A 115,343-nucleotide genomic window follows, 5' to 3' on the forward strand; every position below is an offset into this window, starting at 1 on the left:
AACCCGAGCATATACAGAGCCATAAATAAACAGTTCTCAGAAAAGCCGTGGTCGCGAACCTTCTGAGAACTGTATATTTACATAACTAATACTTAATCAATTACTTACAAAAAAGCTGCGATCCCGCTCACTTTTCCTGCGAAGCTTTTAGGTGTAGTGTTGAAGCATATTTTCCGGTTAAGAATACACTTTCACTTCCGGAATGGGCACCACAAACTGTCCGCCCCACTCCCGAATGTCGCTCATCTGCTCCATGATTTCTTCACGCAGGTTCCAAGGCAGAATCAGCACATAATCGGGCCGGGTCTGACGGATGCGGTCGGGGTGGCACACTGGAATGCGCGTACCCGGCAGAAAATTCCCCTGCTTGTGGGGGCTCAAGTCGACCGTGTATTCCAAAAAGTCGGTGCGAATGCCACAGTAGTTGAGCAATGTGTTGCCTTTGCCGGGCGCGCCATAGCCTACTACCGTTTTGCCGGCCCGTTTCACTTTGATAAGGAATTCAAGCAGCTTGAGTTTGGTTTCTTTTGCTTTCTCCTCGAAATCAGTGTAATACGACAAGTCCGTTATTCCAACTTCCAGTTCGTGCTGGCGCAAAGCCTCTACTCGCTTCGTTACAGGATGAGTTTCGTCGGCCGTGTGGCGAGCAAAAATACGCAGCGAACCGCCGTGCGTCGAGAGTTCTTCTACGTCGAAGAGCGTGAGGCCGTGGTGGGCAAAAATGCGCTCGACGGTGTAAAAAGACAGGTACGAGAAATGTTCGTGATAAATCGTATCGAACTGGTTGCCTTCCATCAACCGCAGCAAGTGCGGAAACTCCATTGTGATCACTCCCGTGGGCTTAATCAGGGCTTGCATGCCTGCCACGAAGTCGTTGATGTCGGGGACGTGCGCCAGCACGTTGTTGCCAAGCAATAGGTCGGCTTGGCCCGTGGTAGCCGCGATGTGGCGGGCAGTTTCGAGGCCGAAAAAGCGGACCAATGTGTTGATTCCCTTGGCGCGGGCGTATTCGGCCACGTTGGAAGCAGGTTCAACGCCCAACACCGGAATTCCCTTTTCTACAAAGTATTGCAGCAGGTAGCCGTCGTTGCTGGCCACCTCTACCACCAGGCTTTTCGGATTCAGCTCGAAGCGCTCCGCAGCCATATCAGTGTATTTCTTTGCATGACGCAACCACGAAGCCGAATACGACGAGAAATATGCGTAATCGTTGAACACTTCGGCCGGGCTCACAAACTCATCGAGCTGCACCAAGAAGCAGTTGCGGCAAACACGGGCATGCAACGGGTAAAACGACTCGGCCCGGTTGAACTCATGCGGACGTACGTGGTCTTGGCACAAAGGCGAAGTCCCTAGGTTTACGAGCGTTACATCGAGGGGAGAGCCGCAGAAACGGCACGGGCTTGCAGGCGGTTCTACCGGATCGCTGCTAGCTGCGAGGGGAGCTGAGAATATATTCAAACTCGACTGAGGAAAGAGTGATTCTTTTGCAAGAACAGGAGGAGCAGAAGCGAGTTGATCCATGTCAGTAAGATAGAAAAAGATGCGTTATAGCTTGGTTGCTGGGTCAAAGGTCAAATGCTCAATGTCGACGGCAGCCTCTGCGCCCGAGCCGAAGTAAGCGGCTTGTTCACGCCGCAGACGGTCGATAAGCCTACCTTCCGGCAAAATGACATCGTCGTAAGTAAGCGCTTGGTCCTTGGCCACATCGTGGCGCAGTACGCATCCTTCAGCCACCCCCAAGGGTAATAAATTTTCTTGATGAGCAATATCAGCGTTTTCTGCCAGACCATAGGTATGGTAGTGCCCAATTCCATCGAGCACTTGGCCTGCACGGAGCTGAACTTTAGCAGCCGTGATAACCTCCACAGTAGCAGCACCTTGCGGAGCCAATGCTGCATCCTGAAAAAGCACCGCCCGCGCAACCGTAGTTGGCGTTTCGAAGTGGCAAAGGTGATACGGCGTATAGAAGCAATATAGTGGGCCCGTGCCCAGCTTGTACAAATTTAGGTAGTGCTGCTGCACCGGATCGTCGATGGTGCCCAGCACGAATACTCCCGGCCCAGGCTCAGCTCCTACTACATAATCAACGATCCCAGGACCGCCGTCAAGCAGCAATTCCTGCGGATACCAGTTAGCAGCTTGCGTGATGGGCGTGCGCGGTTCCACGGTAGGTCCGAGCATGCCGCGGCGAGCTACGCGCATGCCTAAAGCATTGGCAATTACAGCTTGCTCGAAGCTGATTTTGCTGCCATCGGCAAAGCTGGTCACCATGCTGGGGTTCTGCCCCCACTGGCGGGCAAAGCCCTCCTGCGTGGTCGGGTTGCGATACGGATCGTGCAGGCCTTTGATATTACCACACAGTACCGGCTTGATACCCAGCCCTTTCACAAAACGTACCAGATTGAGCGTTACACCCGGTTGGTCGCCATCGGCGACGGTATAGATTACCCCGGCGCGGTCGGCATATACTTTCAAGATAGGGCCAACGGTGCCGTCGAGCTCCGCATTGAGCAGAATAATGTGCTTACGGTGCTGAATAGCTTCGAGCACCACTTGCGCCCCGTGCTCTACAGCGCCGGTTACCTCGATGATGGCATCGATGCCGGCGGCGCGGCTCAGCAGCAAAGCGTCGTCGGTGATGGCACACTGTCCACGTTCAATGCATTCTTCGAGCTGCGCTACGGTGCTTACTTCCTGCAAATCGGCTACGCCGGCTTCCGCGTAGACCTGTCGGGCTTTATCAACGGTGCGGTTGGCGATGGCAACCAGTTCCATCCCCTGCACATAGCAGCAGATCTGGCGGGCCACACCACGCGCCATAAATCCGGCGCCCACCATGGCCACCCGGATAGGTTTGCCGGTCCGCTGGCGCTCGGCAAGCGCTTTATCTATAATAAGCATCTGAAGCGACTAAAAAAGTAGGATTAAATTCTGCGTTCGGCATCTGAGCAAACAACTAATTCATTGATAATCAATCGTTTACTAATTGATCGAATTAATTTTTAATTGAATCTGGTATGAGCAACGTGAAGTTCGGATGATTTTGATCTTTCTCCGAAATGATCTCTGGCTGAATTGGCCAGTTAATGCCAATGGCCGGATCATTCCAGCGGATGCCCCGCTCAGCACCGGGCGCGTATTTGGCCGATACCTGGTAGGTTACGTCGGTGTTGGGTGCCAACGTAATAAACCCGTGCGCAAACCGACCGGGCACAAACAGCATCCGGAAGCTATCGGCTGTGAGCTCCACGCCTATCCATTTTCCGTAAGTCGGCGACTCCTCACGCAGGTCGACTATCACATCGTAGATGGCACCGCGGGTGCACCGGATAAGCTTGGTTTCCTCGTGGGGCGGCAACTGGTAGTGCATGCCCCGCAACGTTCCCTGCCGGGGGTTAGACGAAACATTCGCCTGCAAAGGCGGCATTAGAATGCCGTGTGCAGCAAATTCATCTTCGCACCACGACCGGGCGAAAAAGCCGCGGTCGTCGGACATGCGTTCTAAGTCAATGATAAAGGCACCGGGCAGCTCGGTTTCGGTAAATATCATAACGGGGGCAATAAACGGGGTAAAGAACGCGAAATCTTGAAGTACAAATATTAGGCCACGGAGGCAGCAGGAGTTTCCAGCACGGCTTCGGACTGCAACTTAGCGGTGGCGCCCGATGTGGCATTCCATTCTAAGTCTTCGTTGAGCTGGTCGCTGTCGCGCAGGGCCGTGAGCACGCGCAGGCGCATCAACTGGGAGCTGCGGAAGCTGGCGTCGCGGAAGCCCATGTCGAGCAAGCCATCGCGTAGTTCCGTGATGGTGTCGGCGAGCGTACGCTGGGGCTGGTGGTTAGGTGCGAGCTGGCGGAACAAGCTGAAATCTACGCGGTAGGAGCGTTTGTCGGGCGGTGCAGCGGCGTTCAGACTCACGCGCGTGCCCGGAATGGCAGCGGCAACTGCTTCGGCAAGCTCTTTTACTTGGTAGTTCCACTGATCAGAACCGGCATTGACGGCCAAGAAGTTGCCGCCGTTGCTGGCTTCCCGCCCAATTGCCCACTCGATAGCGCGGGCCATGTCTTGCACGTGAATCAGCGGACGCCACGGCGTACCATCGCTGAGAATGTTGATTTCACCACCTGCTACGGCACCGGCTACGAAGTCATTGACTACCAGGTCTAGCCGTACGCGGTCGCTCCAGCCACAAGCCGTTGCGAAACGCAGGCAAGTCACGGTGAAGGTATCGTCGGCGAGAGGCGCGAGGTCTTTTTCGCTTGCTACTTTGGAGCGCGCATAAGCCGTGAGCGGGTTCAGATCCGACGTTTCGGTTTTGGCACCTTCGCCACCAGCGCCGTACATGCTGCAGCTGCTGGCAAAAACAAAGGCTCCTACGCCGGCCTCTTTGGCACGGCGCGCCAGCCCGATGCCGGCCTGATGATTGATTTCCAACGTTACGTCCTCATAGGTCTGGCCCATGGGGTCGTTGGAAATGGCAGCCAAATGCACAATAGCGTCTACGCCTTGCAGCAACTCGGTGGGCAGGTGGCGCACGTCACCAAATACCTGACGGTCGAGGCGCGACTCGGGCAAACGCGTTACGCCGGTCAGGCAATGAGCAAAATAGCCCATGTCGTAGCCGATAAGCTCAGCCTGAGGAAATTGCTGACGCAGGTGGCGTACCACGCCCGGCCCCACGTAGCCCATATTGCCAGTAATAAGGATGCGGTTGATGTTTTTCATATATACAAGAAGCAGAAACCAGTTAGCAAATGCGCGCAACACATCTACGCATCTTCTTGATAACCAAATAGTTATATTTTAGTTATCAAGAAAGCAATTAGCATGAAATAGTATTTAGTTAAGAACAGTGGGGGAAGCTACGCGCTCGCTGGCTGGGGCAGCAACGGGCGTGGCTAGGATTTCGGCCATGACCGGGTCGGAGGAGGCAGTAGCGGGTTTGTCACTCCATACCTTCCACTTCGCCTTACCGGCATGCCACATTTCTTCGAGCATGTTTTTATCGCGGAGCGTGTCCATGGGCTGCCAGAAACCCGTGTGGCGATAAGCGCCGAGTAAGCCATTGGAGGCCAAATGCTCTAGCGGTGCTTTTTCCCAAATGGTGTCATCGCCTTCCAAGTAATCAAATACACCGGGCTCTAGCACGAAGAAACCGCCGTTGATCCAAGGCGTTTCGCCGCCTTCGGGCTTTTCGGTGAAGCTGCCTACTTTGTCGGAGCCCTCGCCGAGGTTGAACACCCCAAAGCGACCGGGCTGCCGCACTGCCGTGAGCGTAGCCATTACGCCCTGTTCGCGGTGGTGCTTTACGGCCGCCGTGATGTCGATATCACCCACGCCGTCGCCGTAGGTCATGCAGAAGGTGCTGTCGCCTACGTATTCGCGGACGCGGCGCAAGCGGCCACCGGTCATCGTTTCCTGACCGGTGTCCACCAACGTTACAGTCCAGGGTTCGGCATTATTGCGGTGAATCTGCATTTCGTTGCGGTCCATCCGGAAGGTAACATCGGAGTTGTGCAGGAAATAATCGGCGAAATATTGCTTGATCAGGTAGCCCTTGTAGCCGCAGCACACCACAAAATCAGTGATGCCGTGGTGCGCATAAATTTTCATAATGTGCCACAGGATCGGCTTGCCCCCGATTTCGATCATCGGTTTGGGCCGAACGCCACTTTCCTCGCTAATGCGGGTGCCATAACCGCCGGCCAGAATTACTGCTTTCATAAAATGCAATGAGAAGGTATAAGGGGGTGAGAGAAGAGAAGCTTAACAAAGGCATAATCCACGCAAATCAGCCTTGGATGGATGGATATAAGTTTGTTGAAAGATAAATATTATTATAATAATGTCAATATAAAATAGTAACAATTTTTTCAAAAGGTCAATTCTTAACGTAGTTTATGCACTTATTCTTGGATAACTCAGCAACTTCCAACATTAAAGCACAATTAAAAATTGTACTGTATAGCACTGACCCTGAATATGTTCCAAGGTTGTCGCAGCAAGTTCTGGTCTTTGTTATATTAAGCACCGGCCGAGTATGAAATTTTTTAGCCCATTGCGGGCTTCGGCGGCTTATACGTGACTCCGGCTAAACGGATACACGGCGACCTTTGCCCATGTTGGCAAGGGTGTGGCGAGTCATCAGATAAACAAAATGCGAATTGGTCACTAGGTAGCGCTTCCACAACCGGCGCGGCTCCAGCCACAGCCGATAGGCCCACTCCAACCACAGGCGGCGGGCCCACTGCGGCAGACGCTGCTCCAAGCCCGCATACACCGGAAATGCCTGCCCTACACCCAACATACAAGCCCGAATACGTCCTTGGTGGGCAGCCATCCAGCGCTCCTGACGCGGGCAGCCCAACGCCACAAATACCAGATCAGGGTCGGCGGCATTAATGGCGGCCACTTCGGCGGCGTCCTCTTCAGGCGTGAGCGGCCGGAAAGGCGGCGAGTGAATGCCGGCAATGCGCAACGCGGGCAGCTCGCGCTTGGCACGGGCTACCATAGCATCCAAAATGGTTTGGGTAGTGCCGTAGAAATAAACCGATTGGCCGCGCTTGGCCGCTTCCTCGAGCAGAGCTGGCAGCAGATCCATACCGGCTACACGCTCCTGCTTAGTATCGTTGAACCAACCGACCGCGGCCGCCACCGGGCTGCCGTCGGGCGAAACGATGGCCGCGTTGTCTAGCACTTGACGAAATTCAGGGTCGCGCTGGGCTTCTACCAGCATGTGTACGTTGGCAAAGCAAACGTAGGCGGAGGACCGGGCAGCGCCCAAGCGAAGAATGGTATCAACAAACTCCGAAGACTTACCCGTCGATATCGATAAGTCCAGAACGGGGTACTTAGCTAGCATTGCAACAAATAATAATTAAAAATCCCGAAAAAAAGCCAGCACCTTATATAGTTATAAAGTGCTGGCCATCAGATACTTACAAAGCAATGAAAGCTAATAAGTACGTGTTTCTATCAAGATTTTTACTGGTTTTAGTAGGCGTTCTTTTCGCCGCGCACCATGTTCCATACGGTTTTGCCGATGATTTTCAGGTCGAGGCCGAAAGACCAATTCTCTACGTATTTCAGATCGTATTCGATGCGCTTTTCCATAGAACCTTCTGCGCGGGTTTCGCCGCGGTAGCCGTTTACCTGAGCATAGCCCGTGATGCCGGGGGTTACGGCGTGGCGCATTTGGTACGTGCGAATGTGCTTGGAATATTCTTCCAACTGCGACACCATGTTAGGACGAGGCCCTACAACCGACATATGGCCGAGCATCACGTTGAAGAACTGAGGCAGTTCGTCGAGGTTGTATTTGCGCAAGTACTGCCCTACTCGAGTCACGCGTGGGTCCGATTTGGTAGCCTGCAACTCCGTTTGGCCGTGGTCGGAACGCATGGTGCGCAGCTTGTAGCACGGAAACAGCTGGTTGCGTTTGCCGGGACGCATCTGCTTGAAGAACACCGGACCGGGTGAGTCGAGCTTAATCAAAAGCGCCAGCAAAGGCATCACAAATGGGAAGATGCCAAAGATCACCACCGACGAGAAAGCAATATCAAACAACCGCTTCAGCATCTGGTTGGCCCGAATACCCAGCGGCTCGTGCCGGATAGTCAGGATAGGCATGTGGTCATAGAAATACACATTCACGTCTTTGCGCACAGTACCGCGGAAGTCGGGTACAATCCGGAAAGACAAGAAGTGATCGTCGGCAAACGAAGACAGCTCATCGATGAGATGACGCTGATCAAGGGGCAGCGCAAAGTAAATTTCGTCGATTTGAGCGCGGAGGCAGTAGTTTTTTAGCTCAGCCAAATTGCCACGCACCAAGTTGCGCAAGCCCGCTGGAGGGTTGTCGTCGGTGAAGAAGCCGTGGAATTGGTTTCCTACGGGGTCGTGCGAGGCCAAGAAGCGGTACAGCTCCTGCGCGCTGTTGCCGGCGCCCACAATCACGAAGCGGCTGTTTGGGCGCGCAATGTGCTGATGGTAAGCCCGATAGCAGAACGTCATCAGGAAACGACCAGTCACGACCAGCGTCAACGAGAGGCTGTATACCAAGAAGATGTAGCGGGAAGGTATCCAGTACATTTCCAGCACCAACACGCAGGCCAGCACGCAGCAGGCATGCAGCAAGAAGGTGCGCATCAGGTACAGCAGCTTCTCCGGATACGTAATGAGCCGGTCGACGCGGTAGATGTTGGCAAATTGCCCCGACAACAGCCACCACAACAGCGTGAAAATGGCAAAGAAGAAGGGGTAATAACCAGTAAAGTGCCAGTTACCTTGCACGATAAACCCAGATAGTCGGAATGCTCCAAAAATCAGGGCGCCATCAACAATGGGCAGGACGAAGCGCGATGCATCATTGTAATGTCTGTAGCGTTCCATAAACGGTGGTAGAATAAGCGTCAGACGATCAGATCAGTTGTTTGGGGAATGAGCCTATAACGTAGATCACTCCATAAAGGTCATCATTTTTTATAGTTTAAACAATAATTTATATAACATTTTTTAACGTCAGGTAAAATACAACTTCAAAATATACCTTGATTAGCCTGATAATCTGCCATTTGCACCGTGTGCAATCGTTTTAGTAGCTTCTGAATTTTAGCCTAGTGAAGATGGTAAAATCCTAAGCTTAAGCTGGACCATTCCTAGTAAAACACCAAAATTTGTTGCGCCGATAAGACGATCAGGAGATGAGAAGCGTCTTTGTGCCCACCAGTAACAAGAGCACAAGCTCATAGTGTGTTCTAACCATCCGATCAGGACGTCGCTACGATGATCGAGATCCATACCGCAGCCCTATCCTACTCTGACGCGACCGAACAATCCGGCAGAAGACATTACGAAAAATTTCGTAGGAAACGACACGATTACGAATCCCTTCGTATATCTTGCTTTACGAAACAATTCGTATTTATTTATCTTCTGTCGCATTATGCCACCGATTTCCTGCAACCCTTCCAAAAAAGCGCAGTCATTCCACTAGATAAGAGTATTTCATGCCTGCTTAGTCACTGATCTTCCGCCATAAACTCGCCTCATCGCATGAAAGCACATGGGCACACACGAGGTTACGTGAGGCAGAAACAAGGGCGGGCGGAGCGCTCTTCTGGACCACGCACGGTTGGGAAGGCCACGCGGCTTGGCCTCCCTCCTTCCATACAGGAAGCCTGCCTCAGCGCAGATCTCCAGCCGAAACTTTCCTTCTCCTACCTATCTGCTATCCCTTGTGACTTTTTCGGATGAACTATCAGGCAATTATCGTGGACGACGAGCAGCTTACTCACCAAGCCATCCACCGCTCGCTGAACCAACTACCTGCTACACAACTACTTGAGAGCCCCTCTGATGGTGCCGAAGCGGCCCTTCATATTCTGCGGCACCGGCCGGAGATTGTATTTCTGAGCATTCAGCTGCCGCGCCTCGATGGCTTTAGCGTGCTGAAGGAAGTGTGGCTGCACTACCAGCCGTGTTTGGTATTTCTTACTGTCCCCGACTCCTACGTGCAGCAGCACTTAGAAACCAGCGGTGCAAACCATCTTGTTAAACCCTTTACCACCATGCAGTTACAACAAGCTATTGGCCGGGTAAAAACCGATTTGGCCCAGCAAAACCACCGGGAAGTAGATCAACTTTTACACAACCTGCTGAGCGAAGGCCAGCCCAGCCGGGCCTATATAAAGCGCCTGCTGGTGAAAGACCAGCGGAAGATGTTCTTCATCAAAGTCGACGACATTCTCTACTTCGATGCTGATGGCAACTACATCACGCTGCATACGGCCAAGCGTAACTACACTATATATGAGAGCCTGACGCAGCTGGAGCAACGCCTCGACCCGGCCGATTTTACGCGCATCAACCGCTCCTACATCGTCAACCTCAACTACATTGAGGAGCTCGAATCCTACTTCAACGGCGAATACCTCGTGCGCCTGGTCGGCGGCCATTGCCTCAAATGGACGCGCTTCTACCGCGACAACGTGAAAGCCTTTCTTTCTAAAGACACCTGAATCAGGTAGTTGTCTGCCGTAAACGCTTTTATTTATCTGAATATTCAAACACTAAAGTATTCGGCTCGTACGTTGACATCAGCAAAACGTCGCTTTAAAAAAGAGTACGAGCACTTCACATAATCTATAAGTACGTGTAGCAGGCAACTGCTTCATCTTTGTGTCAGGTTCGTGTCCCGCATGTAGCAATAGGTAAATCAGGAAAAGGCAGCTTGTGATGATGTTTGTCTTTTTAGAGAGGGTCATGAACAGATGCAGAAAAGCGCGCCCGGTAAGTGCGAGGGGCTGCAACCCCGCGGTAATCTTGAAATCTGGTGAGTGAGTTTCAAGATTTGACCAACAGGATGACGAATCCTGTTTGTTGCTTGACCAGGCGCGCTTTTCACTTTCTTCGCTAAAAGAGATTCTTTTTGATCAGCATAATCATTTGACTATCAATATATTTCAAAACAAGAGCCCGGCCGTGAAAACGGCCGGGCTCTTGTTTTGAAAGGCTGTAAGCGTTTAATAGCCAGGGTTTTGCTGCAAATTCGGGTTGTTCTGCAAGTCTACTTGCGGAATGGGCAGCACGAGCTTGTTGTCACCATAAGGCACCGCCGGGGCCGTGCCGCGGGCAGGTACACCTTGGCGCGTACGCAGCAAGTCGTAATAGCGATGGCCTTCGAAAGCCAGCTCCAAGCGCCGCTCCAGCAAGATGCTGTTGATCAAGGCATTGGCAGTAGCAAAGCTACCTACCGTATACGAAGGTGTGCCGGCGCCTTTCGAGCGATCGCGCACTTGGTTGAGCAGCGTCACGGCTTCCTGCGTAACGCCAGTGATGCGGGCCAGCGCTTCGGCGCGGGTGAGCAACACCTCCGGGTAGCGCACAATCGGCACCCAATCCCCGATGCTGGCAAATTTGGCGGTGTACGGAATGCCGCCCGACAGCGTCACCAGTTCGGTGCGGCGCTTGTCGTTGGCAGGGAACAGCGTGGTGGGGATGGCAACGTAAGGCCCAATGGTGATATCGCCGCGGCCGGTAGGGCCATAGTGCTGACCTATCGCATTGTTGGTGTTGGGGTTATCGCTGATGTTGTTAGCCACTGAGAAGATGGACTCCGCTGTATTATAAGGTGGCGCAAATGTCGTGGCTGGGTCGGCATTCAAATGATACAAGCCCGAAGTGATGACAGCATTGGCGGCGGTAGCGGCGCTGGCATAGTCTCCTTTATATAGGTATACCCGCGAGAGCAGGGCCTGCGCTGCGCCTTTGGTAGCCCGAGCAATGTTTGAGTAGTCGGGGTCGTCGTAGTCGGTGGGCAGCTTGGCGGCCGCATCCGTCAAGTCGGCAATGACTTGGGTGTACACGTCGCGCACCGACGCGCGCGGCAGCTGCTGAGCCGCATCGTAGGCCGAAGCCGCGTCGGGGGCAGTCAGCTGAATGGGCACGCCGGGGTGCGAGGCGTCGGCGGTGAAATTGTAAGGCTGCGCGTACAGATTCACCAAAGTAAACAGGGTCAGCGCCCGGATGAACTTGGCTTCACCCACGTATTGGGCTGCCAGCGCAGCCGTTACCTTGCTGGCATTTGGCTCGAAGTTTTGGAGGAAAAAGTTGGCGCCATAAATCGTACGGTAGCCGCCCGTCCAGCCATTAGTCGTCTGAATATCATTGGCTTGTGGCGAGAACGTAGCGATAGTGTTGAAGTACGGCGACGGATCGGTGTCATCGGAGCGTACGTCGCTGTAAATCAAGGCCCGGCCGCCCAGAAACTCGGGGTTTTGCAGCGCATCGTACATCCCGATGGCCGCTTTATCGATGCGCTCGGGCGTAGAGAAGGCCTCTTCGGGAGTCAGGCTTGACGGGGGGTCCTGATCGAGAACCTCGCAGCTGGGGGCCGTAGCCATCAACAGGGCCGCTACGGCCGCTTTCCAAAACAAGTGCTTTTTCGTATTCATAGGGAAAGGAGTACCATTAGAGGCTTAAGTTCAGACCAACGGTGTAGCTGCGCGGCTGCGGCACGGCGCGGTTGTCGACGCCAAACGCGATGTTGCTATTGTCGCGGTTGGAGTTGACTTCGGGGTCGGTGCCTTTGTAACCCGTTATCACAAAGGCGTTTTGCACCAGTCCGTACACACGCACGTTGCTCAGTTTGAAGCGCTGAAGCACGCCCTTAGGCAGGTTATAGCCCAGGCTGATTTGCCGCATGCGCAGGAAGTCGCCCTTTTCAAGCCAACGCGTCGAGGCTTGCGTCGAAACGTTGTCTTGGAGCACCGGCTTGGGCACGTTGGTTTGGTCGCCGGGCTTCTGCCAGCGGTCGAGCATTTCGGTGATGTTGTTGTTGTAGTAGTTGGTCAGCAGCCCGGCGCGCGTGGCATCGTAGAGCAGGTTGCCGCCGCTGTACTGCAAAAACACTCCTAACTCTAACCCCTTGTAAGAGAAGGTGTTATCAAAACCACCAAACCACGTTGGGTAGCCACTCTTTTCGGAATATTTGAAATCGCTGGTGCTGATGGGCGTAGTCGGTTCGCCGGTAGCCGTTAGCCAGATCCGCTGCACCGCATCATACTGCTTGATGTTGCCGTTGGCATCGCGGAATTGGGCGTTGCCGTTGTCGGGGTTTACGCCCGCCCACTCCGGCAGGAAGTACACGCCCAAACGCCGCCCGACGCTGGCCCGCTGGTTCTGAAATACGACGTCGTTGGGGTTAGCCGATTGGCCTTCGGGCACCGGCAAGTTGGTAGCCAACGACGTGATGCGGTTCTTGACGCCCGTAAAATTCAGCGCCGTAGTCCACCGGAAGCCATCGCTGGTCTGTAAGTTGGTAGTGTTTATGGTGGCCTCGAAGCCGCGGTTATACATCGAACCAATGTTCTTGGTAACCACGGTGCGCACGTAGTCAATCGGGTTTGGGATGCCTGTAGTGCGCAGCGCCGGCGCGTCCAGAATGAGATCGCTGATGTCATTATCGAAGTAGTCCAGCGTCATACCGATGCGGTCGGTCAGCAGCGAAATATCTGCGCCGATGTCGAGCTTCTTCGACTTTTCCCACGCCAGGTCGGGGTTACCTACTTGCGTGATATTCAGACCGTTGATATCGGCATATTGCCCCGCCCCGATTTGCGTACGGGCCGCATAGGCTGCAATACCCGCCGAGTTACCGACTACCCCGTAGCTGGCCCGCAGCTTCAGGTCATTGACGAACGTGAGGCCTTTCATAAACTCCTCCTCCGTCAGGCGCCACCCAACGGAGCCGCCGGGGAAATAGCCGCGGCGGTTGTTGGTACCAAACCGCGAGTCGGCATCGGCGCGGAAGCTTACCGAAGCATAGTAGCGGTTGCCAAACGAGTAGTTGGCGCGCGCCAAGTACGACTCAAAGCCCCGCGAGAAGCGCGACCCGTCGGCCTGCAACGCCTCGGTCGAGAGGCCCGACAGGATTTCTTTGAACTTTGGATCGGCAAAGTTGGCGGCGTAGGTACTGATCTGCGTTTGCGTTTCTACCTGATATTCCACGCCGGCCGTGAGGTCGATGTTGTGGTTTTCGGCGAACGTATGGGTGTAGTTGGCGAAGTTGGCCCAGTTCCAGAGGTTCTGACGCAAGTCGTTTACTTGTACCAAACCGTCGCCCAGAATGCGGCCTAGGCCCGACAAGCGCGGATCACTGTACTGATCCTCAAAGTTTTGCAAATAATCCGCTCCGAAGCGGCTCGTCAACTTCAGCCCCTTCAACGGCTCTACGGTTACGTAGCCATTGGCCAGCAAGCGCTGCGAGGTGTTGTCGTTGCGCTGGTAGGCAAGCACGGCGCTGGGGTGGTTAACGGCGTTGAGGCGATAGGTGCGGTAGAACGGGTAGTTGGTTGTGCCAATGGTGAACACATCGCCGCCCAGGTTGCCGAACGAATCGAGGAAATAGTTGCCGCTGGCATCGCGCACCGGAAAAATCGGGGCGGCATTATACCCCGATACCGTAGCGCCGGCCAGGTAGTTGTCGGTGAGCACGCCGTTGTTGAGGGTTTTGGCGTAGCTCGAACTGATGCCGGCTTTCAACCACTTGGTCGGTTGCAAATCGAGGTTTAGGCGTACCGAACCACGGCGCAGGCGGTTGGCTACCAGCACGCCTTTTTGGTCGGTCCAGTCGCCGGAGCCGTAGTAGCTGGCTTTATCGGAGCCGCCCGAAATGGCAACCTGGTAGTTCTGCGAAAAGCCGCGGCGGAAAATTTCCTTGAGCCAGTCGGTGCGGTCGGGCTTGCCATCACCGTTAAAATCGGTGTCGCGGGCGATGACCGAAGTAGGCGTACCGGCGCCAAAACGGTTGAATGCTTTCTCGTTCTGGATGGTAATAAACTGGTCGCCGTTGAGCAGCTTTGGCTTTCTAACTACTTCATTCACACCTATATACGAGTTCACCGAAACATGATTCTGGCCGGCTTTACCACGCTTGGTAGTGATGATGACTACGCCGTTGGCGGCGCGCGAGCCGTAAATAGCCGCCGCCGAAGCGTCCTTCAGCACGTCCACCGACTCGATGTCGTTGGGGTTGATGTCGGCCAGGGTGTTGTAGCGCGTGCCGTTACCGGTGTTAAACTGGTTGGCGTTGCTGATCTGGTTGGTGGGCACGCCGTCGATCACGATCAGCGGCTGCGAGCTGTTGCTGATGGAGTTGGCCCCGCGAATGCGAATGGCTACGCCGTCGGCCAGCGCGCCGCCGGGGTTAGTGATCTGCACGCCCGCGGCCCGACCGGTCAGGGCCTGATCGAAGCTCTGGACGGGCTGGTTGAGCAGCTTTTCCTCCGAGATCTTCGCCGTGGAGCCCGTGATATCTTTCACATCCTGCGAGCCGCCGTAGCCTGTCACCACTACTTCTTGCAGTTGTTTGGTGTCTGGCGCCATCGCCAGGTTTATCTGGTTATCGGTACCGATGACGCGGTCGACGTTAACATAGCCAATAGAGCTAAACGTGAGGGTGCCGCCGCTGCTGGGCACGCTCAGGGTGTAGGTACCATCGGCGTTGGTCGAGACACCGTTGGAAGTACCTTGTAATAAGATCGTTACACCGGGCAGCCCTTCTCCCGTTTGCCGATCCGTTACCCGCCCCGAGATGGTTCGACTTTGGGCAACAGCTCCATGTAAGAAGCTGACCATGAGCAGGATGCTCATAAGTAGGATTTTTTTCATGTAGCAATGGAATGGGTGAAAAATCAGGACCTATTCCGCCAACCTATCGGAAGAATAGTTTGGCCAAGGAGCAGATAACCCATCTCCTTCCCCCACCCTATTATGCAGAGCGAGTTAGTAGTTATTTAACATGCACTTTTTGCCTTATGAGTGCATAGCTAGTCCGAAAGCGGGTTTTTGGGTGCGTAGCCCCTACTGTTGAGGTGTAGCTGACGCTGCTCTTCCACCCCGGTTTTGCACCTAATGTATTTCGCCTGTTGCCGGGGGCAAACGAAGTGGTCGAAACTCACTTTAACGGCGCACCATCGTCTGAGCGCGAAAAGAAACAGGTCAAACCAGAATTCCTTCACTCTGCACAATATCCGTTGAAGGAGGCCGCCAAAGGCAGTTTTTATGCAGTCGAATTTGGTTCGCACGTCCGGCTACCGAGGCCGCGACCCGCTCCAGATAGAGACTCTAAACTCCCTTCCGATGTATACTGGTTCGCGTTTATTCCTGCCAAAAAAAGCCAAGTCCGAGCAACAAGCTTCTCTACATTTCGTCAGCTCCAAACCGACTTCTCCCTACTCTGTAAGCAGGAAACGGCTTTTATATAAATCCTTATTAATCAAGCTATTACTACTAATGGCTGCTTACTGCTTGTGCTTGCAGGCCAGCGCCCAGATTCCGGCGTTTCACTTCAAGAAAGCGGGAGTGCAGACGGCCTCTATTCCGTATGCTGCCCAGAATGACCTGATTATAGTATCAACCAAGCTCAACGGCAAAGGCCCTTTCAATTTCATCCTGGATACGGGCACGGCTACTTCCATCATCACAGATGCCGGCCTGCGCGATTTGGTGGGCATCTCTACGAATCACCAATACGCGGTGGCTGGCGTCGGTACCAAAGCTCCCGTCACGGCTCTGCGCACAAACCCCGTGCACGTAGAAATACGCGGTGTAGAGGCTCCTTCGCTGGTGTTCATCATCCTTGCCGAAAACACGCTGGACTTGGGCGGCAGCCTGGGGATACCCATTCATGGTGTAATGGGGTACGACTTTTTCAGCAGCTTTGTGGTCGCCGTAGAGCCCATTCCGGGCCGGCTTGTCCTCACTGATCCAGCGGCTTACCAAGGTCCCGAAGGCAAAAAATGGTCGAGCCTGCCCCTAGAACTGGAGGACGAAAAACCTTATATCAGTGCCAAAATTGCGGTTACGAGCCTGCTGGAGCAACCCGTACGGCTCATGGTGGACACAGGGGCGGGCCACGCTCTGTCGTTGGAAGCCAATGCCGGCTCGTCGTCGATTATGCTGCCGGCTCAGCGGCTGCGCACCGATCTGGGCCGCGGATTCGGCGGACTCATTACCGGCCATGTGGGCCGCGTCAATACCATCTCGCTAGGCGAATACCGGGTGTCGTCGTTGCTGGCTTCCTTCCCCGACTCCAGCAACCTGCGTCAGCGCATCAACATCGCCCGCGACGGCAACGTGGGTTTCGACCTGTTGCGCCGCTTCGACCCGGTAATTGACTATCCGCACAACCGCCTCTACTTGAGGCCCAACCGCTTGCAACGCGCCCCTTTCGAATACGATATGGCCGGGCTCAAGCTGATGGCCGCCGGCCCGCAGTATCGGCAGTACATCATCTCCCACATCGACCCCAATTCGGCGGCGGCCCAGGCGGGATTGCATCCCGAAGACGAAATCGTGTCGATCAACGTGTTGCCGGCCAGCGATTATACCCTCTCTCAACTAAGCCATCTGTTCCATTCGCAGAATGGTCGCACTATACCGGTGGTAGTACGGCGGCCCGACGGCATCTTATTTAGCACGATGCTACAGCTAAAACGCCAGATTTAACATCAATTTTCTTCGCATCTTTTTTCAATCTTACCTCGTATATAAGTATATACAAATCAAAGAGTTATAAAACAATTAAATAAATAACTGTTCAGCAGGAATAGGTCTAACCGCCAACAGAAGGACAAAAAGAAGTAACGCATTAGGAAAAAACAGATTTTATTATGTTTTTCAACGCTTCCGTTATATTTCTCCTCCCACCCAACGCCTAAGACCTAATGACCGACCTCCTTCCTTCGCTGCCAATACTACTATTGGCTTTCACCGGGCTCATTTTTATCCTTAGCCCCGAAAGACGCGAAACCCATGAGCTGCTCAGCCCAACGGAGCAGGAAAAAGAAGAATAGGACCAGCTTCTCTTTTACAGATTCACTTTCAAGCCCTGACCAAAAAGTCAGGGCTTTTCTTATGTGCATGTAGCCAATGTGATGCCCAGCGCCATCTTAGTAAAATCCTGTTTATCAGCTAGATACTTAGCTCGTCAGTAATTCAGGCAGGCTGAGCGAGGGCCGGCCGGTGCGGCTGTGGTTTAAAATTGTAGCACCAATACCCAACCCAACGGCCCAGCTTGCGTATCGGTCAACCTTGCTTACTCCTTTGCTATGGCCAAACGCCTTCTATACGAAACTGACTCCATTAGCATTTACTACGACTACGCCGAAGAGTGGCTGCACGTTGACTGGCACGGCCCCCAAGACTACGATTCGGTTACGACGGGCGCCATGCAGATGCTGCAGTGCCTGAAAGACGAGCAGTGTACTAAAGTATTGAATGACAACACGTTGGTAACCACCATGTGGTCGGATGCCTCGGTGTGGGGCGGCGAAGTGTGGCTCCCGCTGATGGCCGAAGCCGGCTGCCAATACTTTGCGTGGGTGTACTCGCCCAACATCTACAGCCGCCTTTCCACGGACTTGACCTTGCAGCACAGCAACGCGGGCGTAATCGTGCTGACCTTCGACGACATTGCCACCGCCGGCTCTTGGCTACGGCTGATGTAGCGGTACCCAACTTTTATTATCCCGACGCCGGTTTACAACCGGTATAATCCCCGGCAACATCGGTAGCTTTGCTCCGCGTAACTGTTTCGCGTTGGGTATTGTGGATTTGCTGCGCCTTTTAGATTCTTCTGCTACTATGGCTTCCTCTGTTTCTCCGGTCAATTATCAGTCGCTGTTTCGGTCTTTGCCCGACAATTATTTGCTACTGCTGCCCGACGGCACCATTGCCGACAACTCCGACAACCATGTAAAGGTGTCGCTGAAGAGCCGGGCAGAAGTGGTGGGCAAACCTTTCTTTGAGGCTTTCCCAGCGGCCGATCAGAATGAATATCAGGTAATTGCCAATTCGCACGAGCACGTGCGGCAGCATCTGGAGCCGCACACCATGCCCCTAATTCGCTACGACCTCGAGCGGCCCGCCGCGCTGGGAGGCGGCTTTGAGGAGCGCTATTGGCAAGCCACGCACTACCCGCTGCTCGACGAGCAGGGCCAGCTGCAATACATTCTGCAACGCACCCAAGACGTAACCGAGCAGCACCAAGCCGCGCTACGCGCCGAAGCCGTCGCGCTCGAACTCGAAGAAGCCCGCAACCGCTCGCAGTTTATCCTAGAGTCGTTGCCCATTATGGTCTGGACGACGTTGCCCGACGGCCGCGCCGATTACAGCAATCCCCGCTACCTACAGTTTACGGGGCTGACCCCGGAGGCCATGAACGATTGGGGCTGGACCGACAACCTGCACCCCGACGACCGCGAGCGCGTGTTGCAATCCTGGCAGCAGGCCGTCCGCTCCGGCAGCGAATACCAGATTGAGTACCGCCTGCGCCGCGCCGATGGGCAGTACCGCTGGCTATTGGTACGGGGGGTGCCACGCTTCAACGAAAATGGGCAAACTACCATGTGGGTCGGCTGCAGCGTCGATATTCATGATCAGAAGACGTTGGTGCAGGAGCTTTTGCAGGCCAACGAACAACAAGCCGCCCTCTCCGACCAGTCGTACCAAGCGTATCAACTGGTTGAAAGCCAGAACGAAACGTTCCAGACGCTGCTCACGCAGGCGCCGGCGCTCATCACCATTTTGCGGGGCAAAGAGCACGTGTTTGACTTTGTCAATCCGATGTATCAGGCGCTGTTTCCCGACCGCCAACTCCTAAACCGCTCGGTAGCGGAGGCCATTCCGGAAGCCGCTGAGCAAGGTTTCAGCGCCCTGCTCGACCAGGTATATCAGACTGGCGAAACCTTCTTTGGCAAGGAGATCCTGCTGAAGGTGCAGCGCCCGAACACCAACGAAACCGACGATATCTATCTGGATTTCACCTACCAAGCTTTCAAGGAAGGCGGCCAGATTGTGGGCGTGTTTGTGTTTGCTTTCGACGTTACGGAAGTAGTAACGGCGCGCAAAAAGCTGGAAAACTTCCACGAGGGCCTCAACGATGCTTCTTAGGGCCATGGGTACGATCATGAAAGCCGTCCAAGCCCGCTTGTTATGGACATAACCAGCCTGGATTTTCAGCAGGCCAACATCAAGCAGGTGCTCTTCAAATCGCGTCTGCGCTCGGTGCTCTACGGCGTGCGCGAGGCGGACGCAGCGTTGTTTTCAATGCAGGAAAATCCGCTCGGCCAGTGGCTATACTCAGTGGTGAAGCCTAAGTACAGTTCTTACCCCGAAGTGCGGGAGATTGAGCGCGCCATGCAGCAGATGATGGACGCGGGCCGCGACTTGGTGACGCAGTACCAGCGCGGCCGCATCGAAGAAGCCCGCGCCGGCATGGATCGGGTGGATACCTACGCCAACCAGATTACGACTCTGTTGCAGCGGCTGGAGAAAAACATCCGCACGAACACAACTGTCTAGACGCTTAGGCTCCTTACCCAGCGCCGAAAGCGTAACTATCACTCAATCTGATAGTTGTGTGTCTAAATATTCCATTACATTCTATCTTTCGCCACGACTAAGTGGCACCGCGCGATGCGGCGCATTTGCCGCATGCACCTTCTTCGCGGCGGTTGGGAATACTTGAAAAAGGCCGTCAACGTTTCTGTTGCAACTTTTGCTTCGGAAGCGGCGCGCGCAAATAGTGTAGAAACTAGTTGTATTCGCTTGTACATTGCCGGTATATTCTTTCAAAAAACCAACCCAAATGCCTACCCTTTTCAAGTTGAAGTTTGCCGCGCTTGCGTTGTCGGCTCCCTTGGCCTTGTCCAGTGCTTGCCAAAGCAACACTTCCAAAACGGAAACCAGCACCACGACTACGGCCGAAGCACCCAAAGCCGACTCGGCTGCCAGCGCCGCGCCGAAACCCATTTCTAAACCGCTGATCAGCACCATCTACACCGCCGACCCCTCGGCTCACGTGTTCAACGGCAAGATCTACATCTATCCATCGCACGACATTGAGGCGGGTATTCCGGAGAACGACAACGGCGACCACTTTGCCATGCGGGACTACCACATCCTGTCCATGGACAGCATCGGCGGCAAAGTAACCGATCACGGTGTAGCCCTAGATATCAAGGACATACCATGGGCGGGGCGTCAGCTGTGGGCACCCGATGTAGCCTTCAAAAACGGCACGTACTACCTGTACTTCCCGGTGAAAGACAAGCAGGATGTGTTTCGCATTGGCGTAGCCACCAGCACTTCCCCCACGGGCCCGTTCAAGGCGCAGCCTAAACCCATCGAGGGCAGCTTCAGCATCGACCCAGCCGTGTTCACCGATACCGATGGCAACTCCTATATGTATTTTGGCGGCATTTGGGGCGGCCAATTGCAGCGCTGGGCCACTGGCAAATACGAGGCAAATGGCTCCAAAACTGACTCCGGCAAAAACAACGAACCAGCCCTGAGCGCCAAAGTCGTGCGCCTGAGCAAAGACATGCTGCACTTCGCCGAGCCCGTGAAAGACGTGAAAATCGTGGACGAGAACGGCAAGCCCCTGCTGACCGGCGACCACGACCGCCGCTTCTTCGAAGGATCTTGGATGCACAAGTACAACGGCAAGTACTACTTCTCCTACTCTACCGGCGACACCCACTTCCTGGCTTACGCCGTGGGCGATTCGCCGTACGGGCCGTTTACCTACAAAGGCGTAATTATGAACCCCGTACAAGGCTGGACGACGCACCACTCCATTGTCGAAATCAAGGGCAAGTGGTACATCTTCTACCACGACACCGAACTATCGGGCAAGACGTGGCTGCGCAACGTGAAGGTCACCGAGTTGAAGCGCAAGCCCGACGGCACCATCGAAACCATCGACGCCTACGTCAAGCAATAGATTTTTGGCCCTGCCTGCTTATCGTTAAAGTATCGCCCGTTGCAATCCTGCACGGGCGATCTGCTTACAGGGCATTCTATAACGCATTAATTATCAATTGATTACATAAGTAATCTAAGCCATTTTCCCACTCTCTAACCCACGCCGAGAGATGAAGAAACTACTAGCTGTTTTGCTGCTGGCGACTGTCACCGGAATGATCGCCCGCAATCCGGGCCACCCGCCTACCTCGGCCAAGGCTACGCACACGGCCCCCGAGCAATTTCCTTTTCAAAATCCGGATTCACCAATAGATCAACGAGTTGATGATTTGGTCAGCCGGCTAACGCTGGAGGAGAAAGTGTCGCAGATGCTGAACAATGCGCCGGCCGTCGACCGCTTGGGCATTCCGGCCTACAACTGGTGGAACGAGGCGCTGCACGGCGTGGCCCGCACCAGCATGAAGGCCACGGTATTTCCACAAGCCATCGGCATGGCCGCTACGTTTGACAAGGACGCCATGCTGAAGATGGCGACTATCACGTCCGATGAAGCCCGCGCCATTCACCAAGAATACGTGCGGCGCGGCGAACGCGGTATCTACCAAGGCCTTACGTTCTGGACGCCCAACATCAACATCTTCCGCGACCCGCGCTGGGGCCGCGGCCAGGAAACCTACGGCGAGGACCCGTACCTGACGGGACAGTTGGGCTCGGCGCTGGTAAAAGGTTTTCAAGGCGATGACCCGAAGTACCTCAAGATCACGGCTTGCGCCAAACACTTTGCCGTGCACAGCGGCCCTGAGCAGCTACGCCACGTCTTCGACGCCAAAATCAGCGATTATGACCTCTGGGACACCTATTTACCAGCTTTTCGTGACCTAATCGTGGATGCGAAAGTGGCCGGTGTGATGTGCGCTTACAACGCCTACGCGGGCCAGCCATGCTGCGGCAGCGACAAGCTGATGACAGATATTCTGTACAAGAAATGGAAGTACCACGGCTACGTCACCTCCGACTGCGATGGCATCAACGACTTCTGGCAGAACCACAAAACTGACCCCGACGCGGCCACTGCCGCGGCCAACGCCGTGCTGCACGGCACTGACATCGAGTGTGCTACGGGTAAGTTATTCACCTACAACTCGTTGGTAGACGCCGTGAAGAAAGGCCTGATTACCGAGCAGCAGCTGAATGTTTCGGTGAAGCGGCTCTTCAAAATCCGGTTTCAGCTGGGCATGTTTGATCCGGTGGAGCGCGTAAATTACGCCCGAATTCCGCTCAGTGTAGTGGAAAGCAAGCCCCACCAGGCCCACGCACTCCGCATGGCGCATGAGGCCATTGTGCTGCTGAAGAACGACCAGAATACGTTGCCCCTGCGCAAAACCATCAAGAAAATTGCGGTGTTAGGCCCCAATGCCGATAACGAATCGGTGCAACTGGGCAACTACAACGGCTTCCCAACCGACATCGTGACGCCGCTGGAAGGCATCAAGGCCAAAGTAGGCCCTGGCGTGGAAGTGACTTACATACAAGGAGTTGACTACACCAGCGACATCGTCTACGAACCGTTCGATATCAACAAAAATCTGTCGTATAACGGCCAGAAAGGCCTCCAAGCTGAGTATTTCAAGGGCACGAACTTGGAAGGCCAACCCATGCACACGCGCATGGAAGCGGGGTTGGACCGGTACCTAGCCAACGTGAAGATGGAAATTGCGCCCGGCTTGCTGTCTGAAAATGTGTCGGCGCGCTATACCACTACTTTCACGCCCGATAAATCGGAGGAAATTGCCTTCGAGGTTACCGGCGACGACGGCTATCGCTTGTTCATCAACGGCGAGAAACGCATCGACAACTGGGACAGCAAAGGCGTATCGACCAACCGCTACACCACCAAAGTGGAGGCCGGCAAGAAATACGAATTGAAGCTAGAGTACTTCCAAAACGTAAGCCGCAGCATTCTAAAACTTGCTGGCACCCATGTAGTTCCGGTGAATAACAAAGATATTTTGGCCAAGGTGAAAGATGCCGATGCCATCGTGTTTGTGGGAGGCATTTCGCCGAAGCTGGAGGGCGAAGAGATGAAGGTGAAGGTCGAAGGCTTCAGTGGCGGCGACCGCACGAGCATTGCCCTACCCAAGGTGCAGACGGAGTTGATGAAGGTACTGCACTCAACCGGCAAACCCGTGGTATTTGCCATGATGACGGGCAGCGCCATCGCTGTGCCGTGGGAAGCCACTAACCTACCGGCCATTGTCAATATTTGGTACGATGGCCAAGCAGCCGGCACAGCTCTGGCCGACGTGCTTTTTGGCGACTACAACCCCGCCGGCCGGTTGCCGGTGACATTTTATAAATCGGAATCGCAGCTGCCCGCCTTCGACAACTACAGCATGGAAGGCCGGACGTACCGCTACTTCAAAGACACGCCGCTGTATCCGTTTGGGCATGGACTGAGCTATACCACGTTCAAATACAGCAACTTAAAAATCCCCAAGAGCGCCGTAACCGGCAAGCCCATTTCGGTGAGCGTGGAGGTGCAGAACACCGGCAAGCGCGACGGCGAGGAAGTGGTACAACTCTACGTGAAGCATCCCGACGCCAAAGGGCGCGTTGCGATTCATGCCCTGGAGGGTTTCCAACGCATTCCACTGAAAGCAGGCGAGAGAAAGACCGTGCAGTTTTCGCTTTCGCCGCGCCAACTCTCGCTACTCGATGCTCAGGCGCAACGCCTTGAAGTGCCTGGCCGGGTACAGATTTTTGCCGGAGGCGGCCAGCCGCTAGGCAAAGCTGTAGCGGAGGGCCGGGTTGTGAAAGCAGACGTTGCCCTGACCGGCAGCAGTTTTGTAGTGGATAAAAACTGAGTGCCTACTCATTTACCGTTTTGGAGTTAAGAAAAAGCCCGCCCAACTTAGTTGGGTGGGCTTTTTCTTAACTGTTTGTTATTCAAACACTTACTAGGTAAGCGCTTCGGCCATTGTCCGCATCTGAATCTCGATGATGCGAGAATTAGCCGATTGGGTGCAGGCTAGCAATACGGCACCGGCTACGTCTTCGGGCTCCAGCATGCCCGATTGGGCTACGCTCTCTTCTGTACGTCCGCGGCCAAGCGCAAACTCAGTTTTGACGCCGCCGGGGCAGATCGCACCGACCTTAATGCCATGCGGACGCAACTCTTTGTCAAGGGCTTGCGCAAAACCTACTTGGGCAAACTTGGTGGCGCAATACACGGCTTCGCCGGCAAACCCATACACCCCAGCCATCGACGACAACATCAGAATGGTGCCGGAGCCCTGGGCAATCATGGTAGGCACGGCGTGACGCGTAAACAGAAACGTGGAACGCACGTTGGTATCCATCATTTCGTCGTACTCCTCGGCGCTCGTATCGACAAGGTTCTTATAATTACCTAAACCGGTGTTGTTGATGAGAATATCGATGCGGCCGGCCGCGTCGAGGGCCTTTTGCACGGTTTGGCGCGCCGTTTCTTCGTCGCGGGCATCGCCGGTAACGAGTTCTACTTGGCTGCCGGAGCCGCGAAGCTCTTCGGCCAACGCTTCCAGCCGCTCCTGCCGCCGGGCCGTCAGTACCAGATGTGCGCCTTCGGCCGCCAAGGCCCGCGCGCAAGCCTCCCCGATGCCCGCGCTAGCGCCGGTGATGATCGCCACTTTTCCACTTAGTTTGCCTGCCATAATGAGTTGGTTGTGAAGTAGTAGGTAAGTAAACGACTATACTACGTGCGCTTTCACACAACAGACCACCCAATAAGCGAACGCGTTTTTTCAGAAGGCAATTCAAGCTTGTTGCGGGCAGAAGCAATCTTCACGTTCCAGGGCATGCAACTAGCCTACCCTATTCCAACGCCCCCTTGCATAACTTGTTTATAGTGAACCTTTTACCTCGAATGTAAAACTGGCGCTTCCGGCCAGCCCATTTGCAGCAAGTCCCTGAATTACAACCTGATACCTGCCAGGCTGATCGGAGGTATAAAACGACAATGTTTGGTTTCCGCTGCCCGCGGACACCACCTCTGGATTCCAGTAGAGCAATTGCCTGAAATCGGGCCGGCGGCTCTGTTTTTCTTGCTGCGTTTCGTAGCGCGGCGCGTAAAATTCGCGCTGCAGCTGCAAGCCTTCGTATTCCTGCACCAAGGCGCGTGGGTCGAGTTGGAAGCCGTCCAGATCTCCTTTGTATGTGCTGTAGCTCACCAACCCATTATATACCAGCGGCCCGTGAAAGTAACGGCTGGTTACTACATCCAACCGCTGGATTTTCAGCGGGTCCATGGCCATGATTTTGTTGATGTTGAAGACCGGAACTCCATCCAGCAGCACCATTGGGTTGTCGTAAAACACGGTGCGGTTAGGATCGTCGTGCACCATAAAATGGAAGCCATCCTTCCGAATCCGCACCTGCACACCGGGCACGTATTCGCGCATTACCTCTTCCAGCACCTTAAAGCGGGTGTAGTCGTCGAGTTTATACGTTTCGCTGGGCTTGCCATAAAAGGGCACGCTGTCCAGCGCCGGCACTCTGTATAACGTGCTGTATTTCTTGTAATAAGCGTTTTGGACCTGAGCCGCTAGATGCCGCTGCGTAATATCCGTTCTGAAACGCTCCGAAAGCCGGTACTGCGCTGGGATGGGACTGGCATATTTGGCGGAAAAAGGACTAAATAACTCGAAATGATACGTGCTGTCGCGCTGCGTATCAGTCTGAACCACAAGCTCTTGTGAGCCATAAAAATCCTTCAGCTCAAACTGAATCTGCCCATTGCTTTTGCTCTTAGAATTATACAGCCGAATGTAGCGGCCCGGCGCCGTCAGATACGTAGTAATGTCGAGCGCCGCAGCACCTGTAGCGCTGTGCGTCACGCGCCCCCGCACAAAATGGCCGTTTAGCTCCGGTGGATTTTCAAACGGCACCGCTTGATTGGTCAAAACGTCCTCCCATCTAAACCGGCTCCATCCGTGCGTAAGCATCAGGTTATCAAGCGCCTCATCTGCCTCTGTGCCGGTACTCGTCAAATAATAGTCCGGGCTTTCGATGGCGCCTTTCAGGTCTGAAGTCAGCCATAAGTAGCTGTTGATGTTGGGGTAAGTTGCAGTAGCCAAAGAATCCAGGCGATAAACGGCCAGCGACATATTAGCCGGCACGCCCTGCATCGTCAAATTGGTAGTAGCAAGCTGCAAACTGACTTTGTCGCGCGGCGCATATTGTGGTTTGTCAGTCTGCGCCGTAATGAGCAAGCGTTGCGCAGGCCTTTTGAAATACAAACGCTCACACAATGGCTTTTTCTGCGCGTTGAAAAGCGTAAAATGAGAAATTCCTTCCGGCAGCTCTTTTTTATTAAGTAGATAAGAACCGCTATTGTTCATTAATCTGACATTGGCACTTACGGCTACTTTCGAACCTACGTGCCCCAGTAAAAAAACTTCCTCCGCACTCGATATTCCTTTTGCCTGAACTGATATTTTAAGCTGCTCCGAATTTATTTCTTCCAAGCGCATTACACAGCCTTCTTTGTAAGCCGCTGGCAGCTTGCGCGTAAGCACTTGCTTATTCGCGATTTTAATGACAGCGGTATACCCCGCGTTAGCACCGCTCGGAGTAAAAGCAAACCGGCCTAGACCAAATTTCAAAGACTTAAATTGAGCGACTTTTTTGCCTTGTTGATCCAATACGAAACCTTCTGCATCGACTCCTTTTCCGAATCTATCAACAATTTTAAAAGCTATCTGGCTGGTAATATCTTCTACCAAATTACCGCCTTCCGGAAAAAACTGCGCATCATGAGCCACTGAATCAACACCTGATTTCAAGCCCGCATTCCCTTGAGTATTTATAATGGTAATAGTGCTTTGATAATAAAACTCAGGGCTAAAATTTTTCATCCAATTCGTGTAGGCTCGCACCGTATAATTGCCGGACACCAACGAAATCGGCAGCTGAAATGAACCCTGGCCTGTGGCATTTCGAAGTGTAATTTTGCCTTGCAGCACCGCATGCTTGTCATTATCAAGCACTTCCACATAAGCTATCTTACTCATAGGCAAAGGCTTATGCGATACACCATCAGTAGCGTATACTTTAAACCACGCGATATCACCAACCACGTAATAGGTACGGTCGAGGTGTAAAAACAGCTTTTCTTGCACCACGCGCCGGTTGTAGCGCGCAAACTGCTGATTAATATTTTTTACAGAATCAGTTTGCCCAAAAGCACTAACAAATGAAAACGATCCACATAAGAAAAAAATGATTACTTTAAAAAACCAAGTCGTCTTTTTGTGGCTAGGCATCGTTTTATACTTACAGATCATAGAACTTAACTAAGTGCATTACCGCCAGAAATCAGGTTTTACGTTTGTACCCCGACGCCGGCAATCAACGCAATCGGTTGATGCGCCTGTATAACCAATTATTTGCCCCATCATATTCGATATCGGATATACAGGCAAGTAGTTGGGAGTATTAAAATAGTTTTTGACTTCCGAAACCTTAATCGTATCGAGTGGCAAGCAAGACTCATACCCGGTACTCATTCTCCAAGTTTTGGGCAGCTCACTATTTTCAATAAAAATACGCTTCTCAGATACAGAATAAGCGCCTACAAACCCAATTACTGGTTCGGCCGAATTACCTAGATTATGAACATTGCCCGTTAATTGCGAAGGCAAAGGGTCGAAGATCGTGCCGATACTTTCGGTATTTTTTTTCAGGTTTTCCCAGTATTTGTATTCTTCCTGCGTCTGAGCATATTGCCGCACCAGAATACTATACTTGTAGCGCAACTTTACCGAAGTAGGCGACAACGAAGTCAGCGGATAATCAGCTACGACGTCCTGATTAAGACGGGTGGTATTCCCCAACTGAATCAGCGTCGATTTTTCGGTTACCCAGCAGTGGTATATGTCTTCATTCCGCTCCACAATCTGCCCGTTGTCATATTTATAAGAGCTATTGTATGCGGAAGTGTACTGCCATGTTTCCTCATAATTCCAGCGGTAGTAATGCGTCTGATCGTTCGCATCATGTGAATTAACAAAGATTCGTACGCCGGTGGCGTCGGCTTTCCAGGCTACGTTGTCGATCGCCGGGGTTGTCCTGACGGCCACATAATCAGACGCATATACTTTGCTGTCCTTGGTTTTTAGATATAGCCGGCATCGTTTACTTGCGCTAATCATCAGATTACCAGATGAATAATTCCCGGGCACAACTTCAACGAGTGCATACCGTGCACCAGCTTCTTCTTCAATAAAAACCGAAGCACCCGACTCGGACGGCGGATTATTATCCTGTGCGAGGTTCTGGGTGCGTGATAATTTGATGGTACTGACGCCAGTGCTGTTAATAAAGCCGCTTACCACCAAAAGGCTCTCCGGCGCGCCTTTTACATCCGGCTCAAAAGGGTCGATGCAGCTGCTTATGGGAACCAACACGCACCAGAATAGCACTAGCCGTAAAAAAGAATATTGTCGGTTCATCTAGAATTTGAAATTATACGTGATTGTTGGGATAGGCTGACCAAAAATCGATAATTGATACCCTCTTATTTTGCCTTGTTCTGATTTAAAATAAATCGAATACGGATTTTTGCGGCCTGTAATATTATAAATAGCCAGCGTCCAGGAGCTGTGGGCGAGTTTTTTTACTTTATGATTGCCTTCGATGTTCATGGCAAAATCGGCGCGGTAGTAATCGGGTACGCGGTACGCGTTGCGCTCCGAATAATATACGCGGATGGAGTTGCCATCATAATACTTGGCCAACGGCAGCGTTATGGGACGGCCGGTATTGTAAGTAAAGTTGAGCGAAGTGCTAAAACGGCGGCTAAAGCGATAATTACCGATTAGAGTGAAATCGTGAGGCTTATCGAAATTACTGGGGTAATATTTGCCGCCATTTATCATATCGCTGGTGATGGCGTTATTTACCCGCACCAATGAGCGAGAGTAGGTATAGCTCATCCAGCCGTTAATTTTGCCGGTTAGCTTTTTCACCATTACTTCCACGCCATATGCTTTGCCTTCGGCGTTAATTACATCCGTTTCAATGTGGTGATTCAAAATTAGTGTGGCGCCGCTTTTATAATCCACAAAGTCGTGCATGAGTTTATAATACGTTTCGACGGACGTTTCAATGGTATTGTCATTGAAATTGCGGTAATAGCCCAACGCGTATTGGTCGCCAACTTGCGGCCGGATATTCGAGTCCGATAATTTCCAAATATCCGTCGGCGACATCGAGGCCGTATTCGAGAGCATGTGGATGTACTGCCGGGTGCGGTTATAACTGCCCTTGACCGACGAATTTTCGGAGAGCGTGTACCTTACAGACAAGCGGTATTCGGGGCCGTGGTAGGTAGCGATCACGCCACCTGCTTTGTAAGAAACCGTATCAATAATGGTGCTTTCCGACCTAGATTCGTTGGGCAGATAGCGGTATATATTTCTGGGCCCCAAGGCATTATACAGCGAGTAACGGAGGCCAAGCGAAACCGACAGCCGCGGCGTCAGTGTAATCAGATCGGAGGCGTAGAGGGCACTTTCCAGCGCCCGTTCCTGCGGCAACACATCCGTGGTAATCAGCGATTGGCGACCCAGTGGTCGCAGGCTGCCGGGCTGAATTGTATACAGAATCGAGCTGGCGCCAAAATCAATGGTGTGCTTGGCGTTGTGGAAATAACTAAAATCAGCCTGAACGTTTGCCTGATTTATTCGGTAGGCTAATCTCGATGCATTCACTGCATTTCCTATGCTGGTAATGTCGTAGGCGTAATGGCTGAAAGCACTCGTTAAAACACCGTAAATCCGGTTGTTAAAAATGTGTTTCCACTTCAGACTAGCACTCTGATTTACGTAGTTATAAGTAGTATCGGCAGCCAATTTAAATTTATCGCTGCTCATATAGCCGGTGGCGTACACCGTATTCTTACTGTCAAATTCGTGGCTAATGTGCGCGTTCAGATCGTAAAAAGATGCTGAGCTATTTTTAAAGCTTTTGTTGGGTACTTGGTGTAAAAGCCAATCAGAGTAGCTGCTGCGTCCGCTGATGATAAAAGAGCTTTTGTCCTTCACGATCGGGCCTTCTAGTGTCAAGCGGCTGGTTAGCAAGCCGATACCACCCGAGCCGGCAAACGTTTTCTTGTTGCCGTCGCGCGTGGCAATGTCCAGCACCGACGACAAACGCCCCCCGTAGCGCGCCGGAATAGCACTTTTGTACAGCTCGACGGTTTTGAGGATGTCGGGGTTGAAGGCCGAGAAAAAGCCGAACAAGTGCGAGGGGTTGTAGACGGTCGCGTCGTTGAACAGGATCAGGTTTTGGTCCGTGCCCCCGCCGCGCACGTTCATCCCGGTACTGCCCTCGCCTACCGACTTGACGCCGGGCAGCGTGAGCACCACGCGCAAGATGTCCGTTTCGCCGAAGGCGGTGGGCACCTGCTTCATGGTTTTGATGTCGAGCCGCTCCAGGCCCATTTGCAGGCCGGCCACGTTTTTGTCCTTCTCGGCCTCAATCACCACTTCCTTCAGCGGCGTAATGTCCTCTTCCACTTCTATTTCTAATTGGCCATCGTTGTGCAGCACCAGTTGGCGCCGGGTATTTTTGATACCAATTCCCCTGATTTTCAGCTCGTGCCGGCCCACGGGCAACGTCAGCGAGTAGTACCCAAACTGATCGGTAGCTACCCCAATGGCCGGTGATTCGATAAATACAGAAGCGCCGATCACCGGCTCGCCCGATTTCGACTCCCGAATGTGGCCGGCAAGCGTTGCTTTGCCTTTGGTATTGTCGGGACGCCCGGCCCCTATTTCATACAGCTTCAGCTCGGCGGCGCTAGCTGTATGCGACCGACGAGGCGCATCGGAAGCACCCGAAATTACCGCTGATTGGCCAACTGCGCCAGAGCCAGCTACTTGCGGCTTAAAAAAGTCGTCGGGAAGATTGGGCTGAATGGCTTTTCCCGATGTGATAAAAACGCGATACGCGGCATCGATCGAAAAGTGCAGATCCGTTTTGGCCAGTACCAGCGGCAACACAGCATCCAAGGGCTTTCCCTCAACCTGCAACGTCACCAACAGGCTATCTACTGCCGCCGGCTCGTAGTAAAAGTGGTAACTGGTTTTTGACTCGACCTCTTTGACAAACTGTTCGAAGCTCAGATTTTTAAAATCGCCGCTAACATTCTCATTATTAAATATTTGTGCATAGCTCGCTCTGCTTGCGCACAGGAGACAAATAGTTAAAAAAACGCGATAAAAATAGGTCATACAGTGTAAGCTATCCTCTTGGTTGCATATACCTAATTTGCTCAGTTTTGCGATGGCGAGGACTGCGGTAGGGTAGAATAATAACGCACCAGTTTTACGATAGAGGCTTCCCTTCTATTTTTAGTAAATTTTAATTTTTGGGAACGCACATATTTGCGTAGATCACCTTTTTTATCAGGAAATAATTTCACAACTGTATATTTCTTACCAACCTGATAATAGGCTTTATTTTTCTCAATAAAGAATTTATCAATCTCGTTGAATCTACCTTCTAACCCGGTTGGCGTAGCGCGCTCTTGCAAATCTTTTGCTCTTTTGGCTAATACTTTTACTTGAGAAGCAAACAACAAATCGTAAAACCCGGTACGAATAGGAGATGCTATTAAGCTATCGCTTACCAAACGCACAAACGTGTGCCCATGCAAAACAAAATATTTGACCTTCTCATTAACCAACTTCATTTTCAGGGGACTAGCCGGGTGCTTAATCACCAATTCATCAACGTAAATATCGTAAAGCAACGGCACGTTTCGAAAATAAAAACCGTCGTAATAAATACCTCCAGCAGCTTCTAGGTTCGACTCAAAAAACTGATCACCTTGGATATAAGGCTTATCGTAATTCACATATTCGGTCCCGTTGTACAGATGAGAATGGTTTTCAACCGCATCTGTATATTGCTGATAAACCATATCTTCCGAAGCATTTACCGCAACAGAGTCAGCAGATGCAATTTGGCCGAAAGCACTATAGTTACTTACTAAACTTATAAACCAAAGACAGCAAAAAACTATTTTACTACGGTCAAAAAAAAATGTCAAATCTATATTCCGCGGCAACGGGTTGTAATCATTCTTATTCATCTCTCTGAATACCCGTTTATAGTATTTTATAATTCTAAGCACCAATCTTAATTGGCACTTGGCGTAGATACAGATCTCTAGCCGTAGGCTGATAAATATAGGAACTATTGCAGCAATAGCGTTCTTTAGTTGCATCTGGCTTTTGCTTGCCAACATCGTTTCGGTTCTGGCTATTTTCTGGCGCCTCCATTACCGAGTTATCCATTTAGCACTTGGCCAGGAGAACCCCAACAAAAAAGCCCAGCCGCACAAAGTACGACTGGGCTTTTGTAAGCTAAGGAGCTTGTAATAGGCTCGCTTATTTGGTTGGGTTAGCTTTAACCTTCGACTTTCTCTTTTTGTCTTTGGCTTTCACATCTGACGCTTTGGTTGTCGTGCCCTGCGATACGCCCGTGCCCGACTGCGTTTCTACGGTAGTGCCTGTAGAAGTGGTAGTTGCAGGCTCCGTGGTGGTCGTTGTCGTGTTTGTGGTGCCAGTCTGAGCGGGTTGCGTCTGTATGGTTGTGCTCTGAGCTGGCTGCGTTGTGGTCTGCTGGGTAGTGGTGGTCGTGGTCTGAGCATGAGCAGCAGACATTCCAGCAACGAACAGTGCGGCGAAGGCGAGTAAGTTTTTCATAAGTCTCTTTTTAAAGGCAAAAGGTGAATGAAAACTGGACATTTACGATCCAGAATTAGCCTTTAACGGGAGATGTTTTCAAATGTTGTATTCGGGCGGCCACTTAGCCTAGCGAAACAGCCGTCTGGCCCAGTGTGCCCACCAGCGCTTTATTTCGGTTCGCCGAACTTGAGCCAGCTTATCAGCGCACCGGGTTGCTCTATATAAAGCTGTAGCGTGTGCGTACCAGCGGGCAGTGCAGCGGTTGTCATGGGCAAGGTCTGCCATGTGGCGGCCCCCGTTGGCGCTACGACGAGCGTGCCCACAACCTGTTGGTTTAGCTTGAGCAATAGCTTAGCGGGGGCAGCAGTCGCATTGGCTACTCGCACCTGCACTTTGTAGGCACCAGGCTTGCTGATGCTGACCGTGTAGTGCAGCCACTCACCGGCTTCAGTGTGGCCGACGGCATAGCTGTTGGAGCCAGTATCTGTAACCTTTTGAATATCAACCCCATCATTCCGATAGCCTCCGCCCTCATTCCAGGGCGTATGCTTGGTAAAATCGACGCGCCCGGCGTAAGTATCCGAGTAGGCCACGCCGTTGCGGCCTAAGTCATAATCGACCGCTTGGATCGTTCCGGGCAGCGTTATCTTCTTAAAAGCCAAGCTTTTACTACCGGGCTGAAGCAGCGCGGCCACTACATCTTTGTTTTGAGAGCACTCGCGAAAACGACTGTTGCGCAGCAGCGCGGCGCGTCCTTCGGGCGTGAGGATGCTGCCGTACTCTTTCACCGATAGCAGGCTAGTGGCGCCTTCTACGCGCTTGAGCGTCCAGTGGCACCATCCAATATTCTGGTTATTAAGCTCTTGCACGGCCGTAGCAAACCAGTCGTTGGAGTTTTCGCCTGTTTCGCCCACCCATACCGGCACTTTGTGCTGATCGCGAAACGCGACGAGGTTGTGAATCAGGTTGATCTGATTGGGGTTGGGATCGCTTGCTTGCGGATCGTTGGTACACCAGTACCGATGCGCGTTGTAGACGAGGTTGCGGGTGCTCTTGCTCTTGAGGCGGTCGGGAGTGAGGTTGGTGTATTCGTTGCCGTAGCCGTTGCCCTCCAGCAGGATCAGGTGCTGATCATTCTGGCTGCGCACCGCGTCGATGAGGCGACTATACAGGGCATTCAATTCGGCATTGTCAGTGGATAAACCATTGGCAGCATTGACGTTATGCGGCTCGTTGATAAGGTCGTACATGGCTACGCGCGGGTCGTTTTTGTAGCGGGCCGCGAGTTGTTGCCAGAGGCGTACGGTCATGTCTTGGTAGAGGTGACGGCCCTTGGCATCGGTGCGCTTCCACAAATCCAGCGACTTGAAGTTGTCGTTGATGTTGCGGTCGGTGCCCTGGCCGCCCGGCGCGGCATGCAAATCCAGAATGACGTAGAGCTTATTGGCCGCACACCACTTCAGCACGTCATCGATCAGCTTCACGCCGTCGAGCTTATCGGGCTGGACAAACAGCTGATTGGCGTCGTACCACTTGCTTAAGGCCGCCACGTAGGCATCGGTATTGCCCGAAGTGAGGGCTTTGGTGCGGGCCTGCCGCTGCTCACGCGTCAGAAACAGATCGTAGTGAAAAGGCAGCCGCACGCAGTTAAACCCTTGATTGGCAATAAAATCGATATCCTCTTTGGTAACAAACCCAGCGCGGTACTGCTGGTAAAACTCTTCCATAGCCGCGTCCGGCATGGAGCGCAACAGGCCCTGCTTGATGCGCCATTGGCAGTTCAACGAATCGGTTTTGAGGATGTAGCTTTCCTGCAACAACCAACCGCCCACATTGAGGCCGCGCAACACAACCGGCTGGTTTTTGGCATCCACAATCGCGGGGCCGTCGGCGTGTAGCATGGGCAGCGACTGGGCTCGCACGCCGTGCGTTACCAGCGCCACCAGCCCAATACTCAGTAACAGAATAGGGTGGCGAATGTACTTGCGAATCAAAAAGTGAAGTGACGTGCGGGCAGAAACCGCAATCGTTTTCCTTTGCATTGGGAAGCAGTGGGCCATAGAACTTGCTTAACGGAGATGGTGAAGTACTTTGCGTACGCCAAACCGCCCAGCACAGCTGGCAGCGCGGCGATGGCTCGAAAAATACTAGCTTTTCGGTTTCGGGCCTCCTCCGCAACTTTGCACCCGCTGCACAACTCGTTTTTGCCAGCAAAAGCCCAAACTTGCTTACATAAGCAATTGATTATAAATTATTTATAAAAACAATTTTTCAGCTTCTTTCCTCCTGCATGCGTAAAAATTTTATTGCTCTGATTGTGCTCTCGGCTTTAGGTTTGCACAGCGTTTCGGCTCAAAAAGCCAATCCAACGGCCGGAAATGCCAAAACCTATTCGGCAGTTGGCAAGAAAGCGCGCGTTTTCACCACCGCCGAGAATACCAACTACCGCTTGGCTGCCACCGACGAGCTGTCTTTTCAGGCCGCTGGGCAACCGCTTGAAACCCAGGTCTGTGTGTTCGTGGATCCGACGCATACGTTCCAGACGATGCTCGGAATCGGCGGGGCGCTCACCGATGCGTCAGCCGAAACCTTTGCTAAGCTACCCAAACCCCAGCAGCAGGAATTGCTGAAAGCTTATTACAGCCCCACCGACGGCATTGGCTACACGCTGGCCCGGACCAGCATTCACAGCAGCGACTTTTCGAGCGGCAGCTACACCTATGTCGCTGATAATGACAAGGCTCTGAAGACCTTCAGCGTCAAGCACGATCAGCAATATCGCATTCCGTTTATCAAGCAGGCCATTCAGGCGGCCGGCGGCAAGCTGACGATGTTTGTCAGTCCGTGGAGCCCGCCAGCCTGGATGAAGGACAACCACGACCTGTTGCAGGGCGGTAAGCTGCTGCCCGAGTTTCGCCAGAGCTGGGCCGATTACTACGTCAAGTTTATCAAGACGTATGAGCAGCTGGGCATCCCCATCTGGGGCCTGTCGGTACAAAACGAGCCCATGGCCAAGCAAAAGTGGGAATCCTGCATCTTCACGGCCGAAGACGAGCGCGACTTCATCAAGGAATATTTGGGGCCGACACTGCAAAAAGGCGGTTTGGGCGACAAAAAGCTCATTGCCTGGGATCACAACCGCGACCTGATTTTTCAGCGAGCCAGCACCATCCTCGACGATCCGCAGGCGGCGAAGTACGTGTGGGGCATCGGTTACCACTGGTACGAAACCTGGACCGGCAGCGGCATGCAGTTTGAAAACCTGAAGCGCGTGGCCGAAACCTATCCCTCTAAAAATCTGATCTTTACCGAAGGCTGCGTGGAAAAATTTGATTTTGCGCAGGTAAACGAATGGCGGCTGGGCGAGCGCTACGGAATGTCGATGATCGGGGATTTCAACGCCGGCACCGTCGGCTGGACTGATTGGAACGTGCTGCTCGACGAAACCGGCGGCCCCAACCACGTGGGTAACTTCTGCTTTGCACCCATCATTGCCGATACCCGAAGCGGTAAGTTACTGTATACCAATGCGTACTATTACATCGGACACTTCTCGAAGTTTATCCGGCCAGGTGCGCAGCGCATCAGCAGCAGCTCGAACCGCGACATGCTTCAGACGACTGCGTTCCGCAACCCCGATGGCAAAGTGGCCGTGGTGGTAATGAACAGTAGCACCAACAAACAGCCCTTCCAACTCTGGATCAAAGGCCAGGGCGCAAGTGCGGTCAGCCTCCCCCACTCCATCATGACGCTGGTGGTGAATTAACATCTCGCCACAACATCTTGTAGATCAAGACATTACTTCATAAACCAGAAAAGCCCGTTTCTTACCTTAACAGAGGAAAGAAACGGGCTTTTCTGGTTTATAACGACCGGCTAAGACAAAGGCTCAGGGGCAGGCGAGCTAGCAGGCCGTGAGCGATCTTGTGGTAGCGGAACAAACTCGGCGTTGTCGGTGGGCGGCAGCGCGATGCGGCCGGCTTGCCAATCGGCTTTGGCCTGCTCGATGCGGTCGCGGCGTGAGGAAACGAAATTCCACCAGATAAACCGTTCGCCCAGCGGCTCACCTCCCAACAGCATCAGGGTGCTGGCTTCGCGGGCCACTATAACTGGGTCGATGCCGGGCTTGAATACCAATAATTGACCGGCGCTGTACGTTTGGCCGCTCACTTCTACGCTGCCCCTGGCTATGTAAGCACCTCGTTCGCGGTGCCCCTGCGGCAAACCAAATCGAGCGCCCGGCTGCAACACTACGTGCAGATAGAACAGCGGAGAATGCGTCTTTACGCCGTTTTTCAACCCAAAAGCATCTCCGGCTATGAGCCTCATCCACACGCCGTTATCAGTAAAGATGGGTAGCTCGTGGGGTTGATAATTCGTGAAGGCCGGGACGCTTTCCTCGTCGGATTCGGGTAGTGCCACCCACGTCTGGATCATTTCCAGCGCCCCGCCGGCCAAGGCCGTGGGGTCTTCGAAGCGTTCGGAGTGGGCAATGCCGCTGCCGGCTGTCATCCAGTTTACCTCACCGGGCCGGATTATTTGCTCCACGCCCAGACTGTCGCGGTGGGTCACCTGCCCGCCAAACAAGTAGCTGACCGTAGAGAGCCCGATATGCGGGTGCGGCAGTACATCGAGCGTCGGCAACTGTTCGGGTGGCAGATTCACCGGCCCCGCGTGATCCATGAAAATAAACGGCCCCAGCATGCGCCGCAGCCGAAAAGGCAAAATCCGCCGCACGCCGAAACCGGGGCTCAGCGACGCTGGGCGCGCATCAATAACTAAATCTAGCATATAACAGCTCCTTGTGTTTTCCCTAGCTATAGCGAAAACATTGTCCTACTTCATCAAAAGTACCCGAACGCGAGGCTGAAATTTCTTTTCCAACAAGTAAGCAAGCGTAAGACACACGCCGAGATACAGCATTGCTCTTGTAATAAACGTATATGGCGAGCCCGAAAAGAAAGGAATTTGACTAAAGCCGTACAGCAAAGGAAAGTGAATTATATATAGGCCATACGAAATAGTACCGGTACGAGAGAGCAAATAAATTATGGGACGAGCAAGTGAGTTAAGCCTTTTGGCCAGCAAATAAATCACGAGAGCCGCCACATAAAAAACTGTCGGCAGTACCCACTCGTTCACGTCGTAGGCTCCCCATTGTGTATAAAGATAGCGGAACGTATACAGCGGAGACAGCAATAAAAAAGCAATTATCAGCCGGCGCAGCCAAAACTTCTTTCCGGAGAAAATAAGCAGCATCCCAATACAGAACGGTAAATAGGCTAGATCAACAACAGGAATAATTTTTTCAGGCCACGTCACACTATCTGGAAAGGTCAGGCTAAACCCTAATTTGGTGACTAATACTCGACATACCGTATCCAGCAAATTGAACCTTTGTACCGCGAGCAGCAGTAGCAACATGCTCAGCATCAGTGCGTACGGCACCTTCTTAACCTGCTGCTTTACATATCGAGCTAGGGCGACACCGCTTAGCCAAAAAGCAAAGCCCACGGAATAAGAAGATAGCAGCGGCGGTAAGTGTAATGTCGAATAAAACCGGACTGTTGCAATGCCTACTACCAGAGCTCCTAAACCCATTAGCAGCGGGCTCAATCTGAAGTAAGAGAGCGGAATAAAGAGCAGATAAAAGAGCACTTCATAGTGTAACGACCAGACCGGGTTGTTCTCTTCAATGAGTGGAGAAAATAGTATTTGTGTAAGCGTAAAGTGATTTGTAATGGTAGAGAAAGAATAGTGGTGTACAGCCACCAACAGAGTCAGCAACATACTCAAGGCATAGATGGGGTAAATGCGGACAAGCCTCTTTTTTAGATATTCTGGAATTGAAGCGCTCGTCAGAGCCACTTGTTTGGTCGATAATTCGATTACATAACCAGACAGAAGAAAGAATACCAATACCGCTTGATGCCCTGGTGGCAAATAGGCCCAAATACCAGAAGGTTGGAAAGCAGGATCAAGTAAATTTTTGTGTAGAATAACGTGAAACCAGACTACGATAACAGCAGCAAAGCCACGCAGAGCTTCTAAGTTATAATCAACCTTCTTTATGGTAATCTCCTGCGACTTAACAATTACACTCATTCTGCATTCTTTGCTGTAAACAAAGCAGCAAAGTAAACACGTAGCCGAGGAAACTTAATTTAAAATTATCAAGAAAGCCTATTGTTCATAACTAACCCGGTTAGGGTGCTATTGGAGCTTGCAGCGAACAGCACAGCATCAGCCATCGTCCGAACATTGTTGAATCAAAACGCTACGGTCTGATTCTTATGACGGTCCGAGTGCCCCGGACTACATTTTGTCGTTCTGTTGGCGTAGGCGCTGGCAAAGTACTCGCATGATGTTGCGCACAACTTCAGCGCACTCCTCCATCACATCATAAAAGTCTTCCTGATCGATCCGAAACGCCACTACTGGCCCTAGTGCCACGGCAGAGGCCGAGCGGGCCTGGGCGTCGAGCAAGGCCAACTCACCAAAGAAATCGCCCTTTCGGAAGGTCGTCAGCTGGCGCTTGCCGTCGAAAATACCTACTTCGCCATCGCCCACAATGAACAAGGTAGTGCCGATGGCACCTTTGGCAAATATTTCCTGGCCGGGTTGAAAAGCAACTTCCTTCATGATCGGCATGATGGTGGCGAGCACGTTTTCAGAGGTTTCGGCAAAAAGCGGCGTGCCTTTCAGCATCCGGATGCGCTCCTGGGCCGAGTAAGAGGGGCCATTAGCTTGGTTGCTCATAAGCATCTGATTAACACATGGATATACCGAAACCAGATGATCGAAGGCGGCGGGGCGCTGCATGGGCAACTGCCGCAAGACAGCGCAGGCACTTTCCTGAATCAGCAGATTCGGACTTTGCAGAAGCGGGTACAGGTATTCGACGGTATTGGGCTGCGCATGCCACTGCCGCAGGGCCACGCTGATCGTCCACGACGAAAACCCCGCCGCCCCGCGGCGAACGATGGTCGTGTGGATGGGCTCCGATGAAAGCGACGGCCCCAGAATGCCCTCCAAAAGCTGCACTTTGTGACTGAGCCGGCCCACGTCGAGGAGCGCCTGCAAGCCTTGGTAAAGCGGCCTAGGAATCAGATTGTCCAGTATTTCTAGGGCGGTGAGCTGTCGTTCGCCGGTTGAGTGTTCTACGCCGCGGCGGGCTTCCACAATGTATTGACGCTCATACATTTGCAAAAGCAGCCCAAAAAGGCGCCGCCGACAGCCGCGCAACTCGAAGTGCAGGGCGCTCCGAAGCTCGGCGTTGGCGGCCACCATGCCGTGCAGCAAATGCTTGGCCATGCGCAGCTCTTTCTCCACAAGCCGCTGAAAGACAGGGGAATCGTCGTGGGAGGAGGGAAAATGCGCTAGGGCCATCAAAGCGGCAGCGCGGCCGTGTAGGTTGGCGCCCTGCACGACATCCACCAACACCTGCCGGGCCGCTGGCGTAGTCGGGCTGGCACAAACCTGCGCCAGCCGCCGCGAACATTGCTCGTCGGTTTCCTGCAGAAGCGCCTCTTTCAGCAGCGGCAGGGCAGCATCGCCAAGCCGCACCAAGCATTCGGCAGCGGGCTTGCGTACCTTTTTGTCGCTTACCAGTGCGATTAGCTGCGCAATTAACGTCGGGGTAGGCGTTTCGGCCACGGCGTGCACTGCTGCCTGCACCAAGGTTGGGTCCGGACTATGCAGGCTGGTAGTGACGAGCGCGAGCTGCTGCTCCGGGATCAGAAACCGAATCAGCGCCAGCGCCAGTAGCTGGGTGTCGGGGTCGGTCGAAGCAAGGAGCGCTTCCAGGCTGGTTTGTGCCAATGCATCGGCAGGTTGGTCTTCCAGCCGACCGATAAGGGCGCCCTTGCGCACAACCAGATCCGGATGCTGCAACAGATCATCGGCCTGTGGATGCCGTCCCACCAGCCGGCTGGCCATTTCTCGCAGCACAGGGTTGGGATCGTCGAGGGCGAGTCGGCGCAGCAGCGTGGGGTCGGCGTGGTGACCTACCAGCCGCAGAACCCGGTTTCGCACCCGGCTGTCGGCGTGGTTGAGCAGGTTTTCGGCGTGTTCGGCAAGTGCCCCAGAACCAGCCCGTTGCAAATGTTCGATGGCATCGAGCGCTTCTTCGTCGGGGTGTTGCCCCGGTTCGTCGGTTTCCGTAGCCGACGGAGCGTTTTCCAAAAAGCGTAAACCCAACGCGCCCTTCAGCCCTTCCAGATAATTCCGGTAGGCATGTTTCACCAAATACAGTGCCCCGAGCAGCAGCAGCGCCATCCAGACGAGCGGCACCCACTGGCTCAGCGCAGGCATCTGGCGCAGGCCAAATAATAGTAACCCACTCAATCCCAGCCCTAAAGGCTCATAAAACCCTTTGATCAGGGTATGGCTTTCCACGCGCTCGCGGGGTTTCAGGGGCTGATATAAGGTCTGAAAAATGGGTTCGAATAAGGCGCGGCGCAGGCTTTCCAGCACCAGATAAAAGCCACAAAAAAAGAGCATTCTGGCAGCAAACCCCGCGCGCAGGGCCGTCAGCGCGCCTGCCAGCAGCACGCCCGCCAGCCCGGCGAGGGGCAGCCCGGCCAGCGCCCCGCGCACGCCCAGCCGGTCGAGGCCGTAGCGCGTCAGCACCACCTTGCCCACCAGTGCCAGCAGGTAGGTCAGGGCCAGCACCCCGCCCATTGTTTCCACTATACTCGGTTGGAGCGGCAGCCGGTTGTAGACGCTCATGAACAAGAAATACTCCACGCATACTGTCACAGCGGCCAGCGCCGCCAAGCTGAAGCCCATGGCCCGAATCAGCTGGTTACGGCCAAAACCGTGCTGTAGGAGTGATTTCGGCAACGGTCGGCCGGTATACGACGACTTTATCCGCGCGGCCGATTGCGCTTGCAGCGTGAGCTGCTGCATGCGCCAGGCGCCCAAAAAGGCGCCGAAAGCCGCCAGCAGCAACGCCGACAACCCAAGATAGCGGTGCAGCAGCACTAGCAGTAGCGCACCCAGTCCTTTGCCCACGATGTCGCCGGAACTGATCACATTAAAAAGCCGCCGCCCCTGCCGCGCATTGAAGGAAGCTGAAGCTATCCCCCAAATTTGCAGATTGACAAGCAAATACGCCACGCGGTAACCCGCCATAATGGCCACCGCCGCGCCTACCGAAGGGGCATACCACCACAGCAGCCCAAGCCCCAACACGAGTACAATAGCCCCCAGCAGCGCCCGCCCGGCCAGCTTTTTCAGTAGCAGCTGCTCTTCGAAGTAGGCATACACTCTGCCGACTACCAGCACCGCCAGTGCCCCAGCGCAGTAGCCCAAGGGCAGGTTGCGCATAGGCTGATCGTGCAACAGCACTACGTTGGCGGCCACAAACGCCAGAACGGTGCCCAGCCCAAGCAAAAAATTGTGCGCAAAAAACAACCAGACCGTCTTCGCCTCGCGGGGCCGTATTCCCAGAAAACGGTTCAACTTTTCCATTGAAATCCTTCTGCTTAAAAAGCCCCCGAACCAAGCCCCGACAGCCCAAAACAAGGGGCGGTCAGTGCAAGGCTCGCTTCTTGACCAACCCGCCTTTCGTATCGCTGATGCTTTGCATGACGATGAAGGCGTGCGGGTCTATTTTGCGTATTTCGTCGGTGAGCGTAATTACCTCTAAGCGAGTGATAACCGTAAAAATTGCTTCCACTTTCAGGTGTTGGTGGCCGTGAACGCCAAACCCTTGGGTGCACTCGTACACGGTAGCTCCACGGCGCAGCTTGTCGGTGATCATTTGCCGGATTTCGGTGCTGTGGAAGGAAATGACGGTCACCCCGGTGTATTCCTCAATGCCCACCAAAATAAAGTCCACGGTCTTGGCCGCCGACAAATACGCCAGGATGGAATACAGCGCCGTTTCGATGGACAGCAGCCACGCCGCCACGCCGAATATTATAATATTGATAATCAACACGATATCCCCGATCGACATGGGCAGCTTCCGGCTCAGGTAGAGCGCCAGAATTTCGGTCCCGTCGAGCACGCCGCCCCCGCGCATGGCCAGTCCTACGCCGGCTCCCAAGAAGAAGCCACCAAACACGGCAATCAGCAGTTTGTCGTGCGTGAGCGGCGGAAAGGAAACGATCAGCACCGCGCCAGACAAGGCCAGAATCGTCACCAGCGTCTTGAGCGCGAATTTCCTGCCGAGGTGATAGTAGCCCAGGATGATAAACGGGATATTGATCAGAATAATCAGCAGCGAAAGCGATACACCTGTTAATTGGTTGATTAACAAGGATATACCCGTAACACCCCCGTCAATGAAATGACTAGGAAGCAAAAAGCCTTTTAGGCCTAGTGCAGCCGAAAACACGCCGGCCACCAGCAGCACGCCATGCAGCAAAGCCTGCCGCACCCAGCGCTGCGACAGGTGATAAAACAAATTGTACCCGGTGGCCGGAGGAGGCGCGCCGATAGGCGTGGCAAGCACCTGCCGGGCGAAATTCCTGGTACGGAAGCGCGGAGGAATAAGGCGTTCGAGCAACATCGCAACCAGGGAAAGCCAGGTCTGTGTCTCCTACCGATAATATCCCGACCAGCCGGCAACGAGCCGCTGGCCTAACCAAAAGAAAGTCAGCCACTTGCACACTATTCGCGCTGACGCCGGAGCCCCGAAGCGGTGAGCGGCCCTTCTCTGCGGGCAGTGATACGCACACGCTTATCCAACCTGCCGGGCTGTTGCCGGAGTGCGCTCAAAGGGCAAGAAACAGTCGCGAAGCGATTGGCCTTGCCTAGCGCACCGACGGTACAGCGGCAGTTATCAAATATAAAATTAATTTAATTAAATAGTCAAATAATGCTGCCTTACGCAAATACACTCTGCGGCTTGACCGGCAGCGAAATGACAAATTCGGTGTACTCGCCTTCCTTGCTTTCGACCGTGAGGGTGCCGCCGTGGCCTTTGGTGATGATGTCGTAGCTGAGCGAGAGGCCCAGCCCGGTGCCTTCGCCTGTGGGTTTGGTCGTAAAAAAGGGCTGAAAAATCTTGGCTTTGGCCTCTTCCGAAATTCCGAGTCCATTGTCGCGCACGCTGATGCGCACGGCATGCGTTGTGCGCTGGGTGTGCACGGTCACTTCGGGGTGAAAAGTATCACCTGCCCGCTGGCGCTTTTCGCCTACGGCGTAGAAGGCATTAGTTAAGATATTGAGCAGCACACTGTTGACATCCTGCGGCACGACGGGCACGGGCAGCACGTGTGGATCGAGCTCGGTGGTGAGGGCGGCCGTGAAGTCGGGGTGCTTGGCGCGCCAGCTGTGGTAAGCCAAGCGAAGGCTCTCTTCGCAGAGGGCGTTGAGGTTGGTTGGCTGCCGCTGCCCGCTACCGCCGCGCGAGTGCTCGAGCATGCGCTTGACGATGCCATCGGCGCGGTGGCCGTGCTGGTGAATCTTGGCTTGGTTCTGCACCAGTTCCTGCAACAGCAGCTGAATGGTCTGCCGGCGTTCCGGCGTCAGGGGCTCTTGGGCGAGCTCTTCTTCCAGCTCGGCCACGAGTTCCACACTCAGGTCGGCGAAGTTGGTGACAAAGTTCAAGGGGTTTTGCATCTCGTGGGCCACGCCGGCGGTTAGTTCCCCCAACGAGGCCATTTTTTCGCGCTGCACGAGTTGGGTTTGCGTGGTTTTGAGATCCTCCAGCGTGCGGTCAAGCGCGATGCTATGAGCTTCGATCTGCTGATTTTTCTCGTTGAGGTGGCGGTTGGTACGCTGCTTGAGGAAGATATTGCGGGCCAGCAACGCCGCCAGCGCCACCACCCCGCCCAGCCCGCCGAGCAGGGCGTTGCGTTTCTGCCGCTCCAGCTGACGAGCTTGGGTGAGCATAGTGATTTGGGCCTGCTTTTTTTCCAGCTCGTAGTTGTGGCGCAGGGCACTGGTTTGGCGTTGTATTTCCTCTCCCGAGAGCGAATCGTTGTACGCCAGATGCATCGTGCGATGGCGGTAAGCTTGGGCGAAGTTGCCTTGCTGTGCATACACCTGCGCCAGAATGTCGCTCGCGTCGCGCGCGTTCTCGACGCTACGCGTCCGCAGGCTGACTTTCAATCCATCTTGTGCCAGCGCAAGTGTACTATCCAATTCTTGCGCGTGTAAGTATATGCGCGCAAGGGTAAGCTCGACGGAAGGCAGGTTAAAGTCGTCGTGGGTGGCTTTTACCATTCGTCGCGCTCGCAACCCGTGGGCCAGGGCTGCGGCGTAGTTGCCCTGCAGCCGGTACACTTCTGCTAGGTTGGTTTCATCGGCCGCTTCTCCCACCTTATCCCCAAGCTGCTGGCTTAGCTTCAGGGCGCGCTGATGATAATGCAAGGCCTGCGGCCATTTTCTCAGCTTCTGAAATGATTCTCCCAGTCCATTGAGGGCCTGCAGTACCAGCTGTTTATCCCCTAGCTGCTGGCCGCTTTTCAGCACGGATTGCAGGATCGGAATCGCCTCTTCGTAGTTCTCCATTTTGACGTAGGCATCGCCCATGGAGACGTGCAGGTAGGCTTGGGTCTGCTGGTCCCCGACCTGTTCCGCCAAGGGCAGCCCTTTCAACGCAAAATCCACGGCCGGCTTTAGGTTGCCCGCCACCATATCGATCAAGCTCAGTTGCAGCCATGCTTTGGCTTGCCCCTGCTTATTGGACAAGCGTTCGAACAAGCGCAGAGCATGCCGGGCGTACCGCCGCGCCTCTTCGTATTTGGTTTGCCGGCGGTGCAGGGCGCTTAGCTCTAATAATGCCTGCGCTTCGCCCACACGGTCGGAAAGTTGCCGGGCCAACTCAAGCGCCTCGTTGCTCAGCTGCAAGGCCTGCGGAACATCGGCAATCTTCACCTGCCGGACTAACATCAGCAGCCTCCGCACACGGGTAGTGTCGGGTAGAGGCTGCTGGCGCAACAGCCTGCGCAGACTGTCGGACGCTGGCGTTTGGCTTAACGCGGGCAAAGCGGAAAAGACCAAACTCAGGAACAGCAGAATTACGGACGGCTTCATGCTGGCGGGTACTAAGAGGGCGCCAACAATCAAAGCTGTTGAGGCAAGCCCAGTTAAGTCATAATCAACTGCATATCAATTACTTATTATCAGCACCACAACAACCAGTGTGCTCAATAAGTCTTTGACTGCGCAAACGGTGGATTATGAATAACGCCTAATGTTTCTGACTGGCTGAAGTCTTTCGGGTTTTTGAATAGGTATACAATTCCTACCGTAACTGTCCTCGATTCGCCAGTAGCTATATTAAATTCCTTCGCTTGGACATATGCCTTTAGCTCTAGGTGACCTGAAGACGTTAGGTCTGCAACGAACTTCTTGACTTTGTCGGCACTCGCAACACTTATTACTGGGTCCGTACTATCTTTAAAAAGAGGCTCTTGGCCTTCAGCCACCTTTACGAGGTGCAATCCCGAATCGTCGGTGCCCCAAATGGCATCCGTGGCGTCCTCAAGACTACTTCCTTGCGGAAGAAGCGTAGGCGGTGTTCCCAAACTAGCTGTAAAAGCAGTTACTACTGCTACCCATTCCTTAGCAGGAACTTGTCTTGTTTCGAGCGTACTTAGATCTGCCATGATGAAAGAGATATAGTAACAGATGAATAGAATGCGTCAATATAACCGATTATAAGGCATACAATAAATAATATGAATATATAATTACATCATAGTAAAAGCTACAGTAATACCAACTTGAAGCAAAGCGTCATGTTCACGGCAGGGTGATGGTTGCATTGGTGCCTTTCCTCAAAAACCAGGATTGTGAATGACGCTCATTTCCGGTTGATCCGCGTCCGAATCCAAGGCGCGGCTCGTGGAGGTGGCACCTGCTCTGATGGCGTTCAGTCCGCCAATCGGCAGGACGATGGGGTTGTCCGATGAATCGGAAGCGGGCGCATTAGCTGGCAGGTGCACATATATATTATCCGTATCGCTGACTACCCAGCCTTTGGAGTGCGAGGGGAAGGTGCGCTGTTCGGCCGGCATTGGCTGGCGGTCGGTTTTCAGCAGGTGCAGCTCATATTCGGGCAGTGTGAACACGGCCTCCGACGGCTCAGTAAAGCGCGGCTGCTTGGCCAGTGTCCGGGTGTAATAGTCGATGACGGGCTGCCAGCTATCAGCCGGAACGTCAATCTCAACAATGTGCGCAGAAGCTTCCATATGCAAGTAGGTTTAATGTGAAGAAAAAACGCGCGGACTAAAGCAATGAAGATAGCGAATAATTATAAGTAAATACTTGATTATTAACATACAAGCCTAATTAAGTACGCCTTGCAATCTCGTTTCACAGCGCGTCGGTTTCGGAAGCGGCGCAAAAGCCGAAGCACAACCAAGCAATAGTACCAATGCATTGATTATCAATCATATACTTTATCAACCAATGGCGTAGCGGAGTGGCTTTCCGGCTCATTGGGCAGGAGGATGGCGAACTCGGTGTACTCTCCCTCACGGCTCTCGACGGTGATAGTGCCGCCGTGGCCTTTGGTGATGATGTCGTAGCTGAGCGACAGGCCCAGCCCGGTACCTTCGCCCGTGGGTTTGGTCGTAAAAAAGGGCTGAAAGATCTTGGCCCGCACGGCCTCCGGAATGCCCAGCCCGTTGTCACGGACTACAATTTCCACCTGCTTGCTTTGTCGACGGGTGCATATTTTCACCTCGGGCTGATACCCTTGCGGGTGCCGACGGCTTTTTTCGCTCACGGCATAAAACGCGTTGGTCAGCAGGTTGAGCAGCACCCGGCCTAGGTCCTGAGGCACGACGGTAACGAGGCCCAGCGCAGGATCGAGATCGGGCACGCAGGCGGCATGAAAACCCTTGTCTTTGGCCCGACGACCCTCGTAAGCCAGGCGCAAGCATTCCTCGGCCAGCGTATTGAGGTCAGTAGGCTCGCGCACGCCCGAACTGGCCCGCGAATGCCCCAGCATGCCCTTCACGATGCTGGCTGCGCGGTGGCCGTGGTGCTTGATTTTCTGCAGGGTCTGGCTGAGGTCATCGGCAGCCGATAGCGCCTCTTCCTTGCGGTCGGCCACAACATCGGCTTTCAGGTCGTCGAGCATTTCGCGGCTTACTTCGGCGAAGTTGGTGACGAAATTGAGCGGATTCTGGATTTCGTGGGCAATACCGGCTGCCAACTCGCCCAACGACGCCATTTTCGCGCTTTGGATCAACTGGGTTTGCATCGTCGTCACCTCGGCCAAGGCTTTGCTGAGGTCGTCGCGCTGTTTGGTCAGGGTTTTCTTTTGCTGATTGACGCGTCGGTTGAGGGTTTGCAAATGCCGGTTGGTGCGCTGCTTGCGCCGGACGGTAAGCCACAGCCCCAGCGCCAGCAGCAACAGCACGCCCAAGCCGCTGAGTAGCGCATACAACCGGACGCGCCGCCGAAACCGCTCGCCTTCGGCCTCTACTTTCAGGCGTTGCTGTTGCTCGGCAATGCTCACGGCAGTAAGCTCGCGCATCCGGCGCGGACTGTAGAGGCTGTCCTTGGCGGTTTGCATCAGCTGTACATAGGCCAAGGTGCTGTCGGCCTTCCCGCTCGCCTCAAATACCTGGGCCAGCAAGGTGCTGGCGCCCAATACTTCCACCATCCAGGATTTGGCGCGCCCGATGGCCAGCGTTTGGTGGGCGTAATAGCGGCAGGAGTCGAGCTGGTGGCGTTTCCAGAACAGTTCGGCTAGTGCGTTGTACGTTCGGCACGTTGCCCGCAGGTTATTGTCGGGCAAGGCCGCGGCCACGCTGCGCCGGTAGTAACGTAACGCCAAATCATCGCGGTTGGCGCGGGCATAAATCAGCCCCAGCCCGCGCAGTACCAAGGGCAAGGGGTTGCCGGAACTGGTCTGGGCAAGCCCCGCATGGCCCCTGATCAGCTGCAAGGCTTTCTGCTCGAAATACCGCGCCGAATCAAGCTGGTTGCGCATGGTGTACGAGGCGCCGATGTTGTGCAAGAGCACACCTTTTTCAGCAATCAACAATTGTGTATCCTGTTCATTAACAGATACTTGAGCATCATATAGCTTTTTTGCCCTGTGGAAGTAGCGAAGCGCCTGCATGTAGTCAGTGGAGTTGGAATACGACAAACCGATCAGGAGCAGTGTCCGGGCTTCGCCCAATCGGTCGTGGCTGTTCTGGTTGAGCTGCAAGGCCCTAAGCTCCGTTCGGAGGCCCAGCGGCAGGTTGCCTTTTTCAGCAAGCACGTAACCGATGCGGGCCAAGCAGCGGCCCTGCCCTTTAGGGTACTTTATTCGGCGGGCCAAGCGCAGCCCGCGCTGGGCATACCACAGGGCTGAGTCGGGCAGGGAATATCGGAACGTGGTGCTGATATCGGCCAGCAACAATACCCGGCTGGTATCGGCCGGCGCTTGTCGCAGGGCGCGCTGCAAGGTAGCCGTATAGGGGCTCTGCGCCTGTGCAGGCACTGAGGTGCCTATAGCCAGCAGCCCGACCCACGCCCAGCACGCTGCCCAGCGACGGCTGGGCACACGGTACCAAGCGGCGACCGGGGCCGAATATGCCAAAAGCGAGCAAAGCACGAAGCGTTTCATGCGGCGAGCGGCAGAATAATCAAGATACTGATTATCAGCCATTCTCCACAGCAGAAAGAGTTTTTCTACCAAACAGCCCTTACGGATTAGCGGCAGCGCGTTCGGCCGCTCGCTGGCTGGGGATTTGACCAACGAAGGCCCCAACTGCCAAGCCTAGCTCCGCATTTAAGAGCGAATTTCCTCTATACACAAGTATTTGATAATCAAATACTTGTGTATACTAATCTATTTTACTACCTGCCAGTCGGCCACTTGGCGGTACGACCCCAAGCGTTTGATGTCGGCCTGGAAGGTGGTGAGCTTGCGTGCCACGGCCGCATCCTCGACGTGGGCCTTGCCCGTGGGCTGGCCGCTCCAGCCGATTTGCCACAAAAATTCGTGGGATACTTCATCGCCTTCAAACTCGTTTTCCCGCTCCAGCAAATGCAGATCCGTAATCTGGCCTACGCGCGTGGAGCCTTTGTCGACGGCCGGGAAATACTCTTCGCGCATGAACGTCACGAACGCTTCGAGGTCCTGATTTTTGGGCAGCTTTATGTGATAAATGATCATGGTATGGCTGTTTTGCTGGAGAAAATTTCTCGCTTGTCGCGCCCGCACCTTGCTTAGTTTCCAAGTTGCTCCAGCTTCGTATCGGCAAACGTGGGCGGCATCAGCAGCTCGCCTTCTTCAAAATAGATTTGCCTGCCAACCTTAAAGCCCAGCTTTGCCGTTTGATTACCGGGCATTTGCACCAAGGAAGCCACTTGCTGCGCTTCCTTCAGGCGGTCGCCGGCTTGGTTGGCTTTACCCGGAATCGTGATTTCCAGGCCCTTGCGCAACTGCGCATCGGTGAGGCCGTGCCCATCGAGCCTGACCGATAACACGTGGTCGAAATCGGGCGGCTTGCTGATGTAGTGGGCCACAAAAGCTTCTTGCGTACTGCCAAACAGCAGGTATTTCATCTCCGCCAACTTGCTGGCCTGTGGATCGAATTTTCGGAAGTGCACAACGCGCTTGACCTTAACCTGCACGTCGTCCAGGCCCGAAATCACCTTGCCGCCGCGCTCTAGGTGGCCCCGAAAAACGCGGGCTTGAAAATCCGAAAGAAGCGGACTGCCAGCGCCCGCCGGAGCCAACCGCGACAGGACAAATTCGGCCGGATTGAGCGTATAGATCCGAACGTTCGCGTTCCGAAGCCGGTCGTTGCGATACAGTTTCTGCAAGTCCTGCCCGCCCTTTTGGAAAGCAACTTCCAGAATAACCTGATACCGATGCGGCGAGGTATACTCGGTGCGGCTGGCCGCGATGCTATCGAACATCGGCAGGTGCGACACATAGGTAGCCTGCTCCCCAAACACCAGCATGTTGTGCGTGTTCGGTGCATCCTCGGCCAGCGGGCGGGCAGCAGCTTTTGCCAGCCCGCCAGGACCCGTTACCGCCAGGGTCGCCGTTAGGGCACAGACGTATTCAAGAAACGATCGGCGGTCTATCCCACGTAAATCATTCATAATCTTGAAGTTATGTAATTATATCGTGTGTAGCCACCGCGTCACGGAGCCGGCAGCCCGGTTGGCCACCACGGCGCCTCGCACGGAGTATGGTGGCGGCCCGGAAGCCCGCAGCGCTTTCCGCACCGACTTGATGCGCAGCCCGTTGGGCGGGCTCTTGGGGGAATAGCCGTTGATGCGGAAAAAGCAGAAGATGCGATGATCGTTCTTGGGGTCGCCGCCGATGCGCGCTACGTGCACTTCGCCGTCGGTGGCGGTGATATTGAATTTCAGGGCAATTTCCTGCTGCGCTTCGTTCGGATCGTAGATGTAGAGCGTCACATCCTGCCCGCTTTTTTCGTAGGCGTACGCCAGTACTTGGTGGTTGGTGCCGATGTCGAGGTTGTCCGTTTGAATCAGCCCGACCGGCGACAGGCGGCCCGCGTCGATATCAGCCTGAATTTCGGGAAACGCCTCGCGATACGTCACCCAGGAGCGGCCTCGGGTAAAGCCGGCGGTCTGGATTACGCCTTCGTCACCGTTGGGGTAATGAGGCGACGAGTAGCCCAGAAACCGATGCCCTTGCCCCCCGACGTCGAAGCTGTCCCAGAGGCGGTCGCGGATGTAGCCAAACAGTGCATCGTCGCGCAACACGGGACTGCTGGTGCTTTCAGGCGGAAATAAATGCTGCGCGTAATAATCCATGACGGTGTATACCATGCCGCCGCACAGCCCGGCGTCGGCGTGCGTGATGGGCACAAAGTTCTCGTCGATGACCCTGTCAATCCCCAGCTCGCCCAAGGGGCCGGGCAGCGAGTCAAACAGCGCGTTCCAGAGAAATCCGAGCGAGATTACGGGCAGGCCGCTATCCCATTTGTTTTTGAAGGCAAAGCCGCGCCCCCGCGCGTGAAAATTGGGCACGCTGCGCCGGGCCGTGCGGCGCAGCCGGATGTCGAGCTCTGCTTCGTGCCCTTGCCCGCCGGAGTGCGTGACCTCCCAATTGGCCGGTGCCCAGACGTGAAACGTGTTGCCAAACTGCGATTCGATCAGCGGGCTGTCCCAGTGAATGTACAGTTCGCCACCATCCGGAGCCTCGATCTGATACCGCACGCGGCCTTCCGTGCCGGTAACGGCTTGGTCGATGGGCACAATGTTACCTTCGCCCTGAAACCCCTTGCGCTCACCGGGCCCAATCGTGGGCGGCGGATTCCAGTCGGGGGTAAAATCGCCATGCACAATCTCTTCGTCGCTGAACGTCAGGGCGGCGTCCGTTTCGTTGCTGACGAATATCTTCATTCTGATACGGCTCATGGTCTTCGCATAAATACCTTATTGCAAGGCAATTAGTATAGGAATCAGGCCTTGTCCTTCCCGAAGCGGGCGCAGGGCTTTGCCGATCACGGCGCCAAAGGCTTTGCCCGGCTCGGCGGCTTTCATGGCGTGGCCGGGCAAGTCAGAAGTGGTCAGCAAATCGCCGACTTCAATGGCCGCCTCACGCGCATCGACCTTGCAGTAAACCTTGCCCAGCAACGCAATCGGTTGGCGTTGCGGGCTATGCTGCGGCTGCCGGTCTAGCACCAAACCCGGCTTGAAAGCACCTGCCCCCGAGACCACCCCAGCTACGCGCTTGTCGTAGGGCTTATGGCTTTGGTAGAGGGCGCCTTCGTCGCCCAAAACCATCACGGTGCCCGGTTCAGCGGCCTCAGCAAGGTCAAAATCTTCGGCGCAGTCGGCGTTGGACATGGTAATGTCGCCGGTTACTTCCACGTTGCCCTCAAAAAAGCCTGCCAGCCGGCCGCCTTTCCCGTATACGCCGACCCCGCTTTTACTACTGCCCAGCACACCGATTCCGGCGCCGTCTGTTTGGCCCCATACCCCGTTGCCGGTGGTGCTGATGCCCACGACGCCCTCTGCTTTGGTTGCCCAGCCCTCCACGCCGCGCCCTTCAACGGAGCTGCCACGGATTCCGGCTGAAGTGCGGCTGGCGGCCCGTAAGCCGTAATCGGTGTCGCTGATTGCTACCACGCCCCGGCCGCTCACCGATTCGCCCAGCACGCCAAACGACGAAGTACTTTTGCCGTGTACGCCGTTGCCGCTTTTGCTGGTGCCCAGCACGCCGTCGCCTTTTCCGTCCGTTTGACCCCAGATACCATTGCCCTCGGTGCTGATCCCGACCACGCCTTCTGCTTTGGTGGCCCAGCCTTCTATGCCACGTCCCTCGACGGAACTGCTTCGAATGCCGGCCGAAGTACGACTGGCGGCCCGCAAACCATAATCGGTATCGCTAAGGGCCACCACCCCGCGACTGCTGGTTGACTCGCCCAGCACGCCAAACGAGGTGGCGCTTTTTCCGTGCACACCATTGCCGGCGTTGCTGACGCCCGCAACGCCGTCTCCGCCCACACTCCCATTTTCGCCGCGCACGCCCGCTATTGCAGGATCTACGGAATCGCCGTTCAAGTTTGCCATTTCTAAATTGTTGCTAAAAGTTTCCGATGCTTCCCCTTCCCAACACCACGCGCGTCAGCGCCCTAGTAATTGTTATAAGAATTTACGATTAAATACAAGACCTAACAAGTAACTGAGCAATAATTCAGTTAGTAATACCTTGAATATCAAAAAGATACAACGAACTACTGCGAGAGCTGGGGGTAAATTGCTTGCAAAGCCTGCCGAAGCGAACGTTTATCGTCACTGAACTCCCCAAAACCCCAAAAGGCGGCGCGGCTAAATAGCCACACCGCCTTTTCAAAGCTGAATCAGGAATACTGACAGCGAACTACTTAACGCTGCGCATGCACCAGCGGCAAGCCCAGCCGCTGCACAGTCTGCTGCTCAAAGTCAAATTCAATCAGCACGGCGGGCTCCTCGCCTACTACCCAGCCGTCGTGACCGGGCTCAATGGCCACGACCTGCGGCGCCACGAATTCTTCGCCGTCGCCGTTGGCGTACTGAATATGCAGTTGCCCATGCGCCAAAAACCCGACGTGTGCATGCATACAAAGCTCAGTACCAATGATATCCTTCAGATCGCGGGACCAGCGAAAACCCGGCGGATAAATTACCCGCTTGACGCGCGCGTCGCCGGTGCGCACCACTTCTACCTGTACGCCCCCTACCTCACGGCGCTCGGCCCCCGGAATGGGCGCCATCAGTGAATCCGTAGTACCCATAATGCTGTGCTAATAGTGAGCGCTGAGCGCCTGAAAAGGAAGTGAAAGCCTGCTGCTGGGTATTAAAGTAATAAAATTTAGAATTTTTTCCACTAAAGCCCGGCGATTCATTGCGCTTCCTTTCAAGCAGTTAGTCATGTAAAGCCGCCCGGTCGGCTATTTGCCGCTTTTTACTTGCTGAATGGCCTGCACGATGGCCTGTGAAAAAATGGGCGCCACCACCCGCTGTCCGGCGTCGTTGAGGTGCACCCGATCGTGGTAATAAGCCGTATTTTGTTCGTCACCGGCTCGCCCAACGCGCTGATCTGCAGCGACATCTGCCAGCCCATGAAAGGCCGTACTGCCCTGCGCCTGCAGGTTGCGCAGATAAGCATTGGTCGCCTGACGGTCGGTTTCCTGATTGGCCGGCGTATCTTCCTCCGAGCGGGGCAGCAGCGTTCCCACCACAATTTTCCACTTGGGGTGCACAGCCAGCGCCTGCCGGCACACTTGCAGCAGCGCATCCTCAGCTTGCGCCGCTTTGGCCCCGTAATAGATGTGGTTGGTCCCTTCCCAGAGCACGAGCACGTTTACGTCTTTGCTGTCGTCGTAGGCGGCGTTGATGCGCTCCATTTTATCCAAAATCTGCTGTGTGGTTTGGTTGGCAACGGCCACGTTCTGCAGATCGCCGCTGCCAAGCCCGGCGGTTTGGGCTTGGGCCCGCACGTCAGTCATGATCTTTTCATCCATGATAAAACCCAGGTAACCAGATAGTAAACTATTGCCTGCCAGAGTCACTTTGTAGGTGAGGGGCTGAACCGGGGCAGGTTCCTTGGAGGTGCATCCCATCAGCCAGATGGGGAACACAAATAATAGGCAGCGAACGATGAATTTGAGGAGCATATGTAGGTGGTAAAGAGAGGAGAAGCAGAACGGAGGGGATTACGCAATAGTCCGCCCCGAAGATGCAAAGGACGTAAAACGGTTGGCAGAGGCAGAAAAGTATATCATGTAATGCTTTGACTATCAACTACTTAACTAGATACAGGCATTTTAACTATGCCTAGCTAATGTAACTATAAGAATAGTAATCTTAGCATTGAAAGCAAGGTGTAGGCTCAGAAATTCGAGGTAGGAGTTGTACAAAATCAGTAGCTGGCTATGATACTTCCTACTCTACACGGTGTCGCCGGACTGGGTTTTAGCCGACACTGGTGCCGTTGAATAGGGCTGCAACCAGCGCCGAACTATTCAAACTGTTAGGGAGGAAAATAAATATACCTAAAGCAATATTTATTTGAATAATATCCTCTTAATTAGATGTAACGCTTTGATTACCAAGAAGTTTTTACGGTAAATCCAATTTTCTAAATCTACTTCTAATCTCACTACTATGCCCCACAAACACCTCCTTGTTTCCGCTTTTTTGCTGCTTACGCTGCTAGTTACCAGCTGTCAGAACGACGATTTGGGAAGCCTGTTTCCCAACCAGAAAACCATTATCACCGATGACCTAACCCTTCCTATTGGCCTGAGCGTAGATGGCAAAGGCCGGATTTGGGTCAGCGAAACAGGCACCGGTAACAACGATGCGCAGATTTCGGTAGTCACCCAGGATGGGCAAGTGTATCCGGCCTTTACCGGCTTCGCTTCCGCAGTATCGCAGGGCGGCGAGCTGGGCGGCATTGGGCACGTGCTGTACAAAGACGGCATTCTGTATATTCTGGAGGGTGGCACGGGCAAGCTGTATCGCGCCGACGTCTCCGCCTACAAACCCGGCGACCCGACCCGCTCCGCCCAGAGTTTGGCGTCGGAGGACATCGGGACGTTTGTACGGTCGCAAAACCTTTCTACCCCCATCGATTCGGATATCTACGACCTGACCTTCGGCCCCGATGGCGATCTGTACATTGCTGACGCTGGTGCCAACGCCATCATCAGGCGTAAGAAGGATACGGGCGCACTCAGCGTATTTGCCAAGATTCCGAATATCAATCCGCAGGTGCAATCCGTACCGACGGGTATCGTATTCGACGGCAACCGGTTCTTGGTCAGCACCTTGACTGGGTTCCCGTTCAGTACGGGCGCGGCCAAAATCGTGCAGGTGACGCTGAACGGCACCGTTTCGGACTACCGCACGGGCTTTACCATGCTCACCAACTTGGCCTTAACCACGAAGAATATTCCCGTTGTAACCGAGTACGCGCAGTTTTCGCTGACCCCTCCCGCCGTAGGCTTTGTGCCTAAGAGCGGCCGTGTGGCTACAGAAACGGGTACAACCCTGCGCGGAAGCCTCGAGCAACCTACTGATATAGAACGCGTTGGTGAGCACACCTACTACGTGCTCGGTCACGGCGACGGCACCATTCAACGCCTGACTTACTAAGCCTCAAAAGGGCGCTTTTACGCATAACTTCTTGGTAAAACAGTACGCAAAGACCTCCACGTCAGTGCGAACTGATCACACAGCCTTCTTTGGCAGATACCTGAATCAGGCGCTGCCGAAGAGGGCTGTGTTATTTGATGCGTGTTATATAATGATGCGTGTTATATAATATAGAATAGGAATAATGGTGCTGGCTAGCACGCGGGCGCTACATTTATTAAAGCTTTACGCAAGCTTTAGCAAACGATTCCGGCGGTTGTGCTAACTTACCCGCCGTCCTTGGGCATTGAGCCAACTGACAGATTGTCAATGCCCCACGGATTCTCCAAAACGTTACGTTCCCGTTGCCCCGCGGACTTGCCGGCTTTTGTGCCCGCACTACGCACGCTTGCCCCTACCCCAATGAACCTCGGCTAGTCGAATTATTTGCTCCGGCATGGTTCGGCCCATTTTAACTGTAAAAACGGTGCGCAGCAGACGAAAAATTGCTCTGGTAATGTTGGTTGTGCTGTGGGCTGCCTGCTCGCAGGCGTTCTCCCAAGCCACAGTGGTGCAATACCTCTCCGGCACCGACAAAGACCATACCGTACAGTGGGATTTTTATTGCACTACGGGCAGCAAAAGCGGCAAATGGGACAAGATTGCGGTGCCCTCTAACTGGGAGTTGCAGGGCTTTGGCACCTACAATTACTACCGTGACGACGTTAACCCCGACGAGCAGGGCCTGTACAAGCACGCATTTCAGGTGCCGGCGGGCAAAAACAAGCGCGTATTTATCGTGTTTGAGGCCTCCATGACCGACACCGAGGTGAAGGTAAACGGGCAGTTAGCCGGGCCGGTGCACCAAGGCGGCTTCTACCGCTTTAAGTATGAGATTACCAGCCTGTTGAAACCCGCTGGCACCGACAACCTGCTGGAAGTGAAGGTCAGCAAGCGCTCCGCCAACGCCTCCATCAACCAAGCCGAGCGCAAGGCCGATTTTTGGCAATTCGGCGGAATTTTTCGGCCGGTATACCTGGAGATCGTCCCCGCTACATACATCGACCGCGTTGCGCTGAATGCACAAGCCGATGGGTCGTTGAGCGTGGACGTGTATGCAGTAAACGCTGCTAATCAGACGCTTAAGGCGGAAGTACAGGAGCTTTCAGGCAAGCGGGTTGGGTCGGGATTTTCCGCGAAGACCAGCAGCGGCCAGGAGAAAACCACGCTGCGTCAGCAGTTTAAAGGCATCAAGCCTTGGAACCCAGAGGCGCCAAAGCTTTACAACCTCATCGTTTCGCTTGCTGACGCCAAAGGCGCAGTGCATCGGATTAAGCAACGATTTGGGTTCCGCACCATGGAGCTCCGGCCGCAGGATGGGCTGTACGTCAACGGGCAGAAAATCTACTTCAAAGGCGTGTGCCGGCACAGCGAATGGCCCGAATCGGGGCGTACGCTTAGCAAGCAGCTCAGTCTGCTCGACGTGGGCCTAATGAAGGAAATGAACATGAACGCCGTGCGCATGTCGCATTACCCACCCGATCAGCATTTTCTGGACGTGTGCGATTCGTTGGGGCTTTTTGTGCTGGATGAGCTCACCGGCTGGCAGGCCAAATACGATACTTTGGTGGGGCGCAAGCTGGTGAAGGAACTGGTTGTGCGCGACGTCAACCACCCTTCTATTGTGCTCTGGGACAACGGCAACGAGGGCGGCTTCAACTTTGGTCTCGACGCCGATTATGCCCTCTACGACCCGCAAAAACGCCCGGTGATTCACCCCTGGGAGCGCTTCAACGGCACCGATACCAAGCACTACCCCGACTACAACTACGTGCAGAACTCCGTGCTCTACGGCAAGGAAATCTTCTTCCCAACGGAGTTTATGCACGGCCTTTTCGACGGCGGGCACGGCGCGGGACTCGAAGATTTCTGGAACCTGATGCGCCGCCATCCTTACTTTGGCGGGGGCTTTTTGTGGGCCCTCCACGACGAAGCCGTAGTCCGCACCGACCAGAACGGCAAGTTGGATGCCGCCGGTGACCAAGCCCCCGATGGCATCCTAGGGCCCCACCGCGAAAAAGAAGCCAGCTTCTTCACCATCAAAGAGTTGTGGTCGCCAGTCGTGATCGACAAGAAGTTTCTCGCGCCCGGCTTCGACGGACGGCTGGAGGTAGAAAACCGTTACTTGTACACCGACCTGAACCAATGCTCGTTTGCGTGGCGGCTCGTGTCGTTCCCGGCGCCCAATAGTACGACCACTGCGCCCAAGAATAACGCGACCGGCACCGCGCAGCCACCGGCGTTGGCACCGGGCACGAAAGGGACACTGGCGCTCAAGCTTCCCTCCAACTGGCACCAAAGCGACGCCCTCTACCTGACCGCATACGGCCCCGACAAGCGCGAGCTTTTCACTTGGACGATGCCGATTAGATATCCACAAGATATTGATAAGCAGTTTGTTGCTAAATCAGCAGCACCGGCCATCGAAGCAACGGAGCAAGTGGTCAGCTTGCTGGTGAAAGCCGACGGCGTGAGTTATTATTTTGACAAAAGCACCGGGTACCTGCAAAAGGTGGTCAATGCGAAAGGCGAAATCTCGTTGTCGGGCGGGCCTGTACAGGCCGGTGTACACCACTCGCTCCAGAAGTTTCGACACTACGCGGCCGGCGACAGCCACGTCGTGGAAGCCGATTACGGCGGGCCTTCGGAGTTTCACGTGAAGTGGCTGTTTGCGGCTGGCAAGCCGGCCAAGCTCGAATACCAGTATTCGCAGAAGGGCGACGCCGATTTTATGGGCATCACGTTTAATTATCCCGAGGAAAAAATCACGGGCATGAAATGGCTGGGGCGTGGGCCGTATCGGGTGTGGAAAAACCGCCTGAAGGGCCAGCAGTTTGGCGTTTGGCACAAAGACTACAACAACTCCATCACGGGCGAAACCTGGCAGTATCCGGAGTTTAAGGGCTATCACGCCGACCTGTATTGGGTGGTCGTGGAGAACAAAGAATCGCCGTTTACCGTCTACTCCGACGACCAATCTATCTTTCTGCAAATGCTCAAACCGGCCCGGCCGGCCGGGGCCCGCACCGACAACACGGTTCCCGCTTTCCCCGACGGTAACCTCGGATTTCTGACAGCCATTGCGCCCATCGGCACCAAATTTCAGGCAGCGGCCCTGATGGGACCGCAAAGTCAGAAAAACTTCATGCTCAACTACACGCCTATCAAGGGCAGCCTGTGGTTTGACTTTCGCTAAGACCTTTCTACTTTCTCATTTCTCAGACGTCACCAAAACCACCAAACTAACTACCTCTCTATGAAGCTTTTGCACATACAGCGAGTTACTCTCTGCTTGATTTTTTTGTGGCTGGCCAGCACTTTGCAAGGGTTCGGCGCAGCCCCGAAACGCGATTTCTACCAACTCAAGATTTACCACTTACAGAACAAAGACCAGGAAGCCCGCCTCGACAAATACCTGCACCAGGCGTATTTGCCGGCGCTGCACCGGGCTGGAATTGCCAAGGTCGGGGTGTTCAAGCCCATCGCTGCAACCGATGCCGCAGCGCCTGTCCCAACAGAGCAACTTATTTTCGTGTTTGTTCCGTTTAGCTCGGGAGAACAATTTCTGAAGCTGGATTCGGACTTGGAGAAGGACAAGCAATACCAAACCAGCGCCCAAGATTACCTCAACGCGCCCTTCGACAACCCCGTGTACAGCCGCATCGAAACCGTGCTGATGAATGCCTTTACGGGCATGCCAAACTTCCACCTGCCGGCTCTGAAATCGGGACCTAATGAGCGCGTATACGAGCTGCGCAGCTACGAAGGCGCCACCGAAAAGCTGCACCTCAACAAAGTAGCGCAGTTCAACAACGCCGAAATCAATATTTTTAAGCGCCTGAATTTCAACACTGTATTCTGTGGGCAGGTAGTGGCAGGCAGCAAAATGCCGAACCTGATGTACCTCTCCACCTTCGAAAACACGGCAGACCAAGAGGCGCACTGGAAAGCATTCGGCGCCGACCCAGAGTGGGTAAAGCTCAAGGCCATGCCTGAGTACGCTAATAACATGCTGCGCATGGACAAGTACATGCTACACCCCGCTTCGTACTCTGATATATAACATATTGACAATCAATCACTTACAAAAAATCCCGTTGACTGCCTTTTTGGCGAAGTCAACGGGATTTTTTGCGATTTCATAACCTGTTATGTGAAGCTATACTCAGGGTGCCACTTCTCGATGGTGTGGTTGTAAATGGCTTGGTTGGCCATGTGCACCGTGCAAGCCGTGCGCGCCCCCGTAAGCACGTTCGAATCGGGCATCTTTTTCTCGCGTACGGCCCGGTAAAAGTCGTTCAGGGCATACCACGAGCCATCTTTCAACGGCTCGGAACCGGTGGTGATGGCAAGGCCACCCTCCTTGTTCCACGTAATTTTGGTGGCGCCGGTTACGCCGTCCACGGTGCCGTACTGCTTCAAAGTTTCCTTTTCGGGGTAGTATACACCCTCGTCAACGAGCAGCGAAATCGTGCCTTTCGTGCCTTTGAGCTTAAATAAATAGCCATCGCGGGCATTGCCGCACGTCGCCCCGAAGTTGCCAACCATGCCTTCTTGGGCGTAGCGCACCATCACCTGCACGTTGTCGTAGGTTTCGCGACCGTCTTTGTAGTAGTCGATGCCACCGGTGCCAAATACTTCGTCGGCGTGCGTTTCGAAAGCCCAGTTGATAAAATCCATCTGGTGCGAGAGCAGCTCCGCCGCCAATCCACCCGAATATTCGCGGTACATGCGCCAGTTGATTTTGCGTTCCAGCCCCGGCTCGGGCACGGGCCGGCGCCAGCTGCCGTTGCGGTCCCAGCGGCAATCAATCTGGGTTACCTTGCCCAAATAGCCCTGCTTGATCATCTCCTTCACCCGGTAATACAGCGGCGAGTAGCGGTACTGGTGCCCCACCTGCAACGTTTGGTTGGGCCGTGCCTGCGCCAGTTGCACCAGTTCCAAGGCCTGCGGAATATCGAAGGTCATGGTCTTTTCGAGGTACACCTGCTTGCCAGCTTGCAGCGCCGCTTTGGCAATGGGAAAGTGCATGTTGAGCGGCACGGCAATAATTACGGCTTCCACCGCCTTCGAATCCAGCAGGGCGTGGTAATCGGCGTAGGTTTTGGCTTTGTTGGCCGAGCCGATTTTCTGGGCGTCGCGCAGGCGAAACGGCAGATCGTCGCAGAGGGCCACGACTTCAAACTTGTCAGGCAGTTCCTGCAACACTTTCAGCAAGCCCGTGCCGCGGTCGCCGCACCCGATGACGGCAATTTTGATTTTGCCGGTGGCAGCCGGCGCCGCAAATGCGTCCATCAACCCACCGTTCAACAGCAGGCCGCCGGTCAGCATGCCTGTTTTTTTGAGAAAATCTCGTCTTGGAAAGTCCGTCATCAGTGAAAAATTAACCTTTGAAATCCCTGCGTGGTTGTGTCGGCAATGGCGCCGTTGGGGCGCTGGTAAATTACATACGCCTGAAGATCGGGGTGCCGACGCAGAAATGCGAGCGCTTTGGTCAGTCCCATGCCCATCAGGGCGTTGTCGTATGCATCAGCGGTAAAGGCATCGGGTGCCACTACCGTTATGCTAATCATCTCATTATTAAACGGATACCCGGTTTTCGGGTCCATCAGATGCGCGCTTTTTGTGGCGCCCCACTGCTTAAATTTGCGATAATTACCGGAAGTAGTAATGCCCCCAGCATTCACCTGAATAACTTGTTGCATATCAGCTGGGTGCAAATCACTGCTATCGGGCCGCTCAATCCCGATCCGCATCGGCTCGCCGCTGGGCCATTTGCGGCCTCGCACCCGAATTTCGCCGCCCAGCTCTACTAAGTAGTTGCGAATGCGCTTGCTCTCGAGTAGCATGGCCAGCACATCGACGGTGTAACCTTGGGCAATGCCGTTGAGGTCGATGCGCACGCCGGGCCGGTCTTTCACCAGCGAATCACCCCGCAGATGAAGTTTGTCGGACCCGACCTGCGGCAGTATCGCCTGAATGGCGGCCGGCGTAGGCGGCGCGGCAATATGTTCCGTCCCAAAACCCCAGGCCCGCACCAAAGGTTCGACGGTGGCATCGAAGAGGCCGTCTGTATCTTGGTACACCTGCAAAGCTTTGCGAACGACGGTGCGCAGATGCCGATCGGCGACAACGCCCCGCCGCGATTGGTTGAACTGGTTGATCAACGAGCCCGGCTTGTAGAGCGACAGCGAAGCATCAATTTCAGCTAGTTGCCGCGTTACGTCGTCGGTAGTTACCAGACTGTCAGTTGCATAGTAAGTAATGGCATACGTGGTTCCCTGGGCATACCCGTTGAGGTGGAAAGCCCGCAACGGAGCCGGAGCTGCCGGAAGCAGCCAAAGCATCGTTGCTAAAAGGAAGCCTAAAATCATGCAGCTACTAACTATATAGAGTGGGACAACGCCGGCGGTGATTGCCAAAGGCGCCGGAAAGGATTGCGGAAGGTGCAAAAAAGGAAGTTCGGCTGCTTATAAACAAGCTGCATCCTGTACTTACAGGCCCCAGCTTTGCCAAAGGTAGTACTTGTGGGCACGTTGCCCCATGCAAAATGCTGCCGCAGAGCGCTTTGTTCCCGACGCTGCGCGGCCGTCAAGCGGTTCGCCCATGAGAGTACAGGAAGGCAGAGCTGTTTTTTATGACGAATATCAGTTGCGGTTGGACCCTAACCATACAGCAAAGCCTGACATTCCCTGTTTTTCCAGATTATAGCCAGTTTTTATGCTGACAGGCAAGCGCAGGATGAAAACGGCTTAATTCGTTATCTTTCAACTAGATGCCTTCGTAGCGCAAAAGTTCCGACAACGTTTGCGGAAATAAAAATCCTGATTCGCCTCCCATTCACGCTCATTCCTTATAGATTACCCTAAAGTTTGCATAGCTAGCAGTAAATCAGGGATTTAAGATTGGCCTGTCTTTTTTCGAAAAAGTACAGCGCATGAACACCGCAATAGCTTCTTCACATCTTCCTTCACCTAACCAACTCCCATCACATGACTGCACTGTACTCACGACACTTTAGGGTGCCCCTTCTTACGTTGCTGCTGCTGATCTGCGCCTCCTTGGGGGCCTGGGCGCAGCAAGCCGGAACTGACATCAGCGGCCGGGTTGTAGACGAGAAAGGCAGCGGACTGCCCGGCGTCACGATTCAGGTGAAAGGTACCACCACCGGCACCAGCACCGATGGCGACGGCAAATTCTCGCTGAAAGTGCCTGCGGGCTCCAATACGCTGGTAATTTCTTCGGTGGGCTTGGTGGCCCAGACCGTCAACATTGACGGACGCAAGCAGCTCAACGTCACACTGAAAGAGGATGTGCACGCGCTGGCCGATGTAGTGGTAGTAGGCTATGGTACGCAAAAGAAAAGCCAGACTACCGGCGCCATTTCTTCGGTTTCGTCCAAGGAAATCGCTGAATTGCCGGTAACCAATGCCCGCCAGGCCTTGCAGGGCCGGGCAGCCGGTGTCGACGTCATTCAGTCGGGCAGTGAGCCCGGCGGTGGCGTTACGGTGCGCATCCGGGGGCGTCGCTCCATTAACGCTTCTAATGACCCGCTGTATGTCGTTGACGGCATTCCGGTAGCGGGTGGCATCGATGATATTAACCCACAAGACATTGCTTCTCTGGAAGTTCTGAAAGACGCCTCGGCTACCGGTATTTACGGTTCGCGCGGTGCCAACGGCGTGGTGCTGGTAACTACCAAGCGCGGCAAAGCGGGCAAAACAGTGGTGAGCTACGATGGATACGGCGGCTTTTCCAACCCGCTGGGTAAGGTAGACGTCATGACCGGGCAGCAATTTGCCGACTACAAGCGCGAAGCTTACCGTACGGCGGGCATCTACGATGACAAAGACCCGGTTGCCTCCGACAAGAAAACCTTCACGGCCATCGAGCTGGACGGCATTGCCTCGGGCCGCAGCACCGACTACCAGTCCTTATTACTACGCACGGGCTCCATCCAGAGCCATCAGGTTGGCGTACAGGGCGGTAGCGAAAAGACTCAGTTCTCGGTTTCGGGCAACTACTTCCAGGAAAAAGGCATCCTGAAAACGACGGATTTCACCCGCTATACCTTCCGCGTCAACCTCGATCACCAGATCAACGACCGCATCCGGATTGGTACGTCTACGTTCGGGGTATACAGCGTTAACAACGGTTCCGATAGCCCCATCAACAACCCTTCGTTCGACGGCTTCCCGAACCCCAACTACGTAGCACGCGGCTTCCACCCGTTTGCCGGCGCTCTGTCGGAAAACCCGCTGGGTAAGCCTTATGACGACAACGGCACGCTGATCTTCCTGCCGACTCCCGACGGCCTGCGCTCCAACCCTGCTGCTGAAGTAGTGCCAGGCGCCAACGTCGCCCAAACCAAAACCGTCCGCATCTTCAACAGTGTGTACGGCGAGTGGAAAATTGCAGATGGCCTGAAATACCGCGTCAATTTCGGCCCTGACTTCACCAACCAGCGCTTTGGGCGCTTTACGGGCACCTTCACCAACGCCCGCCGCTTAGGCGCGCCTACGGCCCGCACCGAGTACGGCCAGCGCTTCAACTACACGGTGGAGAACATCCTGACCTATAACAAAACCTTCAATTCGGTACACAACCTGAACCTGACGGCTCTGCACTCAATTCAGCGCGACAACTACGAAACCGGCTTTATCGACGTAAACGCCGTGTCGGCCGAATCGCAGATGTTTTATAACCTGGGCCAGGCAGGCTCTTTCAACGCCCCCGGCACCGACCTGCAAACCTGGACGCTGCAATCGTTCATGGGTCGCGTCAACTACGACTTCAAGGAGAAATACCTGATAACGCTGACCGGCCGCTACGACGGATCTTCCCGTTTCGGCTCGAACAACAAATACGGTTTCTTCCCTTCCATGGCCTTGGGCTGGAATGTAGGCGACGAAGAGTTCTTCAAAGGCCTTTCGTGGCTTGACCAGTTGAAGCTTCGGGGCAGCTACGGCTCGATTGGTAACACCGGTATTTCGCCTTACCAGACCCAAAGCTTGCTGGCTCGCACGAGCTACGCTTTCGGCACGTCGCCGGCCTATGGCTACCGCGTGGGTACGTTGGGCAACAACGACCTGAAGTGGGAAACGACCAGCACCGCCAACGTCGGGGCCGACTTTAGCCTGTGGAAAGGCCGGGTATACGGCTCGATCGAAGCCTACCAAGCTGATACACGTAACTTGTTGCTTTACAATCAGTTACCTATCTCCAATGGTTTTGACCGGGTACTGCAAAACGTAGGCCACACCCGCAACCGGGGCGTAGAAGTAACCCTGACGACCGTAAACGTGAACACCCCCAGCGGCTTCAAGTGGTCGACGGACCTCCAGTTTACCCGCAACCGCGAGGCCATTGTCGAGCTATTCAATGGCAAAAGCGATGACGTTGGTAACCAACGCTTTATCGGACAGCCATTGCAAGTGTACTACGATTATCAGAAGATCGGCATCTGGCAGCTAGGCGAGGAAACGCAAGCCGCTGCCTTCGGCCAGAAAGTTGGCCAGATCAAGATCAAAGACCAGAACGGCGACGGCAAAATCGACGCTGTTAATGACCGCATCATCTTGGGCTCCACGATACCGAAATGGGCCGGCGGCATCACCAACCGCTTCGCTTACAAGGGATTCGACCTGTCATTCTTCGTGTATGCCCGCGTAGGCAACATGATCCGCAGCGACTTCCACCTCGGCACCAACCAGCTGGCCGGCCGCTACAACAACCTGGACATCAACTACTGGACGCCAACCAACCCGACCAACGACTTCCCCCGGCCCAACAAGGACCAAGAGTTCCCGGTCTACAATTCGACGTTGCAATACTTCGATGGCACCTTCGTGAAGGTGCGTAACATCAACTTCGGCTACAATTTCTCGCCGGGTTTCATAGAGAGCCTCAAAATCACGGGGTTGCGGGTATACGCCAGCATTCAGCAGCCGTTCATCTTCGCCCAATACCGCTCGAAGTACAAAGGCATCGACCCCGAAACGTCGGATGTCGTGAATGCCAACCAGATTCCTTCGGTGCGGCAGATTACGTTTGGCGTGAACGCGAAATTTTAAGGCCCGCCCCTAGCATTTTCAAATCATCGAGACATGAAGACCTTGAAATACAGCACTTCACTTTTGGCGGCAGCCCTGCTGTTGCTGACCACCCCTTCCTGCAAAGACCTACTAAAGGAAACCGTGGTTTCGCAGGTGGGAGCTGATTACCTCACCACGGCCGCGGGCTTCGAAGCCGGCGTGAAAGCCGTGTACTCCTCGCTGCGCGACTTTTACGGCCGCGAAAACGGCATGGACGTAACTGTCTTTGGCACTGATACTTATACGTTTGGTTCCGACGGCACCTACAAGTATATGAATCAGTACACGACCCAGTTGGATAGCCGTACGCAGCCCATCATCGATATCTGGAACGCCTTCTACATTGGCATTAACACGGCCAACGCCGTTATTGACCAAGCCCCGAACGTGACGGGCCTCGACGAGGCCACCAAGAAGCGCCGGATAGCCGAAGTCAAGTTTCTGCGGGCGCACCACTATTTCGTGCTGGTGCAGCAGTATGGCGCAGTTCCACTGGTGCTGTCTCAGAGCACCACGGCCAACAAAGTGGCTACCCGTACGCCTGTGAAAGAGGTTTACGCAGCTATCGTACAGGATCTGGAGTCGGCCTTGCCCGATTTGACGGCCACCACCCCTGATTATGGTCGCGTAACCAAAGGCGCCTGCGAGCACCTGCTGGCGCGGGTGTACCTCACCAAAGCCACCTCAGAAGCTGCCGCCGCCGATGACTACGCCAAAGCGGCTACTTATTCCCAGAACGTTATCAAGAACTACACCTACAAGCTGCTGCCCGATTTTGCCAGCGTGTTTCAGCAAGGTGCCGGCGAGATCAACGACGAGGTCATTTTTGCTACCCAATACACTTCTGACCCTACCACCAACGGCGTCGGCAACGAGACCCACCTGTACTTTGTGATGGAGTACGACGCGCAAGCGGGCATGAAGCGCAGCATCGATTTGGGGCGCCCCTTCCGCCGGTTCCGGCCTACGGAGTATTTGCTGAATACGGTGTACGCCGACCGCGTCAACGATTCGCGCTATGCCAAGAGCTTCCGGACGGTATATTATTCCAACAACCCCGGCACGTTCACGAACCTGTTCGATACGTCGAAATCGTCGATCACCGTGAAGGCTGGCGACACCGCCATCTACCTGCCCGGCGTGGAATGGACGCTGGCGCAACGGGCCAAAAAGCCCTATCAAGTATTGGTACCGAGCTTGTACCGGCCCAACCTGTTCCCGACGCTGACCAAGTTTCTGGACCCTATTCGCCCCGACTTGCAGTATCAGCCCGGCAGCCGCGATTTCTTGATGTTCCGCTTGGCCGAAACGTATCTTATTGCTGCTGAAGCACTTGTAAAACAAGGCAAAGTAACCGAAGCGCTGCCGTTCATCAACACGCTGCGGCGGCGGGCGGCGTTTCCCGGCAAAGAAGCTGCTATGCAAATCACAGCAAGCCAGCTCACTATGGATTTCATCATGGAAGAGCGTGAGCGCGAGCTGCAAGGCGAAATGTTCCGCTGGTTCGACCTGAAGCGTTGGGGCAAACTGATTGAGCGCGTCAAGCTTTACAACCCAGATGCGGCCCCCAACATCAAAGCGGGCAAACACGAAGTGCGGCCTATTCCGCAGGACCAAATCGACCGGACGGCTGGCGGCGTTGCCTCCTTCCCCCAAAATCCGGGATACTAAACCGTTGGTTTCGTAGCTGTTGAAATGAACAAACTGTAAACCTTTATCAATCAACACATTGGCAAAATTCAGATCATTGGCTGCCTACGTTGCGGTGGCATCGCTGGCTTTCGTACAGCCTCACCAGAGTCTGGCAAAAGCTGCCGACGCGTGGCAGAACCTCTTCGACGGCAAAACCCTGAACGGGTGGAAACGCCTGGGCGGCACAGCCGATTACAAAGTTGAAAATGGCGTGATTGTCGGCACGACGGTCATGAATTCGGGCAACAGCTTCCTGACGACCGAGAAGGAATACGGCGACTTTCAACTGGAAATCGACATTATGCTGGAAAGCCCCGTGAGCAACACGGGCGTACAGACGCGCAGCCACTTCAACACGCCCGGTCACGAAGGCAAAGTCTACGGTCGGCAGATCGAGATTGACCCTTCGGAGCGGGCCTGGTCGGGCGGCGTCTACGATGAGGCGCGCCGCCAGTGGCTCTACCCGCTGGACCTCAACCCGAAGGCCAAAACCCTCTACAAGCAGGGCCAATACAACCACCTGAAAATTGAGTGCATCGGCAACGAGACCAAAACCTGGCTCAACGGCCAGCCCGTCGCCTATGTCGTCGATCCGGTGGACCCGAAAGGGTTTATTGGCTTGCAGGTGCACGCCATCAACACGAAGGAGCAGGAAGGCAAGAAGATCTACTTCAAGAACATCAAGATCAAAACCACGGACCTGAAGCCGAGCCCGTTTCCGGCGGATATCTATGTGGTGAACTTCGTGCCCAACTACCTCACGCCCTACGAAAAAGAACACGGCTGGAAGCTGCTGTTTGATGGCAAAACCTCGGCAGGCTGGCGCAGTGCGAAGGCTACCACCTTCCCGGCCCAGGGCTGGCAAACTACCGACGGCACGATGACCGTGCTTTCGTCGGAAGGCAAGGAAGCGGCCAACGGCGGCGACATCGTGACCAAAGACGAGTTTGGGTCGTTCGACCTGTCGTTTGAGTTCAAGCTGACGCCCGGTGCCAACAGCGGTGTGAAATACTTCGTGACGCTGGCCGAAAAGTCGGAGGGCTCTTCCATCGGCCCTGAATATCAGGTACTTGACGACGATCGCCACCCCGACGCTAAGCTCGGCCGCGACGGCAACCGTACGCTGGCTTCGTTATACGACTTAATCAAGGCCGACAAAAATCCGCGCTTCATCCATCCCATCGGTGAGTGGAACGTGGGCCGCATCGTGTCTTACCCCGACAAGCGCGTGGAGCATTACCTGAACGGCGCGAAAGTGCTGGAATATACGCGCGGCTCCAAGGAGTTCCGCGACCTCGTGGCGCAGAGCAAGCACCACATCTGGCCGAACTTCGGGGAAGCGCCCAAAGGGCACATCCTGCTACAGGATCACGGCAACCAAGTGTCGTTCCGCAGCATCAAAATCAAAGAGCTTAAATAACTAGTCCTACCCTTTCCTTAATTCCTTTCCCATGTCAAACGAATCTAACGAATCCAACGCCCGCCGGCACTTTATCAAGCAGGCGGCCCTCGCTAGCGCCGGCGTCATGTTTTCGCAGGTAGCGTGGTCGGCCAGCAGCTATAAAAGAATCATCGGGGCCAACGACCGCGTGCGCGTCGGCGTAGTTGGTTTTTCCGATCGCCACAAAGGCTCGCACATGCCCTGTTTCATGGAGCATTATAAAGAGCTGAATTTCGACGTGGTCGGCGTTTCCGACATCTGGAACAAGCGCCGCGAAGAAGGCGCCGCCGCCTGGAAAGCCAAAATGGGCCACGACGTAGCGGCCTACCGCAACAACGAGGAGATGTACGACAAGAAGGCGGTGGATGCCGTGTTTGTCAGCACCGCCGACTTCCAGCACGCCCGCCACGCCATCGAGGCCGTAAAAGCCGGCTGCGATGTGTACTGCGAAAAGCCCTTCGCCGAAACGATGGAGGACAACCGCGCTGCCCTGAAAGCCATCAAAGCTTCCAAGCAAATCGTGCAGATCGGCTCGCAGCGCCGCAGCGGATCCAACTACCACGCGGCCGAAGCCTTCATCAAGTCGGGCAAGTTCGGGCCCATCACGATGGTGGAACTGACCTGGAACGTCAACCAGCCCGGCCGGTGGCGTCGCCCCGACTTGGTGCCGCTGCTGAAAGAGTCGGACACTGACTGGAAGCGGTACTTGATGAACCGGCCCATGGAAGCCTTCGATGCACGTAAATATCTAGAGTTCAGGTTGTTCTGGCCTTATTCTTCGGGCCTGCCCGGCCAGTGGATGAGCCACCAGATTGATACCGTGCACTGGTTCAGCGGCTTGCAGCACCCCCGCAGCGTGGTAGCCAACGGCGGCATTTACGCCTGGAAAGACGGCCGCCGCAACTGGGATACCATCACAGCGGTATTCGATTACGGCCCTGCCAACGATCCTACCAACGGCTTCCAAGTAACCTTCGGCTCGCGGATGCACAACGGCGACGAGCACCCCGCCGAGATTTACTACTCTAACGGCGGCGAGCTGAACCTGAACACCAACATGGTTTCGCCTAAAGGTGGCCTGACCGAGAAAATGGCGGCTCAGATGAAGATGAAGCCCAACCTGCTGCCCGAAACCAGCCTGTCGGCAGCGGAGCCGGTGATCGCGTCAGCCAACACGGGCGGCGACAAGCTGACTTCCAACCACGTCCGCAACTGGATGGAGTGCGTGCGCAGCCGCAAGACGCCCAATGCGCCCGTAGAAGCTGGCTACAGCCATTCCATTGCCACCATCATGACCAACGCGGCCGTGCACTCGGGCCAGAAAGCCACTTTCGACGAGAAAACCCAGGAAGTAATGGTGGGCGGCAAGCCTTTCCTTGCCTAAGCCGTTAAATCAAGAAACGATGCTAAAATTCGCGATACCCTGTGGGGGTGCCTTGCTGCTGACGCTGGCGAGCCTTACGAACGCCAGCGCCCAGAAAACGGAGGCCGTTCGGGTTACAAAGGACGCCAAGGCCAAGAAGATTGACGTGTTTGTGGGCAATAAACTGTTTACCAGCTTCTTGTATCCCGATACACTGGAAAAGCCGGTGCTGTACCCACTGCGGGCCGCCAACAACACGGTGGTCACGCGCGGCTTTCCGCTCAACCCCAAGCCCGGCGACCCCACCGATCACCCGCACCACATTGGGCTGTGGTTTAACTTCGAGAATGTCAATGGGTTAGACTTCTGGAACAACTCCTACGCCATTCCGAAAGAGAAGAAAGGCTCGTACGGCTGGATCAAAACCGACAAGATCATCAGCACGACCAGCGGCCCGACCGGCACGCTGGCTTACCACGCCAACTGGACCAACCAGAAGAACGAGGTTTTGCTGGAAGAAACTACCCGGTTTGAGTTTAGCGGTACCGACCGCGAGCGCACCATCGACCGCGTGACGACCCTAAAAGCCAACACGGAAGTGAAGTTCACCGACGCCAAAGACGGCCTGTTGGGCCTGCGCGTCGCCCACGAGCTGCAAATGCCGTCGGACAAGGACGAGAAGTTCACCGACAGCAAAGGCATCGTGACGGTAGTGAAGGCGGGCACCGACAAGACGCCCAATGGCAACTACGTCACCAGCGCCGGCAAACGGGGCAATGACGCCTGGAGCACGCGCGGCGCGTGGTGCAAGCTCTACGGCAAAATGGGCCAGGATTCGGTAACGATTGCTATTCTCGACCACCCGAAGAACCCAAACTACCCGACCTTCTGGCACGCCCGCGGCTACGGTTTGTTTGCGGCTAACCCCTTGGGCGAGAAGATCTTCACCAACAACGCGAGTGAGAAAAACCTCACGCTCAAGAAGGGTGAATCGGTTACGTTCCGCTACCGCGTGCTCATCGACGAAGGTGGCAAAACGCTGACGACGAAGCAGCTCAACGATGCTGCCGCCGACTTCGCCAAAAAAAGCGTCGCCTCCAAATAACGGACGCGCGAGCTACCCTGAAACAGCAGGACCAACGGCCGTGAAAGCAGCTGTTAGTCCTGCTGTTTTCTTTGGAAATAGCTATTTCACAAACGTTTAATAATCAATCACTTACATAATGAAACAACTTTTCGTTTTGCTCCTGTTGTGCAGTTTTTTCCGAGTGCAGCCAGCGCATAGCCAGGCGAAAGCCAGCTCCACTCCTACTTTCAACCACGCGGCTGTGTGCGTGAAGGACTTGAAAAAGAGCGTTGCCTTCTACCACAACGTGATGTACTTGGAGGAGATTGCCAATCCCTTCAACGACGGCATCCATGCTTGGCTCAAGATTGGGCCGAACCTGCAACTGCATGTGATTCAGCGCGATTGCGCGCCCATCACCAACAAGAACATCCATTTGTGCTTCGCCGTGGCGTCGCTCAGCGATTTTATCGGCCACCTGGAAAAGACAAACGTGGCGTACACCAACCTGAAAGGCGAAGGCAAAGAGCCCACGCTGCGCGCCGACGGGGTAAAGCAAATCTACTTACAAGACCCCGACGGGTACTGGATCGAAGTTAACGACGCGAAGTAAAACCCTGATTTCAAGCAATCTACAAGTCACAACACAGGGTGTAGAGACGCGACACCTCGCGTCTCTACACCCCGGATATCGATTGAAAAGCCGCGCTTACGTGGTTTTGTGGTAGTTAAGAATGGCCCAGGTGTTCAGCACGACCGCAAAAATCACTTCGTAGCCCAGTTGGCGTGAAACGTCGGCCAGCCCGCTGCCTTTCAGCACAATCATGCGCACCACTTCAATAAAGTGCGTTACGGGCGAGCAATACGCAATGTAGCGCGCCCACGGCGGCATGCTGTCGAGGGACGTGAACAGCCCACTCATCAGGATAAAAATCATGATGAAGAAGAACGCCACGAACATGGCCTGAAGTTGCGTTTCGCTGTAGGTCGAGATCAGCAGGCCAAACCCCAGCAGCGCCACCAGATACACGCCCGCAAACAGGTAAAGCGTGGGCAGGCTCCCGACCGGAATGATGCCGTAGAGCACGCGAGCGATGATGAGCCCGATGGTGAAGACGATCATGCCCAGAATCCAGAACGGGATCATCTTGCCCAGAATGAATTGCCATTTTTGGATGGGCGACACGTTGATCTGCTCGATGGTGCCGATTTCCTTTTCGCGCACAATGTTCAGGGCCGTGAGAAAGCCGCCCACCATTGTGAGCAGCAGCACCAAAATGGCCGGCACCATGAAGAATCGGTATTCGCCCAGCGGGTTGTACCAGTTGGAAGAAGCGATGTCGATGGTGGCAGCCGACGGCGGGCTTTGCCATTCGAGGCGTATGCCCTGGTTGAAATCGGCGATGATGCGCGTGAGATAGGCACCGCCCAGGCTGGCACGCGTGCCGTTGATGGCGTCCACGGCCAGCGAAAGCTGCTGCGAGCCTTCGCGCACCAAGTTGCGCTCGAAGCCATTGGGGATTTCCAGCACAAGGTCGGCCTTATTGTCTTCAACCAGCCGCAGCCCCTGCCTAAACGAAGGCGCGTAGGCCGCAAGCCGGAAATAGCCCGACGAGCCGACTTTGGCAATCAGGCGGCGCGAATAGCTGCTGTGGTCGTTGTCGACGACGGCCAGGTTGATGTTCTTGACGTCGTAGTTGGCTGCTAAAGGCATGATTATCAGCTGGATCGAGGGCATGATGAAAATCATGGCCAGGATGCTCTTGTCGCGGAAAATCTGCCGGAATTCCTTGCGCAGCAGGAAAAACAAGGTTCTCATGTCAGCCGGATTTTGAAGTTGCGCAAGCTGATGCCCAGCAGCACCACCGCCATAAGCCCCAGAATAAGCGTTTCCTTCCAGACGGCCTCAAACCCTAAGCCCTTGAGCATGATGGCCTTAACCACGAGGTAGTACCAGTGCGAAGGAACGATATTGGGCACGAGCCGCAACGGACCAGGCAGGTTTTCGAGCGGAAACATGAAGCCCGTAAACAGCAGCGTGGGCAGCATCATGCCCATCATGGAGGCCAGCATGGCTACTTGCTGCGAAGCCGTAACGTTGGAAATCAGCAGGCCCAGCGATAAACAGCTGATAATGAAAACGGTACTGACCACGTATAACAGTACCACGCTGCCCTGAATGGCAACGTTCAGCACGAATACCGACAACAGCAGAATCAGGGTGAAGTCGAGCAGCGACAGCACCAGATACGGCACCGCCTTGGCAATGAGCACCAGCAGCGGCCTAAACGGCGACACCAACAGGATTTCCATGGTGCCCAGCTCCTTTTCGCGCACAATGGCTACGGAAGTAAGGGTGGTGCAAACGATCATCAAAACCAGCGCCAGCACCCCCGGAATGAAATTCAGAGAGCCATTCATGTCGGGGTTGTAGAGCATGCGGGTTTCGGGCACTATTTGATAGGGCAAAGCGCCGGCCGCTTGGTTTAGCTCCTGCTGGTAGTCGCCCACAATGGCTGTGAGGTAGTTGGTAATGGTAGTGGCCGCGTTTGGGTCCGAAGCGTCGGCGATGATTTGCAGCTGCCCGCGGCCTGTATGCAGCAAGTCGCGGTTGAAGTTGGTCGGGATGACCAGCGCCGCCTTGATGGTGTTGCGGCGAAAGGCCGTTTCCATCTCCGAGTAGCTCAGCAGCGAACGTTGCAGGCGAAAGCGCGTGCTGGCCTGCAACCGACTGATAATCTGCTGCGAAGCGTTGTCCTTAGCAAAATCTACTACGGCCAGGTTAACGTCCTTGACCTCACTGCTCAGGGCAAAGCCAAAGAGCAGAATCTGCGCCGTGGGCAGGCCAAACAGGATGAGCAAGGTGCGCCGGTCGCGGAAGACGTGGTAAAATTCCTTGCGAATAAAGACGAGTAGCTGTTTCATGAGGAAATCAGAATCTTATCCAAGACGACACAACATAACGTGTTGATTATCAATATTTTATTGTTGCATAGTTTCAATCTTACCCTTACCACTTCACGGCTGTCATCCAGAGCGCAGCGAAGGATCTCTCCCGCAGTAGTAATCCATATAGCATGGCAACGAAGCAGTAGAGATCCTTCGCTGCGCTCTGGATGACGTTTTATTAAATAATACATTCTATAATATAATTACTTCACTATAAACTACTTACAGCCTTACTCGCCGCGCTTGGCACCACGGGCCAACTGATAAAACACGTCGTCCATCGAATCGGTGTGGTGAGCGCGCTTTAGGTTAGCCGGCGAATCCAGGGCTTCTACCCGGCCGTCGACCATGATGGAAATGCGGTTGCAGTACTCGGCTTCGTCCATGTAGTGCGTGGTCACGAAATTGGTGATGCCCCGGTCGGAAGCCGCATAAATCAGATCCCAGAACTGGCGCCGCGTCACCGGATCGACGCCCCCCGTAGGCTCATCCAGAAACACGATTTTTGGTTCGTGAATGATGGCGACCGAAAAGGCCAGCTTTTGCTTCCACCCCAGCGGCAGACTGCCCACCAGCTTTTTAGCCTCGCTTTGCAGACCCAACGTGGTGACCAGCTCGTCGCTTTTGGCTTTGAGCTGCTGGTTGGTAAGGCCATAAATTCCGCCGAAAAACTCGATATTTTCCAGCGTGGTCAAGTTTTCATAAAGCGAAAACTTCTGGCTCATGTAGCCGATGTTCCGCTTGATCTGCTCTTGCTGCCGGTACACGTCGAACCCCGCCACGGTCGCTTGGCCCGAAGTCGGGTATGATAGGCCGCAGAGCATGCGCATGGCCGTGGTTTTGCCCGCACCATTAGCGCCCAAAAACCCAAAAATCTCGCCCTGCGCCACGTCAAACGTGATCCGGTCAACGGCCCGAAAGTCGCCGAATTGCTTTGTCAGCTCGTGGCAGACAATGGCTTTAGCGGACGACGGTTCCATGAGCCTGGCTGGGTTGCGCGCTGGTCATCAGGTCGATGAAGCAGTCTTCGATGGTGGGCGAAATGGCTTTAACCTCAAGGCCAGTGTGGCCTTTCTCCGTCAGATAACGCCGAAGCGCGGCCTCGTTTTCCGGCAGGTTTTGTTGGAACGTGACGTGCACGTACTCGCCAAAAGCGTAACTGCCGTATACGAATTGACAAGCACGTAAATCATTGAGCAACTGATGGATAGCATCGGATTTTACCGCGTACAGCTTACGGGGATAAGCTGTGATGACGTTCGAGGGCGTGTCGATGGATAAAATCTTACCGCCCTGTATTAGCGCGATGCGCTCGCAGAGAGTGGCTTCGTCCATGTAAGGCGTCGACACCAAAATGGTGATTCCCTGCTGCTTAAGCCGCTTGAGCATGGCCCAGAATTCCTTCCGCGACACTACATCTACGCCCGTGGTGGGCTCGTCGAGAAAAAGCACCGTGGGCTTATGAATCAGGGCGCAACACAGGGCCAGCTTCTGCTTCATGCCGCCCGAAAGCTTGCCCGCGCGCCGCGTTTTGAAAGGCTCGATTTGTTCGTAGATGTCCTTGATTAAAGCATAGTTTGCCGCAACGGTTGTTTCGAAAAGCGCGGCAAAGAAGTTCAGGTTTTCCTCCACCGTAAGATCCTGATACAGTGAGAATTTGCCGGGCATGTAGCCCACGCTGCTCCGGATGGCACGGTAGCCCTGCTGCACATCGTGGCCGTCCACGGTGGCCCGGCCCGAATCGGCCAGCAGCAGCGTAGTGAGGATGCGGAATATGCTGGTTTTGCCGGCCCCATCCGGGCCAATCAGCCCAAATAACTCACCCGGCTCTACCGAAAACGACACATCATCTACGGCCAGCACGGTTCCCTTATCGTAGGTTTTGGTGATGTGTTCCAGCGTTACAGCGCCCATACTACAACTATTTACTAATGAGACACTTGTGGATTCAGTAATACTTCACCGTACATCCCGATTTTGAGGTAGCCGTCGTTCTTGACCCGCACATTCAGGGCGTACACGAGGTTGGCGCGTTCGTCTTTGGTCTGAATAGTCTTGGGCGTAAACTCCGACTTGCTCGAAATCCAGGAAATGGTCCCGGGATAGATTTTGAAGGCCTTTTCGCCGTTATCAATGCGCACCGTAACCCGCTGGCCCAGCTGCACTTGCGGCAGTTGCGTCCCGGTGATGTAGGCGTGCAGCGAGAGCGTATCGGTGTTGGCAATGCGGTACAACGGCTTGCCCATCGTGGCCACCTCGCCGGCAAAGACATATTTGGTGAGCACCGTACCGGTTATCGGATTGACGATCTGGCCTTTGCGAATCTGTTCTTCAAACTGGGCTGCCGTTTTGCCGAGGGCAGCCCGGTTGCTGAGCACGGCCCGGTTTTGAGTGGCGGTGTTGCTCTCCGCCACCCTGATCTGCTGGCGCGTGACGGCCAGTTGGGCCTGCATCTGCGTGATTTGAGCATTAAGGTCGTCGAGCTGTTTTTGGGTGGCCGCGTCGGCGGCAATCAGGTTTTGGGTGCGGGTTCGTTCGCGCTGAAGTTGCTGAAGCTGAGCTTCCTGCACCACCAGTTGGCGGCGCGTGAGAGCAACTTGCGGGGCGGCACTGCTGGTTTGCTGGCGCAGCGCATCCATCGAAGCCTGGGCCTGCTCCCGCTGAAGCCGGGCCGTGGTCACGTCGATCTGGCCTACCGTTGTGCCGGCTTTGAGTACGTCGCCTTCTTGAAGGTTGAAGGACAAAATCTGGCCGTTTTGCTGGGCTGACACGATGACTTCATCCGCCTCGAAATTGCCGGATGCGTCGAAATCAGGGCCTTTTTTCTGGCAGGAAGCCAGGGCAACACAGGCAGCAGCCACGGTTAGGGTTGACAGAAATTTCATGACAAAAGCGTGCTGATTAGTTGCCGGAAGTGGTCTGGTAGCTGTATTGGGCCTGCAACAACTGAATCTGGTGCAGCACGAGTGCCTGCCGCGCCGCGCTCTCGGCGTTTACCTGCACAATGTATTCGTGGCTGGTGATGACGCCGTTTTGCAGCTGGGCGTTGGCCGAATTTTTCACCGAAGTACGAAGCGCCACAATCTGCTCGTCCTGAGCTAGTTGCTCTTGGTATTTCTGCACGTCGGCCTGCTGCCGGGTGAGTGTGAGGTGGGTATTGAAGAGGAAGGTTTCGCGCTGCACGTCCACGTTTTGCCTGCTCAGGTTCAGCAATTGCACGTCGTTGCGGTGCGTGGTGTAGAGGCTGCTCAGGTTCCAGCTCAGGCGCAGGCCACCGATCCAGAAAAAGCCGAAGTCGTTGCTGATGATGTTGAAGGTTGGCCGCCCGTAGTTTTCCTGAAAAAAGGCGCTAAACCGCGGCCGTAACGCCGCCCGCAATTGGGTTTCCTGCGCGTCGAAAGCGCGTTTTTGCGCCTCATACAGCCCCAGTTCCGGGCGGTTGATCTGGGGAGTAAGCCCCACGGGCTGAGGCTTTTCCAACTGCACTTGCTCATCGAGTGGCTCGTTGATGAGCAGCCCGAGCATGGTGGCGTAGGCACGGCGGGTAGCGCGTAGCTCAGTCACGGTTTGGTCTACTCCTACCAGCTCGGCCTTTAGCTCGTTGAGGCTGCTGCGAAAGGCCACGCCGTTGGTCAGTTGCGCCTGCGTTTTGTCGACGCCGCTTTGGATGTCGGTGCGGCGCAGCGCGACTTGTTTGAGTTGCTCATCCAGCAGCAGCAGCCCAAAAAACACCTGGTTCACGCGATCGCGAAGCGTGTAAAGGTTCACTTCCAGGTTCTGATTCTGCACGTCGGCGTCGGCCTGACGAATCTGCTGAGCGGCCCGAATGGCTCCGCCGTCGTACACCACCTGCTCGATTTGCCCGGTAATCCGATATTGATCCTTACTGATTTTGGGCAACGCATCGCTCAGCGGCGAGCCCACCGGAAAGCGCCCCGCGAAGTCTACCGTCTGGCTTTGGTAAGTGGCTTGCCCACTTACACTTACCTGAGGCAAATAGCCTTTGGCAGCGTTTGCCACGGAATACTCGCGAGTCTTCTGAATAAGCTCCCGCTGCCGGATCAGCGGATAATTCTGCTGGGCCCGCGCCTGGCAGTCGGCCAACGTCAGAGGCGGCGAAGGGGTTTGTGCCCAGCTACTTCCAGCCAGCGCCAGCCAGCCGAGCAGCGCAACTACCTTTTTCATAGAGCAGGCAACGGTTGAAATTCTATTTTAAAAACTTGTTTAAGAGCCGTCCAAAAAAACTAACTACTCTTCAGCATTGCGTCGAACCATTGCGGCAGCAAGTGCTTGCGTTCCTGCATCATAGCGGCAAACATGGCGTCGTTTTGCTCGCCCACAATTTGAAGCATGGGGCGCGCGATAAACGGAAACACGGCCATTCCGAGCAGGCTGATGATGAGCTGAAAGGGGTTGGTGTGGCTGTGGTTGTCGCCCAACGTTTCCCGTAGCTGTTCAGCAAACCGCGATTGCATCACTACTTTTTTAGCGCCTAGCGTACCGACCAGCTTTTCCGGATTGGTGCGTAACTCACTGAATATGAAGAGTGGTAGCTCGGGCTGGGCCAGTAGCAAATCGACGTAGAAGGCAGCGATGCGCTCAACTTTTTCCCGCAGCGACGTGGCTTCGTCGAGCATAATTTGCCGCAGCTCGCCGGCAAACTGCTGCACTTTTTCCAGCATCACTAGGTCAAAAAGCTTTTCCTTGCTGCGGAAGTAATAGTTGAGCAAGGCAATGTTGATCCCGGCCTCCTCAGCGATGTCGCGCACGCGGGTGGCGGCGTAGCCTTTTTGCATAAACACCTTGCGCGCCGCCTCTTTGATGCGCTCTTCGGTGCTGGTATCGAGGGCAGCTTCGGCAACTTTTTTCATAAAGTCAGAGAGGAGTTTGCAAGACAGAATAAAGATACATGGGCGCGAGCCTTCATGGCTAATACTTTAACTGTTTATTTTAAACATCTGTTTAAAATATTTTTACAAATCCGATAATCACTTATTCATCAAATGATTATAGTTGAACAGCATTGCTTCAACTTCCCATTAACAGCTGGACACAAATCCAAAGTGGCTGGGTAAAGGTGTTAGCGAACCCGATGCCCCCTCTAACCCGCGCATCTACATCCTGTTTCAAACCGAAACGGTTTACGGAGCTCAACGGCCATCCGTGTGGGTAGCGACTTTCCGCTACGACACATTCTGCAAGGCCGTATCCTTTTTGGCCTTAATTTATAAATACCACATAATCAATTGTTTACGAAACATCGTTTTTTAGATCTTCCACAGTCGTTAGGTATTTCTAATCCAACCCTTTGCTGGCAGCACTTACTTAGCCGACAACCGTACATGAACTAGCTGAGCCTGAGCAAGTAGCGGCGCTGGTCGTGTGCGTACCTGCTTTGTAATTCCCATTTTACATATGCCTGCCATGAACATCACGCCGCTTCCCTATGCTGCCCTGGCGCCCGACCAAATCGGGATTCGCCCGCCCGACGGCCGCCTGCCTGCCGACATCCGCATCGGCACCGTTGCGCTGCAAATAGCGGATCTGGCGCGCTCCCTGGCTTTTTACGAAGATGTATTGGGCTTTCAGGTGCTGCGTCGGAGCGAGGGAACGCCGGCCGCGGGAGCCGTGGCTGAGCTGGGGGCGGCCGGCAGTGAGCAGGCGCTGCTGGTTTTGCACGAGCAACTAGGCGTGCGGCCGGTGCCGCGGCGGGGCCTGCTGGGCCTGTATCATTTTGCTATTCTGCTGCCCTCCCGCGCCGACTTAGGCCGCTTTCTTCGGCACGTCCACGTGCTGGGGGTACGCATAGGCTCCTCAGATCATCTTTACAGCGAAGCCACCTATCTAACTGACCCTGATGGCATTACGGTGGAAGTATACCGCGACCGTCCGCGCAGCGAGTGGCAGGTAAGTGAGCAGGGCGAAATCCAATCGGCGCTCGATCCCTTGGACTTACCCGCTGTGCTACAGGCGGCCGGCGACACCCGCTGGCAGGGCCTGCCGGCGGGCACTACCATCGGCCACATGCATTTTTACACCGGCAGCCTTGCGCAGGCCGCCGCCTTTTACCACGCTGCCCTAGGGCTGGACAAGGTGACGTGGAGCTTGCCCGGCGCCTTGTTTGTGTCGGCTGGGGGCTATCATCACCATGTGGGCCTAAACGTGTGGGCAGCAGGTTCGCCGGCAGCTACCGCGCAGGATGCCCGCCTGCTTTCCTGGGAGCTGTGGCTGCCCGACGCCGCCAGTCGGGATGCCGCGGCGGCCCGTCTGCAGCAGGCTGGCTTTCCCACGGAACCGGCGCCAGAAGGCATAGCCGCCACCGATCCGTGGGGCAATCGGCTTCTGCTGCGCACCGATGGTGAGAGGGCTCGTCATTAACTAGTTTTTGCTTCATTGTATTCACAAAATACTCACTATGAATTATTTATAAAAGAACATGCATTCTTGAGTAAATAAGAGGAAGTTGATTTCTGACCACCCGCTTCTGAAGCCGCGGCCTTTTGCCCTACCTTGAAGCACAACATTGCCGCCTCAACTCGCAGGGCGCCTAGCCAGAATATCCAAGATGGAAATCGGAATAGACAGTTTCGCCGCGGCACCGCCCGACACCGGCGTTGCCCTTAGCGGCGCGCAGGCCATGGAGCAGCTCCTGGCCCGTATTGAGCGGGCCGACCAAGTCGGGCTCGATGTATTTGGTATTGGCGAGCACCACCGCCCCGAATACCTTGATTCGGCTCCGACCGTCATTCTGGCCGCCGCGGCGGCCCGCACCAAGCGCATTCGGCTCACCAGCGCGGTTACGGTGCTCAGCGCCGCCGATCCGGTGCGGGTATTTCAGCAGTTTGCCACCCTAGACCTCATTTCCCAGGGCCGCGCCGAAATGGTGGTGGGCCGGGCTTCGTCGGTGGAAGCTTTTCCGCTTTTCGGGCTTGACATGGCTGATTACGACGCGCTCTTTGCCGAAAAGCTGGAGCTGCTGCTGACCATTCGCGCCAATGAGCACGTGCACTGGCAGGGCAAGTTCCGGCCCGCCCTGACCGGCCAAGGCATCTATCCTCGCCCGGTGCAGCAACCCTTGCCCATCTGGATTGGGGTGGGCGGCACGCCCCAGTCGTTTGTGCGAGCCGGGGCGCTGGGCTTGCCTCTGATGGTGGCGGTGATAGGCGGCGAAACCCACCGCTTCCGGCCCCTGGTGGATCTGTACCGCGAAGCCGGCCGCCGGGCGGGCTTTGCACCCGAGCAGCTGCCGGTGGGTTTGCACTCGCTCGGCTACGTGGCCGAAACGTCGGAGCAAGCCCGCACCGAGTTTTTCCCAGGGTATGCCCGCACCTTTTCGGCCCGAGCCCGAGAGCGGGGCGGGTTGCCAGTGACGCGGGCGCAGTTTGACGCGCAAGCCGGACCAACGGGCGCGCTGTTGGTCGGCAGCCCTGAGGAAGTGGCCGCCAAAATCCAACGCCACAGTGAGGCACTGGGCGGCATTGCCCGCGTCACCTTTCAACAGGACGTAGCAGCGCTGCCTCACGAGCAGGTACTGCGCTCCATCGAACTGATCGGCACGCGCGTTGCGCCCTTGCTGCGATAAACTCTAAGTAAATCGAACGCAAAACATCTTTTCATAATTAATTTATTATCAAGCAATTATGAAAAGACCTGGATCAACCATTCACACTATTGTAAGCCTACCTTATTCTGATTCGGTAGCTTGCAACAGTTCTACATTGCCGCGCAGATCCATCAGGAAGCACTGTACTTGCAGTACGTAACCGCTGGTCTGGCTCCAGTCCCGGATTTTGGCGGCCAACTGCTGAGCGTATTGGTTGTGCAGGCAGCGCTCGTTGTCGTGGTGCTGGTGGGAATCGTCGAAAGTGCCCTCGTCGCCCAGAAACACTTGGTAGGCCCCACAGTTGCGGTGTTCCAGAATGTATACGTCGCGCACGCCGTGGAGCTGGCAAGCCACGGCGAGGTGCTCGAAAAAAGCCGTGTTCCAGTGTTCATTCATGGCCGAGCCCAGTGCCGCGCCGGCCAAAATAAACTGATCGTAGCGGTTGGTAAGGTTGTCGTGTTCCATGAAGCGCACGATGTCGTCGAGCAGGCGCAAATCCATGCAGCTCAGGAGCAGGACGTTGCCGCGGGCGGCCGGGTATTCGGGGTAATTTTGGCGCATAGCACTTGCAAAAAAAGCACAAATTCGTCTACGGCGGGTGCATATGCCCCGGCCGAAGCTCAGCGGAATAAATATTGAGCGGCTTGCTTACCTTTCGTGAGTCACCACATCGCTTTCGGCTTTGCGCGTTCACTTAGGTCTTCTTATGAAATCTCTCATTGCTTCAGGCCGGAAATTCGCTATCCTGAAGCCGTGTATCTATTTGATTATCTTATGGATAGCTGGTAGCTGCACCACGTCACCGACGCCGCGCACCTACCGCATTGGCTTTTCGCAGTGCACCAACGGCGACGCCTGGCGGCAGGCCATGCTGGCGGGCATGAAAAAGGAGCTGAGCTTTTATCCGCAGGTCAGCTTTCGGATGAAAGACGCCCACGACAACAGCAAGCTCCAGCAGCAGCACATCCGCGAGTTTCTGCACGAAGGCATTGATTTACTGATTGTTTCGGCCAACGAAGCCGAGCCCATCACGCCCATCGTGGAAGAAGTGTTCAACCGGGGCATCCCGGTCGTGATTCTCGACCGCCGAACTACTTCCAAGCTCTACACAGCGTACGTGGGCGGCAACAATCTGGAAGTGGGCCACACGGCCGGCAGCTACGCCAGCAGCCTGTTGCGCCAACACGGCAACGTGCTGGAAGTGCTGGGCGCGGCGGGTGCCTCGCCGGCCGTCGATCGGCACAAGGGGTTTGTGCAGGGCATTGCCGGTTATCCCGGCGTCCGGCTCACAGCGCAGGTGCAGGGCGACTGGAAGCGTCCCTCGGTGATGCGGGCGCTGCCGGCCGTGCTGCGGGCCCACCCCGAAGTAGACCTGATTTTTGCCCACAACGACCGCATGGCGCTGGGCGCTTACCAGGTGTGCAAACAGCTGGGATTGGATCGCCGCATTCGGGTGATCGGCGTCGATGGCTTGGCCGGGCCGCAGGGCGGCATCCAGTTTGTGCAGGATAAAATATTGACTGCCACGCTATTGTACCCGCCGGGAGGTGAAGAGGCGATTCGCACGGCCATGCGGATTCTGCGCAAGCAGCCGTTCGAGAAAGAGAACATTCTCAGCACGATGGTCATCGACTCGACCAACGTGCTGACCATGAAGCTGCAGACCGAAAAGCTGGCCAGTCAGCAGCAGGACATTCAGCGGCAGCAACAACTGCTGCGGGCGCAATTGGCCACGTACACCAGCCAGCAAACGATTTTGTACGTGCTGGCCGCTGCGTTGCTGGGCGCGATGGTGCTGGGCGTGATTGTGTGGCGGGCATTTGGCGTAAACCGCCGCATCACACGCCAGCTGGAGGGACAGAACCAAGAGATTCTTTCGCAACGCAATCAGATTCAGGCCTTTGCCGAACGGGCCCGCGTCGAAACCGAAGCCAAGCTGCGCTTCTTCACCAACTTCTCGCACGAGTTGCGCACGCCGCTCACCCTCATTATGGGGCCGGTGGAAGAATTGCTCACCAACGGCGCCGACCTCACCGCCGGGCAGCGCCACGATCTGTCGCTGGTGCGCCGCAACACGCAGCGCCTGTTGCAGCTGGTCAATCAGCTGATGGATTTCCGCAAGATTGACGTGGGCAAAATGCCTGTGCGCGCTACCGAGGGCAACCTAGTGGCGTTTGTGCGCGAGATCATGGACGTGTTTGAGAAGCCGGCCCGGCAGCGCGGCATCAGCCTGCGGTTTCTGCCCGCCGAGCCCAGCATCCGGCTGTGGTTTGACGTCAATATTCTGGACAAGGTGTTGTTCAACCTGTTGTCTAATGCCTTGAAATTCACGCCGGAACGCGGGCAAATAACGGTCAGCATTCAGCTGGTGCCGGCCGAGCGCAGCGTGCGCATCAGCGTGGAAGACACCGGCTGCGGCATCAGCGAGCAGGATCGCGCCCACATCTTCGAGTGGTTTTACCAGGGCAACCAGGACGTAGCAAAGGGCTCCGGCATGGGGCTGGCGTTGGCCATGGGCTTGATGAAGCTGCACCTAGGCACTTTGGATTTTGCCAGCGAACCAGGGCGAGGCAGCACGTTCACCGTGACGCTGCCCTTGGAGTTGCCTGCTGCGCTGCGCAGCACAGCTACTTCGCTGCCGTCTCCGGCGTTCATGCTGACGGAGGAAATCGCACCGGCCCAGATACCGGACGACGCGCCTGCGGTGGTGAGCACCGGCAAGGACAGCGAAGCCCTAGTGCTGGTAATTGAGGATAACGAGGAAGTAAACGCCTTTCTGGCTCAGAAACTCCGCGCGCATTTTCAGGTCAAGACGGCTACCGACGGCGCCGAGGGTCTGCGAATGGCAGCCGAAACCATCCCGGATTTGATCGTGTGCGACGTGATGCTGCCCGGCCTCAGCGGCTTGGAAGTCGTGGCGCAGCTCAAAGGCGACTGGCGCACCTCGCACATTCCGGTGGTGCTGCTCACGGCCCGCAACGCTGCCGAGCAGCAGGTGGAAGGCGTGCAGGCCGGCGCCGATCTTTACCTGACTAAGCCTTTCAACCCAACGTTTCTGTTGGAAAATCTGCGGACGCTGCTCAGCAACCGCGAGCGCCAACGCGAGCATTTCCGGCGCGCGATTTCCGTGGACACGGCCACCGTCGCACCGCAGCGCGTGGACCAGAAATTCCTGGCCGACCTCACCGCGATTGTCGAGGCGAACCTATCCAACTCCGAGCTGAGCGTCGAGGATGTGGCGCGCAGCCTCGGCATTTCGCGGGTGCAGCTCTACCGCAAAGTGAAGGCCGTGCTGGGCACCGGCGTTACCGATTTTATCCAAGGCATCCGCCTGACCAAAGCCCGCCAGCAACTCCTCGATACCGAGCTGGCCATTGCCGAAGTTGCCTACCGGCTGGGCTTTTCTTCGCCCTCTTATTTCTCGGCCAGCTTCAAGGCCAAGTACCACATCTCGCCTTCCGAGTTCCGGGCCCTGCACACGACGCCGAGCGTGTGAATCAATTTCTAAAGTGAGGTATCATTTGTAATAGCCGCACTAGCACGGCTTTGCTGCGTTTGTATATAACTGCTTGATTGTCAAGTGATTATATAAAAGTGTAAGTCTGTACGAATTGTTATAGCATTTGGGATAATCGAGCTAGCCCCCCGCCCCTCTTTCAGCCGACATTTGAGTCATGAATCTGCGGGGCTTCTCCTTTCCAGCGCTGACATCTGCTTCTCGTGCCGCATTGCTGCGCTGACACCGGAAACGTTTCCGAGTGCCCGTCTGCGGCCTGAGGTCAGCCCAAATACTGGCTCCGGTGGCTCCGCCCGATTCGCTTTCGGCTCCTATTCTTCCAACTTCTTTTCCTACATCCCCATGCGAAAAAGTGTACTCTTGGCGCGCCGACTACTGTTGCCGACGCTGCTGGCCACCGTACCAATGGTAGCGGGTGCGCGGCCTACTCCCGAGGCTGAAACTGCTGTTACGGGACCTCATGTTGCAAACGATTTCTGGGCTCCTATTCAGGTAACCGGCCAGGTCAACGACGAGAAGGGCGAAGGCATGCCCGGCGTGACGGTGGTGGTAAAAGGCACGACCAACGGGGCCTCCACCGACGGCACCGGCAAGTTTGTGCTGACCATGGACGAAAACGCCACGCTGGTGGTCTCGTCGGTGGGCTACCTGACACAGGAAGTGGCCGTGGCCGGCCGCACCAGCCTGACGATTGCGCTGGCCCCCGACCGCAAAGCCCTCGAAGAAGTAGTCGTGACCGGCTACCAAACCCAGCGCAAAGCCGACCTGACCGGGGCCGTGGCCGTGGTCAAGACCGAGGAAATCCGCGACATGGCTTCTAACGACGTCACGCGCAACCTGCAAGGCCGGGTACCGGGCGTCAACATCACCACCGACGGCGGGCCGGGCAGCGCGGCCACGGTGCGCATCCGCGGCATCGGTACGCTGGGCAACAACGACCCGCTGTATGTCATCGACGGCATCCCGACGAAGGAAGGCATCAACCAGATCAACCAGAACGACATCGAGTCGATTCAGGTACTGAAAGATGCTTCGGCGGCCAGTATTTACGGCTCGCGAGCCGGCAACGGCGTCATCATCATCACGACCAAGAAGGCCAAGAAAGGCGCCACGCGCGTCGACTTTTCGACCTTTTTCAGCGTGCAACAGCCGGGTCCGCACATCAAGATGCTCAACACCCAGGACTACGGCCGGGTGTACGGGCAGGCAGCCATCAACGACGGCAAAGTGCCCAGCCTGCCTTACTACAACTTCCAGACGCACCTCGACGCCAGCGGCAAGCCGGTGCTGGACGGCGTAACCATTCCGGAGTTTATCGATGCCGACAAAACCATGCGGGCCGCCAACACCGACTGGTTTAAGGAAACCCAGCAAAACGCTCTGATTCAGTCGTATAACCTGAACGTGAGCAGCGGCGGCGAGCGCGGCGGCGCCCTTTTTTCGCTGAACTACTACGACAACACCGGCACGCTGAAATACACGGGCTTCAACCGCTACACGGCGCGCCTCAACTCCGATTATAACTTCCTGAACGGCAAGCTGAAGATCGGGGAAAACCTGACCCTCGTGAAGTCGCAGCAGGCACAATTCGACCTGAACCTGGTGCGCGACCGCACCACGCAGCTGCCGTCCATTGTGCCCGTGCACACCATTGATGGCGTGGGCTGGGGCGGCCCGGTTGCCGGCATGAGCGACCGCGACAACCCCTTGCGCCTGCTGAAAGACAACAAGCAAAACCGCTCGAACACGGGCCGGGCATTCGGCAACCTGTTTGCCGACGCCGAAATCCTGAAGGGCCTGCACCTGCGCACCAGCTTCGGCATCGACTACAGCCTGTACAAGTTCCGCCAGATCTACAAAACCTATAAGGCGGGCTATCTGTCGGAGGCCAATAACCGGGTAACCGACAACGAGCGCTTCTACGGTAACTGGGTGTGGCAGAACACGTTGAACTACGACATGACGCTGGCCGGTAAGCACCAGCTAGGCTTTGTGGTCGGCACGGAGCGCATCAGCTACTACGACGAGAGCACCTACGCCTCGCGCACCAACTTTGCCAGCGAAGACCCCAGCTACACCTACCTCGACGCGGGCTCGGCCAACAAAGACAATGGTGGCTCGGGCACGGCGTACCGCTTGGCCTCGTACTTCGGCAAGTTCAACTACGCCTTCGCCGACAAGTACTTAGCTTCGGTAACGGTGCGCCGTGACGGCTCCTCGCGCTTTGGCGAAGACAAGCGGTTTGGCGTATTTCCGGCCGTGTCGGCGGGCTGGCGCCTGAGCGAAGAGAACTTCCTGAAAGACAACGCCGCGTTCCTTTCCGACTTGAAGCTGCGCGCCGGCTGGGGCCAGACCGGCAACCAGGACATTGCCAACTTCGCTTCGCGCGGCCTTTATCAAGCCTTGCTGGGCACCCTGGATCCTAACTTCGATTACGACCACGGCACGGCCTACGACATCTACGGCAACGATACCAACCTGCCCTCGGGCTATCGTCGCGTGCAGCGCGCCAACCCCGGCCTGAAGTGGGAAACCACCACGCAAACCAACTACGGCATCGACTTCGGCTTCCTCAACAACAAGGTGAGCGGTTCGGTCGATTACTTCATCAAGAACAGCAAGGACATCTTGGTAAACCTGCCTTACCTGGCTGTAGTGGGCGAAGGCGGCGATAAGTTTGTAAACGGGGCTTCGATTCAGAACAAAGGCTGGGAATTTCTGCTCGGCTACCAGAACAAGCTCGCTAACAGCCTGACTTACAACATTACCGGCAACCTCTCGACCTACCGCAACAAGCTCACCTTCCTGCCCGCCGAAGTAATCAACGCCTACGGCGGCAACGGCCAGGACGTAACGCGCCTGGGCCACTCCATCAATGCGGTGTATGGCTACGTGGCGGACGGCTTGTATCAGAATGCGTCTGAAGTAAGTTCTGGTCCTACGCAAGTAGGGGCCGCGCCCGGCCGCATCCGTTACAAAGACCTGAACGGCGACGGCAAAGTCGACAACTTCGACCAGACCTGGATCACGGAAGGCGTGCCGGACTTCAACTACGGCCTCAACCTGGGCGTGGGCTACAAGGGCTTCGACGTACAGGCGTTCTTCCAGGGTGTGCAGGGCATCTATGCCTACAACAACGCCAAATTCCGGACGGATTTCTCGTCCATCGCTTCTGGCGAAAACTGGGGCCAGCGCCTGCTGGGTGCCTGGACGCCAACCAATACCGGCTCGACCATTCCGGCGGCTACCCTGATCAACAACAACAACGAAGCGCGCGCTTCGACCTACTTCATCGAGAACGCTTCCTACCTGAAGCTTCGCAACCTCCAGGTGGGGTATTCGCTGCCAGAAGGTGTGGTGGGCAAGCTCCATTTGCAAGGAGTGCGCGTGTACGTGCAGAGCCAGAACCTGTTCACGATCAAGAGCAAGAACTACACCGGCCCCGACCCGGAAGTAACCAATTACCAGTACCCGATTCCGCGCGTTTTCACGACCGGCCTCAACGTTTCCTTCTAGCCACTCGCCAACGCTCCATCTTATGAAAAACCTGAAAACCAGCGTGTTGGCTCTTTCGCTGCTCACGCTTTCCTTCGGCTGCTCCGATAACAAATTCCTCAACGTACAGCCCACCGGCGCCCTCAGCGACGACCAGCTGAATACGCCCGCCAACATCGAGAAGCAGGTCATTGCGGCGTACTCGCAGCTCGGCAACGACGTGTACCGCGCGCCCTACACCTCTATGTGGCCCTACGGCAACGTCCGCGGCGGCGATGCTTACAAGGGCGGCAACGGCACGGCCGACGTTGACGCGTTTCACTTCTACGAAACCTTCTCCTTCAACCGCGTCGACATTGGCAACACCGACGAGCTGTGGTTTTTGCTTTACATCGGCGTGTCGCGCACCAACGATGCCCTGCGCCGCCTCAATGCCGTGGACATGCCCAACAAGGCCGTTCGCCAAGGCGAGATGCGCTTTCTGCGCGGGCACTTCTACTTTTTGCTGAAAGAGCTGTTTGGCCGGGTCCCCTACATCGACGAAACCATCCCGACGGAGCAGTACCCAGAAGTATCGAACGTGGCTCTGACCAACGATCAGCTTTGGGCCAAAATCGCCGATGACTTCCGCTTTGCCGTGGCTAACCTGCCGGAAACTCAGCCCGAAATCGGGCGGGCCAACAAGTCGGCGGCGCAGGCTTACCTAGCCAAAACCCTTCTGTATCAGGCGTATGTACAAAGCGACAACCACGCCGTTACGTCCATCGACCAGACCAAACTGCAGGAAGTGCTGTCGCTGACCAACCAGGTAATTGCGACCGGCAAGTACTCGCTGAATCCCGATTATGCCACCAACTTCCTCACGGCCGGCGACAACAGCCCGGAGTCAGTGTTTGCCATCCAGTTTTCGCGCAACGACGGCACGCCCAAAGGCCGCACCGACCGCGGCAACTGCCTGAACTACCCCATGAACCCTGATTACGGCTGCTGCGGCTTCCACCAGCCCAGTCAGAACCTGGTCAACGCCTTCAAAACCGACGCCCAAGGACTGCCACTGTTCACAACGTTCAACAATGCCGACCTAAAGCAACCGTCTGACTTTCAGACCAATACCGTTGACCCGCGCATCGACCATACGGTAGGCATTCCGACGCACCCGTACAAGTATGATCCTGCGTTGGTGTTCGACGACAACTCTTGGCTGCGCGACAAGAATACCTACGGCGTGTTCATGTCGATGAAGGAAAACGTGCTGCCCTCCGACCCCAGCTTCCAGAAAACGCCGCCGTTTATGAGTTCGTCGAAAAACTGGACCATCATCCGCTTCGCCGACGTGCTGTTGTGGAAAGCGGAAGCCCTCATCGAGCTAAACCGCGCCACCGAGGCCTTGCCCATCATCAACCAGATCCGGCAGCGCGCCCAAAACAGCACGGCTCGTTTGAAAACCAGCAGCGGCCAGCCCATTTCCAACTACAAAATCGGCCTGTACAGCGCCGGACAGTGGAACCAGCAGTATGCCCGCGAGGCCCTGCGCTTCGAGCGGCGCCTGGAGTTTGCCCTGGAAGGCTACCGCTTCTTTGACCTTGTGCGCTGGGGCATCGCCGGCGACTACCTGAACGCGTATTTCGAGAAGGAAAAGGTAAAGCGCCTGCACCTGAAAGACGCCCACTTCACAATCGGCCGCGACGAATACCTCCCCATTCCGCTGAACCAGATCAATTTCAGCAAAGGCTTATACAAGCAGAATCCCGGCTGGTAACGATCTCGTACTGAATAAATTACCTAGCTTCCTTTTCTTCTCGAAATCGGAGCTAGGTAATGCGGTTCCGGCTCCGGAGAGCAGTCCAAAAACGCGGGCCTCATTCCTACTTTCTTATTCTGATGAAAAATCGCAACGTCTTTTTCTGGTCTATCGTCGTCGCGCTGGGCGGCTTCCTGTTCGGGTTCGACACGGCCGTGATTTCCGGTGCCGAAAAGGCCATTCAGCAGGTGTGGCACCTCAACGCGTTTGAGCACGGCTTCACCATCGCCATCGCCCTGATCGGCACGGTGTTCGGCGCCATTTTCGGCGGCATTCCTTCCGACAAGCTCGGCCGCCGCAAGACGCTGATCTGGATTGCCGTGCTCTACTTTGTGTCGGCGCTGGGCGCGGCGCTCACCCCGCTGTGGGTGCCGTTCATGATGTTCCGTTTTCTGGGCGGGCTGGGCGTAGGGGCGTCATCGGTGACGGCACCGCTCTACATCTCCGAGATTTCGCCGCCCAAATCGCGCGGACGGATGGTGGCCTTGTTTCAGTTTAACATCGTGTTCGGCATCCTGACCGCTTACCTCTCCAACTACCTGCTGGCCGGCATCGGCGACCAAGATTGGCGCTGGATGTTGGGCATTCAGGCGGTGCCGGCTACTGCGTTTCTGCTGTTGCTGTTCCGCGTGCCCGAAAGCCCGCGCTGGCTGCTGGGGCAAGGGCGCGTCGAGGAAGGCCGCCAAGTCCTGCGCCTGATCGACCCCGAAACCGCCGAGCAAGACGTAACCTCCATCCTGACGACCAACGCCGCCGACGAATCCCTGAGCGTTTCGCTGTTTGCGCGAGCCTACCGCGAGCCGGTGATGCTGGCGATGCTGTTTGCTTTTTTCAACCAAGTATCGGGCATCAACGCCATCATCTACTACGCCCCGCGCATCTTCGAAATGACGGGGTTGGGCAAAGGCTCGGCGCTGTTGTCGTCGGCGGGCATTGGGTTGGTAAACTTCGCGTTTACACTGCTGGCCATGAATTTCATCGATCGCTTTGGGCGCCGCAAGCTCATGCTCATCGGCTCGGTGGGCCTGATCGTGACGCTGGGTTTGGTGGCGCGCGCCTTCTACACCGAGCAGTTTGGCGGCGTGCTGGTGCCGGTGCTGCTGTTTGTGTACATCGCTTTTTTCGCTTTTTCGCAGGGCGCAGTTATCTGGGTGTTCATCTCCGAGATTTTTCCGAACACCGTGCGGGCCAAAGGCCAGGCGCTGGGCAGCTCGACGCACTGGGTGATGGCGGCGCTCATCGCCTTCACATTCCCGTATTTTGCTGAGCACCTGGGCGGTGGGCATACGTTCGCGTTTTTCTGCGGCATGATGGTGTTGCAACTGCTGTTTGTGTGGCGCTTCATGCCCGAAACCAAAGGCACCAGCCTGGAGCAACTCGAAAAGACTTTGGTGATACACTAAAAATCAACCAGAACGTCATGCTTCGGCTGCGCTCGGCATGACGTTCTTTTAAGCCTTATATCCGATGCCTAACAACACTATTGTCTGTTTCGGTGAAACGCTCTGGGACGTGCTACCCTCGGGCAAGCAGCCGGGTGGAGCGCCCTTCAACGTGGCCGTGCACCTGCACCAGCTCGGCCAGCCGGTGGAGCTCATCAGCCGCGTCGGCGACGACGATTTGGGCACCGAGCTACTTGCTTTTCTGGAAGAGCGCGGCGTATCGACCACCTACGTGCAGCGCGGCCACACTCACCTGACCGGCGTGGTGAAGGCCAACGTGGGCGACCGTAACGAAGTGGTTTACAAGATTGTGCAGCCCGTTGCCTGGGACTACATTCAGTACGAAGACCGCCTGCGCGACTTGGTTGCCGACGCCGACATGTTTGTGTTCGGCAGCCTAGCGGCCCGCACACCGGCCACCCGCGAAACCCTGTACCGGCTGCTGCAAAATGCCCGTTTCAAGGTGTTCGACGTGAACATGCGCCCGCCCCACTACACCCGCGAAGTGGTGAGCTACCTGCTGGAACACGCCGATCTGGTGAAGATGAACCACCACGAACTGGCCGAGATTATGGGCTGGTTTGGCAAAGACGCCGACGAAGAAACGGCCCTGGCGTGGCTGGCCGAGCGCTTCGGGCTGCAAGGCGTGTGCGTGACCAAAGGCGCCGACGGCGCCATTATGTGGAAGGGCGGCAAGCTCTACCGCAGCGAAGGCATCTCGGTGCAAGTGCAGGACACCATCGGCAGTGGCGATGCTTTTCTGGCCGCCCTGCTCACCTGCTGGCAAGCCGGCAAAGACCCAGAAGAATGTCTGCGCCGCGCTTGTGCAACTGGCTCATTAGTAGCTACTTATCAAGGAGCCACTCCTTTAATTACTGAAAGCCAAATTGCCGAATTCATGGCAGCTCATACTGTATAGCTCCTTATCTCTCCCGCTACAAATTCCTTTCCATATGAAAAAAGCGCTTCTCCTGGCCCTGCCCTTTCTCGGCCTGGCTCGGCTGGGTACTGCCCAAACTACGCCCGCAACCACACCTGCTCCTACTCCGCAATACCGGCCGGCTTATCATTTTAGCCCCGCTGCGCACTGGATGAACGACCCCAACGGCATGGTGTATTACCAAGGCACCTACCACCTGTTTTTCCAATATTACCCCGAAGCCATGGTGTGGGGCCCGATGCATTGGGGCCACGCCACCAGCCCCGATATGGTAACCTGGAAAGAGCAGCCTATTGCGCTTTACCCTGATAGTCTGGGCTATATCTTCTCCGGCAGCGCCGTGGTCGATGCCAACAACACCTCGGGCTTCGGCAAAAACGGGCAAGTGCCGCTGGTGGCCATTTTTACCCACCACAACCCCAAGGAGGAGAAAAAAGGCACTAACAAGCACCAAAACCAGAGCCTGGCTTACAGCCTTGATGCCGGCAAAACCTGGACGAAGTACGACAAGAATCCCGTATTGAAAAACCCTGGTATTCAGGACTTTCGCGACCCCAAAGTAATATGGTACGAGGCGGGCAAAAAGTGGGTGATGACGCTGGCCACCAAAGACCGCATCACGTTCTACTCGTCGCCTAACCTGAAGGACTGGAGCAAGGAAAGCGAATTCGGGCAAAAACTCGGTGCCCACGGCGGCGTCTGGGAATGCCCGGACCTGTTCCCGCTGACGCTGAACGGCAAAACTCATTGGGTGCTGATTGTGAACCTGAACCCCGGCGGCCCCAACGGCGGCTCCGGCACGCAGTATTTTGTGGGCAACTTCGATGGCAAAACCTTCACGCCTGCCTCAACCGACACGAAATGGGCCGATTACGGCCCCGACGACTACGCCGGCGTGACGTGGTCGAACACCGGCAACCGCCGTCTTTTCCTGGGCTGGATGAGCAACTGGGAATACGCCAACCAAGTGCCCACCTCGCCTTGGCGCAACGCCACCACGGCCCCGCGTGAGTTGGCGCTGCAACAGGTAGGCTCGCAGATGTACTTGACCTCGCAGCCGGTGAAAGAACTGGCCAAAATCGCCCAGCCGGGCACCACACTCAAGAACATTACGGTGCCGAAGCAGTACGACCTCTCGGCCAAAGTCAAAAACGCGGGCGACAAGTTTCAGCTCAAGCTCAGCGCGGCCCAACTGGCAACGTATTCGCTGGTGCTTTCCAACAGCAAGGGCGAAGAGTTGGTAATCGGCTACGACAAAAAAGCCAATCAGTACTACATCGACCGCACCAAGGCGGGTCAATCGGGTTTCAGCAGCAAGTTTGCCGGACGGCACACGGCCCCGCGGCTGGCTACCACGCCTCAAACAAACCTAACGCTGCTTTTCGACGCCAGCTCAGTAGAGCTTTTCGCCGATCAGGGCCTGACGGTTATGAGCGAGCTTTTCTTTCCCACGCAAATACTTGATAAAATGACACTTAGGTCAGAAGGTAATTTTGCCGTGCGCGAGCTAAGTTACGCTAACCTGGCCGCCGAGGTGAAGTAGCGCGGAAAACAACTAGCGCCGTTTCCAAGTCTGGAGATGGAGTGTAGAGACTCGAAGTGTTGCGTTTCTACACCGCGAAGACCGCTCCTTGCGCTTTCTGCCCAACGCCACTTGGTACCTGATGATGCATTCTCAGGTAGCGAGTGGCGTTGGGCTTTTGTTGTGGCTACCATAGGCAAAGCCTTGTCGTGCAACCCGGCAATGGGTTGTATGTACAGAAAAATCCGCCTGAGGCTAGCCGGTCGTTGCGCAGGCGCGTATAACTTCCCTCAATCCTATTTTTGCCTATGGCCGAAGCTGCCACGCCCCTCGAAGAGGATCTGTCGTTTGTACCTGAGTACGACCTGCAACTGTACATTGCCGGCTCGTCGCCGACATCTATGCGGGCCCTCGACAACCTTCGGGCTATTTGTGCGCAGTATTTGTCGGGCCGCCACCAGCTGGCCGTCGTGGACCTGCATCAGCACCCCGAACGCGCCAGCGAGGACGAAGTTCTTGGCGTGCCGATGCTGCTCAAGAAACGCCCCGGCCTGGTCCGTCGGCTGGTCGGTGACCTCTCCAACCGCGATCGCGTGCTCAAAGCCTTGGGCTTGCTGTAAAGCTGGCCAAACCGCCGGAGCAGGGATTTCGCTACGCTAGAAATTGGGATTGTGGATCACGCCCACCGTCGTGTCGAATTCCACGGCCTGCCCACTCGGGATGACGTGGTGCAGGTAGATGCCCCGCACTTTCACTGTTCGCAACTTGCCTTGGCTATTGGTATACTGAAAATCCCGCTTCAGCTCATGGCCGTTGTCGTGGGGCGTTTTCAGCAGGTTTTTTAGGTACTTCTTGAAATTGGTGTCGTCTTGGGTTGAGAAGCGGATGAAAAATTCCGGTTGCCCATCCGGCACCCCTGGCCCATCCTGCACAAAAGCCACTTGGGCGTTGTGCCAGCGGGCGGTGGTAGCTTTTTCGAGCGTCGAGCCGGCCGGTTCATAGGTCGGGGTTTCGCCCGTTGCCGACGAATAAAGTGTCACCATGTCCTCCCAGTTCTTCTTGGGAATGAGCACTATCGTATCCGCCGCCGCCGCGCTGAGGGTGGCTTGCGCCGGGGGCGTCTGGGCCTGAATCGAATTGCTGGCCGTCAGCAGGCCCAACCCAATAACGTACAGCAGGGCGCCACCTGCTGTAAGCACGCCAAGCGTTTTTGTCATTTTCATAGAAGCAGGAAGGGCTGCGCAAGACATGAGTGCACCTCGATATGATAAATGTAACAAAAAATATAATTTTAAAAAGCAGGGCTTGAATTTACTGCCGAGTTGCTTTTCAACAACCCATGGTCAGCTTTCGCCCCGAAAAGCGTCGTGGAAGCTGACCGAAATACTGTGCTGTTTTGTGCGCGGTTTGTGCTTTCTTGGGGCATCAATGTTGCCATCAAAAATTTCAGCCTCAGGAAGATACAGCTGGTTGCAGCCCAATAGCCTATGTTTGATTTAACAGGGAAACAGGCCGTCGTGACGGGTGGCGGAAGCGGCATCGGCAAAGCCATTTCGGTGCTTTTTGCGCGGCAGGGCGCCGAAGTGCACATCCTCGAACTCAACCTGGAAGCCGGGCAGCACACGGCCGAAGAAATACGCCACGCCGGCGGCCAAGCCCACGTGCATGCTGCCGACGTTAGCCAGCAGGCGCAGGTGGTAGCCGTTTTTCAGCAGATCGGCCGCGTCGATATTTTGGTCAACAACGCCGGCATCGCGCACATCGGCAACGTGGAAAACACCACCGAAACCGACTTTGAGCGCGTGTTTCAGGTAAATGTGAAGGGCGCTTACAACTGCCTGTTTGCCGCCGTGCCGCAGATGAAAGCGCAAGGCGGTGGCGTCATCGTAAACATGGCGTCCATTGCCGCGCAAGTTGGCCTCACCGACCGATTTGCGTATTCCACGAGCAAAGGGGCCATTTTTGCCATGACGCTCTCGGTGGCCCGCGACTACCTAGCCGCTGGCATTCGCTGCAACAGCATCTCGCCGGCCCGCGTGCACACGCCCTTCGTCGACGGGTTTATTGCCCAAAACTACGCCGGTCACGAAGACGAAATCTTCGCCAAACTCTCACGCAGTCAGCCTATTGGCCGCATGGGCCAGCCCGACGAAATTGCTGCCTTAGCGCTTTACCTCTGCTCCGACGAAGCCAGTTTCGTCACCGGCTGCGACTACCCGATTGATGGCGGATTTATAAAGTTAAATAGTTGACTATCAAATACTTATAAAAATAAGTAATACCCTCCCCAAAGCCCTTTCCGCACATGAAACTCATCCGCTACGGCCAGCCCGGCCACGAGAAGCCCGGCATAATTCTCCACGACCAGCCCTACGACGTCTCCGCTTTCGGGCAGGACTACCACGAAGAATTCTTTGCCACCGATGGCCTGCGGCGCTTGGCGGAATTTGTGCAAGCCCATGAAAATCAGCTCCTACCGATTGCGGCCGGCGAGCGCCTTGGCCCGCCCGTGGCGCGTCCGTCGAAGCTGCTGTGCATTGGCCTAAACTACGCCGACCACGCCCGCGAAACCGGCGCCACGCCCCCACCCGAGCCGGTGCTGTTTATGAAAGCCACCACCTCGTACGTCGGGCCCAACGACGACATCATCATCCCGAAAAACTCCACCAAAACCGATTGGGAAGTGGAGCTGGCTGTGGTCATTGGAAAGCGAGCATCGTACGTAGAAGAAACTGAAGCTGAGCAATATATCGCAGGGTATGTACTGCACAATGATGTATCGGAGCGCGAGTTTCAGCTGGAGCGCAGCGGCACCTGGGACAAGGGCAAAGGCTGCGACACCTTCGCGCCGGTGGGCCCGTTTATGGCCACACCCGATGAGATCGGCGACGTGAATAACCTGCGGCTGTGGCTGTCGGTGAACGGGCAGATGGTACAGGACGGCACCACGGCCAATCTTATTTTCAAAATCCCGTTTCTGATCAGCTACCTCAGCCAGTTTATGACCTTGCTGCCCGGCGACATCATCTCGACCGGCACCCCGGCGGGCGTTGGGCTGGGCATGAAGCCGCCCGTGTACCTCAAGCCCGGCGACGTGGTGGAATTGGGCATCGACGGCCTCGGCACCTCGCGCCAAGTGCTGAAAGCGTATGCTAAAAATTGACGCTCACCAGCATTTCTGGCAGTTTGACGCCGCCCGCGACACCTGGATAACGGCCGACATGGCGCCCATCCGACGCGATTTTCTGCCCACCGAGCTGCAACCGATTTTGCAGCAGCATGGCTTCGACGGGTGCGTTGCGGTGCAGGCTAGCCAGTCGGAGCAGGAAACGGCTTGGCTGCTAGAGCTGGCTGACGCCCACGATTTTATCAAGGGCGTTGTGGGCTGGGTTGATTTGCAGGCTGACACCATTGAAACGCAACTAGCTCATTACAAACAGTTTACACCGCTAAAGGGCTTCCGACACGTACTGCAAAGCGAAGCCGATCGGGCGCTGATGCTGCGGCCGGAATTTCGGCGCGGCATCGCGGCGCTGGCTCGGCACGGCTTCACCTACGACCTCTTAATTTTGCCCGACCAACTAGGCTACGCGGCCGAACTGGCGCAGGTCTTTCCGGCGCAGCCGTTTGTGCTCGATCACTTGGCCAAACCACACATCAAAGCCGGCGAAACTGAGCCCTGGCGGCGTGATCTGAAATCCTTGGCGGCGCACGAAAACGTGCAATGCAAAATCTCCGGCCTGGTCACGGAGGCCGACTGGCACCGCTGGCAACCGGCCGATTTTCGGCCGTACCTGGACGCGGCTTTCGAGGCGTTCGGTGCCCGGCGGCTGCTGTTTGGCTCCGACTGGCCGGTATGCAACGTGGCCGGTGGCTACGACCAAGTGCAGGCGCTCGCAGCCGATTATCTGGCTGCTTTTTCAGATGAGGAACAGGCGCAATTCTGGGGCGGCAACGCGGCCGCTTTCTACCGTTTATAACCCATCCCACCATGGATTTACAGCTTCAGGACAAGGTCATTCTCGTTACGGGCGGGGCGCAAGGCATTGGCGAAGGCATTGCGCACGTGCTGGCGGGCGAAAAGGCCATCCCGGTTATCGTGGGGCGCAGCGAGGCCGACAACCGCGCCACCGTAGCTGCCCTTGAGGCCGCCGGCGGCCGGGCCGGACAGGTAGTAGCCGAGCTGACCGAGCCCGACGAATGCGCCAAAGCCGTGCGCGACGTGGTGGCCCAATTTGGCCGCCTTGACGGGCTGGTAAACAACGCAGGCGTGAACGACGGCGTTGGCCTGGAAAACGGTGATTATCAGAAATTTATGCTTAGCCTGCATCGCAACGTGGTACATTACTACCTGATGGCTCACCACGCGCTGCCCGAGCTGAAGAAATCGAAGGGGGCGATCGTCAACATCACGTCCAAAACGGCCGAAACCGGGCAAGGCAATACTTCCGCCTATGCGGCGGCCAACGGCGGGCGCAACGCTCTCACGCGCGAGTGGGCCGTGGAGTTGCTCAAATACGGCATCCGGGTGAACGCCGTGGCGGTGGCCGAATGCTGGACGCCCGCCTATCAAACTTGGCTTCAGACCCTGCCCAATCCTGAAGCCAAGCTGCGCGAAATCACCAGCCGAATCCCGTTGGGAAATCGCATGACTACGGCCGAGGAAATTGCCAACACCACGGCCTTCCTGCTTTCCGGCCGCAGCAGCCACACCACCGGCCAGATCATCTACGTCGATGGCGGCTATGTACACCTCGATCGGGCATTGGCCAACGCTTAACGCTATCTACTTCATTATGAATACGTTAGTTTGCATCGAGCCTGGTCATTTTGCCTACGAGCAGCGCCCTGCCCCAGCCGTACCCGCAGGATACGCGCTGGTGCGGATTCGCCGGGTCGGCATCTGCGGCACCGATTTGCACGCGTACGAGGGCAAACAGCCGTTTTTCAACTACCCGCGGGTGCTGGGGCATGAACTGGCCGGCGAGTTAGTTGACACGGGAGGCGCACCCGGCTTCGAACGGGGCGAGGCCGTCACGTTTATTCCGTATTTCGGCTGCGGTACCTGCATTGCGTGCCGTGCGGGTTTGCCCAACTGCTGCACCCACATCAAGGTGTGCGGCGTGCACATTGACGGCGGCCTGACCGAGTTGTTGGCCGTGCCAGCCACTGCTTTGGTGCACGGCCAGGGCCTGAGCTACGACGAGTTGGCGCTCATCGAGCCGCTGGCGATTGGCGCGCACGGCGTGAGCCGGGCGGCAGTGCGGCCCGGCGAGTTTGTGCTGGTGGTGGGTGCCGGTCCCATCGGGCTGGGCGTGATGGAATTTGCGCGCATCGCCGGGGGCCGCGTCATTGCCCTCGATCTCAATGCGCAGCGACTCGCTTTTTGCCGCGAAAAATTAGGCGTAGAATACACCGTAGAGGCGCAAGCGGCCAATCTAATGGAGCAGTTGCACGGCATCACCGGCGGCGATATGCCGACCGTCGTGATCGACGCGACGGGCAGCCAAAAGGCTATCGAGAGTGCGTTTCAGTACCTGGCGCACGGCGGACGCTACGTGCTGGTGGGCTTGCAGAAAGGCGAGATCAGCTTTTCGCACCCCGAGTTTCACAAGCGCGAGGCCACGCTCCTGAGCAGCCGCAACGCCACCCGTGCCGATTTCGAGCACGTCATTGCGTCCATGCAAGCCGGGCACGTCGACCCCACTACGTACATCACCCACCGGGTTCCGTTCGGGCAGGTACAGGCCGAGTTTGCCAGCTGGCTGGATCCCAAAACGGGTGTCATCAAGGCGATGGTGGAAATGCCTTGATTTGGCGGGGTAGCCGCGTGGGTTTGGTAGTCCAGACCCTTTGCTCCTACCTTGGTTGGCGTACGACATTTTCAAGCTACCCTGCATGCCCGCCAGTTTCCAGGATTTTCCCAGCGACAACGTCTCTCCTACGGAAGCCAACAACTTGGCTGCTGAGCCCGAAAATCACATTCTCCCGGAGTCCGTTGGCCACCACAGCCGCCGCGAGCGGCTGAGCGGGGCCGCCGTCGCGACGGCCAGCAAGCTGCTGCCGTTGGTCAAGCTGCTCGACGCCATTCAGCCGCACGTGGCCCACGAATCGGTGTTTCGTACCCGCCGCAAGAAGATTCAGGCACACTTGGCGCTGGTGTACACGGAACTGCACTCCGAACGGCCAAAACGCGAGGCGCTAACTCACGCCTTCCAAACGCTGGCCGACTTGGTGCGCGAAGAAAGCCGCGACATCAGCAAAGACGAACTAAAACAAGCCGCCAAGGAAGTGGTGCTGGCCACACTCAAAAACGCGCCCGCGCTGATCAATGCTGCGCACCAAGCCCGCCTGCTTTCCTGAGTGGCAAGGTAGTCTGCACCAGAAAACATATACTCTTGATATTCAAGCATTCCGACCATCCCTTTCTGTATTCATCACCCGGTTCATAACTAATATGAAAAGTGAAGCCCACGATTTAAGCACTCTTGCAGAAAAGAGAACTAAAGTCAAAATCGCTACAGGTCTATTAAAAAATATCAGTTGGGAATATACGCTACCTGCTTTAGCAATATTCTCTTTGCTAATAAGCTGCATCATTATATCTACCAAGAAGCATTATTGGAATGACGAATTATTTTCTTATTACATGACATCAGAGCCATCTTTTGCTAAAATGCTCGCTGCATTTCATGACAAGCTCAATAATACGCCTATTTTATATTTTTTTCTAGGATGGAATTGGGATAAACTATTTGGTTCATCAGAGATTTCTTTGCGCTTATTTTCCTCTTTAGGTATTTGCGCTGCTTTGCTTGTAACTTGGATAAGCTTGCGCAAGATATACGGCTTCTGCCCAACATCAATCGGTGTATTTTTGATATTTTGTACTTCACAAATAATCCTTACCCAAAATGCAGAAGCTCGAATGTACGGCTTGTTCTTAATCCTTAATGCCTTAGCCTTTCTTTTATATACCAATTTCTATAAAGATCAAAGCCCTTCCACCTTACTGCTTATTTTAAACAGCGTTATTCATGCCGCCATCATACATACCCACCTTTTTGGAGGCTTTTACAGCGGCGCGATCCTCTTTTCATTATTAATATCAGACCGAATCTTTAAATTATTCAGACCTAAATTATATCTATCTATTATTTTAAGTTGGTCTTCTTTAATCCTCTATATTCCCACCTTCTTAATTCAAGCCGATGCAGGTAAACCTCGTACATACATATTTGAACCAAATTTTTTGGATTTAGCTGATGTATATAATCTTACTGCACCGAGTTTTATCAGAAGACCTATTTTATTAGTTTTTCTCTTTGTAATGGCATATCTATTCTGCCTACACATATATAGACGTTCCGCTAAATTCAGAATTTCAAAAACCGAGATACCGAGTCTGGTTTTGGGGATAGTTTTCTTTATAATACCTTTTTTCATATGGATCATTTCTTTAACTATTAAGCCTATTTTTCTAGATCGCTACCTGATTCCGAGCGCTTTAGGCTGGACCATTATAGTGACGTTTATTTCTGCAAAAATGTCCTCTGTATTGTCATCGAATATTCCTGAAAACAAAAATTTAAAATTTAGAAATACAATTTTACGTATATTTGCATATATTTTGATATTTTCACTTATAACAATCATCATTGCATACCCTATATCCGAAGCTATAAAATACGAGCAGGAGAGAATTCCTGGATCAAGCGATATGACCTCAGATATATTACAAAAATATTCCAATCTGCCTAGAGTAGTAACTTACTCCCACTCTTTCCTCGAGCGGATATACTACTCTTCAGAGAGAAATAAGTTTTTCTATATACTGGATTGGAAGTCTGCTACAGACAAATACAGTGGGAGCTTTGGCCCGCAAGAGTACAAACACATGGAAGCGTGGAAACGTAATTTCCCTAATATATTTAAAAACGTTGTAAAATCGGACGATTTTTTGAAACATCACGATCGTTTCCTTGTTCTTGACACACATAATTACCTCTGCAAATGTCCACCAAATCATAAAGGATTGCGCAATGTAGACGTAGATTTTTATTTAGATTGCCCTCAATGGGTTGAGACAAGATTGTTAAACAACAGGCTTTATAAAGTAACTTTTCTTAATAACAAGAATTGGTTTTCAGTTCTATTAGTGGAAAAGCATAATAGTAATAGTAGCCAAGCCCCATTAAAGTAGTTTTATTTGGGATGGGATTACCTATTAAGTTGGCGCTATCCAGAATCGGAAGTAGGCGTATTTTTAGCAGCACCTATCCTTAAAGTTTAGGCGCGGCTTCGCTATTACTGCTCACATAAGCGCTAGCCGGAATATCGCGCGCCCTCCTGTAAGCGATTGGCCGGCATACTTTTTACCGAAAAGTCTAGACTATTCGGGCCGTTCTGGTAGCTTTATAGACCGGGCTATCCGGGAAGTGTACTTTGCCTCTCCCCCGCATGTACGTCCCCACCCCTTCCTACAGCGAACAACGGTATAACGACGATTTGGCGCTGTGGCAAGCCTTCCGGGCAGGCCAGCGGGAGGCGCTAGGAGAGCTGTTTGATCGCTACGCGCAGCCGCTTTTTGCCTACGGCCATCACCTCATCGACGACGCTGAAGCGGTGAAAGATGCCATTCAGACGGTGTTTGTGCACCTGTGGTCGTGGCGGGAAAGCTTAGGCGAAGTAGTAGCCGTGAAGTTTTACTTGTATCGCTGCCTGCGGCGGGAGTTGCTCAAAACCGCTTCGGTGCCCCGGCCGCACCTGGCCTGGCCGTCGCCCGACGACAACGAGCAATCGGCGGAGCAGCGCCTCGTACGCGCCGAAGACGAGCTGCGCCTCTCCGTCAGGCTGCGCTTGTCGATGGATCAGCTTTCCAGCCGCGAAAAGGAAATCATCAACCTGAAGTATTTCAGCGATTTCAAGATCCGGGAAATCGCGAACCTGCTCCAACTCAGCGAGCAAACCGTTGCCAATCAGCTGTATCGCGCCCTCCAAAAGCTGCGCAAAGCATTTGTGCCCTGCCTGGCAGGCTTGCTGTTGCTGGCTTTGCACCGAATGTAAATCGGTGAAAAATATCAAATATTCTTATTTTATAACTATCTGATTGTCAAATGTTTATGCAACACGATCTTAGCAGAACGTGTGAATAGATAAAGGGAAAGGTGCCGGAGCCCAAAAAAATTCGGCGCGGGCGTGGTAGTAAAAGCAGGCCGCGGACTCTGAATAAAGAGCAGCCTCTTCCCATGCACGACTACCTTCACTTTTCCGCCGAGGATTTTGCCCAAGATGACTTCTTTGTCCGGTGGGTTCTGAGGCCTGATGCCGACACTGAAACGGTGTGGCAGGACTGGCTGGCCACGTTTCCGTTTCGGCGCGACGAGGTGGAGCTGGCCCGCCATCTGGTGCTGGCCTTGCATCAGGTAGCGCAGCCGCGGCTCACGGTCAGCGAAAAAGGATTGCTCAAACAACGCATTTTCGAGCACCTGGACGCCCAGGAAGCCCCGGCGCCGGCTGCCAGTCAGCCCCGACAAGTTCGTTGGTACTGGGCGGCGGCCGCGGCGGTGCTGTTGCTGCTGGTAGGCGGCTGGCAATTTTGGCAAACGCTTCGGACAGCCCCCGATCCGGCGTACCAAGAGCTGCTGGTGCAGGCCCAAGCCACTGATTTGCTAAAGGAAATCGTGAATACCGCCCAGTCAACTCGCCTCGTGGTGTTGCCCGACGGCAGCTCGGTGTTGCTGCGTCCGCACAGCCGCTTGGCGTTTCCGGCGCAGTTTACGGGGCCTAACCGCAACGTGTACCTCAACGGCACGGCTTTTTTTGAAGTGGCCAAAAATCCGAGCTGTCCCTTCTTCGTCAATACGTCTCACCTCGTAACCAAAGTCTTGGGCACCAGCTTCGAAGTGCAGGCCCCGCCCGACGCCCCCCGCGTGATGGTAACCGTGAAAACAGGCCGCGTATCGGTGTATCCGCAGGGCGGCACGGAGGCCCAGACCCAGCGCCGCACCCGCAAGCTAGAGGGCTTTGTGCTGCTGCCCAACCAGCAGGCCACCTATCGCCTCACCGACCAAAAGCTGTTGCGCACGCTGGTGCCGCAGCCAACCCTACAGGCCAGCGCCGGCCCGGCCGCCTTCGAATATACCGAAGCACCTCTGCGTCAGGTATTTGCCCAGTTGGAAAAAGCCTACGGCGTGCACATCGTCTACGACGAAGCGGTGCTGGGCAACTGTCCGCTCACGGCCTCGCTCACCGACGAGCCGCTGTTTGCCAAACTCAACCTGATCTGTAAAGCCGTGCGCGCCAACTACGAAGTGCTTGATGCACAAATAGTTGTAACGGGCCGCGGCTGCCAATAAACCGCCCATTTTCTTCTCTATTATGACCTAACCTGCAATCGTTTTCTGCCGCAAAAATGGCCGGTGAAGCTCGCTCCTCCACCGGCCTGGGTTCGGCGCACCGGGCAACCGGCCACGCCTGTTTTATTCAACTAAAACTCCCCAACAGTATGCTGAAAATATTACCCACCCGGGCGCAGCAAGCGCGACTCACGCGGTTGCTCTGGCTCACTGCACTACTGGTTATGACCGGCGTGCGTGGGGCGGCCGCTGCCCCAGCCGGGCCCACCCACGATGTACTGACGCGGCGCATCAGCCTGAAAATCGACAACCAGGAACTCAAAACCGCGTTGCGGCTCATCGGCCAACAGGCCGAGGTTAAATTTGTATACAGCTCGCAGCTGATCGACACGCGGCAAAAAGTAACGCTACAAGTGCGCGAGCAGCGCCTCGACGAAGTGCTCAACCGGCTGCTCACCCCGCTAGACTTGGTTTTTGAAGTGCTTCAGGATCAAGTAGTTATTAGCCGCGCCGAAACAACGGGCGCCGCGGCACCGGCGCTGCTGCCGAAGCCCCAGCCGAGCCCGCCTCCCGCCGACGTAACCGTGTCGGGGCGCGTGACGCAGGCCAACGGCGAAGGGCTGCCAGGCGTCACGGTGCTGGTAAAAGGCACCACCAACGGCACCACCACCGATACCGGCGGCAACTTCACCCTGAACCTGCCCGACGCCAACGCCACGCTGGTGATTTCGGCGATTGGGTTTGTGACGCAAGAAGTTAGCCTGCAAGGCCGAACGCAGCTCAACGTGGCGCTCCAAACCGACGTGAAAGCGCTGGAAGGCGTGGTAGTGATTGGTTATCAGACCCAGAAAAAGTCGGATTTGACGGGCTCGGTGGCGCAGATTAGCCAAGGCGATATTGCAAGCATTCCGGTGACCGGCGTTTCCCAGATTATGCAGGGCAAAGCCGCCGGGGTAGCCATCACGCAGGCGACCGGCGCGCCCGGCGAAAACATCGCCGTCCGGATTCGTGGGGTGGGCACCATCAACGACAACAACCCGCTGTATATCATTGATGGTGTGCCGACTAAGGACGGCATCAACCAGATTTCGCCTAATGATATTGAGAGCATCAACATCCTGAAAGACGCCTCTTCGGCCGCTATCTACGGGGCGCGGGCTTCGAACGGGGTGGTGATTGTGACCACCAAACACGGCAAAACGGGTAAGCCCCGACTGAGCGTGAGCGCATACACCGGGGTGCAAACGGCATCCAATCTCATCAAAATGGCCAACACCAGCCAGTACGTGGCGGCCTACAACATCGCGGCCCAGAACGACGGCCGCGACCAGATTCCGGCCACGCTGGCCGCCACGCTGCCCAACGTAAACTGGCTGAAGGAGGTGCTCAAGCCAGCCCAGCAGCACAACGTGCAAATGGACGTGAGCGGCGGGGGCGAAAACTCCCAATACATCGTGTCGGGCAGCTATTTGAAGCAGGATGGCCTGATTAAGAACTCATCGTACGATCGCTACAACCTGCGTACGGCCCTGAACAGCACCTTGTCGAAATACGTGAAGGTGGGCACCAACCTCAACTTGTCGTATTCCAAAACCCGGCAGGTAGGCACCTCTGGCGACGGCTTCGGCGACGGCAACCCCGGCGCCAGCATTGTGCGCTACGCCTTGTTTCGCACGCCGGCCACGCCGGTTTACAACGAGCAGGGGCAGTTTGTGGACTTGCCGATGGCGGACGGCAAAGTCGCTTCGGCCTTTTTCGGCGATGGCATCAACCCCGTGGCCCTGGCCGACGCCGCCAACCGCAACTTTTACCGCTATTCGGCGCTGGGCAATGCCTACGTGGAGGTCAGCCCCGTGGAGCACCTGCACATCCGGTCGGATTATGGCATCACGTTCCAAATCACTGATTACAAGCAGTTTTTCAAGACGTTTGGCATCGATCGCTCCTTCAACTCGCCGCCGCAACTGGCGCAGTCGAACACCAACGAGTTCAACTACAACTGGACCAACACGGCCGTATATGACCTGCCGTTGGGCAAAAGCACCTTCAATTTCTTAGTTGGGTCGGAAGCCATCAAAAACAACGTAAGAGCTATTTCGGCGTCGCGCCGGGGCTACGTCGATCAGTCGCCGACGTTTCAGTACCTCGACAGCGGCACGGGCATTCAGCAAAACGGCGGTGGCGAGGCGCATTCGTCGCTGCTGTCGGGCTTTGGCCGTGTGGCCTACGACTACGACAGCAAGTACCTGGCTAGCTTCAACTTCCGGCGCGACGGCTCCTCGCAGCTTTCGCCCGGCCTGCGGGCCCAGAACTTCTATTCGGGCTCGGTAGGCTGGAATTTAGCGCAGGAGCAGTTTATGCAGGATATCAGCGCGGTGTCGCTGCTCAAGCTGCGGGCCAGCATCGGGCAATTGGGCAACTCAGCCATTGGCAACTACCCCTACGCCTCGCTGGTAGGCGGCGGCTTTTACTATCCGTTTGGCGGCGTTTCGACCCAGGGCCTGAGCATCGTGACCAAGGGCAACCCCAACGTGCGCTGGGAAACCAGCACCCAAACCAACGTGGGCGTGGACCTGGGTCTGCTGAAAGGCGCCTTGCAGTTCACAGCCGATTATTTCATCAAGAATACGTCGGATGTACTGCTGTTTTTGCCGCAGCCCAGCAGCGCCGGCAACGGCGGCAACCCCGCCGTAAACGCCGGCAAAATCCGCAACAACGGCCTGGAACTGGAGCTGCTCTACCGCAGCGCTATCGGCAAGGATTGGAGCTACAACCTGACCGGCAACTTCGCCACGCTGCACAACGAGGTTATTTCGCTGGGCACGGCCCCACCCATCGTGGGCGGGCGCATCGACAACAACTATTACGCGACTCTCACGGCCGTGGGGCATCCGATTGGGGCCTTTTACCTGTTGCAGAAAGAAGGCATTTTCCAGAACGCCCAGGAGGTTTTCACCCACGCCTACCAAGGGCCGGGCGTGAAGCCCGGCGACGTGAAATACAAGGACATCAGCGGGCCTGATGGCGTGCCGGACGGTGTGATTGACGGCTACGACCGCACGTTTGTGGGCAGCCCGATTCCGAAGTTTACGTACGGCCTCACGGGCAACGTGCGCTACAAAAACATCGACCTGAGTGCCTTTTTCCAAGGCATTTATGGCAACAAGCTCTACAACCAGGTCAATACCGACATCGAAGGCTTTTACCGTGCTTTCAATATCACGGAGCGCGTGGCCACGCATTACTGGACGGCCGAAGGCAGCACCAACGAGTTTCCGCGCCTGTCGTGGACTGGTGCTTCCAACAACAAGATGCCCTCCGACCGCTTTCTCGAAGACGGCTCGTACCTGCGGCTCAAAAACCTGCAACTGGGCTACACCTTCGGCGACAAAATCTTGGCGCCGGTGCGCGTGTCGTCGGTGCGCCTGTACGCCAGCGTGCAGAACCTGCTGACGTTCACCAAATACACCGGCCTCGACCCCGAACAGGGCACCAACAGCAACTCCCTCGGCGACGGTGTGCGGGCCACGGGCATCGACTTCGGGACATATCCTTCGGCGCGCACCTTTACAGTGGGCATCAATGCCAGCTTCTAAATACTTGATAATCAAACGGTTATGAAAACAAAACCTTTTGCCATCAGCCTATTGGGAGCGTTGATGCTGACGGCGGTCGGCTGCAAGGATTTTCTGGATCAGCCGGTGCTGGGGCAGTACGAAGCCGGGCAGTTCTTTACCTCCGACACGAACGCCCTGCTGGCCGTCAACAGCGCGTACGTGCCGCTTTCGTTTCGCGATGCGGCTTCCAACGCCATTTGGGTGCTGGGCGATGTGGCCTCCGACGACGCCGTGAAAGGCAGCAACCCCGGCGACCAGGCCGATTTTGAAAACATCGACAACTTCAACATCGCCCCCATCAACGCGGCCGTGGAAGCCCAATGGAAACGCGACTACGACGGCATTTTCAAGTGCAACGTGGTCATCGACGGGCTGCCCGACGCCAATGCCAGTGTGAGCGCCGACGTGAAGAAGCAGGCCGTGGGACAAGCTAAGTTTTTGCGCGCGTACTACTACTTGCAGCTCACGTCGCTCTACGGCGATATTCCGCTGCGCGTGAAAGTCGAAACGCCCGAAGAGTTACAAAGCCCGGCGGTGCCGCAAGCCCAGATTTACGCCCAGATCGAGGCCGACTGCCAAGCCGCCGCCGACGCGCTGCCCACCACGTGGCCCGCTTCGGACGCCGGCCGGGCCACGAAGGGCGCGGCGCTGGCTTTGCTGGCCAAAACGTATTTGTATGAGAAAAAATGGGCGTTGGCAGCCCAAACTGCGCAGGCCGTAGGAGCCTTGGGCTACAGTTTGTTACCGGTATTTGCCGATAATTTTCGGGCGGCCACCAAGAACAACAAGGAGGCAATTTTTTCGGTGCAGCACACCAGCGGCCTCAGCCCCAACCAGGGCAATAACCTCAACCAGTGGTTTGCCCCGCGCCCGCAAAACGGCTACGGCTTTTTCTTCCCGACGCAAAAGCTCGTCGACAACTTCGAGCGCACTGCTGCCGGGGTGGTCGATCCGCGGCTCGACTACACGCTGGGGCGGGCGGGGCAGTCGTTTTTCGGCGTTCCGTTTGACACTACCTGGACGACAACCGGTTACGTCTCGAAAAAGCATTTGCAGCCGCTCACCGAAATTCCGGCTACCATCAAAGGCGACGGCAACCTCAACTACGAAGCCATCCGGTACGCCGAAGTGCTTCTGATTCAGGCCGAAGGCTTCAACGAAGCCGGTAACAGCGCGGCGGCGCTCGCGGCCCTGAACCAAGTGCGCAAACGGGCCCGCGAAAGCTATCTCTTCGATACCACGCTGCCGAATGCGGGCAAGGTGCCAACGGGCCTGCTGCCCGACATCACGACCACCGACCAAAGCCAGTTGCGCGACCTTATCCGGAGGGAGCGGCGCTCCGAGCTGGCGCTGGAGTTTCAGCGGTTTTTCGATGTCATCCGCTACGGCGAGGCCTACGCCCGCCAGGCCCTGAGCGACCGGCCCAACTTCAACTACGCCAAAAACAAGTTTTTCCCCATTCCGCAGAGCGAGCGGGATACCAACAAAAAGTTGGGCTTATAGCCGCACACGCATTCTTTCTTTTCAATTCCCACCTTTTTTTCCAATCCACTACCTATGAAAAGGCAAAAGCTTTACCTGCTCATCCTGTCTTGGCTGATGTTTGGCGCTATGGCGGTCGTTTCTTCCTGCTCCAAATCGGACAACAACACTCCAACCGTCAACGCCGACAAAACCAAGCTCACAGCGCTAATCGACTCAGTAACATTGGGTTACAACGCCGCCGTAGAAGGCACAAAACCGGGCACCTACGCCGCCGGCTCGAAAGCCACCCTCAAAACCGCGCTGGATCTGGCCACGGCCACCAAAGACGATACCAAGGCCACGCAAGCCAGCGTCAATACGGCCGTGGCCAACTTGCGCCGGGCCGTGGTGACGTTCCAGAGCAGCCTGATTCAGGAAGTTTCGGCGGCTAACTTGGTGGCCCAGTGGAAGTTTAACGGCAATGCCAACGACGCCACCACCAATGCCAACAACGGCACGCTGAAATCGGGCACCGTCGGCACCGACAAGGCGCCCGTCGACGGCAACACGCTGCCGGTGTTGGTGGCCGACCGATTTGGGCAGGCCAACCAGGCGTATGAGTTCAACAACGGCGCCTACATCGAGGTGCCTTATAAAGTGGCCCTCAACCCGCAGGCAATCACTGTCAGCGCGTGGTGCAAGCGCATCGACACCAACGAAAACAACTACATCGTGTCGTTGAATCGCTGGAACGGCTACAAATTCCAGCTGCAAAGCGCCAACAAGCCCTTCTTTACGGCGACTACCACTGTGGGCATCTTCGACAAAGACGCCGAAACGGGCGTGGTGGCGCTCAATACCTGGACGCACGTGGCCACGTCGTACGTTGATGGCACCACCAAGTTTTACGTGAACGGCGCGCTGGTAAAAACCTGGACCGACACCAAAGGCGCCATGAAGGCCGTGCCCGAACTCGTAAACCTGTGCATCGGCCAGCAGCTGCCGAAAGACGTGTACAACCGGGCTCCCAAAGCAGGCCAAGCCGCCGACTACTTCGCCTACTACGGCCCGTCGTATTTCAAAGGCCAGCTCGACGACATCCGCATCTACAACCGCGCCCTCACCGACGCGGAAATCCAGTCGATATTTACCATCGAAAGCACGAAGTAGCCCAGGCAATTTCGGCTGACTGCAACAGGATTATCTCAGGGCATTTCACGTGTGAAATCCCCTGAGATAATTTATTGTATATCAATAAATTAACTTGAAAATCGAATGAGCATTTTCAATAAGAATCCCGGCCGCACTGCCGGAAGTGCTGCCGCCCTGGCGCTGGCCGTGCTGCTGGCGGGCTGCAACGGCACCGACCGCAACCAGTCGGCGGCTACGCCGCCCAAAGCCGAGTGGACGCTGCTCAATTTCACCAAAGTAGATAGCGTCAACCCTATTATGGGGCCCAGCACGGCCGGGCATTTCCTCGATCCCATTCTGAAGCAGCAAGTGCTGTGGGAAGAAAAGGATGTGTTTAACCCCGCCGTGGTGGTGAAAGACGGCAAGGTGTACATGCTCTACCGGGCCGAAAACAAAGTAGGCGCGTTTGGCAAAGCGTCGCGGATCGGGCTGGCTACCAGCCCGGACGGCATTCACTTTACCCGCATGACCGAGCCCGTGCTTTACCCCGACAACGACGCCCAGAAGCAGTATGAGTGGCCCGGTGGCACCGAAGATCCGCGGGTGGTGGAAAGCGACGACCACACCTACTACATGACCTACACGGCCTACGACGGCGACAAGGCGCGCCTGCACGTGGCTTCCTCACGTGACCTGCTGCACTGGACCAAATACGGCAACGTCTTCGCGCAGGCCGCGGGCGGCAAATACGTGAGCAAGTGGAGCAAGTCAGGCTCGATTGTGTCGCGCTACGAAGACGATGGCCGCATTGTGGCCGCCAAAATCAACGGCAAGTATTGGATGTACTGGGGCGATGCCCAGATCTGGCTGGCCACCTCCGACGACCTGATTCACTGGACGCCCATCGAAATGGCCGACGGCGAAAAGCCACCCGTGCCGCTGCGCGCCCAAGCCCTGACCATGCCGGAGCTGAAGATTGTATTGCCAACCCGCGAAGGCAAATTCGACAGCGACCTGGTTGAGTCCGGCCCGCCGGCCATGCTTACCGACCAGGGCATTCGCCTGATTTACAACAGCCGCAACGAGCCCTCTTTTGGCGATAAATCCCTACCCGTGGGCACGTATTCGGCGGCCCAGGCCCTGTTTGACAAAAACGACCCCACCAAATTGCTGCAACGAACAGATACGTATTTCATGCGCCCCGAGAAGCCCTACGAAACGACGGGGCAGGTCAATCAGGTGGTATTTCTGGAAGGCTTGGCACGTTTCAAATCCAAGTGGTTTCTTTACTACGGCACCGCCGACTCCAAAATAGCCGTCGCGACCCGGCCCGTCGATTAATGGTTATATTCTCACCCTCGACGACGCACACTTTTCGTTAATCCATTCACCATCAGGCCTATGCACTCAGCCGCTACCACCGCCACCGTAGACCATTCTACCCGCGCTGCCTTCACCGAAAAGCGCTACCTCATCACGCTGGCCTTCGTCACGTCGCTGTTTCTGCTCTGGGGCGTGGCCATCACGATGGGCGACGTGCTGAACCGGCACTTCCAGAACGTGCTGCACGTGTCGAAGGCACAATCGGGGCTGGTGCAGTTTTCCATCTTTGGAGCCTATGCCGTGATGGGCATTCCGGCGGGCCTGTTTATGAAGCGGTTTGGCTACAAAAACGGTGTGTTGCTGGGCTTGGCCTTGTATGCCACGGGTGCGTTTTTGTTTGTACCGGCTGCCAACGCTGACTCATTCGCCTTCTTCCGTGGGGCGCTGTTTGTGCTCGCCTGCGGCCTGGCCACGCTCGAAGCGGTGGCGCACCCGTTCGTGGCTGGCCTCGGCGACCCGCGCACCAGCGACCAGCGCATCAACTTTGCGCAGTCATTTAATGGACTGGGGGCCGTGCTGGGGCCGCTCATCGGTGGCTATTTCATCCTGCGTGCCGGCCAGGCTCACTCCAACGACCTCGAATCGGTAAAGCTTCTCTATCAGATCATTGGCAGCGTAATTCTGTTCATCGCCGTGGCCTTTTTCTTTGTGAAGGTGCCGCCCGTGCAGGACGCCCACGCGCCCGTGGTGCCCGGTGCCGAAGCCGGCGGCTACGCCGAAGCACCACCCCTGGCCGACCAGCCCCGCGGCAAAACGCTGTGGCACTATCCGCACTTTGTGTGGGCCGTGGTGGCGCAATTTTTCTGCGTCGCGGCGCAGGGCGGCACCTGGGCATTTTTCATCAACTACGGCATTGAGAAAATGGGGCTACCGGCCGAAAAAGCCTCGTATTATTTTTCGCTCAGCATGGTTTTGATGATGGCCGGCCGCTTCTTGGGCACCTTTCTGATGCGCTTTATCGCGCCGAACAAGCTGCTGGCCACCTTTACGCTGGGCAGCATCCTGATGTGCCTGATTGTGGCGCAAAGCTTTGGCTGGCCGTCGTTTATCGCGCTGCTGATGCTCAATTTCTTCTTCAGCATCATGTTCCCTACCATTTTTAGCTTGGGCCTGAAGGGGCTGGGCGAGCGCACCCAGCAGGGGTCGTCTTTTCTGGTGATGGGCGTAGTGGGCGGCGCGGTATTTCCGCCAATCATGGGCCTGGTCGCCAACCACGACGTGGCCGCGGCCTACTACCTGCCCATCATTTGTTACGTCGTGATTTTTCTGTTTGGGGCTCGCTTCTACCGCGTGCGGTAGGCTTTGGGCGAAAAGCTGCGGCCATAAACAAGCATGCGCCTGCTGCTCAGGGAGTTTCCTGAGCGGCAAGCGCCTTGCGGAAAAGATCGGCGGCCAGCCTTTCTGTGCTCATTTCAGCAGAAAGACGAACGCGCCAACTTGTTTTACAACTAGTTAATAACCAATTAGTTATCTCACAAAGAAACCTTTTTCCTCCCAAGCTTTCACGTTCTGGGTGCGGACAAAGCGGGTTTCGATATGGCCCCAAGCATCTTGCTTGTACATGACGGTTTTGCCTTCTTCCCGGCTTTGCAGCGCGATAAGTTGGTCGGCGTGCGAGATGGCAGGAGCGGCAGGTTCAGCAGATTTGCGGGGGCGCGGGCGTTTTACAGAAGTCGACATAAGCAAATAACGGCAAAACCTGCCAAAAAGGTTCGCTAGTCTCGGCCGAGTCAGCTGGGCAGTGATTCTGCTGGCCGCAAGTGGCTGAAAAAGAGGCCGCCAAAAATACAACCTTATGGGGGTCACTTACGAATTAGCAGGTGTTGTGGGAGTCGCCATCCGGCGCTTTGCCGGCGGCGCGCTCGCCTATCCTTTTTCTG

General features: G+C 55.5%; 84 protein-coding genes (2 of these 84 only partly in view). 41 read left to right on the forward strand and 43 right to left on the reverse strand.

All coding sequences use genetic code 11. The features are described 5' to 3' along the window. The 8 genes from FHG12_RS01705 to FHG12_RS01740 form a co-directional block, all read right to left on the reverse strand. Positions 1-23, reverse strand: partial view of a DUF4910 domain-containing protein gene (locus FHG12_RS01705; protein ID WP_139513957.1) — the 5' end (the start) only. 1,360 nt of this gene lie to the left of the window's left edge; 23 of the gene's 1,383 nt are visible here — the first part of the coding sequence; it begins with the start codon at positions 21-23; its stop codon lies beyond the left edge, outside the window. Positions 24-177: 154 nt separating this feature from the next. Then, positions 178-1,461: a class I SAM-dependent methyltransferase gene (locus FHG12_RS01710; RefSeq protein WP_230471256.1), complete on the reverse strand. Its 1,284-nt coding sequence runs from the start codon at positions 1,459-1,461 to the stop codon at positions 178-180. An 87-nt stretch (positions 1,462-1,548) separates the two neighbouring features. Further along, positions 1,549-2,904, reverse strand: coding sequence for an NAD(P)H-dependent oxidoreductase (locus FHG12_RS01715; protein WP_139513961.1), 1,356 nt, complete (start codon positions 2,902-2,904; stop codon positions 1,549-1,551). A gap of 94 nt (positions 2,905-2,998) precedes the next feature. After that, entirely contained in the window at positions 2,999-3,553 is a 555-nt protein-coding gene (gene rfbC, locus FHG12_RS01720; RefSeq protein WP_139513963.1) for a dTDP-4-dehydrorhamnose 3,5-epimerase, read from the reverse strand. 50 nt (positions 3,554-3,603) lie between these two features. Further along, positions 3,604-4,728 carry an NAD-dependent epimerase/dehydratase family protein gene (locus tag FHG12_RS01725; RefSeq protein WP_139513965.1) on the reverse strand — a complete coding sequence of 375 codons (1,125 nt, stop codon included), beginning with the start codon at positions 4,726-4,728 and terminating at the stop codon, positions 3,604-3,606. 114 nt (positions 4,729-4,842) lie between these two features. Next, positions 4,843-5,727, reverse strand: coding sequence for a glucose-1-phosphate cytidylyltransferase (gene rfbF / locus FHG12_RS01730; RefSeq protein WP_139513967.1), 885 nt, complete (start codon positions 5,725-5,727; stop codon positions 4,843-4,845). 367 nt (positions 5,728-6,094) lie between these two features. Then, positions 6,095-6,865, reverse strand: a complete 771-nt coding sequence (locus FHG12_RS01735) for a WecB/TagA/CpsF family glycosyltransferase (RefSeq protein WP_139513969.1) — start codon at positions 6,863-6,865, stop codon at positions 6,095-6,097. Positions 6,866-6,996: 131 nt separating this feature from the next. Then, positions 6,997-8,394 (reverse strand): undecaprenyl-phosphate glucose phosphotransferase, encoded by a 1,398-nt coding sequence (locus tag FHG12_RS01740; protein ID WP_139513971.1) that lies wholly within the window; start codon positions 8,392-8,394, stop codon positions 6,997-6,999. Between the two features lie 860 nt (positions 8,395-9,254). Between FHG12_RS01740 and FHG12_RS01745 the strand changes: the two genes are divergently transcribed. Next, positions 9,255-10,022 carry a LytR/AlgR family response regulator transcription factor gene (locus FHG12_RS01745; RefSeq protein ID WP_139513972.1) on the forward strand — a complete coding sequence of 256 codons (768 nt, stop codon included), beginning with the start codon at positions 9,255-9,257 and terminating at the stop codon, positions 10,020-10,022. 504 nt (positions 10,023-10,526) lie between these two features. Here FHG12_RS01745 and FHG12_RS01750 read toward each other — a convergent pair. Together FHG12_RS01750 and FHG12_RS01755 are read right to left on the reverse strand one after the other, a co-directional pair. Beyond that, positions 10,527-11,957, reverse strand: a complete 1,431-nt coding sequence (locus tag FHG12_RS01750; RefSeq protein ID WP_139513974.1) for a RagB/SusD family nutrient uptake outer membrane protein — start codon at positions 11,955-11,957, stop codon at positions 10,527-10,529. A gap of 16 nt (positions 11,958-11,973) precedes the next feature. After that, the gene (locus tag FHG12_RS01755) at positions 11,974-15,174 is read right to left on the reverse strand and encodes a SusC/RagA family TonB-linked outer membrane protein (protein WP_139513976.1); all 3,201 of its coding nucleotides are present in this window, start codon (positions 15,172-15,174) and stop codon (positions 11,974-11,976) included. A gap of 624 nt (positions 15,175-15,798) precedes the next feature. On the opposite strand from FHG12_RS01755, the gene FHG12_RS01760 reads away from it, so the two are divergent. From FHG12_RS01760 to FHG12_RS01785, 6 genes are all read left to right on the forward strand, one after another. Continuing rightward, entirely contained in the window at positions 15,799-17,013 is a 1,215-nt protein-coding gene (locus tag FHG12_RS01760) for an aspartyl protease family protein (protein ID WP_165699272.1), read from the forward strand. A 602-nt stretch (positions 17,014-17,615) separates the two neighbouring features. Next, the gene (locus FHG12_RS01765; protein WP_139513978.1) at positions 17,616-18,014 is read left to right on the forward strand and encodes a hypothetical protein; all 399 of its coding nucleotides are present in this window, start codon (positions 17,616-17,618) and stop codon (positions 18,012-18,014) included. A gap of 136 nt (positions 18,015-18,150) precedes the next feature. Then, on the forward strand, positions 18,151-19,458 hold the full coding sequence (locus FHG12_RS01770; protein WP_139513979.1) for a PAS domain-containing protein: 1,308 nt from the start codon (positions 18,151-18,153) through the stop codon (positions 19,456-19,458). A 42-nt stretch (positions 19,459-19,500) separates the two neighbouring features. After that, positions 19,501-19,869 carry a hypothetical protein gene (locus FHG12_RS01775; RefSeq protein WP_139513980.1) on the forward strand — a complete coding sequence of 123 codons (369 nt, stop codon included), beginning with the start codon at positions 19,501-19,503 and terminating at the stop codon, positions 19,867-19,869. A 286-nt stretch (positions 19,870-20,155) separates the two neighbouring features. Beyond that, entirely contained in the window at positions 20,156-21,292 is a 1,137-nt protein-coding gene (locus FHG12_RS01780) for a glycoside hydrolase family 43 protein (protein ID WP_139513981.1), read from the forward strand. Positions 21,293-21,443: 151 nt separating this feature from the next. Beyond that, a complete protein-coding gene (locus tag FHG12_RS01785) occupies positions 21,444-24,137 on the forward strand; it encodes a glycoside hydrolase family 3 C-terminal domain-containing protein (RefSeq protein ID WP_139513982.1) in 2,694 nt (897 codons plus the stop codon). Positions 24,138-24,230: 93 nt separating this feature from the next. Here the strand turns inward: FHG12_RS01785 and FHG12_RS01790 are convergent, their stop codons facing one another. The 7 genes from FHG12_RS01790 to FHG12_RS01820 form a co-directional block, all read right to left on the reverse strand. Further along, positions 24,231-24,965 carry an SDR family oxidoreductase gene (locus tag FHG12_RS01790; protein WP_139513983.1) on the reverse strand — a complete coding sequence of 245 codons (735 nt, stop codon included), beginning with the start codon at positions 24,963-24,965 and terminating at the stop codon, positions 24,231-24,233. Positions 24,966-25,154: 189 nt separating this feature from the next. After that, positions 25,155-26,651, reverse strand: a complete 1,497-nt coding sequence (locus FHG12_RS20980; protein WP_165699273.1) for a hypothetical protein — start codon at positions 26,649-26,651, stop codon at positions 25,155-25,157. Positions 26,652-27,614: 963 nt separating this feature from the next. After that, complete coding sequence (locus FHG12_RS01800) at positions 27,615-28,718, reverse strand: DUF4249 domain-containing protein (RefSeq protein WP_165699274.1); 1,104 nt, start codon at positions 28,716-28,718, stop codon at positions 27,615-27,617. 45 nt (positions 28,719-28,763) lie between these two features. Beyond that, positions 28,764-31,547 carry a TonB-dependent receptor gene (locus tag FHG12_RS01805; protein WP_139513986.1) on the reverse strand — a complete coding sequence of 928 codons (2,784 nt, stop codon included), beginning with the start codon at positions 31,545-31,547 and terminating at the stop codon, positions 28,764-28,766. 41 nt (positions 31,548-31,588) lie between these two features. Beyond that, a complete protein-coding gene (locus FHG12_RS01810) occupies positions 31,589-32,410 on the reverse strand; it encodes a hypothetical protein (RefSeq protein WP_139513987.1) in 822 nt (273 codons plus the stop codon). A gap of 298 nt (positions 32,411-32,708) precedes the next feature. Then, positions 32,709-33,026 carry a hypothetical protein gene (locus FHG12_RS01815; RefSeq protein ID WP_139513988.1) on the reverse strand — a complete coding sequence of 106 codons (318 nt, stop codon included), beginning with the start codon at positions 33,024-33,026 and terminating at the stop codon, positions 32,709-32,711. Positions 33,027-33,175: 149 nt separating this feature from the next. Further along, entirely contained in the window at positions 33,176-35,050 is a 1,875-nt protein-coding gene (locus FHG12_RS01820) for a cellulase family glycosylhydrolase (RefSeq protein WP_165699275.1), read from the reverse strand. 248 nt (positions 35,051-35,298) lie between these two features. Between FHG12_RS01820 and FHG12_RS01825 the strand changes: the two genes are divergently transcribed. After that, positions 35,299-36,774 (forward strand): glycoside hydrolase family 30 protein, encoded by a 1,476-nt coding sequence (locus FHG12_RS01825; RefSeq protein ID WP_139513990.1) that lies wholly within the window; start codon positions 35,299-35,301, stop codon positions 36,772-36,774. A gap of 110 nt (positions 36,775-36,884) precedes the next feature. Here the strand turns inward: FHG12_RS01825 and FHG12_RS01830 are convergent, their stop codons facing one another. From FHG12_RS01830 to FHG12_RS01895, 14 genes are all read right to left on the reverse strand, one after another. Then, positions 36,885-37,799, reverse strand: coding sequence for a pirin family protein (locus tag FHG12_RS01830; RefSeq protein WP_139513991.1), 915 nt, complete (start codon positions 37,797-37,799; stop codon positions 36,885-36,887). A 45-nt stretch (positions 37,800-37,844) separates the two neighbouring features. Then, entirely contained in the window at positions 37,845-39,113 is a 1,269-nt protein-coding gene (locus tag FHG12_RS01835; protein ID WP_139513992.1) for an acyltransferase family protein, read from the reverse strand. Positions 39,114-39,323: 210 nt separating this feature from the next. Further along, the gene (locus tag FHG12_RS01840; protein ID WP_139513993.1) at positions 39,324-42,482 is read right to left on the reverse strand and encodes a cyclic nucleotide-binding domain-containing protein; all 3,159 of its coding nucleotides are present in this window, start codon (positions 42,480-42,482) and stop codon (positions 39,324-39,326) included. 61 nt (positions 42,483-42,543) lie between these two features. Further along, positions 42,544-43,527: a YitT family protein gene (locus tag FHG12_RS01845; protein ID WP_139513994.1), complete on the reverse strand. Its 984-nt coding sequence runs from the start codon at positions 43,525-43,527 to the stop codon at positions 42,544-42,546. Positions 43,528-43,844: 317 nt separating this feature from the next. Continuing rightward, a complete protein-coding gene (locus FHG12_RS01850; RefSeq protein WP_139513995.1) occupies positions 43,845-46,001 on the reverse strand; it encodes a tetratricopeptide repeat-containing sensor histidine kinase in 2,157 nt (718 codons plus the stop codon). A 113-nt stretch (positions 46,002-46,114) separates the two neighbouring features. Beyond that, on the reverse strand, positions 46,115-46,576 hold the full coding sequence (locus FHG12_RS01855; RefSeq protein WP_139513996.1) for a hypothetical protein: 462 nt from the start codon (positions 46,574-46,576) through the stop codon (positions 46,115-46,117). A gap of 171 nt (positions 46,577-46,747) precedes the next feature. Continuing rightward, on the reverse strand, positions 46,748-47,161 hold the full coding sequence (locus FHG12_RS01860; protein WP_139513997.1) for a hypothetical protein: 414 nt from the start codon (positions 47,159-47,161) through the stop codon (positions 46,748-46,750). Between the two features lie 197 nt (positions 47,162-47,358). Continuing rightward, entirely contained in the window at positions 47,359-49,581 is a 2,223-nt protein-coding gene (locus FHG12_RS01865) for a tetratricopeptide repeat-containing sensor histidine kinase (RefSeq protein ID WP_139513998.1), read from the reverse strand. A gap of 183 nt (positions 49,582-49,764) precedes the next feature. After that, the gene (locus FHG12_RS01870; RefSeq protein WP_139513999.1) at positions 49,765-50,091 is read right to left on the reverse strand and encodes a hypothetical protein; all 327 of its coding nucleotides are present in this window, start codon (positions 50,089-50,091) and stop codon (positions 49,765-49,767) included. A 53-nt stretch (positions 50,092-50,144) separates the two neighbouring features. Continuing rightward, positions 50,145-51,029, reverse strand: a complete 885-nt coding sequence (locus FHG12_RS01875) for a hypothetical protein (RefSeq protein ID WP_139514000.1) — start codon at positions 51,027-51,029, stop codon at positions 50,145-50,147. An 18-nt stretch (positions 51,030-51,047) separates the two neighbouring features. Next, positions 51,048-52,319: a hypothetical protein gene (locus tag FHG12_RS01880; protein ID WP_139514001.1), complete on the reverse strand. Its 1,272-nt coding sequence runs from the start codon at positions 52,317-52,319 to the stop codon at positions 51,048-51,050. An 18-nt stretch (positions 52,320-52,337) separates the two neighbouring features. Next, positions 52,338-53,477 (reverse strand): autotransporter outer membrane beta-barrel domain-containing protein, encoded by a 1,140-nt coding sequence (locus tag FHG12_RS01885; protein WP_222940396.1) that lies wholly within the window; start codon positions 53,475-53,477, stop codon positions 52,338-52,340. Between the two features lie 314 nt (positions 53,478-53,791). Then, a complete protein-coding gene (locus FHG12_RS01890; RefSeq protein WP_139514002.1) occupies positions 53,792-54,181 on the reverse strand; it encodes a cupin domain-containing protein in 390 nt (129 codons plus the stop codon). Between the two features lie 156 nt (positions 54,182-54,337). After that, positions 54,338-55,063 (reverse strand): SGNH/GDSL hydrolase family protein, encoded by a 726-nt coding sequence (locus FHG12_RS01895; RefSeq protein WP_139514003.1) that lies wholly within the window; start codon positions 55,061-55,063, stop codon positions 54,338-54,340. 490 nt (positions 55,064-55,553) lie between these two features. Here FHG12_RS01895 and FHG12_RS01900 point away from each other — a divergent pair, with 490 nt between their 5' ends. The 3 genes from FHG12_RS01900 (at position 55,554) to FHG12_RS01910 (ending at position 60,648) form a co-directional block, all read left to right on the forward strand. After that, a complete protein-coding gene (locus FHG12_RS01900) occupies positions 55,554-56,546 on the forward strand; it encodes a ScyD/ScyE family protein (RefSeq protein WP_139514004.1) in 993 nt (330 codons plus the stop codon). Positions 56,547-56,982: 436 nt separating this feature from the next. Further along, a complete protein-coding gene (locus tag FHG12_RS01905) occupies positions 56,983-59,781 on the forward strand; it encodes a glycoside hydrolase family 2 TIM barrel-domain containing protein (RefSeq protein ID WP_139514005.1) in 2,799 nt (932 codons plus the stop codon). A 60-nt stretch (positions 59,782-59,841) separates the two neighbouring features. Continuing rightward, complete coding sequence (locus tag FHG12_RS01910; protein ID WP_139514006.1) at positions 59,842-60,648, forward strand: NIPSNAP family protein; 807 nt, start codon at positions 59,842-59,844, stop codon at positions 60,646-60,648. 86 nt (positions 60,649-60,734) lie between these two features. Here FHG12_RS01910 and FHG12_RS01915 read toward each other — a convergent pair whose 3' ends face one another. Both FHG12_RS01915 and FHG12_RS01920 read right to left on the reverse strand, forming a co-directional pair. Next, positions 60,735-61,958, reverse strand: a complete 1,224-nt coding sequence (locus tag FHG12_RS01915) for a Gfo/Idh/MocA family protein (RefSeq protein ID WP_139514007.1) — start codon at positions 61,956-61,958, stop codon at positions 60,735-60,737. Continuing rightward, complete coding sequence (locus FHG12_RS01920) at positions 61,958-62,932, reverse strand: FAD:protein FMN transferase (protein WP_139514008.1); 975 nt, start codon at positions 62,930-62,932, stop codon at positions 61,958-61,960. The genes FHG12_RS01915 and FHG12_RS01920 overlap by 1 nt, the downstream gene beginning before the upstream one ends. A 645-nt stretch (positions 62,933-63,577) precedes the next feature. On the opposite strand from FHG12_RS01920, the gene FHG12_RS01925 reads away from it, so the two are divergent. The 6 genes from FHG12_RS01925 (at position 63,578) to FHG12_RS01950 (ending at position 72,854) form a co-directional block, all read left to right on the forward strand. Then, on the forward strand, positions 63,578-66,658 hold the full coding sequence (locus FHG12_RS01925; protein ID WP_139514009.1) for a SusC/RagA family TonB-linked outer membrane protein: 3,081 nt from the start codon (positions 63,578-63,580) through the stop codon (positions 66,656-66,658). Positions 66,659-66,691: 33 nt separating this feature from the next. Beyond that, positions 66,692-68,350: a RagB/SusD family nutrient uptake outer membrane protein gene (locus tag FHG12_RS01930; protein WP_139514010.1), complete on the forward strand. Its 1,659-nt coding sequence runs from the start codon at positions 66,692-66,694 to the stop codon at positions 68,348-68,350. Positions 68,351-68,426: 76 nt separating this feature from the next. Then, positions 68,427-69,791, forward strand: coding sequence for a 3-keto-disaccharide hydrolase (locus tag FHG12_RS01935; RefSeq protein WP_139514011.1), 1,365 nt, complete (start codon positions 68,427-68,429; stop codon positions 69,789-69,791). Between the two features lie 31 nt (positions 69,792-69,822). Then, positions 69,823-71,196 (forward strand): Gfo/Idh/MocA family protein, encoded by a 1,374-nt coding sequence (locus FHG12_RS01940; protein WP_139514012.1) that lies wholly within the window; start codon positions 69,823-69,825, stop codon positions 71,194-71,196. A gap of 19 nt (positions 71,197-71,215) precedes the next feature. Further along, entirely contained in the window at positions 71,216-72,280 is a 1,065-nt protein-coding gene (locus FHG12_RS01945; protein ID WP_139514013.1) for a DUF6807 domain-containing protein, read from the forward strand. A gap of 118 nt (positions 72,281-72,398) precedes the next feature. Next, positions 72,399-72,854 (forward strand): VOC family protein, encoded by a 456-nt coding sequence (locus FHG12_RS01950; protein WP_139514014.1) that lies wholly within the window; start codon positions 72,399-72,401, stop codon positions 72,852-72,854. Between the two features lie 96 nt (positions 72,855-72,950). Here the strand turns inward: FHG12_RS01950 and FHG12_RS01955 are convergent, their stop codons facing one another. From FHG12_RS01955 to FHG12_RS01985, 7 genes are all read right to left on the reverse strand, one after another. Further along, on the reverse strand, positions 72,951-74,060 hold the full coding sequence (locus tag FHG12_RS01955; protein WP_139514015.1) for an ABC transporter permease: 1,110 nt from the start codon (positions 74,058-74,060) through the stop codon (positions 72,951-72,953). After that, positions 74,057-75,166 (reverse strand): ABC transporter permease, encoded by a 1,110-nt coding sequence (locus FHG12_RS01960; RefSeq protein WP_139514016.1) that lies wholly within the window; start codon positions 75,164-75,166, stop codon positions 74,057-74,059. The genes FHG12_RS01955 and FHG12_RS01960 overlap by 4 nt, the downstream gene beginning before the upstream one ends. A 254-nt stretch (positions 75,167-75,420) precedes the next feature. Then, positions 75,421-76,170 (reverse strand): ABC transporter ATP-binding protein, encoded by a 750-nt coding sequence (locus FHG12_RS01965; RefSeq protein WP_139514017.1) that lies wholly within the window; start codon positions 76,168-76,170, stop codon positions 75,421-75,423. Then, positions 76,151-77,104 (reverse strand): ABC transporter ATP-binding protein, encoded by a 954-nt coding sequence (locus tag FHG12_RS01970; RefSeq protein WP_139514018.1) that lies wholly within the window; start codon positions 77,102-77,104, stop codon positions 76,151-76,153. Before FHG12_RS01970 ends, FHG12_RS01965 begins: the two co-directional genes overlap by 20 nt. A gap of 14 nt (positions 77,105-77,118) precedes the next feature. Continuing rightward, entirely contained in the window at positions 77,119-78,075 is a 957-nt protein-coding gene (locus tag FHG12_RS01975) for an HlyD family secretion protein (protein ID WP_139514019.1), read from the reverse strand. A 16-nt stretch (positions 78,076-78,091) separates the two neighbouring features. Beyond that, positions 78,092-79,375: a TolC family protein gene (locus FHG12_RS01980; protein ID WP_139514020.1), complete on the reverse strand. Its 1,284-nt coding sequence runs from the start codon at positions 79,373-79,375 to the stop codon at positions 78,092-78,094. Positions 79,376-79,434: 59 nt separating this feature from the next. Then, positions 79,435-80,061 carry a TetR/AcrR family transcriptional regulator gene (locus FHG12_RS01985; RefSeq protein ID WP_139514021.1) on the reverse strand — a complete coding sequence of 209 codons (627 nt, stop codon included), beginning with the start codon at positions 80,059-80,061 and terminating at the stop codon, positions 79,435-79,437. Between the two features lie 544 nt (positions 80,062-80,605). On the opposite strand from FHG12_RS01985, the gene FHG12_RS01990 reads away from it, so the two are divergent. After that, positions 80,606-81,568, forward strand: coding sequence for a VOC family protein (locus FHG12_RS01990; RefSeq protein WP_139514022.1), 963 nt, complete (start codon positions 80,606-80,608; stop codon positions 81,566-81,568). Between the two features lie 187 nt (positions 81,569-81,755). Next, on the forward strand, positions 81,756-82,772 hold the full coding sequence (locus tag FHG12_RS01995) for an LLM class flavin-dependent oxidoreductase (protein ID WP_139514023.1): 1,017 nt from the start codon (positions 81,756-81,758) through the stop codon (positions 82,770-82,772). A gap of 102 nt (positions 82,773-82,874) precedes the next feature. Here the strand turns inward: FHG12_RS01995 and FHG12_RS02000 are convergent, their stop codons facing one another. Next, positions 82,875-83,354: a hypothetical protein gene (locus tag FHG12_RS02000; RefSeq protein ID WP_139514024.1), complete on the reverse strand. Its 480-nt coding sequence runs from the start codon at positions 83,352-83,354 to the stop codon at positions 82,875-82,877. Positions 83,355-83,499: 145 nt separating this feature from the next. On the opposite strand from FHG12_RS02000, the gene FHG12_RS02005 reads away from it, so the two are divergent. The 7 genes from FHG12_RS02005 to FHG12_RS02035 all read left to right on the forward strand — a co-directional run bounded on the left by FHG12_RS02005 (position 83,500) and on the right by FHG12_RS02035 (position 96,130). Further along, positions 83,500-86,289, forward strand: coding sequence for a substrate-binding domain-containing protein (locus FHG12_RS02005; protein WP_139514025.1), 2,790 nt, complete (start codon positions 83,500-83,502; stop codon positions 86,287-86,289). Between the two features lie 363 nt (positions 86,290-86,652). Continuing rightward, complete coding sequence (locus FHG12_RS02010) at positions 86,653-89,826, forward strand: SusC/RagA family TonB-linked outer membrane protein (RefSeq protein WP_230471257.1); 3,174 nt, start codon at positions 86,653-86,655, stop codon at positions 89,824-89,826. A 22-nt stretch (positions 89,827-89,848) separates the two neighbouring features. Then, complete coding sequence (locus FHG12_RS02015) at positions 89,849-91,564, forward strand: RagB/SusD family nutrient uptake outer membrane protein (RefSeq protein WP_139514026.1); 1,716 nt, start codon at positions 89,849-89,851, stop codon at positions 91,562-91,564. A gap of 122 nt (positions 91,565-91,686) precedes the next feature. Further along, entirely contained in the window at positions 91,687-93,009 is a 1,323-nt protein-coding gene (locus tag FHG12_RS02020) for a sugar porter family MFS transporter (RefSeq protein ID WP_174805785.1), read from the forward strand. Positions 93,010-93,073: 64 nt separating this feature from the next. Continuing rightward, positions 93,074-93,967: a carbohydrate kinase family protein gene (locus FHG12_RS02025; RefSeq protein ID WP_139514027.1), complete on the forward strand. Its 894-nt coding sequence runs from the start codon at positions 93,074-93,076 to the stop codon at positions 93,965-93,967. A 34-nt stretch (positions 93,968-94,001) separates the two neighbouring features. Beyond that, a complete protein-coding gene (locus FHG12_RS02030; protein WP_139514028.1) occupies positions 94,002-95,531 on the forward strand; it encodes a glycoside hydrolase family 32 protein in 1,530 nt (509 codons plus the stop codon). Between the two features lie 287 nt (positions 95,532-95,818). Then, positions 95,819-96,130, forward strand: a complete 312-nt coding sequence (locus FHG12_RS02035) for a circadian clock KaiB family protein (protein ID WP_139514029.1) — start codon at positions 95,819-95,821, stop codon at positions 96,128-96,130. A gap of 36 nt (positions 96,131-96,166) precedes the next feature. Here FHG12_RS02035 and FHG12_RS02040 read toward each other — a convergent pair whose 3' ends face one another. Then, complete coding sequence (locus FHG12_RS02040) at positions 96,167-96,727, reverse strand: hypothetical protein (protein ID WP_139514030.1); 561 nt, start codon at positions 96,725-96,727, stop codon at positions 96,167-96,169. A 270-nt stretch (positions 96,728-96,997) separates the two neighbouring features. Here FHG12_RS02040 and FHG12_RS02045 point away from each other — a divergent pair, with 270 nt between their 5' ends. From FHG12_RS02045 to fucP, 14 genes are all read left to right on the forward strand, one after another. Then, positions 96,998-97,762, forward strand: a complete 765-nt coding sequence (locus FHG12_RS02045) for an SDR family NAD(P)-dependent oxidoreductase (RefSeq protein WP_139514031.1) — start codon at positions 96,998-97,000, stop codon at positions 97,760-97,762. Positions 97,763-97,815: 53 nt separating this feature from the next. Next, positions 97,816-98,673 (forward strand): fumarylacetoacetate hydrolase family protein, encoded by an 858-nt coding sequence (locus FHG12_RS02050; RefSeq protein ID WP_139514032.1) that lies wholly within the window; start codon positions 97,816-97,818, stop codon positions 98,671-98,673. Next, positions 98,660-99,490, forward strand: coding sequence for an amidohydrolase family protein (locus FHG12_RS02055; RefSeq protein WP_139514033.1), 831 nt, complete (start codon positions 98,660-98,662; stop codon positions 99,488-99,490). Before FHG12_RS02050 ends, FHG12_RS02055 begins: the two co-directional genes overlap by 14 nt. Positions 99,491-99,501: 11 nt before the next feature. After that, positions 99,502-100,290, forward strand: coding sequence for an SDR family oxidoreductase (locus FHG12_RS02060; protein ID WP_139514034.1), 789 nt, complete (start codon positions 99,502-99,504; stop codon positions 100,288-100,290). Between the two features lie 16 nt (positions 100,291-100,306). Then, positions 100,307-101,323, forward strand: coding sequence for a zinc-binding alcohol dehydrogenase family protein (locus FHG12_RS02065; protein ID WP_139514035.1), 1,017 nt, complete (start codon positions 100,307-100,309; stop codon positions 101,321-101,323). 85 nt (positions 101,324-101,408) lie between these two features. Beyond that, the gene (locus tag FHG12_RS02070) at positions 101,409-101,873 is read left to right on the forward strand and encodes a hypothetical protein (protein WP_139514036.1); all 465 of its coding nucleotides are present in this window, start codon (positions 101,409-101,411) and stop codon (positions 101,871-101,873) included. A 94-nt stretch (positions 101,874-101,967) separates the two neighbouring features. Continuing rightward, complete coding sequence (locus FHG12_RS02075; RefSeq protein WP_165699276.1) at positions 101,968-103,713, forward strand: glycosyltransferase family protein; 1,746 nt, start codon at positions 101,968-101,970, stop codon at positions 103,711-103,713. Positions 103,714-103,970: 257 nt separating this feature from the next. Beyond that, positions 103,971-104,576 carry an RNA polymerase sigma factor gene (locus FHG12_RS02080; protein WP_139514038.1) on the forward strand — a complete coding sequence of 202 codons (606 nt, stop codon included), beginning with the start codon at positions 103,971-103,973 and terminating at the stop codon, positions 104,574-104,576. A 182-nt stretch (positions 104,577-104,758) separates the two neighbouring features. Continuing rightward, positions 104,759-105,868 (forward strand): FecR family protein, encoded by a 1,110-nt coding sequence (locus FHG12_RS02085; protein ID WP_139514039.1) that lies wholly within the window; start codon positions 104,759-104,761, stop codon positions 105,866-105,868. 149 nt (positions 105,869-106,017) lie between these two features. Continuing rightward, positions 106,018-109,464 carry a TonB-dependent receptor gene (locus tag FHG12_RS02090; RefSeq protein ID WP_165699277.1) on the forward strand — a complete coding sequence of 1,149 codons (3,447 nt, stop codon included), beginning with the start codon at positions 106,018-106,020 and terminating at the stop codon, positions 109,462-109,464. Positions 109,465-109,485: 21 nt separating this feature from the next. Beyond that, positions 109,486-110,988 (forward strand): RagB/SusD family nutrient uptake outer membrane protein, encoded by a 1,503-nt coding sequence (locus FHG12_RS02095; RefSeq protein ID WP_139514041.1) that lies wholly within the window; start codon positions 109,486-109,488, stop codon positions 110,986-110,988. A 54-nt stretch (positions 110,989-111,042) separates the two neighbouring features. Continuing rightward, on the forward strand, positions 111,043-112,119 hold the full coding sequence (locus FHG12_RS02100) for a LamG domain-containing protein (protein WP_139514042.1): 1,077 nt from the start codon (positions 111,043-111,045) through the stop codon (positions 112,117-112,119). 105 nt (positions 112,120-112,224) lie between these two features. Beyond that, positions 112,225-113,421: a glycoside hydrolase family 130 protein gene (locus tag FHG12_RS02105; protein WP_139514043.1), complete on the forward strand. Its 1,197-nt coding sequence runs from the start codon at positions 112,225-112,227 to the stop codon at positions 113,419-113,421. Between the two features lie 60 nt (positions 113,422-113,481). After that, positions 113,482-114,762, forward strand: a complete 1,281-nt coding sequence (gene fucP / locus FHG12_RS02110; protein ID WP_139514044.1) for an L-fucose:H+ symporter permease — start codon at positions 113,482-113,484, stop codon at positions 114,760-114,762. A 168-nt stretch (positions 114,763-114,930) separates the two neighbouring features. Here the strand turns inward: fucP and FHG12_RS02115 are convergent, their stop codons facing one another. Next, the gene (locus tag FHG12_RS02115) at positions 114,931-115,143 is read right to left on the reverse strand and encodes a hypothetical protein (RefSeq protein WP_139514045.1); all 213 of its coding nucleotides are present in this window, start codon (positions 115,141-115,143) and stop codon (positions 114,931-114,933) included. A 115-nt stretch (positions 115,144-115,258) separates the two neighbouring features. On the opposite strand from FHG12_RS02115, the gene FHG12_RS02120 reads away from it, so the two are divergent. Then, a protein-coding gene (locus tag FHG12_RS02120; protein WP_139514046.1) for a hypothetical protein crosses the window boundary here: on the forward strand, positions 115,259-115,343 show its 5' end (the start). Its footprint extends 353 nt past the window's final position; the window shows 85 of its 438 coding nt (coding positions 1-85); it begins with the start codon at positions 115,259-115,261; the stop codon falls past the right edge of the window.

This window comes from Hymenobacter jejuensis (assembly GCF_006337165.1).
Classification (GTDB): domain Bacteria; phylum Bacteroidota; class Bacteroidia; order Cytophagales; family Hymenobacteraceae; genus Hymenobacter; species Hymenobacter jejuensis.

Coding starts and splice junctions, on each gene's coding strand:
- FHG12_RS01970 (WP_139514018.1), bottom strand. CDS start 77,104: ATGGGCGCTGTAACGCTGGAACACATCACCAAAACCTACGATAAGGGA.
- FHG12_RS02100 (WP_139514042.1), top strand. CDS start 111,043: ATGAAAAGGCAAAAGCTTTACCTGCTCATCCTGTCTTGGCTGATGTTT.
- FHG12_RS01990 (WP_139514022.1), top strand. CDS start 80,606: ATGCCTGCCATGAACATCACGCCGCTTCCCTATGCTGCCCTGGCGCCC.
- FHG12_RS01820 (WP_165699275.1), bottom strand. CDS start 35,050: ATGCAAAGGAAAACGATTGCGGTTTCTGCCCGCACGTCACTTCACTTT.
- FHG12_RS01960 (WP_139514016.1), bottom strand. CDS start 75,166: ATGAAACAGCTACTCGTCTTTATTCGCAAGGAATTTTACCACGTCTTC.
- FHG12_RS20980 (WP_165699273.1), bottom strand. CDS start 26,651: ATGAACAATAGCGGTTCTTATCTACTTAATAAAAAAGAGCTGCCGGAA.
- FHG12_RS01880 (WP_139514001.1), bottom strand. CDS start 52,319: ATGAGCCGTATCAGAATGAAGATATTCGTCAGCAACGAAACGGACGCC.
- FHG12_RS02090 (WP_165699277.1), top strand. CDS start 106,018: ATGCTGAAAATATTACCCACCCGGGCGCAGCAAGCGCGACTCACGCGG.
- FHG12_RS02060 (WP_139514034.1), top strand. CDS start 99,502: ATGGATTTACAGCTTCAGGACAAGGTCATTCTCGTTACGGGCGGGGCG.
- FHG12_RS01740 (WP_139513971.1), bottom strand. CDS start 8,394: ATGGAACGCTACAGACATTACAATGATGCATCGCGCTTCGTCCTGCCC.
- FHG12_RS02095 (WP_139514041.1), top strand. CDS start 109,486: ATGAAAACAAAACCTTTTGCCATCAGCCTATTGGGAGCGTTGATGCTG.
- FHG12_RS02040 (WP_139514030.1), bottom strand. CDS start 96,727: ATGACAAAAACGCTTGGCGTGCTTACAGCAGGTGGCGCCCTGCTGTAC.
- FHG12_RS02065 (WP_139514035.1), top strand. CDS start 100,307: ATGAATACGTTAGTTTGCATCGAGCCTGGTCATTTTGCCTACGAGCAG.
- FHG12_RS01770 (WP_139513979.1), top strand. CDS start 18,151: ATGGCTTCCTCTGTTTCTCCGGTCAATTATCAGTCGCTGTTTCGGTCT.
- FHG12_RS01830 (WP_139513991.1), bottom strand. CDS start 37,799: ATGCTAGATTTAGTTATTGATGCGCGCCCAGCGTCGCTGAGCCCCGGT.
- FHG12_RS02020 (WP_174805785.1), top strand. CDS start 91,687: ATGAAAAATCGCAACGTCTTTTTCTGGTCTATCGTCGTCGCGCTGGGC.
- FHG12_RS01945 (WP_139514013.1), top strand. CDS start 71,216: ATGCTAAAATTCGCGATACCCTGTGGGGGTGCCTTGCTGCTGACGCTG.
- FHG12_RS01965 (WP_139514017.1), bottom strand. CDS start 76,170: ATGGAACCGTCGTCCGCTAAAGCCATTGTCTGCCACGAGCTGACAAAG.
- FHG12_RS01745 (WP_139513972.1), top strand. CDS start 9,255: ATGAACTATCAGGCAATTATCGTGGACGACGAGCAGCTTACTCACCAA.
- FHG12_RS01940 (WP_139514012.1), top strand. CDS start 69,823: ATGTCAAACGAATCTAACGAATCCAACGCCCGCCGGCACTTTATCAAG.
- FHG12_RS01900 (WP_139514004.1), top strand. CDS start 55,554: ATGCCCCACAAACACCTCCTTGTTTCCGCTTTTTTGCTGCTTACGCTG.
- FHG12_RS01995 (WP_139514023.1), top strand. CDS start 81,756: ATGGAAATCGGAATAGACAGTTTCGCCGCGGCACCGCCCGACACCGGC.
- FHG12_RS01805 (WP_139513986.1), bottom strand. CDS start 31,547: ATGACCTATTTTTATCGCGTTTTTTTAACTATTTGTCTCCTGTGCGCA.
- FHG12_RS01840 (WP_139513993.1), bottom strand. CDS start 42,482: ATGGAAAAGTTGAACCGTTTTCTGGGAATACGGCCCCGCGAGGCGAAG.
- FHG12_RS02115 (WP_139514045.1), bottom strand. CDS start 115,143: ATGTCGACTTCTGTAAAACGCCCGCGCCCCCGCAAATCTGCTGAACCT.
- FHG12_RS01815 (WP_139513988.1), bottom strand. CDS start 33,026: ATGAAAAACTTACTCGCCTTCGCCGCACTGTTCGTTGCTGGAATGTCT.
- FHG12_RS01750 (WP_139513974.1), bottom strand. CDS start 11,957: ATGAATACGAAAAAGCACTTGTTTTGGAAAGCGGCCGTAGCGGCCCTG.
- FHG12_RS01980 (WP_139514020.1), bottom strand. CDS start 79,375: ATGAAAAAGGTAGTTGCGCTGCTCGGCTGGCTGGCGCTGGCTGGAAGT.
- FHG12_RS01790 (WP_139513983.1), bottom strand. CDS start 24,965: ATGGCAGGCAAACTAAGTGGAAAAGTGGCGATCATCACCGGCGCTAGC.
- FHG12_RS01850 (WP_139513995.1), bottom strand. CDS start 46,001: ATGAAGCCGTCCGTAATTCTGCTGTTCCTGAGTTTGGTCTTTTCCGCT.
- FHG12_RS01870 (WP_139513999.1), bottom strand. CDS start 50,091: ATGATCATTTATCACATAAAGCTGCCCAAAAATCAGGACCTCGAAGCG.
- FHG12_RS01950 (WP_139514014.1), top strand. CDS start 72,399: ATGAAACAACTTTTCGTTTTGCTCCTGTTGTGCAGTTTTTTCCGAGTG.
- FHG12_RS02010 (WP_230471257.1), top strand. CDS start 86,653: ATGCGAAAAAGTGTACTCTTGGCGCGCCGACTACTGTTGCCGACGCTG.
- FHG12_RS01775 (WP_139513980.1), top strand. CDS start 19,501: ATGGACATAACCAGCCTGGATTTTCAGCAGGCCAACATCAAGCAGGTG.
- FHG12_RS01765 (WP_139513978.1), top strand. CDS start 17,616: ATGGCCAAACGCCTTCTATACGAAACTGACTCCATTAGCATTTACTAC.
- fucP (WP_139514044.1), top strand. CDS start 113,482: ATGCACTCAGCCGCTACCACCGCCACCGTAGACCATTCTACCCGCGCT.
- FHG12_RS02085 (WP_139514039.1), top strand. CDS start 104,759: ATGCACGACTACCTTCACTTTTCCGCCGAGGATTTTGCCCAAGATGAC.
- FHG12_RS02015 (WP_139514026.1), top strand. CDS start 89,849: ATGAAAAACCTGAAAACCAGCGTGTTGGCTCTTTCGCTGCTCACGCTT.
- rfbF (WP_139513967.1), bottom strand. CDS start 5,727: ATGAAAGCAGTAATTCTGGCCGGCGGTTATGGCACCCGCATTAGCGAG.
- FHG12_RS01810 (WP_139513987.1), bottom strand. CDS start 32,410: ATGAATAAGAATGATTACAACCCGTTGCCGCGGAATATAGATTTGACA.
- FHG12_RS01890 (WP_139514002.1), bottom strand. CDS start 54,181: ATGGGTACTACGGATTCACTGATGGCGCCCATTCCGGGGGCCGAGCGC.
- FHG12_RS01865 (WP_139513998.1), bottom strand. CDS start 49,581: ATGGCTGATAATCAGTATCTTGATTATTCTGCCGCTCGCCGCATGAAA.
- FHG12_RS01905 (WP_139514005.1), top strand. CDS start 56,983: ATGGTTCGGCCCATTTTAACTGTAAAAACGGTGCGCAGCAGACGAAAA.
- FHG12_RS01825 (WP_139513990.1), top strand. CDS start 35,299: ATGCGTAAAAATTTTATTGCTCTGATTGTGCTCTCGGCTTTAGGTTTG.
- FHG12_RS02050 (WP_139514032.1), top strand. CDS start 97,816: ATGAAACTCATCCGCTACGGCCAGCCCGGCCACGAGAAGCCCGGCATA.
- FHG12_RS01735 (WP_139513969.1), bottom strand. CDS start 6,865: ATGCTAGCTAAGTACCCCGTTCTGGACTTATCGATATCGACGGGTAAG.
- FHG12_RS01835 (WP_139513992.1), bottom strand. CDS start 39,113: ATGAGTGTAATTGTTAAGTCGCAGGAGATTACCATAAAGAAGGTTGAT.
- FHG12_RS01785 (WP_139513982.1), top strand. CDS start 21,444: ATGAAGAAACTACTAGCTGTTTTGCTGCTGGCGACTGTCACCGGAATG.
- FHG12_RS02035 (WP_139514029.1), top strand. CDS start 95,819: ATGGCCGAAGCTGCCACGCCCCTCGAAGAGGATCTGTCGTTTGTACCT.
- FHG12_RS02030 (WP_139514028.1), top strand. CDS start 94,002: ATGAAAAAAGCGCTTCTCCTGGCCCTGCCCTTTCTCGGCCTGGCTCGG.
- FHG12_RS01845 (WP_139513994.1), bottom strand. CDS start 43,527: ATGTTGCTCGAACGCCTTATTCCTCCGCGCTTCCGTACCAGGAATTTC.
- FHG12_RS02005 (WP_139514025.1), top strand. CDS start 83,500: ATGAAATCTCTCATTGCTTCAGGCCGGAAATTCGCTATCCTGAAGCCG.
- FHG12_RS01975 (WP_139514019.1), bottom strand. CDS start 78,075: ATGAAATTTCTGTCAACCCTAACCGTGGCTGCTGCCTGTGTTGCCCTG.
- FHG12_RS01925 (WP_139514009.1), top strand. CDS start 63,578: ATGACTGCACTGTACTCACGACACTTTAGGGTGCCCCTTCTTACGTTG.
- FHG12_RS01715 (WP_139513961.1), bottom strand. CDS start 2,904: ATGCTTATTATAGATAAAGCGCTTGCCGAGCGCCAGCGGACCGGCAAA.
- FHG12_RS01885 (WP_222940396.1), bottom strand. CDS start 53,477: ATGGCAAACTTGAACGGCGATTCCGTAGATCCTGCAATAGCGGGCGTG.
- FHG12_RS01755 (WP_139513976.1), bottom strand. CDS start 15,174: ATGAAAAAAATCCTACTTATGAGCATCCTGCTCATGGTCAGCTTCTTA.
- FHG12_RS01955 (WP_139514015.1), bottom strand. CDS start 74,060: ATGAGAACCTTGTTTTTCCTGCTGCGCAAGGAATTCCGGCAGATTTTC.
- FHG12_RS01855 (WP_139513996.1), bottom strand. CDS start 46,576: ATGGCAGATCTAAGTACGCTCGAAACAAGACAAGTTCCTGCTAAGGAA.
- FHG12_RS01985 (WP_139514021.1), bottom strand. CDS start 80,061: ATGAAAAAAGTTGCCGAAGCTGCCCTCGATACCAGCACCGAAGAGCGC.
- FHG12_RS02025 (WP_139514027.1), top strand. CDS start 93,074: ATGCCTAACAACACTATTGTCTGTTTCGGTGAAACGCTCTGGGACGTG.
- FHG12_RS01910 (WP_139514006.1), top strand. CDS start 59,842: ATGAAGCTTTTGCACATACAGCGAGTTACTCTCTGCTTGATTTTTTTG.
- FHG12_RS01920 (WP_139514008.1), bottom strand. CDS start 62,932: ATGCTTTGGCTGCTTCCGGCAGCTCCGGCTCCGTTGCGGGCTTTCCAC.
- FHG12_RS02045 (WP_139514031.1), top strand. CDS start 96,998: ATGTTTGATTTAACAGGGAAACAGGCCGTCGTGACGGGTGGCGGAAGC.
- FHG12_RS01780 (WP_139513981.1), top strand. CDS start 20,156: ATGCCTACCCTTTTCAAGTTGAAGTTTGCCGCGCTTGCGTTGTCGGCT.
- rfbC (WP_139513963.1), bottom strand. CDS start 3,553: ATGATATTTACCGAAACCGAGCTGCCCGGTGCCTTTATCATTGACTTA.
- FHG12_RS02080 (WP_139514038.1), top strand. CDS start 103,971: ATGTACGTCCCCACCCCTTCCTACAGCGAACAACGGTATAACGACGAT.
- FHG12_RS02075 (WP_165699276.1), top strand. CDS start 101,968: ATGAAAAGTGAAGCCCACGATTTAAGCACTCTTGCAGAAAAGAGAACT.
- FHG12_RS02070 (WP_139514036.1), top strand. CDS start 101,409: ATGCCCGCCAGTTTCCAGGATTTTCCCAGCGACAACGTCTCTCCTACG.
- FHG12_RS02000 (WP_139514024.1), bottom strand. CDS start 83,354: ATGCGCCAAAATTACCCCGAATACCCGGCCGCCCGCGGCAACGTCCTG.
- FHG12_RS01760 (WP_165699272.1), top strand. CDS start 15,799: ATGGCTGCTTACTGCTTGTGCTTGCAGGCCAGCGCCCAGATTCCGGCG.
- FHG12_RS02055 (WP_139514033.1), top strand. CDS start 98,660: ATGCTAAAAATTGACGCTCACCAGCATTTCTGGCAGTTTGACGCCGCC.
- FHG12_RS01725 (WP_139513965.1), bottom strand. CDS start 4,728: ATGAAAAACATCAACCGCATCCTTATTACTGGCAATATGGGCTACGTG.
- FHG12_RS01930 (WP_139514010.1), top strand. CDS start 66,692: ATGAAGACCTTGAAATACAGCACTTCACTTTTGGCGGCAGCCCTGCTG.
- FHG12_RS01860 (WP_139513997.1), bottom strand. CDS start 47,161: ATGGAAGCTTCTGCGCACATTGTTGAGATTGACGTTCCGGCTGATAGC.
- FHG12_RS01895 (WP_139514003.1), bottom strand. CDS start 55,063: ATGCTCCTCAAATTCATCGTTCGCTGCCTATTATTTGTGTTCCCCATC.
- FHG12_RS01915 (WP_139514007.1), bottom strand. CDS start 61,958: ATGACGGACTTTCCAAGACGAGATTTTCTCAAAAAAACAGGCATGCTG.
- FHG12_RS01875 (WP_139514000.1), bottom strand. CDS start 51,029: ATGAATGATTTACGTGGGATAGACCGCCGATCGTTTCTTGAATACGTC.
- FHG12_RS02105 (WP_139514043.1), top strand. CDS start 112,225: ATGAGCATTTTCAATAAGAATCCCGGCCGCACTGCCGGAAGTGCTGCC.